108 protein-coding genes, 4 tRNA genes and 1 other RNA gene (1 of these 113 only partly in view) are annotated in these 112,977 nt (G+C 59.2%); 45 read left to right on the top strand and 68 right to left on the bottom strand.

Features of this window, described 5'->3' with window-relative positions; all coding sequences use genetic code 11:
- Positions 1–1,054 carry the 5' portion of an acetylornithine deacetylase gene (gene argE, locus G5315_RS09755; protein ID WP_421332956.1) on the bottom strand. It extends 92 nt beyond the left edge of the window, so only the first 1,054 of its 1,146 coding nucleotides appear in the window; its start codon is at positions 1,052–1,054; the stop codon falls past the left edge of the window.
- Between the two features lie 271 nt (positions 1,055–1,325).
- Between argE and argC the strand changes: the two genes are divergently transcribed.
- The 6 genes from argC to G5315_RS09725 all read left to right on the top strand — a co-directional run bounded on the left by argC (position 1,326) and on the right by G5315_RS09725 (position 9,412).
- Positions 1,326–2,333: an N-acetyl-gamma-glutamyl-phosphate reductase gene (gene argC / locus G5315_RS09750; RefSeq protein WP_110304444.1), complete on the top strand. Its 1,008-nt coding sequence runs from the start codon at positions 1,326–1,328 to the stop codon at positions 2,331–2,333.
- Between the two features lie 130 nt (positions 2,334–2,463).
- A complete protein-coding gene (gene argB / locus G5315_RS09745) occupies positions 2,464–3,243 on the top strand; it encodes an acetylglutamate kinase (protein ID WP_043851575.1) in 780 nt (259 codons plus the stop codon).
- A gap of 25 nt (positions 3,244–3,268) precedes the next feature.
- Positions 3,269–4,180, top strand: a complete 912-nt coding sequence (locus G5315_RS09740) for an ornithine carbamoyltransferase (protein WP_257700200.1) — start codon at positions 3,269–3,271, stop codon at positions 4,178–4,180.
- Positions 4,181–4,236: 56 nt separating this feature from the next.
- Positions 4,237–5,472, top strand: a complete 1,236-nt coding sequence (locus G5315_RS09735) for an argininosuccinate synthase (protein WP_033115910.1) — start codon at positions 4,237–4,239, stop codon at positions 5,470–5,472.
- Between the two features lie 210 nt (positions 5,473–5,682).
- The gene (gene argH / locus G5315_RS09730) at positions 5,683–7,068 is read left to right on the top strand and encodes an argininosuccinate lyase (RefSeq protein WP_421332955.1); all 1,386 of its coding nucleotides are present in this window, start codon (positions 5,683–5,685) and stop codon (positions 7,066–7,068) included.
- A 232-nt stretch (positions 7,069–7,300) separates the two neighbouring features.
- The gene (locus G5315_RS09725; protein WP_421332954.1) at positions 7,301–9,412 is read left to right on the top strand and encodes a hypothetical protein; all 2,112 of its coding nucleotides are present in this window, start codon (positions 7,301–7,303) and stop codon (positions 9,410–9,412) included.
- Positions 9,413–9,524: 112 nt separating this feature from the next.
- Here G5315_RS09725 and G5315_RS09720 read toward each other — a convergent pair whose 3' ends face one another.
- Entirely contained in the window at positions 9,525–9,980 is a 456-nt protein-coding gene (locus tag G5315_RS09720) for a hypothetical protein (protein ID WP_204477804.1), read from the bottom strand.
- A gap of 442 nt (positions 9,981–10,422) precedes the next feature.
- On the opposite strand from G5315_RS09720, the gene G5315_RS09715 reads away from it, so the two are divergent.
- The gene (locus G5315_RS09715; RefSeq protein WP_158113363.1) at positions 10,423–11,115 is read left to right on the top strand and encodes a B3/4 domain-containing protein; all 693 of its coding nucleotides are present in this window, start codon (positions 10,423–10,425) and stop codon (positions 11,113–11,115) included.
- Between the two features lie 76 nt (positions 11,116–11,191).
- On the opposite strand, the gene G5315_RS09710 is transcribed toward G5315_RS09715, so the two are convergent.
- The 6 genes from G5315_RS09710 to plsY form a co-directional block, all read right to left on the bottom strand.
- Positions 11,192–12,364 (bottom strand): nucleoside recognition domain-containing protein, encoded by a 1,173-nt coding sequence (locus tag G5315_RS09710; protein WP_421263436.1) that lies wholly within the window; start codon positions 12,362–12,364, stop codon positions 11,192–11,194.
- Between the two features lie 105 nt (positions 12,365–12,469).
- Positions 12,470–12,545: transfer RNA gene (locus G5315_RS09705), tRNA-Asn, on the bottom strand.
- An 8-nt stretch (positions 12,546–12,553) separates the two neighbouring features.
- Positions 12,554–12,629 (bottom strand) — tRNA-Phe (locus G5315_RS09700).
- Positions 12,630–12,632: 3 nt separating this feature from the next.
- A tRNA-Thr gene (locus G5315_RS09695) sits at positions 12,633–12,708 on the bottom strand.
- Between the two features lie 52 nt (positions 12,709–12,760).
- A tRNA-Phe gene (locus G5315_RS09690) sits at positions 12,761–12,836 on the bottom strand.
- Positions 12,837–12,883: 47 nt separating this feature from the next.
- Complete coding sequence (gene plsY / locus G5315_RS09685; RefSeq protein ID WP_064337611.1) at positions 12,884–13,546, bottom strand: glycerol-3-phosphate 1-O-acyltransferase PlsY; 663 nt, start codon at positions 13,544–13,546, stop codon at positions 12,884–12,886.
- A gap of 157 nt (positions 13,547–13,703) precedes the next feature.
- Between plsY and folB the strand changes: the two genes are divergently transcribed.
- The 3 genes from folB to G5315_RS09670 all read left to right on the top strand — a co-directional run bounded on the left by folB (position 13,704) and on the right by G5315_RS09670 (position 15,199).
- A complete protein-coding gene (gene folB / locus G5315_RS09680) occupies positions 13,704–14,075 on the top strand; it encodes a dihydroneopterin aldolase (RefSeq protein WP_042053564.1) in 372 nt (123 codons plus the stop codon).
- Complete coding sequence (gene folK, locus G5315_RS09675; protein WP_219264532.1) at positions 14,075–14,584, top strand: 2-amino-4-hydroxy-6-hydroxymethyldihydropteridine diphosphokinase; 510 nt, start codon at positions 14,075–14,077, stop codon at positions 14,582–14,584. Before folB ends, folK begins: the two co-directional genes overlap by 1 nt.
- A 126-nt stretch (positions 14,585–14,710) precedes the next feature.
- Entirely contained in the window at positions 14,711–15,199 is a 489-nt protein-coding gene (locus G5315_RS09670) for a YbaK/EbsC family protein (protein WP_158113362.1), read from the top strand.
- On the opposite strand, the gene mdtD is transcribed toward G5315_RS09670, so the two are convergent.
- Both mdtD and G5315_RS09660 read right to left on the bottom strand, forming a co-directional pair.
- Positions 15,171–16,574 carry a multidrug transporter subunit MdtD gene (gene mdtD, locus G5315_RS09665; protein WP_158113361.1) on the bottom strand — a complete coding sequence of 468 codons (1,404 nt, stop codon included), beginning with the start codon at positions 16,572–16,574 and terminating at the stop codon, positions 15,171–15,173. The genes G5315_RS09670 and mdtD overlap by 29 nt on opposite strands.
- An 11-nt stretch (positions 16,575–16,585) precedes the next feature.
- The gene (locus tag G5315_RS09660) at positions 16,586–17,194 is read right to left on the bottom strand and encodes a TetR/AcrR family transcriptional regulator (protein WP_158113360.1); all 609 of its coding nucleotides are present in this window, start codon (positions 17,192–17,194) and stop codon (positions 16,586–16,588) included.
- A 90-nt stretch (positions 17,195–17,284) separates the two neighbouring features.
- On the opposite strand from G5315_RS09660, the gene G5315_RS09655 reads away from it, so the two are divergent.
- Together G5315_RS09655 and G5315_RS09650 are read left to right on the top strand one after the other, a co-directional pair.
- The gene (locus G5315_RS09655) at positions 17,285–18,385 is read left to right on the top strand and encodes an efflux RND transporter periplasmic adaptor subunit (protein WP_421263435.1); all 1,101 of its coding nucleotides are present in this window, start codon (positions 17,285–17,287) and stop codon (positions 18,383–18,385) included.
- The gene (locus tag G5315_RS09650; RefSeq protein ID WP_421332953.1) at positions 18,382–21,489 is read left to right on the top strand and encodes an efflux RND transporter permease subunit; all 3,108 of its coding nucleotides are present in this window, start codon (positions 18,382–18,384) and stop codon (positions 21,487–21,489) included. The genes G5315_RS09655 and G5315_RS09650 overlap by 4 nt, the downstream gene beginning before the upstream one ends.
- Here the strand turns inward: G5315_RS09650 and G5315_RS09645 are convergent.
- From G5315_RS09645 to G5315_RS09625, 5 genes are all read right to left on the bottom strand, one after another.
- Positions 21,474–22,601: a CobW family GTP-binding protein gene (locus G5315_RS09645; RefSeq protein WP_005355076.1), complete on the bottom strand. Its 1,128-nt coding sequence runs from the start codon at positions 22,599–22,601 to the stop codon at positions 21,474–21,476. The genes G5315_RS09650 and G5315_RS09645 overlap by 16 nt on opposite strands.
- Before the next feature lie 9 nt (positions 22,602–22,610).
- Positions 22,611–24,005, bottom strand: coding sequence for a D-arabinono-1,4-lactone oxidase (locus tag G5315_RS09640; RefSeq protein WP_201947215.1), 1,395 nt, complete (start codon positions 24,003–24,005; stop codon positions 22,611–22,613).
- 162 nt (positions 24,006–24,167) lie between these two features.
- Entirely contained in the window at positions 24,168–25,754 is a 1,587-nt protein-coding gene (locus G5315_RS09635) for an EAL domain-containing protein (RefSeq protein WP_263718051.1), read from the bottom strand.
- Between the two features lie 280 nt (positions 25,755–26,034).
- Positions 26,035–28,632 (bottom strand): bifunctional aconitate hydratase 2/2-methylisocitrate dehydratase, encoded by a 2,598-nt coding sequence (acnB, locus tag G5315_RS09630; protein ID WP_421332952.1) that lies wholly within the window; start codon positions 28,630–28,632, stop codon positions 26,035–26,037.
- Positions 28,633–28,861: 229 nt separating this feature from the next.
- On the bottom strand, positions 28,862–31,117 hold the full coding sequence (locus G5315_RS09625; protein WP_227342969.1) for a patatin-like phospholipase family protein: 2,256 nt from the start codon (positions 31,115–31,117) through the stop codon (positions 28,862–28,864).
- Positions 31,118–31,351: 234 nt separating this feature from the next.
- Between G5315_RS09625 and G5315_RS09620 the strand changes: the two genes are divergently transcribed.
- Positions 31,352–33,262 (top strand): methyl-accepting chemotaxis protein, encoded by a 1,911-nt coding sequence (locus tag G5315_RS09620; RefSeq protein WP_421258937.1) that lies wholly within the window; start codon positions 31,352–31,354, stop codon positions 33,260–33,262.
- Positions 33,263–33,405: 143 nt separating this feature from the next.
- Positions 33,406–33,588 carry a hypothetical protein gene (locus G5315_RS09615; protein WP_421209446.1) on the top strand — a complete coding sequence of 61 codons (183 nt, stop codon included), beginning with the start codon at positions 33,406–33,408 and terminating at the stop codon, positions 33,586–33,588.
- A 69-nt stretch (positions 33,589–33,657) separates the two neighbouring features.
- Here the strand turns inward: G5315_RS09615 and lpdA are convergent, their stop codons facing one another.
- From lpdA to ampD, 5 genes are all read right to left on the bottom strand, one after another.
- A complete protein-coding gene (gene lpdA / locus G5315_RS09610; protein WP_005341659.1) occupies positions 33,658–35,085 on the bottom strand; it encodes a dihydrolipoyl dehydrogenase in 1,428 nt (475 codons plus the stop codon).
- 148 nt (positions 35,086–35,233) lie between these two features.
- Entirely contained in the window at positions 35,234–37,123 is a 1,890-nt protein-coding gene (gene aceF / locus G5315_RS09605; RefSeq protein WP_335812138.1) for a pyruvate dehydrogenase complex dihydrolipoyllysine-residue acetyltransferase, read from the bottom strand.
- Between the two features lie 119 nt (positions 37,124–37,242).
- Positions 37,243–39,903, bottom strand: a complete 2,661-nt coding sequence (gene aceE, locus G5315_RS09600) for a pyruvate dehydrogenase (acetyl-transferring), homodimeric type (RefSeq protein ID WP_227341830.1) — start codon at positions 39,901–39,903, stop codon at positions 37,243–37,245.
- Between the two features lie 79 nt (positions 39,904–39,982).
- Entirely contained in the window at positions 39,983–40,747 is a 765-nt protein-coding gene (gene pdhR / locus G5315_RS09595; RefSeq protein ID WP_159144446.1) for a pyruvate dehydrogenase complex transcriptional repressor PdhR, read from the bottom strand.
- A 278-nt stretch (positions 40,748–41,025) separates the two neighbouring features.
- Positions 41,026–41,601 (bottom strand): 1,6-anhydro-N-acetylmuramyl-L-alanine amidase AmpD, encoded by a 576-nt coding sequence (ampD, locus tag G5315_RS09590; protein ID WP_421332951.1) that lies wholly within the window; start codon positions 41,599–41,601, stop codon positions 41,026–41,028.
- 130 nt (positions 41,602–41,731) lie between these two features.
- Here ampD and G5315_RS09585 point away from each other — a divergent pair, with 130 nt between their 5' ends.
- The 9 genes from G5315_RS09585 to yacG all read left to right on the top strand — a co-directional run bounded on the left by G5315_RS09585 (position 41,732) and on the right by yacG (position 49,496).
- Complete coding sequence (locus tag G5315_RS09585; RefSeq protein WP_040068932.1) at positions 41,732–42,202, top strand: retropepsin-like aspartic protease family protein; 471 nt, start codon at positions 41,732–41,734, stop codon at positions 42,200–42,202.
- 3 nt (positions 42,203–42,205) lie between these two features.
- Complete coding sequence (gene nadC, locus G5315_RS09580) at positions 42,206–43,081, top strand: carboxylating nicotinate-nucleotide diphosphorylase (protein ID WP_421330377.1); 876 nt, start codon at positions 42,206–42,208, stop codon at positions 43,079–43,081.
- A 326-nt stretch (positions 43,082–43,407) separates the two neighbouring features.
- Positions 43,408–43,890 (top strand): type IVa pilus major pilin TapA, encoded by a 483-nt coding sequence (gene tapA, locus G5315_RS09575; RefSeq protein ID WP_421332974.1) that lies wholly within the window; start codon positions 43,408–43,410, stop codon positions 43,888–43,890.
- Positions 43,884–45,599 carry a PilB family type IVa pilus assembly ATPase TapB gene (gene tapB / locus G5315_RS09570; RefSeq protein WP_421332950.1) on the top strand — a complete coding sequence of 572 codons (1,716 nt, stop codon included), beginning with the start codon at positions 43,884–43,886 and terminating at the stop codon, positions 45,597–45,599. The genes tapA and tapB overlap by 7 nt, the downstream gene beginning before the upstream one ends.
- 129 nt (positions 45,600–45,728) lie before the next feature.
- Positions 45,729–46,970: a type II secretion system F family protein gene (locus G5315_RS09565; protein WP_227341827.1), complete on the top strand. Its 1,242-nt coding sequence runs from the start codon at positions 45,729–45,731 to the stop codon at positions 46,968–46,970.
- A 60-nt stretch (positions 46,971–47,030) separates the two neighbouring features.
- The gene (locus tag G5315_RS09560; RefSeq protein WP_227341826.1) at positions 47,031–47,903 is read left to right on the top strand and encodes a prepilin peptidase; all 873 of its coding nucleotides are present in this window, start codon (positions 47,031–47,033) and stop codon (positions 47,901–47,903) included.
- Between the two features lie 14 nt (positions 47,904–47,917).
- Positions 47,918–48,532 carry a dephospho-CoA kinase gene (gene coaE / locus G5315_RS09555; protein WP_227341825.1) on the top strand — a complete coding sequence of 205 codons (615 nt, stop codon included), beginning with the start codon at positions 47,918–47,920 and terminating at the stop codon, positions 48,530–48,532.
- Positions 48,533–48,569: 37 nt separating this feature from the next.
- A complete protein-coding gene (gene zapD, locus G5315_RS09550; RefSeq protein ID WP_216952203.1) occupies positions 48,570–49,292 on the top strand; it encodes a cell division protein ZapD in 723 nt (240 codons plus the stop codon).
- 9 nt (positions 49,293–49,301) lie between these two features.
- The gene (gene yacG, locus G5315_RS09545) at positions 49,302–49,496 is read left to right on the top strand and encodes a DNA gyrase inhibitor YacG (RefSeq protein WP_005336142.1); all 195 of its coding nucleotides are present in this window, start codon (positions 49,302–49,304) and stop codon (positions 49,494–49,496) included.
- 75 nt (positions 49,497–49,571) lie between these two features.
- On the opposite strand, the gene mutT is transcribed toward yacG, so the two are convergent.
- The 20 genes from mutT to rsmI all read right to left on the bottom strand — a co-directional run bounded on the left by mutT (position 49,572) and on the right by rsmI (position 72,584).
- Positions 49,572–49,976 (bottom strand): 8-oxo-dGTP diphosphatase MutT, encoded by a 405-nt coding sequence (gene mutT, locus G5315_RS09540; protein ID WP_421332949.1) that lies wholly within the window; start codon positions 49,974–49,976, stop codon positions 49,572–49,574.
- 185 nt (positions 49,977–50,161) lie between these two features.
- Entirely contained in the window at positions 50,162–52,882 is a 2,721-nt protein-coding gene (gene secA, locus G5315_RS09535) for a preprotein translocase subunit SecA (protein WP_421332948.1), read from the bottom strand.
- 60 nt (positions 52,883–52,942) lie between these two features.
- Positions 52,943–53,848 carry a peptidoglycan DD-metalloendopeptidase family protein gene (locus G5315_RS09530; RefSeq protein WP_257124209.1) on the bottom strand — a complete coding sequence of 302 codons (906 nt, stop codon included), beginning with the start codon at positions 53,846–53,848 and terminating at the stop codon, positions 52,943–52,945.
- A 140-nt stretch (positions 53,849–53,988) separates the two neighbouring features.
- Positions 53,989–54,912, bottom strand: coding sequence for a UDP-3-O-acyl-N-acetylglucosamine deacetylase (lpxC, locus tag G5315_RS09525; RefSeq protein WP_026456701.1), 924 nt, complete (start codon positions 54,910–54,912; stop codon positions 53,989–53,991).
- Between the two features lie 99 nt (positions 54,913–55,011).
- Entirely contained in the window at positions 55,012–56,163 is a 1,152-nt protein-coding gene (ftsZ, locus tag G5315_RS09520) for a cell division protein FtsZ (RefSeq protein WP_005336147.1), read from the bottom strand.
- A 39-nt stretch (positions 56,164–56,202) separates the two neighbouring features.
- Positions 56,203–57,462, bottom strand: coding sequence for a cell division protein FtsA (gene ftsA, locus G5315_RS09515; RefSeq protein ID WP_005336148.1), 1,260 nt, complete (start codon positions 57,460–57,462; stop codon positions 56,203–56,205).
- On the bottom strand, positions 57,443–58,195 hold the full coding sequence (locus tag G5315_RS09510) for a cell division protein FtsQ/DivIB (RefSeq protein ID WP_421332947.1): 753 nt from the start codon (positions 58,193–58,195) through the stop codon (positions 57,443–57,445). Before G5315_RS09510 ends, ftsA begins: the two co-directional genes overlap by 20 nt.
- A gap of 97 nt (positions 58,196–58,292) precedes the next feature.
- Entirely contained in the window at positions 58,293–59,747 is a 1,455-nt protein-coding gene (murC, locus tag G5315_RS09505) for a UDP-N-acetylmuramate--L-alanine ligase (RefSeq protein WP_421332946.1), read from the bottom strand.
- Positions 59,748–59,858: 111 nt separating this feature from the next.
- Positions 59,859–60,941 (bottom strand): undecaprenyldiphospho-muramoylpentapeptide beta-N-acetylglucosaminyltransferase, encoded by a 1,083-nt coding sequence (gene murG, locus G5315_RS09500; RefSeq protein ID WP_421332945.1) that lies wholly within the window; start codon positions 60,939–60,941, stop codon positions 59,859–59,861.
- Positions 60,941–62,122 (bottom strand): cell division protein FtsW, encoded by a 1,182-nt coding sequence (gene ftsW / locus G5315_RS09495; RefSeq protein WP_421263419.1) that lies wholly within the window; start codon positions 62,120–62,122, stop codon positions 60,941–60,943. Before ftsW ends, murG begins: the two co-directional genes overlap by 1 nt.
- Positions 62,119–63,402, bottom strand: coding sequence for a UDP-N-acetylmuramoyl-L-alanine--D-glutamate ligase (murD, locus tag G5315_RS09490; RefSeq protein ID WP_421332944.1), 1,284 nt, complete (start codon positions 63,400–63,402; stop codon positions 62,119–62,121). Before murD ends, ftsW begins: the two co-directional genes overlap by 4 nt.
- Positions 63,403–63,406: 4 nt before the next feature.
- Positions 63,407–64,489 carry a phospho-N-acetylmuramoyl-pentapeptide-transferase gene (gene mraY, locus G5315_RS09485; RefSeq protein WP_005355120.1) on the bottom strand — a complete coding sequence of 361 codons (1,083 nt, stop codon included), beginning with the start codon at positions 64,487–64,489 and terminating at the stop codon, positions 63,407–63,409.
- Positions 64,483–65,838, bottom strand: a complete 1,356-nt coding sequence (locus G5315_RS09480; RefSeq protein WP_421263417.1) for a UDP-N-acetylmuramoyl-tripeptide--D-alanyl-D-alanine ligase — start codon at positions 65,836–65,838, stop codon at positions 64,483–64,485. Before G5315_RS09480 ends, mraY begins: the two co-directional genes overlap by 7 nt.
- Positions 65,835–67,367 carry a UDP-N-acetylmuramoyl-L-alanyl-D-glutamate--2,6-diaminopimelate ligase gene (gene murE / locus G5315_RS09475; RefSeq protein WP_421332943.1) on the bottom strand — a complete coding sequence of 511 codons (1,533 nt, stop codon included), beginning with the start codon at positions 67,365–67,367 and terminating at the stop codon, positions 65,835–65,837. The genes G5315_RS09480 and murE overlap by 4 nt, the downstream gene beginning before the upstream one ends.
- Complete coding sequence (locus G5315_RS09470; protein ID WP_216952212.1) at positions 67,300–69,054, bottom strand: penicillin-binding transpeptidase domain-containing protein; 1,755 nt, start codon at positions 69,052–69,054, stop codon at positions 67,300–67,302. The genes murE and G5315_RS09470 overlap by 68 nt, the downstream gene beginning before the upstream one ends.
- The gene (ftsL, locus tag G5315_RS09465) at positions 69,051–69,365 is read right to left on the bottom strand and encodes a cell division protein FtsL (protein WP_216952213.1); all 315 of its coding nucleotides are present in this window, start codon (positions 69,363–69,365) and stop codon (positions 69,051–69,053) included. Before ftsL ends, G5315_RS09470 begins: the two co-directional genes overlap by 4 nt.
- A gap of 3 nt (positions 69,366–69,368) precedes the next feature.
- The gene (gene rsmH, locus G5315_RS09460; RefSeq protein ID WP_421332942.1) at positions 69,369–70,307 is read right to left on the bottom strand and encodes a 16S rRNA (cytosine(1402)-N(4))-methyltransferase RsmH; all 939 of its coding nucleotides are present in this window, start codon (positions 70,305–70,307) and stop codon (positions 69,369–69,371) included.
- The gene (mraZ, locus tag G5315_RS09455; protein WP_013723406.1) at positions 70,308–70,766 is read right to left on the bottom strand and encodes a division/cell wall cluster transcriptional repressor MraZ; all 459 of its coding nucleotides are present in this window, start codon (positions 70,764–70,766) and stop codon (positions 70,308–70,310) included.
- A gap of 442 nt (positions 70,767–71,208) precedes the next feature.
- Positions 71,209–71,595, bottom strand: an RNA gene (gene rnpB / locus G5315_RS09450) — RNase P RNA component class A.
- Between the two features lie 155 nt (positions 71,596–71,750).
- Entirely contained in the window at positions 71,751–72,584 is an 834-nt protein-coding gene (gene rsmI, locus G5315_RS09445; RefSeq protein WP_005336254.1) for a 16S rRNA (cytidine(1402)-2'-O)-methyltransferase, read from the bottom strand.
- Between the two features lie 199 nt (positions 72,585–72,783).
- On the opposite strand from rsmI, the gene G5315_RS09440 reads away from it, so the two are divergent.
- From G5315_RS09440 to dolP, 4 genes are read left to right on the top strand one after another with little or no spacing between them, the layout of a single operon-like run.
- On the top strand, positions 72,784–74,571 hold the full coding sequence (locus tag G5315_RS09440; RefSeq protein ID WP_421332941.1) for a penicillin-binding protein activator: 1,788 nt from the start codon (positions 72,784–72,786) through the stop codon (positions 74,569–74,571).
- Positions 74,513–74,884, top strand: coding sequence for a YraN family protein (locus G5315_RS09435; RefSeq protein WP_421332973.1), 372 nt, complete (start codon positions 74,513–74,515; stop codon positions 74,882–74,884). Before G5315_RS09440 ends, G5315_RS09435 begins: the two co-directional genes overlap by 59 nt.
- Positions 74,885–74,893: 9 nt before the next feature.
- Complete coding sequence (locus G5315_RS09430; RefSeq protein ID WP_005336275.1) at positions 74,894–75,484, top strand: D-sedoheptulose-7-phosphate isomerase; 591 nt, start codon at positions 74,894–74,896, stop codon at positions 75,482–75,484.
- Positions 75,485–75,488: 4 nt separating this feature from the next.
- Positions 75,489–76,067 carry a division/outer membrane stress-associated lipid-binding lipoprotein gene (gene dolP / locus G5315_RS09425; protein WP_263085247.1) on the top strand — a complete coding sequence of 193 codons (579 nt, stop codon included), beginning with the start codon at positions 75,489–75,491 and terminating at the stop codon, positions 76,065–76,067.
- 43 nt (positions 76,068–76,110) lie between these two features.
- On the opposite strand, the gene G5315_RS09420 is transcribed toward dolP, so the two are convergent.
- The 8 genes from G5315_RS09420 to zapE form a co-directional block, all read right to left on the bottom strand.
- On the bottom strand, positions 76,111–76,536 hold the full coding sequence (locus tag G5315_RS09420) for a ClpXP protease specificity-enhancing factor (protein WP_005336278.1): 426 nt from the start codon (positions 76,534–76,536) through the stop codon (positions 76,111–76,113).
- Positions 76,533–77,162: a stringent starvation protein SspA gene (gene sspA, locus G5315_RS09415; RefSeq protein WP_005336279.1), complete on the bottom strand. Its 630-nt coding sequence runs from the start codon at positions 77,160–77,162 to the stop codon at positions 76,533–76,535. The genes G5315_RS09420 and sspA overlap by 4 nt, the downstream gene beginning before the upstream one ends.
- An 87-nt stretch (positions 77,163–77,249) precedes the next feature.
- Entirely contained in the window at positions 77,250–77,984 is a 735-nt protein-coding gene (locus G5315_RS09410) for a cytochrome c1 (protein ID WP_201938939.1), read from the bottom strand.
- Positions 77,981–79,198, bottom strand: a complete 1,218-nt coding sequence (locus G5315_RS09405; protein ID WP_005341735.1) for a cytochrome b — start codon at positions 79,196–79,198, stop codon at positions 77,981–77,983. The genes G5315_RS09410 and G5315_RS09405 overlap by 4 nt, the downstream gene beginning before the upstream one ends.
- 2 nt (positions 79,199–79,200) lie before the next feature.
- On the bottom strand, positions 79,201–79,791 hold the full coding sequence (gene petA / locus G5315_RS09400; protein ID WP_216952217.1) for a ubiquinol-cytochrome c reductase iron-sulfur subunit: 591 nt from the start codon (positions 79,789–79,791) through the stop codon (positions 79,201–79,203).
- Positions 79,792–80,086: 295 nt separating this feature from the next.
- Complete coding sequence (gene rpsI / locus G5315_RS09395; protein WP_005336286.1) at positions 80,087–80,479, bottom strand: 30S ribosomal protein S9; 393 nt, start codon at positions 80,477–80,479, stop codon at positions 80,087–80,089.
- 15 nt (positions 80,480–80,494) lie between these two features.
- Positions 80,495–80,923: a 50S ribosomal protein L13 gene (gene rplM, locus G5315_RS09390; protein WP_005341737.1), complete on the bottom strand. Its 429-nt coding sequence runs from the start codon at positions 80,921–80,923 to the stop codon at positions 80,495–80,497.
- A 266-nt stretch (positions 80,924–81,189) separates the two neighbouring features.
- Complete coding sequence (zapE, locus tag G5315_RS09385) at positions 81,190–82,284, bottom strand: cell division protein ZapE (RefSeq protein ID WP_421263412.1); 1,095 nt, start codon at positions 82,282–82,284, stop codon at positions 81,190–81,192.
- Between the two features lie 140 nt (positions 82,285–82,424).
- Between zapE and G5315_RS09380 the strand changes: the two genes are divergently transcribed.
- The 3 genes from G5315_RS09380 (at position 82,425) to degS (ending at position 85,482) form a co-directional block, all read left to right on the top strand.
- A complete protein-coding gene (locus tag G5315_RS09380) occupies positions 82,425–82,805 on the top strand; it encodes a YhcB family protein (RefSeq protein WP_216952219.1) in 381 nt (126 codons plus the stop codon).
- A gap of 81 nt (positions 82,806–82,886) precedes the next feature.
- On the top strand, positions 82,887–84,248 hold the full coding sequence (locus G5315_RS09375) for a Do family serine endopeptidase (RefSeq protein ID WP_216952220.1): 1,362 nt from the start codon (positions 82,887–82,889) through the stop codon (positions 84,246–84,248).
- A 109-nt stretch (positions 84,249–84,357) separates the two neighbouring features.
- Positions 84,358–85,482 carry an outer membrane-stress sensor serine endopeptidase DegS gene (gene degS, locus G5315_RS09370; protein WP_266134915.1) on the top strand — a complete coding sequence of 375 codons (1,125 nt, stop codon included), beginning with the start codon at positions 84,358–84,360 and terminating at the stop codon, positions 85,480–85,482.
- Between the two features lie 146 nt (positions 85,483–85,628).
- On the opposite strand, the gene npr is transcribed toward degS, so the two are convergent.
- From npr to G5315_RS09320, 10 genes are all read right to left on the bottom strand, one after another.
- Positions 85,629–85,901 (bottom strand): PTS phosphocarrier protein NPr, encoded by a 273-nt coding sequence (gene npr / locus G5315_RS09365; RefSeq protein WP_005336318.1) that lies wholly within the window; start codon positions 85,899–85,901, stop codon positions 85,629–85,631.
- 20 nt (positions 85,902–85,921) lie between these two features.
- Positions 85,922–86,788 (bottom strand): RNase adapter RapZ, encoded by an 867-nt coding sequence (gene rapZ, locus G5315_RS09360; protein WP_005336320.1) that lies wholly within the window; start codon positions 86,786–86,788, stop codon positions 85,922–85,924.
- Between the two features lie 45 nt (positions 86,789–86,833).
- Entirely contained in the window at positions 86,834–87,280 is a 447-nt protein-coding gene (gene ptsN / locus G5315_RS09355; protein WP_005336322.1) for a PTS IIA-like nitrogen regulatory protein PtsN, read from the bottom strand.
- Between the two features lie 2 nt (positions 87,281–87,282).
- The gene (gene hpf / locus G5315_RS09350; protein ID WP_005336323.1) at positions 87,283–87,570 is read right to left on the bottom strand and encodes a ribosome hibernation promoting factor; all 288 of its coding nucleotides are present in this window, start codon (positions 87,568–87,570) and stop codon (positions 87,283–87,285) included.
- Between the two features lie 20 nt (positions 87,571–87,590).
- A complete protein-coding gene (locus G5315_RS09345; protein WP_421332940.1) occupies positions 87,591–89,030 on the bottom strand; it encodes an RNA polymerase factor sigma-54 in 1,440 nt (479 codons plus the stop codon).
- 65 nt (positions 89,031–89,095) lie between these two features.
- Positions 89,096–89,821 carry an LPS export ABC transporter ATP-binding protein gene (gene lptB, locus G5315_RS09340; protein WP_005336333.1) on the bottom strand — a complete coding sequence of 242 codons (726 nt, stop codon included), beginning with the start codon at positions 89,819–89,821 and terminating at the stop codon, positions 89,096–89,098.
- A gap of 3 nt (positions 89,822–89,824) precedes the next feature.
- Positions 89,825–90,352 carry a lipopolysaccharide transport periplasmic protein LptA gene (gene lptA, locus G5315_RS09335; RefSeq protein ID WP_031227941.1) on the bottom strand — a complete coding sequence of 176 codons (528 nt, stop codon included), beginning with the start codon at positions 90,350–90,352 and terminating at the stop codon, positions 89,825–89,827.
- Positions 90,339–90,899: an LPS export ABC transporter periplasmic protein LptC gene (gene lptC, locus G5315_RS09330; protein WP_005336338.1), complete on the bottom strand. Its 561-nt coding sequence runs from the start codon at positions 90,897–90,899 to the stop codon at positions 90,339–90,341. The genes lptA and lptC overlap by 14 nt, the downstream gene beginning before the upstream one ends.
- Complete coding sequence (gene kdsC, locus G5315_RS09325; protein ID WP_160880534.1) at positions 90,896–91,450, bottom strand: 3-deoxy-manno-octulosonate-8-phosphatase KdsC; 555 nt, start codon at positions 91,448–91,450, stop codon at positions 90,896–90,898. The genes lptC and kdsC overlap by 4 nt, the downstream gene beginning before the upstream one ends.
- Positions 91,450–92,445: a KpsF/GutQ family sugar-phosphate isomerase gene (locus G5315_RS09320; RefSeq protein WP_005336342.1), complete on the bottom strand. Its 996-nt coding sequence runs from the start codon at positions 92,443–92,445 to the stop codon at positions 91,450–91,452. The genes kdsC and G5315_RS09320 overlap by 1 nt, the downstream gene beginning before the upstream one ends.
- A 207-nt stretch (positions 92,446–92,652) precedes the next feature.
- Between G5315_RS09320 and mlaF the strand changes: the two genes are divergently transcribed.
- From mlaF to murA, 7 genes are read left to right on the top strand one after another with little or no spacing between them, the layout of a single operon-like run.
- On the top strand, positions 92,653–93,453 hold the full coding sequence (gene mlaF, locus G5315_RS09315; RefSeq protein WP_005336343.1) for a phospholipid ABC transporter ATP-binding protein MlaF: 801 nt from the start codon (positions 92,653–92,655) through the stop codon (positions 93,451–93,453).
- A complete protein-coding gene (gene mlaE / locus G5315_RS09310) occupies positions 93,453–94,232 on the top strand; it encodes a lipid asymmetry maintenance ABC transporter permease subunit MlaE (protein WP_005336345.1) in 780 nt (259 codons plus the stop codon). The genes mlaF and mlaE overlap by 1 nt, the downstream gene beginning before the upstream one ends.
- A 7-nt stretch (positions 94,233–94,239) precedes the next feature.
- Complete coding sequence (mlaD, locus tag G5315_RS09305) at positions 94,240–94,737, top strand: outer membrane lipid asymmetry maintenance protein MlaD (RefSeq protein WP_005336348.1); 498 nt, start codon at positions 94,240–94,242, stop codon at positions 94,735–94,737.
- A gap of 2 nt (positions 94,738–94,739) precedes the next feature.
- Complete coding sequence (locus G5315_RS09300; RefSeq protein ID WP_005336350.1) at positions 94,740–95,372, top strand: MlaC/ttg2D family ABC transporter substrate-binding protein; 633 nt, start codon at positions 94,740–94,742, stop codon at positions 95,370–95,372.
- Positions 95,369–95,641, top strand: coding sequence for an STAS domain-containing protein (locus tag G5315_RS09295; protein ID WP_005336352.1), 273 nt, complete (start codon positions 95,369–95,371; stop codon positions 95,639–95,641). The genes G5315_RS09300 and G5315_RS09295 overlap by 4 nt, the downstream gene beginning before the upstream one ends.
- The gene (gene ibaG / locus G5315_RS09290; RefSeq protein WP_005306001.1) at positions 95,641–95,898 is read left to right on the top strand and encodes a BolA family iron metabolism protein IbaG; all 258 of its coding nucleotides are present in this window, start codon (positions 95,641–95,643) and stop codon (positions 95,896–95,898) included. Before G5315_RS09295 ends, ibaG begins: the two co-directional genes overlap by 1 nt.
- 18 nt (positions 95,899–95,916) lie before the next feature.
- Positions 95,917–97,173 carry a UDP-N-acetylglucosamine 1-carboxyvinyltransferase gene (gene murA, locus G5315_RS09285; RefSeq protein WP_201938913.1) on the top strand — a complete coding sequence of 419 codons (1,257 nt, stop codon included), beginning with the start codon at positions 95,917–95,919 and terminating at the stop codon, positions 97,171–97,173.
- Positions 97,174–97,751: 578 nt separating this feature from the next.
- On the opposite strand, the gene G5315_RS09280 is transcribed toward murA, so the two are convergent.
- Complete coding sequence (locus tag G5315_RS09280) at positions 97,752–99,005, bottom strand: phospholipase D-like domain-containing protein (RefSeq protein ID WP_421332939.1); 1,254 nt, start codon at positions 99,003–99,005, stop codon at positions 97,752–97,754.
- Positions 99,006–99,078: 73 nt separating this feature from the next.
- Between G5315_RS09280 and G5315_RS09275 the strand changes: the two genes are divergently transcribed.
- Positions 99,079–99,255, top strand: coding sequence for a hypothetical protein (locus G5315_RS09275; protein WP_005339947.1), 177 nt, complete (start codon positions 99,079–99,081; stop codon positions 99,253–99,255).
- Here the strand turns inward: G5315_RS09275 and G5315_RS09270 are convergent.
- The 3 genes from G5315_RS09270 to tatA form a co-directional block, all read right to left on the bottom strand.
- Positions 99,233–100,654: a transglycosylase SLT domain-containing protein gene (locus G5315_RS09270; RefSeq protein WP_421332938.1), complete on the bottom strand. Its 1,422-nt coding sequence runs from the start codon at positions 100,652–100,654 to the stop codon at positions 99,233–99,235. The two genes, G5315_RS09275 and G5315_RS09270, sit on opposite strands and share 23 nt — an antisense overlap.
- A gap of 228 nt (positions 100,655–100,882) precedes the next feature.
- Positions 100,883–101,185, bottom strand: coding sequence for a YfcZ/YiiS family protein (locus G5315_RS09265; protein ID WP_227341809.1), 303 nt, complete (start codon positions 101,183–101,185; stop codon positions 100,883–100,885).
- 16 nt (positions 101,186–101,201) lie between these two features.
- Positions 101,202–101,363, bottom strand: a complete 162-nt coding sequence (gene tatA / locus G5315_RS09260) for a twin-arginine translocase TatA/TatE family subunit (protein WP_005339944.1) — start codon at positions 101,361–101,363, stop codon at positions 101,202–101,204.
- A 276-nt stretch (positions 101,364–101,639) separates the two neighbouring features.
- Between tatA and G5315_RS09255 the strand changes: the two genes are divergently transcribed.
- On the top strand, positions 101,640–102,608 hold the full coding sequence (locus G5315_RS09255) for a LysR family transcriptional regulator (protein ID WP_005357635.1): 969 nt from the start codon (positions 101,640–101,642) through the stop codon (positions 102,606–102,608).
- A gap of 75 nt (positions 102,609–102,683) precedes the next feature.
- On the opposite strand, the gene G5315_RS09250 is transcribed toward G5315_RS09255, so the two are convergent.
- Entirely contained in the window at positions 102,684–103,283 is a 600-nt protein-coding gene (locus tag G5315_RS09250) for a YhgN family NAAT transporter (protein ID WP_041234986.1), read from the bottom strand.
- Positions 103,284–103,382: 99 nt separating this feature from the next.
- Positions 103,383–103,628, bottom strand: coding sequence for a YecH family metal-binding protein (locus G5315_RS09245; protein ID WP_005357633.1), 246 nt, complete (start codon positions 103,626–103,628; stop codon positions 103,383–103,385).
- A gap of 209 nt (positions 103,629–103,837) precedes the next feature.
- On the opposite strand from G5315_RS09245, the gene G5315_RS09240 reads away from it, so the two are divergent.
- Complete coding sequence (locus tag G5315_RS09240) at positions 103,838–105,121, top strand: dicarboxylate/amino acid:cation symporter (RefSeq protein ID WP_203119382.1); 1,284 nt, start codon at positions 103,838–103,840, stop codon at positions 105,119–105,121.
- Positions 105,122–105,132: 11 nt separating this feature from the next.
- On the opposite strand, the gene G5315_RS09235 is transcribed toward G5315_RS09240, so the two are convergent.
- Both G5315_RS09235 and G5315_RS09230 read right to left on the bottom strand, forming a co-directional pair.
- Positions 105,133–105,447 carry a DUF2007 domain-containing protein gene (locus tag G5315_RS09235; protein WP_005339933.1) on the bottom strand — a complete coding sequence of 105 codons (315 nt, stop codon included), beginning with the start codon at positions 105,445–105,447 and terminating at the stop codon, positions 105,133–105,135.
- 9 nt (positions 105,448–105,456) lie between these two features.
- The gene (locus G5315_RS09230; RefSeq protein ID WP_139433146.1) at positions 105,457–106,359 is read right to left on the bottom strand and encodes a LysR family transcriptional regulator; all 903 of its coding nucleotides are present in this window, start codon (positions 106,357–106,359) and stop codon (positions 105,457–105,459) included.
- A gap of 96 nt (positions 106,360–106,455) precedes the next feature.
- On the opposite strand from G5315_RS09230, the gene G5315_RS09225 reads away from it, so the two are divergent.
- Positions 106,456–107,508, top strand: coding sequence for an HlyD family secretion protein (locus G5315_RS09225; protein ID WP_021231553.1), 1,053 nt, complete (start codon positions 106,456–106,458; stop codon positions 107,506–107,508).
- Positions 107,508–109,061, top strand: a complete 1,554-nt coding sequence (locus G5315_RS09220; protein WP_227341808.1) for a DHA2 family efflux MFS transporter permease subunit — start codon at positions 107,508–107,510, stop codon at positions 109,059–109,061. Before G5315_RS09225 ends, G5315_RS09220 begins: the two co-directional genes overlap by 1 nt.
- Positions 109,062–109,138: 77 nt before the next feature.
- Here G5315_RS09220 and G5315_RS09215 read toward each other — a convergent pair whose 3' ends face one another.
- On the bottom strand, positions 109,139–109,765 hold the full coding sequence (locus G5315_RS09215) for a lysoplasmalogenase (RefSeq protein ID WP_113740353.1): 627 nt from the start codon (positions 109,763–109,765) through the stop codon (positions 109,139–109,141).
- Between the two features lie 187 nt (positions 109,766–109,952).
- On the opposite strand from G5315_RS09215, the gene G5315_RS09210 reads away from it, so the two are divergent.
- A complete protein-coding gene (locus G5315_RS09210; protein ID WP_162182404.1) occupies positions 109,953–110,096 on the top strand; it encodes a hypothetical protein in 144 nt (47 codons plus the stop codon).
- Positions 110,097–110,171: 75 nt separating this feature from the next.
- Here the strand turns inward: G5315_RS09210 and G5315_RS09205 are convergent, their stop codons facing one another.
- Complete coding sequence (locus tag G5315_RS09205; RefSeq protein WP_421332937.1) at positions 110,172–111,290, bottom strand: fatty acid desaturase; 1,119 nt, start codon at positions 111,288–111,290, stop codon at positions 110,172–110,174.
- A 148-nt stretch (positions 111,291–111,438) separates the two neighbouring features.
- Here G5315_RS09205 and fabR point away from each other — a divergent pair, with 148 nt between their 5' ends.
- Entirely contained in the window at positions 111,439–112,059 is a 621-nt protein-coding gene (gene fabR, locus G5315_RS09200; RefSeq protein WP_005339921.1) for an HTH-type transcriptional repressor FabR, read from the top strand.
- A 19-nt stretch (positions 112,060–112,078) separates the two neighbouring features.
- On the top strand, positions 112,079–112,444 hold the full coding sequence (locus tag G5315_RS09195) for a YijD family membrane protein (protein ID WP_005339919.1): 366 nt from the start codon (positions 112,079–112,081) through the stop codon (positions 112,442–112,444).
- The last annotated feature ends 533 nt before the right edge of the window (positions 112,445–112,977 follow it).

Here is a 112,977-nt window from a genome sequence, read left to right as displayed (position 1 = left end):
GGGTGATATGGCCGGGGCCCATCACTATGGTCTCGCAGCCAAGCTGCTGGATAAACGGCGCCTCGGTGCAGTAGTTGACCGACTCGGCGACGCGGCCGCTCGCCTTCTCAGCTTCGCGCACCAGCACAGAGTCGTCGGCGCAGGCGTAGGCGGGAATGGGTTCATGCAGATGTTGCAGATGCAGACAGCCCGGCTGGTGGATCTCGATGGGCGACAGTGCCTCTTTGAGCATCCCCATCAGCTCATCCGGCCCCACCTGCGGAGTGGGTCGCAGGTCGATATGCAGCTCGCAGCAGCCGCAGATACGGTTCGGGCTGTCCCCGCCCTGAATGTAACCCAGGTTCAGGGTCGGCTGTGGCACGGCAAAGCGGTGGTCGGCGTAGCGATCTTTCAGATCCTGCTGCAAGCGCAGCACCTGCCCCATCGCCTTGTGCATGATCTCCATGGCGTTGACGCCGTTGGCGGGATCCGAGCTGTGACCGCTCTTGCCGGTAATACGGATCGCCTCCGACATGTGCCCTTTGTGGGCCACCACCGGCACCAGTCCGGTCGGCTCGCCAATCACGGCGTAGTCGGGTTTGAGCTCGGCCGCCGCGGCGATGGCGCGGGCCCCCGCCATGGTGGTCTCTTCGTCGGCAGTGGCGAGAATGCGCAGCGGCTTGGTCAGCTTGGTGAGGTCAATATCTTTGAGCGCCTCCACGATAAAGGCGAAGAAGCCCTTCATGTCGATGGTGCCGAGGCCATAGAGACGATTGCCCTCTTCGGTCACCTTGAAGGGATCCTTGCTCCAACCCCCCTCATCGAACGGCACCGTATCGGTGTGGCCCGCCAGCAGCAGACCGCCCTCCCCCTGACCCATCGTCGCCACCAGATTGAATTTGCCCGGCAGATCGGGGAGCGCCGTCACCTCGCACTGAAAACCGAGCTGACCGAACCAGTCGGCCAGCAGCCGGATCACCGCCTCATTGCTCTGATCCCACTTGGGATCCGTGCTGCTGATAGAGGGAATCGCAATAATATTCTTATAAAGTGAAAAAAAATCCAGATTGGCCATCAGCTCCTCCTTGCGTCCCCGGAATGTTTCTGTTAGAAAATACAAATGCAAAGTGAGTGCATTAATATTCTGTAATTTTACCTGAATATCTGGCTCATCAACAAAGGCTTCTAGTTGTAAGGGAAAGTTAATGTTCTGTCACCTGATCTATAACCGACGACACACACCCGCCTGAATTGCCCCTCCGCACTTGTGCAAAGGGGCGCTCGAACACCCTTGTGCACTGCAGCGTCATGCTGTGAATCTCGAACTCTGACTTGGAATATTCAACATGCTTAACACCGTTATCGTCGGTGCCAGTGGCTACGCGGGAGCCGAACTGGCCGCACTGGTACAGAACCATCCACAACTCAAACTGTTCGGCCTCTACGTCTCCGCCGGCAGTCAGGATGCCCACAAGCGCTTCTCTTCCCTGCATCCCCAGTGGGTAGGCGCCCTCGATCAGCCGCTGCTGCCGCTGGACGACGATGGCATGACCCGGATCCTGACCCAGGCCGATCTGGTGCTGCTGGCCACCGCCCACGAGGTGAGCGCCGAGCTGGCGCCCAAGTTTCTCGCCAAGGGGCTGCCGGTGTTCGATCTCTCCGGTGCCTTCCGGGTCAAGGATCAGGGCTTTTACGACAGCTTCTACGGCTTCACCCACGACAGCGAACAGTGGCTGGATCAGGCCGTCTATGGTCTGGCGGAGTGGAATGCCGATGCCATCGCTACCGCCCAGCTGATTGCGGTGCCGGGTTGTTATCCGACCGCCTCCCTCTGTGCTCTCAAGCCGCTGCAGCAGGATGGCCTGATTGCCAAGGGGTGGCAGCCCATCATCAACGCCGTCTCAGGGGTTTCCGGTGCCGGGCGCAAGGCAGCCATCAACACCAGCTTCTGCGAAGTGAGCCTCAACCCTTACGGCACCTTCAATCACAGACACCAGCCGGAGATCAGCCACCACCTCGGCAAGGAGGTGCTGTTCCAGCCCCACCTTGGCAACTATGTGCGCGGCATTCTGGCCACCATCTATGTGCAGCTGGCGGACGGCGTCACCCCCACGCAGGTGGATCAGGCCTTCCTCAAGGCTTACGAAGGCAAGCCGCTGGTGCGCCTCACCGGCCAGATGCCCTCTATTCGCGGTGTGGCAAACACCCCTTACTGCGATATCGCCTGGCAACAGCAGGGCAACATGCTGGTGGTGGTATCCGCCATCGACAACCTGCTCAAGGGCGCCGCCTCGCAAGCCATGCAGTGCATAAATATCAAATTTGGTTTTGAACCGGCCACCGGCCTGATTTAAGGACTTAGGAAGGATCTCGAACATGGACAAACAGACGTTGGTAATCACGTTGAGTTCGGTGCCCTTTCCAGTTGGACATAACAGCGCTATTACGCAGGCCAATGCCTGATTTAAGGAAGGATTGAGAGATATGGACAAGCAAACTCTGGTAATCAAGCTGGGCGGCGCCCTTATCGAGAACGACGAGGCGCTGACCGCCCTGTTCGCCACCCTCAAAACCTTTCTCGACGATCAGCACCGTCCGCTGGTGCTGGTACACGGCGGTGGCTGTCTGGTGGATGACCTGCTCAAGGGGCTGGGTCTCACCTCTACCAAGAAGAACGGCCTGCGGGTGACCCCGTTCGAGCAGATCCCCTTTATTGCCGGGGCGCTGGCGGGCACTGCCAACAAGCAGATGATGGCCAAGGCGATCGCCACCGGCATTCCGGCGGTGGGGCTCTGTCTGGCGGATGGCGGCCTCTGTCAGGTGACCCAGCTCGACCCGGATCTCGGCGCTGTCGGCGAGTGCAAGCCGGGTAATCCGGCACTGGTGGCGGGGATCCTCGGTCAGGGCTTCCTGCCGGTGGTGAGCTCCATCGGCATCACAGCCGACGGGCAGCTGATGAACGTCAACGCGGATCAGGCGGCCACCGCCATTGCCGAGGCGCTCGGTGCCGATCTGGTGATGCTCTCCGATGTGAGCGGCATCCTCGATGGCAAGGGCAAGCTGGTGCCCCAGCTCGACAAGCTGACCGCGCTGGATCTGATGGAGAAAGGGGTGATCCGCGATGGTATGGCGGTCAAGGTAGAAGCGGCCCTGCACGCCGCCCAGACCCTCGGCAAGCCGGTCTGTGTTGCCAGCTGGCGTTACCCGGATCAGCTGCTCAAGCTGCTGGCTGGCGGCGCGGTCGGCACTCAAGTGGCTATTTGATCTCCACCGGAACAAGGAACATCCGATGCAACATCTTCTGAAAGACAGTGATCTGAACAAAGCCCAGATCGAAGCGCTGATTGCGCTGGGCAAAGCAGTAAAGGCCGACCCGAAGAAGTACAGCCAGGCGCTGGCCGGCAAGAGTGTGGTCACCCTGTTCGAGAAACCCTCCCTGCGCACCCGGGTCACCTTCGACATCGGCATCGCCAAACTGGGCGGCCACAGCGTCTATCTGGATCAGCAGAACGGCGCGCTGGGCAAGCGGGAGTCGGTGAAGGATTTCGCCGCCAACCTGTCCCGCTGGTGTGATGCCATCGTCGCCCGGGTGTTCGATCACCAGACCCTGGTCGAGCTGGCGGAGCACGGCTCAGTGCCGGTGGTGAACAGTCTGTGCAACCTCTACCACCCCTGTCAGGGGCTGGCCGACTTTATGACCATTGCCGAGCACTACGACGACCTGTCGAAGGTGAAGCTTGCCTACCTCGGTGATGGCAACAACGTCAGCCACTCTCTGCTGCTGCTGGGGGCCACCCTCGGCACCGACGTCACCCTGATCTGCCCGAAAGGCCACGGCCCGGATACCCAGATCTTCCTGCAGGCGCAGGCATTGGCGGCCAAGTCGGGAGCTACCATCCACATCAGCGATGACGTGGCGGATATCGAAGGGTTCGATGTGGCCTACACAGATACCTGGGTCTCCATGGGTGACAACACCCCGATGGAGCAGGTCAAAGACCTCTTTATGCCTTACCAGATCAACCAGGCCCTGCTCGACCGCACCGGCATCCAGCACGTGCTGCATTGCCAGCCGGCTCATCGGGAGCTGGAGATCACCTCGCAGGTGATGGATGGCCCCGCCTCCCTCATCATGGACGAGGCCGAAAACCGGATGCATATCCAGAACGCCGTGTTGCTGACCCTTCTCGGCGGCAAGTAACGCGGCAATCAACCTGAATCACGACCCTTTATCGAATCATCATGGAGAGAAGTAAAATGAGCGGAATCAACAAGATCGTACTGGCTTACTCGGGTGGACTGGATACCTCGGCCATCATTCCCTGGCTCAAAGAGCACTATGACGCCGAAATCATCGCCTTCGTGGCCGACGTCGGTCAGGAGCGCGACGATCTGGAAGGGATCGAGCAGAAGGCGATCGCCTCCGGCGCCACCAAGTGCATCATCAAGGATCTGCGGGAAGAGTTCGTCAAAGAGTACGTCTACCCGACCCTGAAGACCGGCGCCGTTTATGAGGGCACCTATCTGCTGGGCACCTCCATGGCCCGTCCGGTGATCGCCAAGGCGATGGTCGAGGCCGCACTGGCGGAAGGGGCCGATGCCATCTCCCACGGTTGCACCGGCAAGGGTAACGATCAGGTGCGTTTCGAAGGTGCGGTTGCCGCGCTGGCGCCCCAGCTGAAAGTGATCGCCCCGTGGCGGATCTGGGACATGCGCTCCCGGGAAGATCTGCTCTCCTATCTGGAGACCCGCAACATCCCCTGCAAGGCGACCTTGAAGAAGATCTACAGCCGCGATGCCAACGCCTGGCACATCTCCACCGAGGGTGGCGAGCTGGAGAGCACCTGGAACGAGCCCTCCGAAGCGGTCTGGCAGTGGACCGTACCGGCCGAACAGGCACCGGATCAGCCGGAGTACGTCAAGCTGACCGTGGCGCAGGGTGAAGTAGTGGCCGTTGACGACCAGCCGCTCAGCCCGCACCAGATCCTGATGACCCTGAACGAGCGTGCCGGCAAGCACGGCGTGGGCCGTATCGACATCACCGAAAACCGCATGGTGGGGATGAAGTCCCGCGGCTGCTACGAAACCCCGGGCGGTACCGTGATGGTCGCCGCGCTGCGCGCCGTGGAAGAGCTGGTACTGGATCGCCCGACCCGCGCCTGGCGGGAAAAGCTGGGTGCCGAGTTCTCCCATCTGGTCTATGACGGCCGCTGGTTCACCCCGCTGTGCAAGGCGATCCTCGCCTCTGCCAACGCCATCGCCGAAGATCTCGACGGTGAAGTGGTGCTGAAGATGTACAAGGGTCAGGTCACTGCGGTGCAGAAGAAGTCGCCGAACAGCCTCTACTCCGAAGACTTCGCTACCTTCGGCGCCGACGAAGTGTATGACCAGAGCCATGCCGAAGGCTTTATCCGTCTCTACACCCTGGCGAGCCGGATCCGCGCCATGAAGGAGCAACATCAGGCTATCGGTGGCGATCACACCCACGGCTAAGCAAGCGCGATAACCCGTTGATTCCGTTGAGGGGGCATGGCCCCCTCTTCTATAGGCAGAGGGCATAACCCCTGACCCATCATCGGCGGGTGTGACAAGAGCGGCAGCGCCCCGGCCGCTTCTGTGAGATAACAGGCTCGCAGAAAAACAGGGCACGATTTCAAGCTCGGCGGCCAGGGCGCCGTCGACAACGCATTCAAGGAGAGCAGTATGGCACTTTGGGGTGGACGCTTCAGTCAGGGAGCCGATAGCCGGTTCAAGCAGTTCAACGATTCGCTGCGGTTCGATTACCGGCTGGCGGAGCAGGATATTCAGGGCTCCATGGCCTGGGCCAAAGCGCTGGTCAAGGTGGGCGTATTGACCGCCGATGAGCAGGCCAAGTTGCAGCAGGCGATGGAAGTGCTGCTCGCCGCGGTGCAGCAGGATCCCCAGCAGATCCTCAGCTCGGACGCCGAAGATATCCACTCCTGGGTCGAGAGCCAGCTGATTGCCGCCGTCGGCGATTTGGGCAAGAAACTGCACACTGGCCGCTCGCGCAACGATCAGGTCGCCACCGACCTGAAACTCTGGTGCAAGGCGCAGGGCGAGCTGCTGCTCGGTTCCATCACCGCCCTGCAACAGGGGCTGGTCGCCTCCGCCCGTGCCAATCAGGCTGCGGTGCTGCCCGGTTACACCCACCTGCAGCGGGCCCAGCCGGTCACCTACGCCCACTGGGCGCTGGCCTATGTGGAGATGCTGGAGCGGGATTACTCCCGGCTGCAGGATGCCCTCAAGCGCCTCGACACCAGCCCGCTCGGCTGCGGCGCGCTGGCGGGCACCGCCTACGCCATCGACCGCGAAGCGCTGGCGCTCGACATGGGCTTTGCCAGCGCCACCCGCAACAGCCTGGATTCGGTCTCCGACCGGGATCACGTGGTGGAGCTGATGCACGTGGCGTCCCTCTCCATGACCCACCTGTCGCGCTTTGCCGAAGATCTCATCTTCTACAACACCGGTGAGGCGGGCTTTGTCGAGCTCTCAGATGCGGTCACTTCCGGCTCCTCCCTGATGCCGCAGAAGAAAAACCCCGATGCGCTGGAGCTGATCCGCGGCAAGACCGGCCGGGTGGTGGGCGCCCAGATGGGCATGCTGATGAGCCTCAAGGCGCTGCCGCTGGCCTACAACAAGGACATGCAGGAAGACAAAGAGGGGCTGTTTGATGCCCTCGATACCTGGCACGACTGCCTCGATATGGCGGCGCTGGTGCTGATCGACCTGAAAGTGAATGGTGAGCGCACCATGGCGGCAGCGCAGGGCGGCTACGCCAACGCCACCGAGCTGGCGGACTATCTGGTGGCCAAAGGGATTCCGTTCCGAGAAGCGCACCATATCGTCGGTGAAACCGTGGTCTTTGCCATCAGCGTGGGCCGCCCGCTGGAGGAGCTCTCCATCGGTGAATTCCAGCGTTTCAGCCCGGTGATCGAGTTCGACGTCTACCCCAATCTGGAGCTGGAAGCGACCCTCGCCAAGCGGGTCGCCAAAGGCGGCGTTGCCCGGGAGCAGGTAGAAGCAGCCCTGACTGCCGCCGAAACATGGCTGGCCAAGCGGGTGGGTTAAGCCAACCGGCTTGTGATCCAAAGTTGAAAGCAAAACGGCAACCCGAGGTTGCCGTTACTTTTTAGCATCTATCAGTTCTGTCGCTCAGCGCACATTTTCCATGTTGTGAAACGATTTCACACTATCTAGGCTTCATATCTCATCATCGGCACCGCGGTCCCCCGATTACATTATATGTAGTTTTGTATATCTGAGGCGTGTCTCTTAACTCTGTCTGTTCAGGAGCACAGCTATGGCAGTTATAAAGGATAACTGCCTCAAGATAGGTGAAGATACAGTACCTCCCACTTTTTATATCGGTCTTACTATGGCTGGTGCCATCTCCGCAGGTGCCTATTCGGCAGGAGTGATGGATTTTCTACTGTCCGCATTGGAAGAGTGGGAAAAACAGAAACGAATAGACCTTGAAAACGGGGAAAAAACTGTTCCGAATCATCAAGTAGTTATTTCAGTGATGACAGGCTCTTCCGCAGGTGCCGTCACAGCGGCACTTACCATCCCAGCATTATCTGCTGGATTTGTGCAGGAGAAAGATTATACCCTAAAAAACCTCTATCGCCCTTGGGTAGAACAGCTCCGTTTTGATCCACTCAAAGGACAAGGCTTACTTGCACAAAATGACCTTAAAGGGGATGGCAAAGTTTACTCCTTACTTGATAGCAGCAGTTTGCAACTTATTGCCAATGAGGCACTTAAGAACGCTCACACCATTACACCAGCCAAACCATATCTGGCCGATGAACTACATTTATTTTTCACTCATAGCAATTTACGTGGCATTCCTTACAAAATTCTTTTCAATACCGTGCAGTATAACTTAGAAAATAAACATAACAAAGATGAAACAAATGATGGATACAATATGATGCTGCATGCTGACAGAACGCATTTTGCTCTGAAAGATACAGGTAATCATCCGATACAGCAAGGCTGGGCAGATTGTGAATATGCTTTTCCATTAAAAATATCTGATGCAGCCAGTTTTTCTGGGCATTGGCCTGGTTATATTAATGCAGCAATTCTATCTGGCGCCTTTCCGATTGGTTTAGCCGCTGTCGATTACAACTATCAAGACTCTACCAGCGTAAAAACGAGAGCGTGGCCAATGTTAAGTCACCCTTGTAATAGTTGGGAAGAAGCGAAGGAACAATATAAACAGATAAAACCAGCAATTCCTGATGGCATTATTCCCGATTTCAAATATACCGGTGTGGATGGCGGAGTACTGGACAATGAACCATTTCAACTGGCTCGCTGGTGCCTAATGCGCACACCCGGCAAACCCAATACCCGTAACGAAGATATTAACACTCCCCTTGAGGCACGGATAAAAAACGGAGAAATCGTCGATCGTGCGGTTATCATGATAGATCCCTTTCCTGAACCAGATATTTGGTCCGATTGGTCACCCAAGGATCGTCTCCTGACGAACGTGATCTCCAAGTTGTTTCCCATGATGAAGGCACAGGCTCGCTGCAAGATGGAAGAGGCTTTTGCAGCTATGGATGACAGTATCTACAGTCGTCATCTTATTGCTCCGATTAGAGACGTTAATGGCAAGGCGCACGACTATGCAATTGCCTGTGGCTTGTTGGGTGGTTTTGGTGGTTTTCTATCACAAAATTTTCGCCACCATGACTATCAACTAGGACGACGCAACTGCCAACAGTTTTTGCGCCAACATTTATCACTCCCCGCCCACTATGCAATTGTCAATACTGGTTATAGCAAGATAACGCTAACCCAGAATACGATGGATAAACTACCATTAATTCCACTAGTGGGGGCCTTAGAAAAGGAGATAGAAATTCCCGCATGGCCAAGGGTAGAAATCAAAGATGTAGAAAAGTGCATTGATCTGGCGATGGCAAGATTAACGTCGATTAAGACAGAGTTGCTAAGGAGTCAGAACCGTTCTACCGCCATGGCGGCGGGCATTTTCTGGTGGTGGAAAAAAGATGACGTGAAAGATTACATGCGTTTTACCCTGCTATCAGAGCTAGTTCGTCGTGACCAGTTGACTGGTTGGTGGGATGCAGAAAAAATGACAGAAGCTCAGCGCCTAATCTATACCGAACTTGCCAGACCGAAATATGATGTGCGCACGGCCAAGGGAATTAGAGAGTCATTAAAACGAAGAGGGATAAGTGAGCAAAAACTCGACAGCATGGGAATGAACGAGAAGGAAATAACGACAATTCTCGAACAATCACATTATATTGTTAAGGGGCCAGCGGTATATGATGGCCGACCCAGCTACGTTTTATCTGAACGCTATGAACGCCCCCTCTTTAAATGGTGGGATGAGTGGAAGAAGGGAAAGCCGACCCACGACCTAGACTAATTTTATCAACACCCCAGCTCTGCAAAATGAATAATTTTATTTGCCATACACATCTGATGTCATCTGAAAAAATGGCAACCCTGGGTTGCCGTTTTTTATTGCTCACCGCCGTTCAGGCGCTGGCATTGAGCAGTTTGCCCACCCCCTCCCCCTTGCCATTGGGCAGGGTCTGTTTAAAGGCGCCGAGCAGCTGGTCGAGGTTGAGATTGCTGGCACCGAGGGAATCCTTGAGGGTATCGAGCTCGCTTTGCAGCGCATCGAGGCGGGTGCTCTGGGTACCATTAGCCAACTGGCTACGGGCGCTATCGATGGCGGCAGGGAGGGATTGGCCGCCATTCTCCTGCCCCAGAGTCTGCATCAGCTCCCCCATAAAGTGGTTGATGGCAGCGCGGTTCTGCTCGCTATTGGCATCCTTGATTCCCAGCCGCTGGAACAAGCTCTGGACGGTAGGGGCGAGGCGATCTTCCTGCACTGTTTGCTGCACAGACTCAGGTTTGGCACTGCTGCCGAGCAGCTGACTGCCCAGCTTGAGGGCGATAGAGGCAAGGGGAAGCTGGTTGCTGATCATGATATCTCTCCGCGACAACGACCCTTGATGGTGTTGCCAAGAGGAATGCATAAGCGGGGCCAGAACGATGAAAAAACGCCAACCATAGCCAACTCATTGAACAACCTAGCAATTTGAGTGACCGCCTCGTGCTTGGGCATTGCAACTGAGGTCATCACAAGAGAGCCGGGCGGCCAGCGGCTGCCGCTGCAGTTCCAGGCGGCAAAGGGGCATTACCGCAGCAAACCGGAGACGGCAGGGCTCCTCTTCGCTATATACCGCTACATGCCCGCCATCCCCTTGATCACGTCATTTTTCATTCATTAAACTTATGGGAATTAAGATAATGTAAATTTTCTTATCTAACATGTTCGCGCATGATGGCTCTCAAACCGGATTTGCCGTTGCCGCTATGCTGGCTGGCAGCCGCCTTCTCCCAGCCTCTTTCGTTTATGGAGTCGCTATGTCCCTGATCACCCCCTATATCTCCCCCGAAGTCAACCAGCTGGCTCCCGGCTTTCGCGCTTTGAGCATCACGGTGCAGGCCGCCGCCGTGGTCGACCCGAACGTGGGGGCGCGCGCCCTTGATGAAGCCTGCACCGCCATGCTGACCGCCGATGTGCCGTGGGCAGAGGCGCATCTCGCCGCCTGGGGCGAGCTGTTCAGAAAATTTGGCGCCAAGCCGCAGCGGACTCCCTGTTCCGCCGAGGCTCTGAGAAAGCGGGTCGCCCGCGATGGCAACCTGCCCGCCATCGATCCCGTAGTCGATCTCTACAACGCCATCAGTATCCGCTACGCCATTCCGGTGGGGGGCGAAAACCTGCTCACCTATGAGGGACTACCGCGACTGGTGGTAGCCGATGGCAGCGAGCAGTTCGATACCATGAAGGGGGGCGAACCCGCACACGAATCTCCGGAACCCGGCGAGGTGGTCTGGCGGGATGACAAGGGGGTCACCTGTCGGCGCTGGAACTGGCGGCAGGGTGTGCGTACCCGACTCAGTGTCGATTCGGGCCAGATGTGGTTCATTCTGGAGAGCCTGACCGAGATGCCGCTGGCTGCGCTGCATGAGGCGGGAGAAAAACTGATCGCCGGGCTGCGGGAGATGATGCCGGAAGCGGTGATCGCACAGAGCCTGCTCGGCTATGTTGAGTAAACCGAAGGACGAGCCAACTCGTCACCGATAGATACAGAGAGGGGCGCCACAGCGCCCCTCTCTCTTTTCACCCTGCTCAGCCCAGCAGCATATAAAGCTGGTGAGCGGCTACCCCGGCGCACAGGCCGCCGATGGTGTGGGCGACGATGGCGCGGGAGGTGAGGTGGCGATAACCGAGAGCATCCAGCATGGCGGTGTGGGTGCTCAGGAAGCCACTCCAGCACATCCCCATGGCGGTAAACACCGCGACCTCGTTACCGGTGATCCACCCTTTGGCGATAAAGGGGGGCACCAGCGACATGGCGGCACCGACCGCACCGAGCGAGGTGGCGGGGAAAGCGACCAGCTCCGGCTGCTGGAAGCCAAACAGCAGGTCAAACAGCCAGCTCACCTTGGCGGCCAGCACCGGCAGCAGGGCAACCCCCTGAAACGCTTCGCCGGTATAGCCTTTCTCCCCCGGGCCAAAGGTCAGCAGCATCACGAAGGTACTGATGATCAGCACCCCGGGGATCACCGCCATCCCCAGCTCCACACCGGATTTGCCGCCATCGAGCAGAGAGTTGAGGATCCGCAGCCAGCCGGGAGCCGCCTCTTTGGTCACCCCTACCTTGCGGCCGTCGGACGATACAGCGTCATCGTTCAGCAATTCCCCCACCAGTGGGCGGATCATCCGTTGCATCAATCGGGTAGAGACCACCGAGCCCACCAGTGCGCCCAGCAGCCCGATCAGCGCCGCGCTGGCGGTGGATTCACCGCTCGGCAGCTGCAAGGTGGCCATAAAGGTGACCACGATCAGCCCCATGCCAAAGGCGGTGCCGAAGTTGGTCAGCGACACTAGCTGCCAGGGGGTGAAGCCCTTGCGAAAGCGGCTGTCCTTGGCGAGGCTGATCACCGCCGGGTTGTCGGAGAAGAAGGTCATCAGCGCCGCCAATGCGGTGCGACCGGGCAGACGAAACACTGGTTTCATCAGGGGCGCCAGCAGCACTTCCAGCAGGCGGATCACCCCGAACTCGCTCAAGAGCTGGCTCAGGGCACCAGAGAGCACTGTGATCCCCATGATAAAGAGCACAGTATTGAGCAGCAGCTGGTGGGCGGTATTGAACAGGGTGTTGACCATGGCCGAGAGGCCCATCTGGCTGCCGAGGTAACCGAACAGGCTGCCTAGAATAAGCAGCACCAGCACGGGTTCCATCCAGTTCCTAATGGCGGCAAGTCGCCCCTTTGACTCTATAACTACATGATTTTCCATATCTATCCTGCGGTTCATCTGTGCGTGTGTGGTTGTTTTTATGGTTAAAAAATGGCTGCGCCAAATAGAAAAAAGCCCTTGTCTTGCGACAAGGGCTTTTTGAATTGGCTCCTCCTACTGGACTTGAACCAGTGACATACGGATTAACAGTCCGCCGTTCTACCGACTGAACTAAGGAGGAATTGTAATTGGTGCCCAGAGACGGAATCGAACCGCCGACACGGGGATTTTCAATCCCCTGCTCTACCGACTGAGCTATCTGGGCAAATGGTGCCGGCTACCGGAATCGAACTGGTGACCTACTGATTACAAGTCAGTTGCTCTACCTACTGAGCTAAGCCGGCACACTTTAAACCATTGTGCATGAACAAATTTTTTATTTCATGGCACCAAAATTGGTGCCCAGAGACGGAATCGAACCGCCGACACGGGGATTTTCAATCCCCTGCTCTACCGACTGAGCTATCTGGGCGTGGGCGCTATTAAACGGATTTTAAGGCGGATGGTCAACGGGAAATTTCACTTTTTGTCTCGTTCGTCTCTTTTTTGCGCAACATCGTCCATTTCTGCCACTTCTTCGGCACAGGCCGTGCCTTTTCGCCCCCAGACTCTGGGTTCCTCCCCCTTGAGCAGGCGGGAGATGTTCTCGTGATGGCGGATCAGGATGAGGCAGGAGAGCAGCGAGACAGGGAGGGTATATTCGGGTTTGAGCAGGTAGGTAAAGAGCGGCGTCAGCAGCACGGTAATGATGGAGGCCAGCGAGGAGTAGCCGCTCACCAGCAGCACCAGCAGCCAGGTGCCAATCACGGCGCCCCCCATGGTAAAGCCGATGGGCATCATGGTCCCCAGTGCCGTGGCCACCCCCTTGCCACCACGAAAATGAAAGAAGATGGGGTACATATGGCCGAGGCAGGCGGCGACCCCGATAAAACCGAGGTAAACGGGTTTGATCTGCAGATACCAGGCGAGATAGACGGGCACAGTGCCCTTGAGCACATCGAGCAGCAGCACCACCAACGCCGCCATCCGGCCACCGAGGCGCAGCACATTGGTTGCCCCCGGATTGTGGGAGCCATGATCCCGCGGGTCGGGCAGACCGGTGCAGCGGGAGACCAGCACAGCACTGGATAGTGAACCACCCAGGTAGGCCAGAATAATCATCAAAATCGTCAGGGCCGTCATCTTGGTCGTTTTTACCACGATATGAATGGGGTATGATGCGGGCCACATACGCTGGCATGGGCCCATGCCCACCCAGAGCGCCTCGGCAAGCCTGTTGCCCGGCCAGCATCCCTGCGCTGTCATCACAGCCCATCAAGAGTAAAGAAGAAGTACAGTCATGGACAAGGTGTTTATTCGCGGACTCGAAGTTTTGACCACCATAGGTGTATATGAGTGGGAGAAGGGCATTCGCCAAAAGCTCCGTTTTGACCTCGAGATGGGGTTCGATAACCGCCCCGCGGCAGCAACCGACGACATCAATCTGGCACTGGATTATGCCGACCTCTCCAACAAGATTTGCGAGCATGTCACCGGCAAAGTCGTTGAGCTGGTCGAGACCATGGCCGAGCAGGTTGCCATGCTGGTGCTCGCCGACGAGCGGGTACAGTGGGTCAAGGTGACCCTCACCAAGCCGGGCGCCGTGCCCAATGCCGCCGGGGTCGGCGTCGAGATCCTGCGCCATCGCACACCAACTGCGAGCAGCAACTGATGACCACCATCTATATCAGCCTCGGCTCCAACATCGAGCGAGAGCGCCATATTCGCGCCGGGCTCGATGCCCTGCACGCCGAGTTTGGCGAGCTGCGGGTCTCCCGGGTATTCGAGAGCGAGGCGGTCGGCTTCAACGGCCGCCCCTTCTACAACCTGGTGGCGGCTGCCGAGACCGATCTGCCGCTGACCACCGTCTGCCAGCGACTGCGGGCCATGGAGTTCGCCCACGGCCGCGAGCCGGATGCCAAGAAGTTCGCCCCGCGCACCCTGGATCTCGATCTGCTGCTCTATGGCGATCTGGTCTGCGACACCCCGCTGGTGCTGCCGCGTGGTGAAGTGCTCACCAACGCCTTCGTGCTCTGGCCACTGGCCGAGCTGGCCCCCAAACTGCGCCACCCCGTCGATGGCCGCACCATGGGCGAGCTGTGGCAAGCCTATGACAAGACCTCCCAGCAGCTGTGCCCCATTCCCTTTCACTGGGAAGCGTGCGAATTGCAGCATCACTGATCCGCAAGGGCGCCTCACGGCGCCCTTGTTGTTTGCACAGACAGGGTTGCTTATCACGGATAAGAAAGTGTCATTGGGCCTGACCCTGCGAGGCTGGCAGGATAGCGCCCACTACAGGAGAACCCCATGCCACTCGATACCATTCACCATTTCAACTGCCAACTGCTGGCAGAACTGCCCCACCAGCGCTATGAGCATGAACCCATCCTCGACTACGCCACCGATGAAAAGGTCAAGGCCCGCCTCGGCTGGCAGGCGGAGTTCAGCAAGACCCTGTTTCTCAAGTTCAAGGATGGCCGCTTCGCCCTGCTGCTGACCCACAGGGACGGACGGCTCGACAACAAGGCGGTCAAGGCCGCACTCGGTGCCAAGCCCTCCATCTGCACCGCCGAAGAGATGCAGGCGGAGATCGGCTGCCTGCCGGGGGCGGTTTGCCCCTTCCTGCCCCGTGCCGATATTCCGCTACTGGTGGATCCGCAACTGCTCAACCACACCGCCTTCACCTGGACTCCGGGCCACCCGGAGCAGACCTTTCTGCTGGCGACCGAGCATCTGGCCGAAGTGCTGGCGCAGCTCCCCTGCCAAGTCAGCTATCTGCCCGCCCCGATGGCGTAGCCCCATCGCGCGCCAGCTGGGCGAAGATCAGCGCCGCCAGCATGGAGAGCAGGCCGACACAGAGGTAGGTAAGATGGAACCCGGCCAGCCACTGGCCGTTGGCCGCTGAGGTACCCGCCGAGAAGAGCCCGAGCAGGCTGGCGGCAATCGCCACACCCAAACTCATGGAGAGCTGCATCACCACCGAGAGCAGACCGTTGCCACTGCTGGCCAGGGTCGGGCTGAGATCTTGCAGCGTGAGAGTGTTCATGGCGGAGAACTGCAGCGAGTTGATGGCGCCGAAGATCGCCAGCCAGCCCAGCAAGACCCCGTAAGGGAGCTGGTTGTCGATAAAGTAGAAGCTGGCGATCATCGCCCCCAGCAACAGGGTGTTGCCGATCAGAATGCGGCGATAGCCCACCTTCGGAATAAGCTTGTTCACCAGCGTCTTGGTCAGCATGGCGCCAATAACTGTAGGGATCATGGTCATCCCCGCCTTGCTCGGCGAGAAACCGAGCCCCAGTTGCAGAAACAGCGGAGTGAGGAAGGGCATGGCGCCGCTGCCGAGGCGGGCAAACAGGTTGCCCCAGATGCCGATGGCAAAGGTGGCGGTCTTGAACAGGTTCAGGCTAAAGAGCGGCTGCGGTGCATTGGCGGCATAGAGCCAGTAGCTCGCCATCGCCGCCAAGCCGAAGATCAGTGCAAACAGCGCCCAACCGGTGGAGATGCTGTGCTCCCCCAGCCCCTGCAAGCCGACCGACACCAGCACCATGCCGACGCTGAACATCACAAAGCCCTGCCAGTCGAACCGGGCGGTCTGCTGCCGCAGCTCCGGCATAAAGTGCCAGCTGGCGATAAAGCCGAGCAGCCCCACCGGCAGGTTGATGAGAAACACCCAGTGCCAGCTCGCCACTTCCACCAGCCAGCCACCGAGCGCCGGCCCCATCAACGGGCCGAGCAGCCCCGGGATGGTGACAAACGACATCACCCGCAGCAGCTCGTGCTTGTCATAGACCCGCAGCACCGCCAACCGTCCCACCGGCATCAGCAGCGCACCGCCAATCCCCTGAAGCACACGGGCGGCCACCAGCATGGAGAGCGAATTGGAGGCGGCGCAGGCGAGCGAGCCGAGGGTAAAGAGCGAGATGGCAGCCAGATAGATGCGGCGGGTGCCGAACCTGTCAGCCAGCCAGCCGGAAGCCGGGATCAGCAACGCCACCGTCAACATGTAGGCAATGATCACCGACTGCATCTGCAGCGGGCTCTCTCCCAAGGTCTCGGCCATGCTGGGCAGGGCGGTGTTGAGAATGGTGCCATCCAGCGCCTGCATAAAGAAACCGACCGCCGCCAGCAGGGGCAGCCACTTGCGCTGGGCATCTGTCACTGTGTGGCTCATTGCCACCTCCATTATTTTTGCGGGGGAGCGGCGGCGGTCAGGAAGAGATCGACACAACTCAGGGTCCAGGCATCCTGCTCGGCAGCGCTCTGGGTCAACGGCAGACCCAGCTCACGGAGCATTCGCTCCTTGCCCTGCCACATCAGCAACAGCTGCATGGCGGCCTGTTCACTGTCTTGATGGCAAAGCAGGCCTTGCTGCTTCTGCTGCTCCAGCCAGTTGGACAGCATCTCGGTCACATAGAGCGGGCCCGCTTCGAAAAAAAGGGTGGCCAGCTGGGCATCGTTGCAGCTGATGCAGGTGCGAAAGATATTGATGGCATCATCGCTCAGGATCAACTTGCGAAAGCTGCGACCAAAGGCAATCAGGCTCTCCCGCACATTGTTGCCACGCAGCAACACCTCCGGCATCAGCTCGCTGCTGACGCACTTGCTGCCCACCGCTTCGGCAAACAGCGACTCCTTGTTGGCAAAATGGCTGTAGACCGTCTGCTTGGAGACGCCCGCTTCACTGGCCACCATGTCCATGCTGACCAGATGCAGACCGTGCTGACAGAAGAGCCGCCCGGCAGCATCGAGGATCGCAGCCCGCTTCTGCTGACTACGGGGTGAAATGTTCATTTTTCCTCCACAATCAAACTGGACAGTCTAGTTTCGAAAAACTAGACTCACCGGTGTGATTTGATGTTATGTCAACCAGAGGATGATGTCATGACACTTTGCTTAATCCTGCTGGCGCTGTTACTGAGTGGCTGCAGCCCGGTCACAGAGTCAGAAGAAACACCCGCCCTGACCCGGGTGATCGCCCAGCCGCTGCAAGCCAGCGATCACTACCCGGTGCTGCACCGCTTCAATGGCAGGGTGATCGCCCCCGAGCACAGCCAGGTAGGCTTCGAGCTGGCAGGGCGGATCGCCACCCTGCACAAGGGACGCGGAGAGCCGGTCGCGGCTGGCGAACAGCTCGCCACACTGGACACCCGGCTGCTGGCAGTGGAAGCCAAAGAGCTGGCCGCCCGGGCTGCCCAGAACGAGGCCGAGCTGACCCTTGCCCGGCAGACGCTCGACCGGCTCACCGCCCTGCGCCAGCAGCAGTTCAGCTCCCGTCAGGCGCTGGATGAACAGCAAGGCAAAGTCCGCATGCTGGAGGCAAGCGCCAACCAGCTGGCCGCCGCCCTCGAAGCCAACCGGGTCAAACAGGAGAAATCACAGCTGCGCGCCCCCTTCAACGGAATCGTAGTCAGCCGCGAGCAGGCATTGGGGGCCGTGGTGGCCGCAGGTCAGCCTCTCTTCTCCCTGACCCGCAGCGGCCAGTGGGAGGCCGATATCGGCGTGCCGGTGAAACAGGCCGAGTCCCTGATCGTCGGCCAACACTACCCCCTGCAAAGCGATGCGCAATCACTGGAGGGGCGCCTGCTTAATCTGGGGGTACAAGTGGACGGGCAGACCCACACCCGCACCGCCCGCTTCCAGCTGACCCGGGGTGGCGAACAACTGGCAGAGGGGCAACTGATCACCCTGTTGCATCAGACCCGCGAGCCTACCCGTGCCTACGAGGTACCGCTCACCGCGCTGACCCAGGGATTGCGCGGCAGCTGGACCCTCTATCTGCTCAACGACGAAACGCCACCCCGGGTGGTCAGTCGGGACGTAACTCTGCTGCAGCAAGATGGTGAGCGGGCCTGGATCAGTGGTGCCCTGAATGGGCAGGAACAGCTGGTGACCGATGGCCTGCATAAACTGGTACCGGGCCAGCAGGTCACCCTGACAACCAGCGTGGATCATCAAGCGGCGCATCCGGAGCCACAGTCATGATCCGCCCGTTTATCGAGAATGGCCGCCTGCTGCTGTTGACGGTCGCGCTGCTGCTGACGGCCGCCCTTGCGGCATTGCAGACCCTGCCCAGAACCGAAGATCCCCAGCTCACCAGCCGCTTTGCCAGCGTGGTTACCCACTTCCCCGGGGCCAGCGCCGAGCGGGTGGAGGCGCTGGTGAGCGAGCCCATCGAGAACCGGCTGCGGGCCCAGAGCGAGATCAAGCTGATCGAGTCGAGCTCTCGCCCCGGCCTCTCCATCATCAATCTGGAGCTCAAGGATGAGGTCAGCGATGTCGAGCCCGTCTGGTCCAGAGTCCGTGACCGGCTGGCAGATCTTGCCGCCGGACTGCCAGCCGGCGCCAGTGCCCCCAAGCTGGATGACGAGAAGGGCTACCCCTTCACCCGGCTGGTCAATGTGGTCTGGCGCGGGCCGGGCCAGCCGCAGCTGGATCGCCTCGCCCGCTACAGCGCCGAGCTGGAACGCCGGGCTCGCCAGCTGCCGGGCACCGAATACGTCGAGCGGGTCGGGGCACCGCAGGAGGAGATCGAGGTACGGTTCGATCCCCTCGCCCTCAGTGCCAGCGGCATGAGTGGCGAACAGCTTGCCCAGGCGCTGAGCGGTGCCGATGCCAAAGTGGCCGCCGGGGAGTTGCAGGGCAGCCACAATCGCTTTCAGGTAGAGATCCGCGGTGCCCTCGATACCCTGGAGCGGATCCGCCAGATCCCGCTGCGTACTGGCGAGCAGGGCCAGACCCTGCGCCTTGGCGATCTGGCCGAGGTAAGACGTACCCTGCACCAGCCGGAGAGCCAGCTGGCCTTTGCCAATGGTGAGCGGGCCGTGGTGGTCGGTCTGCGCATGGCACAGGATCACCGCATCGACCTCTGGTCGGCACGGGTCGATACCATGCTGGCCCAGCTGGAACAGGACTTGCCGGATAATATAGGTCTCGTCACCAGCTTCGATCAGCAGCGTTATACCGATCAGCGGCTCGACACCCTGCTCATCAACATTGTGCAGGGCTTCCTCATCATAGTGGCCGTGCTGCTGGTGACCTTGGGAGTCAAGGCCGCCATTATCGTGGCCCTGTCGCTGCCGCTTACCGTGGCGTTCTCTTTCGCCTGCATGAACCTGATCAATCTGCCCATTCACCAGATGTCGGTCACCGGTCTGGTGGTGGCGCTCGGGATCATGGTGGACAACGCCATCGTCATGGCGGATCGGGTGCAGTATCAGCGCCGCCACGGCATGGCCATGAGTGCCGCCGCACTGGAAGCCATCGGCCACCTCTGGCTGCCACTGCTGGGCTCCACCCTCACCACCATGCTCGCCTTTATGCCGATCATTCTGATGCCGGGCCCCGCAGGCGAGTTTGTCGGCGGTATCGCCTGGGCGGTGATCTGCTCACTGCTGGGATCCTACCTCATCGCCCACACCCTGGTGGCTGGCCTCGCAGCCCGCTGGATTGGCAGTGACCAAGGAGGATGCTGGTATCAGGATGGCTTGCACCTGCCCCGGGTGAGCGCCCGTTTCCAGCAGAGCATCGCCATGGCGCTGGCTCACCCCTGGCGGACCCTGCTGCTGGTCAGTCTGCTGCCCCTGCTCGGTTTCTGGGTGGCGGGCCGCCTCACCGAACAGTTCTTTCCCCCTGCCGACCGGGACATGATCCACATCGAGGCCAGCCTATCCCCACAGGCGAGCCTGGCGCGCACCCGCGAGCTGGCACTGGGGATCTCCGTCGAGCTGGCCAGCCTCCCCGAGCTGGTTCGTCAGGACTGGGTGGTGGGCGACAACGCCCCCAGCTTCTACTACAACCTGGTGCCCAGAAAACAGGGGCGGGCCGATTACGCCCAGGGGATGATCACCCTGCAGGATGCCGATGCTGCCGAGCGGCTCATTCCACAACTGCAGCTGCGGCTCGATGCAACATTTCCCGAAGCGCAGATCCTGGTGCGCAAGCTGGAACAGGGGCCGCCTTTCAATGCCCCGGTCGAACTGCGGCTGTTTGGCCCCGACCTCGAACAGCTGCACCGTCTGGGAGAGGAGCTGCGCAGTCTGCTCGCCAATACCCCGGCCGTGGTGCAGACCCGCGCCACCTTGCAGGCAGGGGCCCCCAAACTCTGGTTGCAGGTCGATGAGGAGGCCGCCCGACTGGCAGGCATGAGCCTGACCGATGTTGCCTCCCGGCTGGCGGGCGCACTGGATGGCAGGTTGGGCGGCACTGTGCTGGAAGGCACCGAGTCAATCCCGGTTCGGGTGCGACTGGCCGAGCCCTTGCGTCAGGATCCGGATGCGCTGCTCAATGTGCCGCTATCGCTCACCGGCACCGGCCAGCAAGGGGCTGCCAATCTCACCTTGCGGGCGCTGGCCACTCCCGAGCTGCTGCCAAGCTGGGGGGAGATCAGCCGTCGGGATGGTGAGCGGGTCAATGTGCTGGAGGCCTATCTGGCTATCGGCGTACTGCCGCAAACCGTGCTGGAGCAGGTAAAAGAGAGGCTGGCCGCCAAGGCGCTGGCGTTGCCGCCGGGCTATCGACTGGAGTTTGGCGGAGAAGCCGCCAAGCGGGATGAATCGGTGGGCAATCTGATGGCCCATATCAGCCTGGTCGCCGTGCTGCTGGTGGCCGTGCTGGTGCTCAGCTTCAACTCGTTCCGGCTGGCAGGCATCGTCACCCTGGTGGCGATCCAGTCGGCTGGGCTCGGCCTGCTTTGGGTATGGCTGCTGGGGTACCCCTTCGGGTTTACGGTGATCATCGCCCTGCTGGGACTCATGGGGCTGGCCATCAACGCCGCCATCGTCATTCTGGCTGAGCTGAGGGCAGACCCGCTGGCACAACAGGGCAATCTGCCGCAGATCCGCGATCTGGTCGCAGGTTGCAGCCGCCACATCGTCTCGACCACCATCACCACGGTGGGCGGCTTCATCCCGCTATTGCTGGGGGGCGGCGGCTTCTGGCCACCCTTTGCCATCGCCATCGCCGGTGGCACAGCGCTGGCGACCCTGCTCTCGTTCTACTTTGTGCCAGTGGCGTTTGTGTTGTTCAACCGCCGCCGTCCTGACCCGGTACAGGAGAGCTGCAACGCACAAGATCAGTTGTCGGGCTGACCCAGCATGGCTTTGAGCCGCTCTTCCAGAGTGGGCTCGGGGGCCTTGAGGGTCGCCATAAAGAGCTGCTCGATACCGGCCTTGTCCTGACTCTTGACGATAAACACCAGTCGGGACTGGGCCTTGCCCTCCGGCCAGTCGCCCAGCGCCTGCAGCGGATAGAGCTGGCCGTGGACGCCGTGGATCACCACCGGCTGGCTCTCCCCTTCCAGCTGCAAGATCCCCTTGAGCCGCAGCAGGGCATCGCCGTATTGGGCCTGCACCGCATCGATGGCGGCCAGCAGGCGAGAGGGCTTGAGCGGCTCACCGATACGCAGGGAGAAACTCTCGATGTTGCCGTGCTCGAAGTGGGTGGGCGCAGCCGTGCCCACCTTGGCGGCGAACGGTTGCATCTTCGGCTGCATGGGTGACGCCAGCCCCTGCTTGGGGGATTCGGTGCGCAGCCAGGCCAGCAGCTGGCGCACATCGCGCCCGGCCGCTTCGTTGTAGGCGCCCAACTTCTCCAGCACCGCTGGCGACAGCTCGCCATTGGTCACCTGCTGGATCGGGGCCGCCGGGTTGAGTGCCGCCAGCTGGGCTTCGACCCGCGCCAGCTGCTCGCCGTCCACCAGATCCCCCTTGCTCACCACCAGCAGATCCGCCAGCGCCACCTGCTTCACCGCCTCATACTGGGCTGCCAGCTGCTGCTCGATATGACCGGCATCTACCACGGTGACAGTGCCATCGAAGCGGTAGCGCTGGGCGATAAAGCCCTCTTCGCGCAGGGTAAAGAGCACGGGGGCCGGATCTGCCAGACCAGTGGTCTCGATAATCAGCCGCTTGAACGGTTTGATCTTGCGCTGGATGGCCTTCATAAAGAGCCCCTGCAACGCCTCCACCAACGAACCCTGTACCGAGCAGCAGATGCAGCCGGAGTCGAGCAACATCACCTGCTCATCCACCTGCTGCACCAGATGGTGATCCAGCCCCACCGAGCCGAACTCGTTGATCAGCACGGCGCACTCGCCAAGCTCCGGCTGCTTGACCCAGTGGTTGAGCAGCGTTGTCTTGCCGCTGCCGAGAAAGCCGGTCAGCAGGGTCACAGGGATACGGGTATCTTGCATATCGGTCATGTCAGATCCTTACCGGTTAGCAAACAGGTCGCTGAGCCAGCGGTTTTCAAAGCGGCCGTGGGGGTCGAGCTCGGCTTTCAACGCCACGAAGTCGTTCCAACGCGGCAACAGGGCCGGGAAGTCGTAGAGATCCATCGCCAGATGCTTGCCGAAATGGGGAATGCCGCCGAGCGGCACCAGCAGTTGCTGCAGCTCGCGCATCTGCTCCATGGAGCCGTTGACGAAGGTGCCGTCCGCCGCCAGATAGACCAGAAAACCGATCCAGCAGACCGGCTGGCCGTAAGCGGCGCTGAGCCAGGCCTCGGAGGGGCCGGTGCAGCGCAGGATAAAGGGGTAGTGCAGCACGCCAGGGTTGGCCTGCTGCCAGTCCTGCAGGGTCTCCAGCGCCTCGTTCATCCGATGCAGCGGTACCGCCACCTCGCAGTTGATCTGGGGGGCCGGGATCCCCTTGCAGAGAATTTGGTAGACGTTGCCCACCAGATCGGAGGCATCCTTGAAGCGGCGCACCGTCTCGAAGTGCTCGCCAGCCAGCGCCTCATCCTTGGTGTCTTTGGCCATCTTCTGCAAGGTGGCATCTATGGTGGCATTCATGCGGGCGTCGATATCGCCATCCAGCAGCAGCGGCTCGCTGCCACCGGCACGATAGCGGGCCACCTCCTCATCAGAGGCAGGGTCCACCAGCCAGATGTGGCTCTCGCCGGTCCAGGCAAACCACCAGCTCTTCACAAAGCCGTGCTCGCGGTTGAGCCGCTCGTTGTGCTCCAAGAGGAAGGGGTAATCGGTGGTGAACTTGGTGCAGCGCATAATGCGGTTCGGCACGGTACGCAGGGTAACGTCGAGCAGGATGCCGAGCATCCCCATCCCCATCACGAAGGCGCCGAAGCGCGGGTCACTGCGATCCACCCGGATGATGTCGCTATTGGCCAGCATCACCGTCATCGCCTCCACCGCATCGCAGAGGGCGGACTGGTGCAGCCCCTGGCCGTGGGTGCCGGTGCTGAGGGCGCCGCCCAGGGTCTGGATACCGATAACGCCCGGGGATGCGGGCAACATCCGCTCCATGGCGATCAGCTCGGCATAAACGGTATCAAGGGGCGTCCCCGCCTGATAGGTCACTGTATCGGCGGTTTTCGCCAACTGGCCGCGCAGGTGGTGCAAGTCCACCAGCAGCGCCTGACTGCCTTCGGCATAGACGCTGTGGATGGGTTCAAAAGAGAGGCCGGAGCCGATAAGGCGCAGCTTGCGCTCGGGGTGTTCCCGCAGCAGCGCTTGCAACTCGTCGCGGCTTTTCGGGCGCCACACCTGATCCAGCGCCCCGAGAGGATTGGTTCTCGACCAGTTGAACAGCACCTCCCGATTACCGATCGCCTTGATGCTGTGAAATGCCTGGAACTGAACCGTCATACCGCGCCTCATCTTTTACTGACGTCAAAATGAGCGCTGATTCTACCGAAAAGCGAGCCGCAAGGCATGAAAAACAAGCCCCTGCATTCGAGGGGGGATAGGGATAGAGCACTTCCCTACCCTGCCAGAGGGGAGCTTGGCCGCCCGTCTGTCACCGATAAATCAGGTGGCGTTCGAGATGCCTCGCACCCCATCTGGCTGGCGGGTCTGAGCCTCTTCCGGCAGCAGCTCCTCGCAGAACTGGCGCAGCGGCATGGGGCGGGCAAACAGGTATCCCTGCAGATAATCGACCCCTTTGGCCCTGAGGTAGTCAGCCTGACGCTCGCTCTCCACCCCTTCCGCCACCAGCGCCAGACCGAGCCGGGTCGCCAGATCGATCACGTTGTCCACGATATGTTCCGAGAGCGACTCGGTACCGATGCGGGCGATAAAGGATTTGTCGATCTTGAGGTAATCCACATGGAACTGCTGCAGGTAAGCCAGGCTGGAGTGGCCGGTGCCAAAGTCGTCGATGGCGAGTTTGACCCCCATCTCGTCCAGCTGGCGGAACAGGGAGAGGGTCTGGGGATCTGACATCAGCAGCTCCCGCTCGGTCAGCTCCAGCACCAGTACCACCTTGCCGGGGAGGAAGTGGCCGAGGAAGGCGCGACACTCGGCCAGCAGGGCAAAATCGTGGCAATGGGCTGCGCTGATGTTGAAGCTGATATGAAACCCATCGGGCAACTGCTCCTGAGAGCGGTTCAACCGTGTCGCCACCTGCTTCATGATATGGGTGGTCATGGGAACGATCAGTCCCGACTCCTCCGCTTGCGGGATAAAGAGATCGGGCCGGATCACCCCTTCATTGACATGCTCCCAGCGCATCAGCACCTCGGCGCCCATCATCTTGCCGTCGTGGCTGGCAATCAGCGGCTGCAGATAGGGAACAAACTCCCTGGCCCGCAGGGCACGTCGCAACTCATCTGTTGGCGAGCCGGGCCGCCCCAGCACCCACCACACCAGCCAGGCCAGCAAAAGCGAGGAAACCGCCAGCCACGACAGCGCGACATGCCGGGCGGCCCACAGCGACTTCCAGTAGACCGGCATGGCATAACCGGCATGGATGGTGAAAGGATAATGGGATGATGTGAGGGCCTGGCTGATCCCGCGATGGAGGGTGGGCGCCTCGCTCAGATAGCGGCCAGACTCATTGAGCCAGGCCGACCCCACCTGCAGATAGAGCGCACTGGATTTTCCGCTCATGGAGAGCATGAAGCTGAGCTGGGTACTATCGATGGCGCTCAAGGCGGCATCCTTTCCCTGCTCGGTGCGCACTACCAGCAGCGGGTGATTTTGCCGCACCCGGTTGCCACTCATCAGCAGCAGCTTGCGGCCGGTGTAGATGGAGCCGTCATCGGCATCATTGGCCTCACCAAACAGCGAGGTGCAATTGATGATGCCGTTTCGCACCAGATTGACCGAACGCAGGAAAGGCTCGATGGCGACCTTCTTGCGCAGCACCAGCAGGTTGTCGCGACAGGGAGCATTCACCAGAGGCAGCACGGAGCGGTTGGCCTGCTCCGCATGATCCAGCATCGACTCCATCAGGGTTCTGGCCTTGTGGGCCGAGGCGCTGGATTCCGCTTTCAGCTCCTGCACATAATTGCTGTGGATGAGCCAAGCTCCCACCAGCAGCGGCAGAGTAAAGACCAGCAAGGCACCGCCGAAGCGTAACCCGGTTCGGGAGAGATCGATCCTGAACAGAAACATAAAGAACCACGCCGCAATTCGTCAGGCCTGCCAACGCAAGCACTCAGTGAACAGATATCCACTTTCCCTCGATAACGATGCCTCATCATTACCGCACATAACCGAACAACATAACCCAAAGCGTTTATAAAACGAACCACCAAACAGGTGGTTGGATCTCTCTAGCAAGGATCGTGCAAACAATCTTCAAAAAAGACGGTGAATAACACACAAATAAATAATGCCGCGTAAATACGCGGCATTATTGGCTTCTTATCGCGCAAATCGCGCAAGAACTCCGTTAAACGGCTTGCTGCAGGATCACCGCATCGGCCTTCTTGGTGTAGGAGGCGATCTCGTTGAAGTTGAGGTAGCGGTAAGTATCTGCCGCAGTGGCATCCAGCGCCTTGGCGTACTGCAGGTACTCCGCCACAGTCGGGATCTTGCCGAGGATGGCAGCAACGGCGGCCAGCTCTGCTGAGGCCAGATAGACGTTGGCACCTTTACCCAGACGGTTCGGGAAGTTACGGGTGGAGGTGGAGACCACGGAGGCTCCTTCCGCTACCCGCGCCTGGTTACCCATGCACAGGGAGCAGCCCGGGATCTCGATGCGGGCACCGACGCGACCAAAGATGCCGTAGTAGCCCTCTTCGGTCAGCTGATCCTTGTCCATCTTGGTGGGTGGTGCGATCCACATGCGGGTCGGCAGCTCGCCCTGATACTTCTCGAGCAGTTTGCCGGCGGCGCGGAAGTGGCCGATGTTGGTCATGCAGGAACCAATGAACACTTCGTCGATCTTGTCACCAGCCACCTCGCTCAGCAGACGGGCATCGTCCGGATCGTTCGGCGCACACAGGATCGGCTCCTTGATGGTGGCCAGATCGATCTCGATGATTTCGGCGTACTCGGCATCCTTGTCCGCTTCCATCAGGGTCGGGTTGGCCAGCCACTCTTCCATCCCCTTGATGCGACGGGTGATGGTGCGCACGTCGCCGTAGCCTTCGGAGAGCATCCATTTCAGCATCACGATGTTGGACTTCAGATACTCGATGATCGGCTCTTTATCCAGCTTGATGGTGCAACCGGCAGCGGAGCGCTCGGCGCTGGCGTCCGCCAGCTCGAACGCCTGCTCCACCTTCAGGGTCGGCAAACCTTCGATCTCGAGGATGCGGCCGGAGAAGATGTTCTTCTTGCCCGCTTTCTCGACGGTCAGCAGCCCCTTCTGGATGGCGGCATAGGGAATGGCATGAACCAGATCACGTAGAGTGATGCCCGGTTGCAGCTCGCCCTTGAAGCGCACCAGCACGGACTCCGGCATATCCAGTGGCATCACGCCGGTAGCAGCGGCGAAGGCCACCAGACCGGAGCCCGCCGGGAAGGAGATACCGATGGGGAAACGGGTGTGGGAGTCACCACCGGTACCCACGGTATCCGGCAGCAGCATGCGGTTCAGCCAGGAGTGGATGACGCCGTCACCCGGACGCAGAGAGACACCGCCGCGGTTCATGATGAAGTCCGGCAGGGTGTGGTGAGTCTGCACGTCGATGGGCTTGGGATAGGCCGCGGTGTGGCAGAAGGACTGCATGGTCAGGTCGGCAGAGAAGCCGAGGCAGGCCAGATCTTTGAGCTCGTCGCGGGTCATCGGGCCCGTGGTGTCCTGAGAGCCGACCGTGGTCATCTTGGGCTCGCAGTAAGTGCCCGGGCGAATGCCCTTCACGCCGCACGCCTTGCCCACCATCTTCTGGGCCAGGGTGAAGCCTTTACCGGTATCGGCCACCGGCTGCGGGCGACGGAATACGGTGGAGAACGGCAGACCCAGCGCTTCGCGGGCCTTGTCAGTGAGGCCGCGACCGATGATCAGCGGAATACGGCCACCGGCGCGCACTTCGTCGATCAGCACGTCGGTTTTCAGTTCAAACTGCGCCAGCACCTGTTCGGTGCCGTGTTTGCAGATCTTGCCGGCATAGGGGTAGATGTCGATCACATCGCCCATTTCCAGCTTGGAGACGTCCACTTCGATAGGCAGTGCGCCGGCATCTTCCATGGTGTTGAAGAAGATCGGGGCAATCTTGCCACCCAGACAGACACCGCCAGCGCGCTTGTTCGGCACGAACGGAATGTCGTCGCCCATAAACCAGAGCACCGAGTTGGTGGCGGATTTACGGGAAGAGCCGGTACCGACCACGTCACCCACATAGGCCAGCGGGAAGCCTTTCTCTTTCAGGGCATCGATGGTCTTGATGGGGCCGACGGCGCCATCCTTGTCCGGAGTAATGCCGGGACGGGCGTTTTTCAGCATCGCCAGGGCGTGCAGCGGAATGTCCGGGCGGGACCAGGCGTCCGGTGCCGGAGAGAGGTCGTCGGTGTTGGTTTCGCCGGTCACCTTGAACACGGTGACAGTGATCTTCTCGGCCAGCTCCGGGCGGGAGAGGAACCACTCGGCATCAGCCCAGGACTGCATCACCTGTTTGGCGTGGACATTGCCCGCCTTGGCCTTCTCTTCCACGTCGTGGAAGGAGTCAAACATCAGCAGGGTATGGGAGAGCCCCTTGGCGGCAAGCGGCGCCAGAGTGGCGTGATCCAGCAGGTCGATCAGCGGCTGAATGTTGTAACCACCCTGCATGGTGCCCAGCAGCTCGACAGCTTCGGCGGCAGTCAAGATGGGAGAGTGGGCTTCGCCCTTGGCGACGGCGGTGAGGAAACCGGCTTTGACATAGGCCGCTTCATCAACACCGGGGGGAATACGGGAGGACAACAGCTCTTTCAGAAAGTCTTGTTCGCCAGCGGGCGGGTTCTTGAGCAGCTCAACCAGGGCGGCGACCTGCTCTGCATCCAGAGGTTTGGCAACCACGCCCTCGGCGGCACGTTCTGCGACGTGTTTACGGTATGTTTCAAGCACGACTAATTCCTCTTTGGTCTTTTTTTGGGGTTCGCCCACGCTCGCGGCGATCGTCCTTGCGGGACACCCCGTAGGGTGCTCCCCACTATATAAGTTTTAACGACTAATTAAAATCCAAACCCTGTTTACTTATTCGCCACAAAATCGTAACCAATTAAACAGCCTGGTATTTTTTGAAAATTAATTGAACGCCCTCAACCAGAGTTAACAAATTGGCATCATTTCAGCATTATTCGAACGTACTGCCCAATTGCAGATAGAAGACGTCATTGCCCCCCTCCGCCATGCCGTAGCCGAGGAACACAGGGCCAAGGAAGCTCTCCACCCCGACATAAACCGACCCAGCGGTAAACGAGCTCTCCAGACTGATATCCTCACCCTTGTTCCAGACCCCGCCCTGCTCCAGAGATCCACCCAGATAGAGCGGCATCTTGAGGGCACCAAAGTCATTGTCTGCCACCCGATAGATGTAACGCAGGCCACCAAACAGGCTGTAGCGACCGCTCAGCTGGTAGCGCTGGAAACCGGAGAGGCGGAACAGCCCGCCCAGATCCTGAATATGCAGCGGCACCACCTCTTCACTGCCCGAGCCGCCCCCTTCGAGGATCAGGTTGAGGCTGTGCCTGTCCCATGACCAGGGCTTGATCATGGAGAGTTGATAATTCCAGCCTTCACTGCGGCCATCTGCCGACTCGAGTCCATCCACACTGACGTGGGAGTGGCCCAGTTTCATATCCCACTTCACCCCCTGATAGGGGAAATAGCGGCTATCCAGATTGTCGTGTTCAAAGCGGACATAGGGGCCCCACGCCGTGGCATCCCCTTGCAGCTCTTTGAAGTTTTTGATCTCGATACTGCCCGTCTGCCCTTCCAGCCCCATAGACAGGCGGCTCCAGGGCTGACGATTCCAGCCGACCGCCAGATCGGCGCTGAAGAAGGAGTACTCGGTATCGAGATAGGTAAATATCGGTTCGTCCGGATCCGGATTAAAGAGGCTTCTCTGGGTCTGGTCATAGGCCAGGCTCGCCTCGCCATAGAAGGTCTGGGAGGGCTCCAGCGGTGTATAGAAGTCGGTCTTGATATGTTTGGCCGTGCCCAGTGATGCCTCGGTCAACCACTCGGCCCCCCACTCGTTGACGTTGGTGAGGGTGTAGGACATGCCGACGTTGTAGTTGGAGGTATTCTCGAAGTCATCGGTGAAACCGAACTGGAAGTTGAGGTAACCAGGCCCCCAGTTCTTCTCGCTGGCATCCACTACCAGCACGTTCTCCCCATCGCGCTCCTCCACTTCATAGGTGATGCGGTCAAACGACTCCAGCGCATAGAGGCGGCGAATGCCAGCCTCCAGACTCTCGTTGGTCTGGATCTTGTCCGGCCGAACCTTCAGCATGGCGTGCACCGTCTCGTCGGAGAGGCGCGACTTGTTGATGATCTCCACCTTGTCGATGAAGTAGGCGGGTTGACCACTTCGCTCGGCACGGCGGCTCAGCTTCTGGTTGCGATAGGCGTTGTACTGCGCCTTGGTGAGCGACAGCTTATCGAGTTGCAGCGACGCCTTGTACGCCGCCGCCTCACCCATTTTGATCCCCTCCGGCATGCGGGCAAAGTCGGCGATCCCCATATCGCCAAACTCGGGAGCGATCAGTATGTCTTTCGGCCCCATCAGCGCCTTCTGCTTGTCGGTACCCACCTGGGTCATGTAGGTGGTGAGCTGGTCGATCATCGCCAACCCTGACTTGAGTGATTCACGGGTACGCAGCTTGGCACCGATATCCACCGCGATCACCACGTCGGCCCCCATTGCCTTGGCGACATCCACCGGCATGTTGTTGACGCTACCGCCGTCCGCCAGGATGTGCCCCTCCCACTCCACCGGCTTGAGGGCACCGGGAATGGACATGGAGGCCTGCATTGCCTTGGCCAGGCTGCCGTGATCCAGCACAAAGGGGGTGACCGTCTCCATGTCGGTCGCCATGGCGCGGTAGGGAATGGGGAGATCGTCGAAGCTCTCCTGTACCGGCAGGTTGGAGGTGGCCCCCCGCAGCAGGCTGGCCATGGATTGGCCCTGGAAAAAACCGTCCGGCAGCTGGGTGGTGTCGCCATTCACCCCGATATCGGTGCGCAGCTGATACTGCTCGTTCTGCTGCTTTTTACGCAACGACAGCTCGTCGCGGCCCACCTTGTCCTGATAGCCCTTGTTCCAGTCGATGGCCAGGGTAGTGCGCTCCACCTCCTCGGCACTGAGCCCCATGGCGTACATCCCCGCCACATAAGAGCCCATGCTGGTGCCGACTATGATGTCGACCGGAATCCGTTTCTGCTCCAGCACTTTGAGGATGCCGATATGGGCCGATCCCTTGGCACCGCCGCCGCTGAGCACCACCGCAATTTTCGGGCGCTCCCCCTGTGCCGCCACAGCCAGCAGCGGGCAGGCCGCCAGCATCACCAAAAGCAGACGGGTCCATCCCGCACCTAAGCTGCGCATCATATTTTCCATATTATTCAGAGGGTCAGTCACCAAGGATGGCCTCTACTATAAGGGGCCCGGCAGTTAGCGCAACCGTCAATCCGCCTCCCGCCTGTGCTGCATGGCGAAGGGGCGAGTCGCCGCCCCTGTGAGCGCAAACGTAATCCGCAAATAAAGGGCTGCAAGCCTCATGGGTAGCGCCGCGCTGCCGCTAATATGAGCGTCGTCAATCTCAACCTTTTGAGCACCTTTATGCTGGCAACCCTCACTCTTAAACAGAAAATACTGGCCACGGTCACCCTGGCCGTGGTCGTCTCCTGCCTGCTGGTAGGCTACTTCAGTCAACGCTCGGCCCAGCAACTGATCGAAAACCGGATGTTCGAGCAGGAGCTCCCCAACCTGACCCAGCGGATCAGCAAGGAGATTGAACAGGATCTCCACGGCATCGCCCAGGCCGCCCGCCAACTGGCCACCGACCGCTTCATTCTCGACTGGGTGGATCGGGGCATGCCCAAAGAGCAGGAGCCGATCCTCATCAACCAGCTCAAGGATGTGGCCAACCAGTATGGTCTGGTGACCGCCTCCTTCGCCGATCGCCAGACCGCAGCCTACTACAACCAGGATGGCTTTCTGCGCAACCTGACCCCAGCGCAGGACGCCTGGTTCTATGACTACACCAAGAGCCAGAAGGAGATGACCCTCAGCATCTTCCGCGAGAGCAACGGCGAGGTGAAGCTGTTCGTCAACTTCCAGCAGCTCAACGGGCGCGGGCTGGCCGGCTTTGCCAAATCCCTCGATACCATGGTGACCATGGTTTCCAACTTCCGGCTGGAAGAGAGCGGCATCGTCTTTATGGTCGATGGCAGCGGCAAGGTGAAGCTGCACCCCGAGGCCAACCGTATCGAACGCGATACCTTGGGCGGCATCGCCAGCGGTGATACCGGCAGCCTGCTGGCCAAACGTCCCTTTGCCGTCATCAACGCCGAAGTCAATGGCGAGCCCATGGTACTGGCCAGCAGCTATATCCCGCTGCTCGACTGGTATCTGGTGGCCCAGGTGCCAGAAGCCGAGATCTATGCCGAGCTGGATCAGACCCGCAACGAGATCCTGATGATCTCGCTGGTGATTGCCATTGCCATGGGGCTGATGGGGATGCTGCTGGCAGGCTCGGTCAGCCGCCCGCTCAACGAACTGGCCCGCCTGTTCAAGGAGCTGGGCAGCGGCGATGGGGATCTTACCCAGCGCCTCAAGGTGGAAGGACGTGACGAGCTGAGTCAGGTCGCCACCGGCTTCAACAACTTCGTCGCCAAGATCCACGGCTCCATCGAGCAGGTAGCGGAGAACTCCCGCCAGCTCGCGGCCACCGCCAACGAGGTGGCCAACAAGGCGCAGCTGACCCAGCACAACTGTACTGCCCAGCGTGACCGCACCGTGCAGGTGGCCACCGCTATCCACGAAATGGGGGCCACGGTGAGCGAGATCGCCGGTAACGCTTCGCTGGCAGCCGAAGTAGCCAGACAGGCCAACGATCAGGCCGATGCGGGTGCGGTAGTGGTGGCGCAGGCGCGCCACGGCATCGTCGACCTCTCCGGCGAGATTGAGCAGGTGGCAGGGGTTATCGAGTCGCTGGCGAGCCAGACCGACTCCATCGGCAGTATCCTCGAAACCATCCGCAGCATCTCGGAGCAGACCAACCTGCTGGCATTGAACGCCGCCATCGAGGCCGCTCGCGCCGGTGAACAGGGTCGCGGTTTCGCCGTGGTAGCAGATGAAGTGCGTAACCTCGCCAACCGCTCCGCCGCCTCGACCGCCGAGATCCAGGGGATGATCAACCGCTTGCAGGAGCAGAGTGCCCGCGCGGTCAGCGCCATGGCGCAGGGGCGCAACCAGAGTCTGGAGGTAGTGAGCCAGGCCGATGAGGCCAACGCAGCCCTCGGACAGATCACCGCGCACATCACCCAGATCAACGACATGAATATCCAGGTCGCCACCGCCACCGAGGAGCAGTCCAGCGTGGTCGGCGAGATCAACCGCAACGTGGAAGATATCAACCAGCTCACCATGGAGACCGCCGATATCGCCCACCAGCTGACCGAATCGAGCCGCAGCCTGCAGCAGCTCTCCGGTCAGCTGGACAAGCTGGTTGGCAACTTCCGGCTGTAGTCTGCATCCCACTTATGAAGACTCACCAGAGGGCGCTGCGGCACCCTCTGTCATAGCCACGGCAAACGGTGACGCACGGCCATTCAACCGCCGTTATGCGGCTCTCGAAATGCCTCATAATCAGGGAAATATGAGGAGGAGTTATGGGCAAACTGATAGTGATGGTGTTGCTGGGAGGAATGCTCAGCGCCTGCAGCAACGGGCCGGTGCGGGTACACGGCGCCGACGTGAGCGTAGACGATACCCGGATCCGGGTCAGTGACGGCAGTGGTGGCGGTTATGGCACCTTCTGCCCGCCCGGTCAGGCCAAGAAGGGGCGCTGCTAACCTCTTAGCCAAACCCCGAAAACAAAAAGCCGCTCAAATGAGCGGCTTTTTCATGAAGATGGCAGAAGATTACTTTTTCTTCTTGGCCTTGGCGTTCGGCAGGTCGGTGATGGAGCCTTCGAACACTTCGGCAGCCAGACCCACGGACTCGTGCAGAGTCGGGTGAGCGTGGATGGTCAGCGCGATATCTTCGGCGTCAGCACCCATCTCGATGGCCAGACCGATTTCACCCAGCAGTTCACCGCCGTTGGTACCCACGATGGCACCACCGATGACGCGGCCGCTCTCCTTGTCGAAGATCAGCTTGGTCATACCGTCGGAACAGTCGGACGCGATGGCGCGACCGGAAGCAGCCCACGGGAAGGTAGCGACTTCGAAGTTCAGGCCCTGTTGCTTGGCTTCCTTCTCGGTCAGACCAACCCATGCCATCTCTGGCTCGGTGTAGGCGATGGACGGGATCACTTTCGGGTCGAAGTAGTGCTTCTTGCCGGCGATAACTTCAGCGGCAACGTGACCTTCGTGCACACCTTTGTGTGCCAGCATCGGCTGGCCCACGATGTCACCGATGGCGTGGATGTGCGCCACGTTGGTACGCAGCTGCTTGTCCACCTCGATGAAACCGCGTTCGGTCACGGCAACGCCAGCTTTCTCGGCATCCAGCATCTTGCCGTTCGGCACACGGCCTACGGCAACCAGCACGTTGTCGTAACGAACCGGCTCGGCCGGGGCGTGTTTGCCTTCATAGGAGACGTACAGGCCGTCTTCGCGCGCTTCAACTGCGGTGACCTTGGTCTCCAGCATGATGTTGAATTTCTTGGCCACACGCTTGGTATAGATCTTGACGATGTCTTTGTCGGCAGCCGGAACCAGCTGGTCGGCAAATTCCACCACGTCGATCTCGGAACCCAGAGAGGAGTAAACGGTACCCATCTCCAGACCGATGATGCCGCCACCGATAACCAGCAGTTTGCCAGGAACGGTTTTCAGCTCCAGCGCATCGGTAGAGTCCCATACGCGCGGGTCATCGTGGGGAATGAACGGCAGCTTCACCGGACGGGAACCGGCCGCGATGATGGCGTTGTCGAAGGTCACGGTAGTCTTGCCGTCTTCCCCGGTCACTTCGAGCGTGTTCGGGCCGGTAAATTTACCCAAGCCGTTAACAACCTGAACTTTACGCATCTTGGCCATGCCAGCCAGACCGCCGGTCAGCTGGTTGATAACCTTCTCTTTCCACAGACGGATCTTGTCGATGTCGGTCTGCGGGGCACCGAAGACAATGCCGTGCTCGGCCAGCGCCTTGGCTTCTTCAATCACTTTGGCAACGTGCAGCAGCGCCTTGGAGGGGATGCAGCCCACGTTCAGGCAGACGCCACCCAGGGTGGAGTAACGCTCGACGATAATAGTATCCAGACCCAGATCGGCTGCACGGAAAGCAGCGGAATAACCGGCAGGGCCAGCACCCAGTACTACGACCTGGGTTTTGATTTCTTTACTCATCATGACCTCTTTGTCGTTCTTATATCCCCGGACAGCGCAGTCTTATACCGAAACGGGTGGCTGCAGCCGTGAAAAAAACGGGGCAAGTTTACGATCATGTTAATGAAATGAGAAGTAAAAAGGGCAGGCTCTGGGCCCGCCCTCTCACTTACAGGACCAGTCGACGAATGTCGGACAGCACGCCGTTCATGGTGGTGATGAAGCGAGCCCCATCGGCACCATCGATCACGCGGTGGTCGTAGCTCAGAGCCAGCGGCAGCATCAGGCGCGGCGCGAACTCTTTGCCGTTCCACTTCGGCTTCATCTCGGACTTGGAAACACCGAGGATGGCCACTTCCGGCGCGTTGACGATCGGGGTAAAGCTGGTACCGCCGATGCCACCCAGGCTGGAGATGGTGAAGCAACCGCCCTGCATGTCGGCAGCGGTCAGCTTGCCGGCACGGGCCTTCTTGGAGATCTCGGCCAGATCGCGAGACAGCTCCATGATGCCCTTCTTGTTAACATCGCGCACCACGGGCACAACCAGACCGTTGGGGGTATCTACCGCCACACCGATGTGGATGTACTTCTTCATGATCAGCTTGCTGCCATCTTCGGACAGGGAGCTGCAGAAGCGCGGGTGGGCTTCCAGCGCCTTGGCGGCGGCTTTCAGGATGAACACCAGCGGGGTGATCTTCACGTCTGCCTTCTGCTTCTCGAGCATCGCATTCTGCTCTTTGCGGAACGCTTCCAGCTCGGTGGTATCGGCTTCGTCGAACTGGGTGACATGAGGGATCATGACCCAGTTGCGGTGCAGGTTCGGACCGGAGATCTTCTGGATGCGGGTCAGCTCGACCTCTTCCACATCACCGAACTTGCTGAAGTCTACTTTCGGCCACGGCAGGACGCCCAGACCGTTGCCACCGGCTACGCCAGCAGAGGCAGGAGCGGACTCGGCACGCTTGATGGCATCCTTCACGTAGGCTTGCACGTCTTCTTTGACGATGCGACCCTTGCGACCGGAGGCTTTCACCTTGGCCAGGTTGACGCCGAACTCGCGCGCCAGACGGCGTACCGCCGGAGAGGCGTGTACATAAGCGTCGTTGGCAACGAAATCGGTCGCAGCGGCAGCAGCCTGAGCAACCGGAGCCGGAGCAGCAGTAACAGGGGCAGCGGCGACCGGAGCGGCAGCTTGAGCAACCGGCGCGGCAGCAGGAGCTGCGCCAGCCACTTCGAATACCATGATCAGGGAACCGGTGGAGACCTTGTCACCCGCCTTCACCTTGATCTCTTTGACCACACCGGCGAACGGCGCAGGCACTTCCATGGAGGCCTTGTCACCTTCCACGGCGATCAGGGACTGGTCAGCTTCAACCTTGTCACCCACGGCAACCATGATCTCGGTGACTTCCACTTCGTCGCCACCGATATCCGGTACGTTGACCTCTTTGGCAGCGGCGGCAACCGGGGCAGCAGCCACGGGCGCGGCAGCTTGAGCCGGAGCAGCAACGGCAGCAGGCGCAGCGCCAGCCACTTCAAATACCATCACCAGAGAACCGGTAGAGACCTTGGCACCAGCGGCAACCTTGATCTCGACCACGCGACCGGCAAACGGCGCTGGCACTTCCATGGAGGCCTTGTCACCTTCCACGGCAATGATGGACTGGTCGGCTTCAACCATGTCGCCCACGGCAACCATGATTTCAGTCACGTCCACTTCGTCGTCACCGATGTCCGGTACGTGCACATCTTTGCGCACGGCAGCGGCAGGTGCGGCGGCCGGAGCAGCGGCAGCCGGTGCAGCAACTTCAGCAGGGGCGGCAGCGCCTTCGGCTTCGAAGATCATGATCTGGGAACCGGTGGCAACCTTGTCGCCTACCTTGATCAGGATCTCTTTAACGATACCGGCAGACGGGGCCGGTACTTCCATGGAGGCCTTGTCGCCTTCTACCGCGATGATGGACTGGTCCAGCTCGACCTTGTCACCCACGGCCACCATAATCTCGGTGACTTCAACTTCATCGGCGCCGATATCCGGCACCATAATCTGTTTGGACATTGTGCTTTATCCTCTTGCGTCGATCCGCGTGACTGGTTGATGCCGCCACGCACATCTCGCGTTAACCGTTTTAAATCCTGGCAGGGTCACGCCGCATGACGGCGCGACCCTTGATCCACTTACGCGTACAGCGGGTTGACCTTGTCGGCATCGATGCCGTACTTGGCGATGGCGTCGGCCACAACCTGCTTGTCTACCTCGCCGCGCTTGGCCAGTTCGGTCAGAGCAGCAACCACCACGTAGAACTCGTTCACTTCGAAGTGACGACGCAGGTTGGCACGGCTGTCGGAACGGCCGTAGCCGTCGGTACCCAGCACGCGGTAGTTCTCGGTCGGAACGAAGGCGCGAACCTGATCGGCGAAGGACTTCATGTAGTCGGTCGCAGCGATGGTGGCTTCGGAACCCAGTACCTGAGCGATGTAGGGAACACGCGCTTCAGAGGTCGGGTGCAGCATGTTCCAGCGATCCGCGTCCTGACCGTCACGGGCCAGCTCGTTGAAGGAGGTGACGCTGAACACATCGGAACCGATGCCGTACTCGCTGGCCAGGATCTGGGCAGCCTTGCGCACGTGCCCCAGGATGGAACCACAACCCAGCAGCTGAACTTTCGCCTTGGCACCGGCGACGGATTCCAGCTTGTAGATACCCTTGCGGATGCCTTCCTCGGCGCCTTCCGGCATGGCCGGCATGGCGTAGTTCTCGTTCAGGGTGGTGATGTAGTAGAACACGTTCTCCGGGTTCTCACCGTACATGCGGCGCAGGCCGTCCTGTACGATCACCGCCACTTCATAGGCATAGGACGGGTCGTAAGAGATGCAGTTCGGAATGGTGTTCGCCAGGATGTGGCTGTGACCATCTTCGTGCTGCAGACCTTCGCCGTTCAGGGTAGTACGACCGGAGGTTGCACCCAGCAGGAAGCCACGGGCTTGCTGGTCACCGGCTGCCCACGCCATGTCGCCGATCCGCTGGAAGCCGAACATGGAGTAGTAGATGTAGAACGGGATCATCGGGCAATCGTTGGTGCTGTAAGAGGTCGCAGCAGCCAGCCAGGAGGACATGGCGCCCAGCTCGTTGATACCGTCTTGCAGAACCTGACCCTGCTTGTCTTCCTTGTAGTAGGAGACGATGTCGCGGTCTTGCGGGGTGTACTGCTGACCGTGCGGGCTGTAGATACCGATCTGGCGGAACAGACCTTCCATACCGAAGGTACGGGCTTCGTCAGCGAGGATCGGAACGATGCGCTTGCCGATGGACTTGTCTTTCAGCATCACGTTCAGGGAACGCACGAACGCCATGGTGGTGGAGATTTCGCGCGCTTGCTCGCCCAACAGCGGGCCGAAGGCATCCAGCGCCGGGATTTCCAGCTTGGTGGTGCTTTCGCGCAGACGGGTCGGCAGATAGCCTTTCAGGGCTGCACGACGAGCATGCAGGTACTTGTGCTCTTCACTGCCCTCTTCGATCTTCAGGTACGGCAGATCGGCCAGCTGCTCGTCGGCCACCGGCAGGTTGAAGCGGTCACGCAGGTGACGCACGGAGTCCAGCTCCATCTTCTTGACCTGGTGAGCGATGTTCTTGCCTTCGGCCGCTTCACCCATACCGTAACCCTTGATGGTCTTGGCCAGAATAACGGTCGGCTTGCCCTTGGTCTGGGTCGCCTTGTTGAATGCAGCGAACAGTTTGCGAGGATCGTGACCACCGCGGTTCAGAGCGAAGATCTCCTCGTCGGTCATGTCTTTGACCAGCGCGGCAGTTTCCGGATAACGGTTGAAGAAGTGCTCGCGGATGTAGCCACCGTCGCGGGACTTCATGGTCTGGTAGTCACCGTCCACGGTCTCGTTCATCAGCTGGATCAGCTTGCCGGAAGTGTCTTTCTTCAGCAGCTCATCCCACTTGCGACCCCAGATCACCTTGGTGACATCCCAACCGGCGCCAGCGAACAGGCCTTCCAGCTCGTTGATGACCTTGCCGTTACCGACAACCGGACCATCCAGACGCTGCAGGTTGCAGTTGACCACGAACACCAGGTTGTCGAGCTTTTCACGCACGGCAACAGTCAGGGCACCCTTGGCTTCCGGCTCGTCCATCTCGCCGTCACCCAGGAAGGCGTAAACGGTCTGCTCGGAGCAATCCTTGATACCACGGTCGGTCAGGTACTTCAGGAAGCGAGCCTGATAGATGGCGGCGATGGGGCCCAGACCCATGGAGACGGTCGGGAACTGCCAGAAGTCCGGCATCAGTTTCGGGTGCGGATAGGAAGGGATACCCTTGCCGTCCACTTCCTGACGGAAGTTGTCCAGCTGCTCTTCGGTCAGACGACCTTCAGCAAAGGCGCGAGCATAGATGCCCGGAGAGATGTGACCCTGGAAGTAAACCAGATCACCACCATCCTTCTCGTTGCGAGCACGGAAGAAGTGGTTGAAACAGACATCATAGATGGTCGCAGAAGAAGCGAAGGAAGACATGTGACCACCCAGGTCCAGGTCTTTCTTGGACGCGCGCAGCACGATCATCATGGCGTTCCAGCGGATGATGGCGCGAATGCGGCGTTCCATCTCCAGGTCACCCGGGTAGTCCGGCTCGTCGCTGGACGGGATGGTGTTGATGTAATCGCGATTTGCCTTGGCAGCCACGTCCACACCGCTTACGCGGGCTTTCTCGGCCAACTGTTCAAGGATGAACTGAGCGCGTTGCGGACCCTCTTCACGCAGCAGGGATTCCAGAGAGGCAAGCCACTCCAGCGTTTCTATCGGGTCCACATCGTTCTTCAGGATATCAGACATGGCTGGTTCCTATGTTGTTGTGATTGCACGGCATTGCACGGCGAAGGGCGCAAGCATTCGACAATAAAGCCTTGTGGGATTAGTTTTCCTGCTGACGGATCCGACGCATGGATCGCTGGATCCGGCTGTCTTCCCTCTGCATATCCAACAAGGTGTCCTCGATAAAGGCCAGATGCTCATGACAAGCTGTTCTGGCCCGCTCCGGAGCCCCCGAAAGAATAGCCTCGATCAGATTCGCACGATGGCGACGTATCTTGGCTACCACTCCCGGGCGGCGATTCAAAATCTCGTTATTCTGCAGAATGTTCTGTTCGAGCATCGGGCTCATGGCCCGCAGCAGGTGCAGCAGCACCACGTTGTGGGACGCCTCGGCCACCGCCAGATAAAACTGGGTCACGGCTGCCGATTCGGCCACCAGCGAGCCCAGCTGGCCCGCCTCTTCGATGGTGGTTTGCACCTGACGAATACGCTCGAAATCAGACCCGGTTCCCCGCAAGGCCGCGTAGTAGGCACAGATGCCTTCCAGCGCGTGGCGAAACTCCAGCAGGTCATACCGGGCTTCCGGGTGGGTACTGAGCAGTTCGAACAGAGGATCGGCGATCCCCTTGCTCAGGGCATTCTGCACATAAGTGCCGCCGCCCTGACGGCGATAAAGCAATCCGCGCGCTTCCAGTCGCTGGATGGCTTCGCGCAGGGAGGGGCGCGATACCTGAAACTGGATGGCGAGTTCCCGCTCGGGAGGCAATTTCTGTCCCGGCTGCAGGCTGCCTTCCAGAATCATCTGTTCCAGCTCGGCGACAATGGAGTCGGCCAACTTGGGTTGCGTAATCTTGCGATAGGGCATGAGGCTACTTTGTTAAATTGGTATTACCAATTTCATGGATGGGGCGAAAATTAGCAGAGGCCTTTTGAAAAGTCCACTCAAAAGATGATCTGAGTCAAGAATCAGCCCTGCCACTTAAGAGGTAAAGCAGGGGAAACATGATTTAGCTCATAGAAAATGGTCTGACCAATATTCTTGACTTCGCTCGCAAATAACATTTGCGCAACCAGAGACAAAAATGGCCTGCCAGATTGGCAAGCCATTGATTTTAAAATCCAAACTAAATTTGAATATTTACTTTAGCTGTTTAGTAGTTGCCGGTAGTAATCCCACTGGAAACTGGCTCCGGGATCCGTCTTGCGCCCTGGCGCTATGTCGCAATGGCCGACAATTTTTTCGTCGGTGATGGCCGGATAGCGCTCCGAAATAGCTCGAGTGAGCCCTGCCAATGCCCGGTATTGAGCCTCGGTGTAGGGGATTTCGTCAGTCCCTTCCAGCTCGATGCCGATGGAGAAGTCATTGCATGCCTCCCTCCCCTGCCAGCTCGATACTCCCGCATGCCAGGCGCGCTCGCCGAACGGCACATACTGCACCAGCTCGCCATCACGGCGGATCAGGCAGTGGGCCGAGACCCGCAGCTGATGGATACCGGCAAAATAGGGGTGAGCCTCAGGGTCGAGTCGCCCCATAAAGAGATCGTCGATAAAGGGGCCACCGAACTCCCCCGGCGGCAGGCTGATGCCATGCACCACCAGCAGGGAGATATCATCCGGCGCGGCCCGTTCGTTGTGATGGGGAGAAGGCACCCGGCGCGCCTGCTGGCACCAGCCTGCGGCATCGATAGAGAAACAAGGTTGCGAAGCGAGTTGAGTCATCGGCTACTCGAGTTGGCTGATAAATGACGAAAAAACGAAGATACCTGATAGGCAACCCGACACCAACTCACTGAATCAAAGGGAAATGGTATGTTAGGCTGAGTCATCTTCCGCTCGATATGGATGGGGTATGCAGCACACGGCACGCTGGATGTGGTTACTGGCCTGGCTCTCTTTGATGGGCCTGCTGACCCTCTATTTTCACTCCCGCAACCAACCCAGCGTCACCGCCAGCGGCGAGCTATTGCTGCGGGCCGACCAGAGCGGCCACTATCGTCTGGAGGGTGCCATCAACGGCCAGCCGGTGCAACTGCTGCTCGATACCGGCGCCACCCGTATCACCATCCCGCAGCAGGTTGCCGAGCGGCTCGGCCTGACCGCTCATGGCAGCAGCCAGGTCAATACCGCCGCGGGGCAGATCCGGGTCGGCAACGGCACCATCGAAACACTGGCGATGGGGCCATTGACCTTGTACGATCTGGCCATCTTTATCAATCCGGCGGCAGACGGTGACGAAGTGCTGGTTGGCATGAACGCCCTCGGTCGGCTGGAGCTGGTTCAAAAGGAGCGGCAACTGCTGCTCAGACCCTTGCAGGAATAAGGCATGTTTCAACAGGATGTCAGCCGCGCCGTGCGCGCCGCACTACTCGAAGATCTGGGCGATGCCCTCACCACGCTGGACCAACCTGACGCCAGCGCCGATATCACCGCCCAGCTGATCCCGGCCGACCGAATGGCCACTGCCCGGGTCATCACCCGTGAGGCCGGTGTGTTCTGCGGCCAACCCTGGGTGGATGAAGTCTTCCTGCAACTGAAGGCCCAGCTCGGTGGCGAAGTGAAGGTGGAGTGGAAGGTGCAGGATGGGGAGGTGCTCTCCCCCAATCAGGAGCTGTTCCGCCTCCACGGCCCTGCCCGCCTGCTGCTGACCGGCGAGCGCAATGCGCTGAACTTTGTCCAGACCCTCTCCGGCGTCGCCACCCTCACCGCTCGCTATGTGGCGGAGCTGGAGGGCACTGACTGCCGCCTGCTCGACACCCGCAAGACCATACCGGGGCTGCGCACCGCCCAGAAGTACGCGGTCGCCTGTGGCGGCGGCAAGAATCACCGCATCGGCCTCTATGACGCCTATCTCATCAAGGAGAACCATATCCTCGCCTGTGGCGGCATTGCCGAGGCGATTAATGAGGCTCGCCATCTCAATCCGGGCAAACCGGTGGAGGTGGAAGTGGAATCACTGGCAGAACTGAAGCAGGCGCTGGCGGCCAACGCCGATATCGTGATGCTGGACAACTTCGACGTGACCATGATGCGAGAAGCGGTCGCCATCAATCAGGGCCGCGCCAAGCTGGAGGTCTCCGGCAATGTGACCCTCGAAACTCTGGCCGAGTTTGCCGCCACCGGCGTCGATTTTATCTCGGTCGGGGCACTGACCAAGCATGTGCGGGCACTCGATCTCTCCATGCGCTTTATCCAACCGTGAGACGCCCCCCACAGGCTTGAGCAAACACTCGATATAACCGGACAAACAACTTGCAAAAGGCGCCAGAGGCGCCTTTTCTTTATGCAGGATCCCTCGGCAAAGGAGTGTACAGACGGACCCTAATTCGGCCACAGAAAGAGTCATAGGAGGCCACTTCTTTTATGACACGCATCAAGTTTTTGCTAAATGAAAGAAGTGTGATTAACAAAATGGACAATCTCTGTTGCCACCCCTGACAGCTCGGATAAGATACTGACGTGCAGATGATTTTCCACCGGCACTTCCCAGGAACCAAGGATAAAAGGATATTTTCCATGAACAGCAAAATGAAGAAACAATCAGGCTTTACCCTTATTGAATTGATGATCGTGGTTGCGATCGTGGCCATCTTGGCCGCCGTCGCGCTGCCTGCGTATCAGACCTATACACTGCGTGCAAAATACTCAGAGGTTATCGCAGCTGCTGGCCCTGCCAAGACAGCTGTAGAGGTTTGTGTACAAAGCCTTGACGTTGCTGCAGTAGACCTTGAGGACGCGGCTGCAGGCGGTGCATGTATTGATGCAGCAAATAGTGCACTTGCTACCGCAATCGCAAATGCAAACCCCGCCCGAATAGACACAGCAGTTGCCAACACTTTTGCAGCAGCCACGGGGGCAAATACAGTAGAAATTACTATTCAAAGCGGTACAGATTTTGATGGACTTAACCCCGCTAACCCTACCTTCATTCTTGTTGGTACTGTTGAAGCATCGAAGCAAGTTAACTGGACACGAGATACAGGTACATGTGCTGCTGCTAGCATGTGCTAACCATGACCTCTAGCCCTAATAGCGGCCTGGCGTTAAGCCTGGCCGCCTCTTCACTGATCAGTGAAGAGGATTCCCAGCGCTATCTGAGCCAGGCCAAGGCCCAGCGCAAACCCTTTGTGACCTTTCTGATAGAAAACGACATCCTCGACAGCAAAGCGCTCGCCGATTTTTGCGAGCTGGAGTATGGGGTACCTCTGCTGGATCTTGCCGCCTTCGATTTGGCCGAGATCCCGCAGAAGTACCTCAATCAGAAGCTGATTGAGAAGCACCACGTCCTGCCCATCTACACCCAGGGCCACACCCTCTATATCGCCATGTCGGATCCGACCAATGTCTCGGCCCTGGAGGACTTCGGCTTCAGCTTCGGGCTCCATACCGAGGCGCTGCTGGTGGAGGAGAACAAGCTCACCGCCGCCATCGGCAAGCTGCTGGAGAGCGAAAACGACGCCCTCGGCATGGAGGATATCGACGAGGCCGAGATCTCCGACCTCGAGGTAAGCGACGAGAGCAGCCGGCTCGACGAGAGCGTCAATACCGCCGATGACGACGCCCCCATCGTCAAGTACATCAACAAGATCCTGATGGATGCCATCAAGCGCGGCGCCTCCGACCTGCACTTCGAGCCCTATGAGTTCAAATATCGGGTGCGCTTTCGCATCGACGGGATTCTGCACGAAATCGCTACCCCGCCGGTCAATCTGGCCAACCGCTTCTCTGCCCGCCTCAAGGTGATGGCGCGGCTCGATATCGCCGAGCGGCGGCTGCCGCAGGATGGCCGCATAAAACTGAAACTGTCGCGCAACAAGTCGATGGATATGCGGGTCAACACCCTGCCCACCATGTGGGGGGAGAAGATCGTTATCCGTCTGCTCGACTCTTCGGCGGCCCGCCTCAATATCGAGCAGCTCGGCTTCGACGACCGCCAGAAGGCGCAGTACCTGCGTGCCCTCTCGAAACCACAGGGGATGATCCTGGTGACCGGCCCCACCGGCTCGGGCAAAACGGTCTCGCTCTATACCGGCCTCAATATTCTCAACACCACCGAGGTGAATATCTCCACCGCTGAAGATCCGGTGGAGATCAACCTGCCGGGCGTCAACCAGGTGCAGGTCAACCCCAAGGCGGGGCTCACCTTCGCCAGCGCCCTGCGCTCCTTCTTGCGGCAAGACCCGGATGTGGTGATGGTGGGGGAGATACGGGATCTCGAAACCGCCGAGATCGCCATCAAGGCTGCACAAACCGGCCACCTGGTGCTCTCAACCCTGCACACCAACTCGGCAGCCGAAACCCTGACCCGGATGATGAACATGGGGGTTCCGGCCTTCAATATCGCCTCTTCGGTCACCCTGATCATGGCCCAACGGCTGGCCCGCAAGCTGTGTGATCACTGCAAGGCGCCGGAGGTGGTGCCGGAAGCCGAGCTGCTGGAGCTGGGTTTTACCCCGCAGCAGCTGGCAGCCGGCTTGCGACTGTTCAAACCGGTTGGTTGCAAGGAGTGTTCCGGTGGCTACAAGGGGCGAGTCGGCATCTACGAAATCATGCTAATGTCGGAAAATATCGCAAAATTGATCATGCAGGGGGCCAACTCCCTGCAAATTGCGGCGATTGCCCAGAAAGAGGGCATGCGCACCCTGCGCACCTCGGGACTGGAGAAGGCACGGCTCGGTGTCACTAGCCTGGCCGAGGTCAACCGGGTCACCACCAATTAAACCTCGCCAAGATGCGAGCAAGATGATCTACCAGCAAGCGACCAGATGGTGCCAAGCCGTTTGAGGATATTTATCAGGTCAGATGGTTCAGGGGCTCCCTGACCATCCGCCCAATTGCAGGATGCAAAGATGGCAACCCTAACGAAAAAGAACAACACCCCGAAAAAAGTCTTCGCCTTCCGCTGGCACGGGGTCAATCGCAAGGGGCAGAAGGTCTCCGGCGAGCTGCAGGCTGACAGCATCAATACCGTCAAGGCGGAGCTGCGCAAGCAGGGGGTAAACGTCACCAAGGTGGCCAAAAAATCCCAGGGGCTCTTCTCCAAGGGCGGTGCCAAGATCAAGCCGATGGATATCGCGATTATCTCCCGCCAGATCACCACCATGCTCTCCGCCGGCGTACCGCTGGTGCAAAGCCTGCAGATCATCGCCCGCAGCCACGAGAAAGCCGCCATGCGCGAGCTGATGGGTGAGATCGCCTCCGATGTTGAGACCGGAACCCCCATGTCGGAGGCGTTGCGCCGCCACCCTCGCCATTTTGACGATCTCTACTGCGATCTGGTTGAGGCGGGGGAGCAATCCGGTGCGCTGGAGACCATCTACGACCGTATCGCCACCTATCGGGAAAAGTCGGAAGCGCTCAAGTCGAAGATCAAGAAGGCCATGTTCTATCCCACCATGGTTATTCTGGTGGCCATAGTGGTGACTTCCATCCTGCTGCTATTCGTCATCCCCCAGTTCGAGGATATCTTCAAGAGCTTTGGCGCCGAGCTGCCGGTGTTCACCCAGTTTGTCATCGGCATCTCACGCTTTATGCAGAACTGGTGGTATGTCTTCTTTGGCGGAGCTGCGCTCGCCATCTTCCTCTATGTACGCGCCTGGCGCGCCTCCCAGAAGGTAAGGGACAATACCGACAAGTTTGTGCTCACCATCCCGGTGGTCGGTATGATCCTGCACAAGGCGGCCATGGCCCGCTTTGCCCGCACACTCTCAACCACTTTCTCGGCCGGTATCCCGCTGGTGGATGCACTCATCTCGGCGGCCGGTGCCTCCGGCAACTATGTCTATCGCACCGCCGTTATGGCCATTCGCAACGAGGTGGTGGCCGGTATGCAGATCAACGTGGCAATGCGCACCGTCGATCTCTTCCCGGACATGGTGATCCAGATGGTGATGATCGGCGAGGAGTCCGGCGCCATTGATGATATGCTCTCCAAGGTTGCCACCATCTTCGAGCAAGAGGTGGACGACCTGGTCGATGGCCTTACCAGCCTGCTGGAACCCCTCATCATGGTGGTGCTCGGGGTGCTGGTCGGCGGCATGGTTATCGCCATGTACCTGCCCATTTTCAAACTTGGCGACGTGGTGGGTTGATTCATCAGGGCATGGAGCCAAAGCCATGCCCTTCACTCATTCAATAACTGACGGTTGGTTATGACACTTCTTCTCGAGCTGGCTCACGGCTTGCCATGGATCTTTTTTTCGCTGGTTTTTCTCTTCTCCCTGATGATCGGCAGCTTCCTTAACGTAGTGATCCACCGCCTGCCCATCATGCTGGAGCGAGAGTGGCAGGCCGAGTATCGCAGCTACTTCTCCCCCGACGAAGAGGCCATCGCACCAGAGCGCTACAACCTGATGGTACCGCGCTCCGCATGTCCTCACTGTGGTCACCCCATTACCGCCATCGAGAACATTCCGCTGATGAGCTGGCTCTGGCTCAAGGGGCGTTGCCGCGACTGTCAGGCGCCCATCTCGGCCCGCTATCCGCTGGTAGAGCTGATAACAGCCCTGCTCTCGGTGGCCGTTGCCATGGTCATAACGCCGGGCTGGGGCACACTGGCCGCCCTGCTGCTGACTTGGGTATTGGTGGCCCTCACCTTTATCGATCTCGACAAGATGTTGCTGCCAGATCAGCTCACCCTGCCCCTGCTGTGGGGCGGTCTGCTGTTCAATCTGGCAGGTGGCTTCGTACCGCTGGCGGATGCCGTGATTGGCGCCATGGTCGGCTATCTGGTGCTCTGGAGCCTCTACTGGGCCTTCAAGCTGCTCACCGGCAAGGAGGGGATGGGCTATGGCGACTTCAAGCTGCTGGCGGCGCTGGGTGCCTGGCTCGGCTGGCAGGCGCTGCCGATCATATTGCTGCTCTCATCCCTGGTCGGCGCCGTGATCGGCATCAGCCTGATCGCCTTGCACAAACACCATCAGGGCAAGCCCATCCCCTTCGGCCCCTACCTCGCCATCGCGGGCTGGATTGCCCTGCTGTGGGGCGATACCATCACCAACTGGTATCTCTCTACCCTGCTTTGAGCAAGAGGCCCCCCATGTATGTAGTTGCTATTACCGGTGGTATCGGCAGTGGCAAGACCACCATCGCCAATCAGTTTGCCGAACTGGGTATCGAGGTGGTGGATGCCGATGTGATCGCCCGCGAGGTCGTAGAGCCGGGCACCCCGGCCCTTGCCACCATCGCCGACCATTTTGGCCCGGATGTGATTGAGCCGAGCGGTCAACTCGACCGTCGCACCCTGCGCGAGCGGGTCTTCAGCGACCCGCAGGCCAAGGAGTGGCTCAATGCACTGCTCCATCCGCTGATTCGCAGTGAAATGCTGCGCCAGTGTGCCGCAGCCAGTTCTCCTTACTGCCTGCTGGTGGTGCCGCTGCTGGTGGAGAACAAACTCACCGGCCTCGCCGACCGGGTGCTGGTGATCGATGTGGACGAAGCGACCCAGATTGAGCGCACCTGCCGTCGTGATGGCGTCAGCACCGAGCAGGCCAGAGCCATCATCGCAGCACAGGCCAGCCGGAAAGAACGGCTAGCTGCGGCGGATGATGTCATCGAGAACGCCAATGGCAGCGAAATGGCGATAAAAACGCGGATTTTGGCACTGCACGAGACATATCTGGCATTTGCCTCTCAACAACCCCGTCAACAGTGAGTACACTAGGCCGGTTTATGGCTGGCCAGGATTAGGCATGATTTACGATTTTCCCCTCAATGAAAAAAGCCGGACCTACCTGCGTCTGGAGTCCCTGTTTTCCCAAATTCGCGACAATCTGGAGAGCGAGCAATCCTGGGCCCATATCGCCTTCTTCAAAGGGCTGTTCGATCTGCAGGAGCTGCTGGAGCGTGGTGACTTGCGCGCTGACCTTATCAAGGATCTGGAGCGTCTCGGCCAACGTCTGAGCCACTGGGCCAGCCTGCCCGACGTCGATCTGGAGCAGATCAAACAGATGCAGCAAGAGAGCAGCCAGCTCTCCCGCAACCTGCTCAACTCGCCACGCCCGGGAGCCCGCCTGAAAGAGGATCGTCTGCTCGGTTCCATTCGCCAGCGCTTCTCCATCCCGGGTGGCCTGTGTGCCTTCGACGTGCCCCAGCTGCACCACTGGCTCGGAACCCCGGCCATCACCCGTCACCAGCAGATGCAGGGCTGGCTTAGCGACATCACCCTGCTGATGAACGCCATCACCCTGTTGCTGCGTCTGTGGCGTGAATCGGGCAGCTTCAGCGAGCAGGTGGCGACCAACGGCTTCTTCCAGGACACCGCCGAAAGCGCCGAGCTGATCCGCATCAAGCTGCCGGGCAATCTGTTCTGCTACCCGACCCTGAGCGGCCACAAGAATCGTTTTGCCCTGCGCTTCCTGCCTACGGGCGAGCAGCAGATTGGCGATGTGCCATTCCAGCTCGCCTGCTGCTAAGGAGTACTTATGGTCACCAAGGTAAAGTGTCCGACCTGCCAGAGCGAAGTGGAGTGGGGCCCGCAGAGTCCGTTCCGACCTTTCTGCAGCAAACGCTGCCAGCTGATCGATCTCGGCGAGTGGGCCGATGAAGAGAAGCGGATCCCCGGGGAGATCAACCCGGATCTGCTGCCGGAGCCGGAAGAGGGCGATCAGTGGCTATAAGCCCCTGGTCACTCTCCGCTATAAAATAAAAAAGGGCCGATGGGCCCTTTTTTGATGCTTGTTGTTGCAACCGGTTCAAGTCAGCAGGCCTTGAAGCCGCGCGACAATCGGACCGTTGGCATCGGGAAAGTGGTAGTTGTGCAGCTCGGACACCGGCACCCATAGACACTCCTGCCCCTCTTTGCCGAACGGCTCGCCGCTGAAACGGGTCACCTTCCAGATATCCAGCAACACCTGCTTCTCGGGGTAGTCGTGCTGCAGCTCCATGAAAGGGGCACAATCCTGCACCCGGATGCCGATCTCTTCCCACAGCTCCCGATCCAGTGCGGTGAGAAGATCCTCGCCCGACTCGACCTTGCCACCTGGAAACTCCCAGCGATCCCCCTGATGGCGATCGGAGGAGCGTCTGGCGATAAAGATATCGCCCTGTTCATTCTCGATGACGCCAACCGCTACCCAGATCCGCTTTTTCTGTTCCATCTTGTTACCTTTGTACGCTATGGCTGACCAGGCCGTTCAATGTGCCCAACCTCCGGCTGGATGAACGGCCGATGATGCCTGATATCCGATAACCCTTGGTCAGATGGCGCCACCACAGTGACGTCGCCACCCTCTGACAAAAACAAGGCGGGCACCGGGCCCGCCTTGTCATAGCACTGCATCGATCAGGTCAACTGACCGTGGCAATGCTTGTATTTCTTGCCTGAACCGCACGGGCAGGGATCGTTGCGACCAACCTTCTGCTCATCGCGCACGAAGGTGGTGTGGCCCTCTTCACCTGCGGCCTGTTCATCGGCCAGCTGGCTCTCAGCCGCGGCATGGGTGTAGGTACGGGGAGCGGCTTCCGCCTGCTGGCGCTGCTGCTCTTCCATCGCTTCCACATCGCGCTCCTGCACCTGAACACGGCTCAGGATGCTGACCACGTCGCGCTTGAGGGTTTCCAGCATCTGGGTGAACAGATCGAAGGATTCGCGCTTGTACTCCTGCTTGGGGTTCTTCTGGGCGTAGCCGCGCAGATGGATGCCCTGACGCAGGTGATCCATGGCCGCCAGATGCTCTTTCCACAGACCATCCAGAGTTTGCAGCATCACTGCCTTCTCGAAGTTGCGTAGCACCTCTTTGCCAACCAGCTCCTCCTTGTGGGCATAGAGCTTGGTGGCTTCGTCCAGAATGCGCTCGCGCAGCTTCTCTTCATACAGCTTGTCATCTTCCGCCAGCCACTGCTGCAGCGGCAGATCCAGCGCGAAGTCTGCCTTCAGGCGCGCTTCCAGACCCGGCACATCCCACATCTCTTCCAGAGACTGGGGCGGGATGTACTCGTCAATCACGCTGCCGTAGACATCATCACGGATAACGTGGATGGTCTCGGAGATATCGTTGGTATCCAGCAACTCGTTACGCTGCTCGTACACTACCTTGCGCTGGTCGTTGGCCACGTCGTCAAACTCCAGCAAGCTCTTGCGGATGTCGAAGTTGCGACCTTCCACCTTGCGCTGGGCATTTTCGATCGCCTTGGTGACCCAGGGGTGTTCGATGGCTTCGCCCTCTTCCATGCCCAGCTTCTTCATCATGCCGGTGACGCGATCGGAGGCGAAGATCCGCATCAGGGTATCTTCCATGGAGAGGTAGAAGCGGGAGGAGCCCGGGTCACCCTGACGACCGGAACGGCCGCGCAGCTGGTTGTCGATACGACGGGATTCGTGACGCTCGGTACCGATGATATGCAGACCGCCGGCAGCCAGCACCGCATCGTGACGCACCTGCCATGCCGCTTTCAGCTCGGCAATCTGTGCCTCGGTCGGATTCTCCAGCTTGGCGATCTCCGCCTGCCAGTTGCCCCCGAGCACTATGTCGGTACCACGACCCGCCATGTTGGTGGCGATGGTGACCGCGCCAGTCTGGCCAGCCTGGGCAACGATCTCCGCTTCCATGGCGTGGAACTTGGCGTTCAGCACCTGATGCGGGATCTTCTCCTTGGTCAGGATGCCGGAGAGCAGCTCGGAGTTCTCGATAGAGACGGTACCAACCAGTACAGGCTGGCCCTTGGCCACGCACTGACGGATATCTTCGATGATGGCGGCATACTTCTCATTGGCGGTCAGGTAGACCAGATCGCCCATGTCCTTGCGCACCATCGGCTTGTTGGTCGGGATAACCACGGTATCCAGGCCATAAATCTGCTGGAATTCAAAGGCTTCGGTATCTGCAGTACCTGTCATTCCCGCCAGCTTGTTGTAGAGACGGAAGTAATTCTGGAAGGTGATGGATGCCAGCGTCTGGTTCTCGTTCTGGATCTTCACCCCTTCCTTCGCTTCAACGGCCTGATGCAGACCATCAGACCAGCGACGACCCGGCATGGTACGACCGGTGTGCTCATCGACGATGACGATCTCGTCTTTCTGGACGATGTAGTCCACGTTGCGCTCGAACAGGGTATGAGCACGCAGACCGGCGTTCACGTGGTGCAACAGACTGATGTTGGAGGCGGAGAACAGGGAATCGTTCTCATCCAGCAGCCCCTCTTTCTTGAGCAGCTCTTCCACGAAGATCTGGCCGTTTTCGGTCAGCAGCGCCTGACGGTTCTTCTCGTCTACCGTGTAGTGACCGTCACCGGTGTACTCTTCGGTATCTTCCTTGTCCTGCTTGACCAGCAAGGGGATCAGCTTGTTGACACGAATATAGAGCTCGGAGCTGTCTTCGGCCGGGCCTGAGATAATCAGCGGGGTACGAGCTTCATCGATAAGCACCGAGTCAACCTCATCCACCAGCGCGTAGTTGAGCGGACGCTGTACCCGTTGCTCCGGCGAGAACGCCATGTTGTCGCGCAGGTAGTCGAAACCGAATTCGTTATTGGTACCGTAGGTGATGTCGGCGGCGTAGGCGTCACGCTTCTGGGACGCATCCATGCCGGGCACATTGCACGCAACGGTCATGCCGAGGAAGGCGAACAGCGGGCGGTTCGCCTCCGCATCACGTTTGGCCAGGTAGTCGTTTACCGTCACCACGTGGACGCCACGACCGCTCAGGGCATTCAGGTAAGCTGGCAGGGTTGCGGTCAGGGTCTTACCTTCACCGGTTTTCATTTCCGCGATGCGGTTGGAGTTCAGCACCATGCCGCCGATCAGCTGCACATCGAAGTGACGCATACCAAACACCCGCTTGGAGGCTTCACGCACGGTCGCGAACGCTTCCGGCAGCAACTGCTCCAGAGTCTCACCCTGCTCGATACGCTGACGATATTCAGCCGTTTTGGCCTGCAACTCGGCATCGGAGAGAGCCTCGAACTGCGGCTCCATGGCATTGATCTGTTTTACAATTTTGCGCAAAGCCTTGAGCGTTCTGTCGTTCCGGCTGCCGATAATCTTGGTAAGCAGTGTGCTAATCATGGGTACCAACTATTTCTGGTTATATAAAGCGTTCCGTCACTGGAACCTGAAGAAAAAAACCTAACCCCGGCTGGCACTGAGAAAGCGTGCGGGGTTGACCTGACGACCATCTTTCAACACTTCGTAATGCAAATGGACCCCGGTCGCGCGACCGGTGCGCCCCATCAAGGCAATTTTCTGCCCCTGATCAACCAGGGTGCCCACCTCGACCAGCAACCTGGAGTTGTGGGCATAGCGGGTGACCAGACCATTGCCGTGATTAATCTCCACCATATTGCCAAATTCCGGATGACGGCCGGCCCAGCTGACAATGCCGGGCCCGGTGGCCAGAATCGGGGTTCCGGGTTTGCCACGGAAATCGACCCCTTTATGCATCTTGGCACGCCCATTGAACGGATCGACCCGTCCGCCAAAGCCGGATGAGACCCAAACTCGCTCTTGTTTGACTGGCGTGCCGGAAATAAAACCGGCATCGGTGATATGGTGATTCATGATGAAAGATTCAAGTACCGACAGCTGCTCTTCGCGGCTGCTGAGCTGCTGGCTGAGGTGTTTCATCGAAGCCTGCAGCTCGTTGAGGCTCACTTCCAGATCTTCATCGTAAGAGGGACCGCCCATGGGGGGCAGCTCTTTGAAATTGAACTCGTCGGGATCGAGGTCGGCCTGTTCGGTCAGTCGCTCGCCAAGGGCATTGATACGACCCAGCTGCCCCTGCATGGTGCCCACCTGAGCAGCCAACATGGCCAGCTGTTCGCGCGCTTCATCACCGCTCTGCTCGGCAGAGCGCTGTTCGGCCATGGCCAGCGCTACTTCCAGCGCCTCCATTTTCTGGTGCCAACTCTGCCAGAGCCAGCCACCACCAAGGGCCAACAGGGAGAAAACAATACCGCCGACCCATGCCAGACGTTGTTTGGGCAGGTGCAACTTGCGTCGCTGCTTGCCGTGGAGGATCAGGGTAATGCTCATAGAAATCAGTCTGCTCGGTCAGGTGCGGCCAGGAGCCTACACGGGAAATAAAACCGGGAGATAATCGGTATTAAAGGATGGAGTAAACAAATGACGGAACGTCGGTGCGGAGAGAGGACCGACGTTCCGTTGCACAGCTATCAGGCCAGAACCAGACCGTTATCGTAGTAAGCGATAGGCGCTTTGTCGCCCTCACCCTCGAAGGTCACCAGTTCCCAAGCCTCCTGCTCGGCCAGCAAGGCACGCAGCAGCTTGTTGTTCAGGGCATGTCCGGTCTTGTAGGCACGGAACTCACCGATGATGCTGCGGTTACACATATAGAGGTCACCGATCGCGTCCAGCATCTTGTGCTTGACGAACTCGTCCTCATAACGCAAACCGTCTTCGTTCAGCACTCGATAATCGTCCAGTACCACGGCGTTTTCCAGGCTTCCGCCCAGCGCCAGGTTCTGGGAACGCAGGTACTCGATATCGCGCATGAACCCAAAGGTACGGGCACGGCTGATCTCTTTCACGAAGGAGGCACCGGAGAAGTCCAGTACGCAACGCTGATTGCGCCCTTCAAAGACCGGATGCTGGAAATCGATCTCGAGATCCATCTTGAAGCCGTTGCGATAAGGGTGGAATTCCGCCCACTTGTCGCCGTCTTCAACCCGGATGCTCTTCTTGATCCGCACAAACTGCTTGGCAGCATTCTGCTCACGGACCCCGACTTCCTGCAGCAGGTAGATAAAGGGATGCGCACTGCCGTCCATCACCGGGATCTCGGGCGCGTCAACCTCGACATAGAGGTTGTCGATCCCCATCCCGGCCAGCGCGGCGGAGAGGTGCTCAATGGTAGAGACACGGACACCGGCTTCGTTGACCAGAGCGGTACAGAGCACGGTATCGCGCACCTGATCGGCATTGGCTGGCAGCTCCACCACAGGATTCAGGTCGGTACGCAAGTAAACGATCCCTGTGTTCACAGGTGCCGGACGGAACGTCATGGTGACTTTCCGGCCCGAATGCAGGCCGACACCAGTCGCCTGTACACTCGTTTTCAAGGTTCTTTGTCTAATCATGGGTGTACCCTAAACAGCTTAAAATCCGGACCAGATGGTCGTTGGCAGGCCATCTTAGCACATTCCTTGAACAACAAACAAACAAGAGCCATAAGAGGCTTAGTCAGCTTGCTTGCGCAGGAACGCCGGAATATCCAGATAATCCGGTTCGCGACGAGCTTGCGGCTCGGCGTTGACCACCTTGGCCGGGGCTTCGTCCATCACTCGGCCTTGCATCATGTCGCTGACCAGCGGCTGACGCACCGGGCGCTCTTGCACCTGGCTGCTCTTGACTAGCGTGATGTCCGGCTTGCGCTCGGCACCGATACCGGTAGCAACCACGGTCACACGCAGCTCGTCGTGCATTTCCGGATCGATTACGGTACCCACAACTACAGTGGCGTTCTCGGAAGCGAAGGCCTTGACCGCGTTACCCACGGTTTCGAACTCTTCGATGGTCATGTCCATACCGGCGGTGATGTTGACCAGGATGCCACGGGCACCAGCCAGATCCACGTCTTCCAGCAGCGGGCTGGAGATGGCTTTCTCGGCCGCTTCTTCAGCACGGTCATCACCAGAGGCGGAACCGGTACCCATCATGGCGGTACCCATTTCGCGCATTACGGTACGCACGTCCGCGAAGTCGACGTTGATCAAGCCCGGACGGGTGATCAGCTCGGCAATGCCCTGTACCGCGCCAAGCAGTACATCGTTGGCCGCCTTGAAGGCATCCAGCAGGGAGATACCGCGACCCAGCACCTTCAGCAACTTGTCGTTGGGGATGGTGATCAGGGAGTCGACGTTCTTGGAGAGCTCCTCAATGCCGTGCGCGGCGAAGCCCATCCGCTTCTTCCCTTCAAAGGAGAACGGCTTGGTCACTACAGCAACGGTCAGGATGCCCATCTCGCGTGCCACTTCGGCCACGATCGGCGCAGCACCGGTACCGGTACCACCACCCATACCGGCGGCGATGAACACCATGTCGGAACCGGTCAGCAGCTCACGCAGTGCTTCGCGATCTTCCATGGCCGCATCACGACCCACTTCCGGATTGGCGCCGGCACCCAGACCCTTGGTGATGCCACCGCCGATCTGCAGGGTAGTGTTGGCGCTGGAGTTACGCAGTGCCTGGGCATCGGTGTTGACGGTAATAAACTCAACACCCTCAATATTTTGACGAACCATGTGCTCGACAGCGTTACCGCCGCCGCCACCTACACCGATCACTTTAATGACGGCTTCGTCAGTGTGGCTATCCATAAATTCAAACATGTTGTCTCTCCGCTTTATTTGCCTGACTCAGCAAAATTCTTAAAACTCGCCACGCAGCCAGTTGCTGACCCGTTTGACCAGACCACCGACGCTTGCCTTGGCGGCATATTCTTTGTTGCTACCTGTTGCCTGATGTGTACGGCCGTACTGCAGCAACCCGACCGCAGTCGAGTACACCGGCGCCTGCACATAATCACTCAAGCCACGAATATTCATGGGCTCCCCTACCCGAACCTGGCTCTGGAAGATCTGCTCTGCACACTCCACAATGCCTTCGATCTGGGCAGCGCCGCCGGTCAAGACCACACCGGCTGCCAGCTGATGCTTGACCCCCTGCGCTTTCAACTCGCTTTGTACCCGCACCAGCTCATCATTCACCATGGAGAGCAACTCGGTGTAACGGGGCTCAATCACTTCAGCCAGTGTCTGCCGTTGCAGGCTACGCGCCGGACGACCGCCGACACTGGGTACTTCAATATTGTCTTCCTTGCTGACCAGACGACCGAGGGCACAGCCGTAGCGCACCTTGATCGCTTCTGCGTCGAGCGGCGGCGTACCAAAGGCGTAGGCAATGTCGCTGGTCACAGTGCTGCCAGCGTAGGGGATCACCTTGGTGTGGCGCAGGGCACCGCCGGTAAACAGCGACATGTCCATGGTGCCACCACCGATGTCCACCACGCAGACACCCAGCTCTTTCTCGTCTTCAGTCAGCACCGCGTAGCTGGATGCCAGCGCGGAGAAGATCAGTTGATCGACCCGCAGCCCTACCTTCTCGACACACTTCTCGATGTTGCGAGCCATGTCGTTATGGCAGGTGATCAGGTGAACCTTGGCCGCCATCCGCACGCCGGAGAGGCCGACCGGATTCTTGATCCCTTCCTGATAGTCGATGGCAAACTCCTGCGGCAGCACGTGCAACACCCGAAGTTCATCCGAGAGGCGAACCGACTTGGCGGTGTGGATCACGTTGTCCACGTCTTCCTGAGTCACCTCTTCGTCGGAGATGGGCACCATGCCGGTCTCGTTGCGGCAGTCGATATGCTTGCCGGACAAGCCGAGGTAAACCGAGCTGATCTGGCAATCCGCCATCATCTCGGCCTCTTCCACAGCACGGCGCAGTGACTTGACCACGGAGTCGAGGTCGTTGACCCCGCCCTTCTCCATCCCGCGGGAAGCGTGACTGCCCATACCGATGACGTTCAGTTCACCGTCCGGCAATACTTCCCCGACCAGAACCGCCACCTTGGTTGTGCCGATATCCAGTCCGACAATCAAATTCCTATCTGCGGTGTTGGTCATGCACTTTCTCTTCGCTCTTCTTCCAGCCAACTGCCATTCCGGTGTCGTATCGAAGATCCACGTAGGCGACTTGCGCACGGGGTTCGATAACCGGGAAGGCATCGATAAACCGCTGCAACCGGAGCGCAATGTCATTGCGTCCCAGGAACAGCTTGATATTGCCATCCAGGGTCAGTTCCCAGGCATGGCGGGGGGTCAGATTCACCCCCAGCAACTTATATCCCTTGGCAGCCAGTTGCGACTCGTACTGCCGACTCTCTTTCAACACCCGGGCGGCCTGATCATCCGGCCCCGACAACTGCATCAGCGGCGTCTTGACCCGATCCGGGGCGCTGAACACCTTGCCCTTGGTGTTGACGAAGCGGTTGCCGTTCCAGCGCGCCGCTACGTCCTGTTCCGTCAGGTAGACCTTGATCTTGTTCGGCCACTTCTTGCGTACCGATACCGAGGCCACCCATGGCAAGGCATTGAGCCTTGCCTGCAATTCATTGACATCCAACTCGAAGAAGTTGCGTAATTCGGCACCATCCAGTACCGCTAACCGCAGCTCCTCCGTCTCCAGATACTGATGTTGCCCCTGCAGCAACAATTCGCTCATGGGCAACCGATTGGCATCCGTCAGCCAATCTTTAACATCCAGCGCCGTCCGGTAGCAGCCCCATATCACCAGCAGGAAAAACATCACCCCTGCGATGAAGCCACCCTTGGTGCGCCCCTGTGCCCTTGCCTCCACCCGTTCGATCCCCGTGTAACGCGCTAAACCGGCCTTTGACAGACCGGTTCGCCATTATATAGGCCCCGGCTTGGCGGTCAAAATACTCATTGGGCCCTCAGGCACCAGATTTCATGCTATCTATGCTCAATTTCATCTCGCCAAGACGACGGGCCAGCGCCCCGACGTTCCCGGCGCCTTGAGTCAGCACCAAATCCCCCTCGCCAATCAGGTCGGCCAGCACGGCTGGCACGTCATCCGGTGTAGCGACGAAGATGGGTTCCAGGTTGCCGCGCGAGCGAATGGAGCGGCACAGTGCCCGTCCATCAGCGCCTGGGATCGGCTCCTCACCGGCAGCATAAACCTCCAGCATCACCAGCACGTCTACCTTGGAGAGCACATCGGCGAAGTCCTCGTAGAGGTCGCGGGTGCGGGTATAACGGTGCGGCTGGAACACCATCACCAGACGCTTCTCGGGCCAACCGGCACGGGCGGCATTGATAGTGACCTTCACTTCGCTCGGGTGGTGTCCATAATCGTCCACCAGCATCGCCTTGCCGCGACCGGTTTCAAACTCGCCATACTGCTGGAAGCGACGACCAACCCCTTCAAATTTGGCCAGAGCAGAGATGATGGCCTCATCGCTAACACCGTCTTCCGTCGCGACAGCTATCGCCGCGGCGGCGTTCAAGGCGTTGTGAATGCCCGGCAAATTAAGGGTGACTTGCAGTTCACCCGCCTCTTTGCGGCGCACCCGGAAGCGACTGTGGTTGTTGGTCTGGACAAAATCCAGTACCTGCACGTCAGCGTCTTCAGAGAGACCGTAGGTCAGGGTCGGGCGGGCAATCTCCGGCAACATGCCACGGATCACCGGATCATCGATGCAGACCACCGCCAGTCCGTAGAAGGGCAGATTGTGCAGAAACTCGATGAAGGTGGCCTTCAGCCTGGAGAAGTCACCGCCGTAGGTATCCATGTGATCCGCTTCGATGTTGGTCACGATAGAGACCATCGGCTGCAGATGCAGGAAAGAGGCGTCGCTCTCATCCGCCTCGGCAATCAGGTAGCGGCTGCTGCCCAGGCGGGCATTGGTGCCGGCACTGTTGAGCAGGCCACCGATGACGAAGGTCGGATCGCGGTCGGCTTCGGCATAGATGCTCGCCACCAGACTGGTGGTGGTGGTCTTGCCGTGGGTACCGGCGATGGCGATACCGTGGCGGAAACGCATCAGCTCGGCCAGCATCTCGGCACGGCGCACCACCGGGATCCGCAGTTCGCGAGCAGCCAGCAGCTCCGGGTTGTCCTGCTTGATGGCGGTAGAGACCACCACCACGCTGGCCCCCTCGACGTGTTCGGCACTGTGACCGACGAAGATGTGAGCGCCCAGTCCGGCCAACCGCTCGGTCACGGCGTTGCGAGCCAAATCCGAACCCGTTACCTGATACCCTTCGTTGGCAAGCACTTCGGCGATCCCGCCCATACCGGCACCACCGATGCCGATAAAGTGGATGCGACGCACGCGGCGCATTTCGGGGATCACAGTACGCAGTTTTGCCAGTTCAACCTTGGTCATAATCGTCTCTTTAGTCTGCCGCAGGCCATGTACCGTCAAAGCTCGGCTGCACGGCGGCATCAATACATACAGGTACAAGGCTGCACGGAGTCACCACTGCAACCTTGCTCATTAATCTTTACCACGCTGCCCACTGGCGAGCCGCTTGCACTCATCAGCAACCCGCTCGGCCGCATCGGTAATGGCAACGCGACGGGCGGCCTGAGCCATGCTAAACAGGGTCTCCCTGCGGCCAGCCAGCCAGGAGAGGCGCGCCGCCAGCGAGGTGGTGGTCAGCTCGGACTGGGGCAGGAATTCGGCCGCACCACCGTCGACCAGAGTCAGAGCGTTACGGGTCTGGTGATCATCCACTGCATGGGGCAGCGGGACGAAAATGGCTGCCACCCCGGCGGCGGCCACCTCGGATACCGTCAGGGCTCCCGCCCGGCAGACAACCAGATCGGCCCAGGCATAGGCGCCGGCCATATCCTTGATAAATTCACTCACCTCGGCATTGATGCCGTGCTGGGTATAGGCAGCAGACACTGTCTCGGCATTGCCCTTGCCACACTGGTGACGCACCTCGATAGGCACACCAGCCGCCGCCACCGCAGCGGGTACCTGCTGGTTGAGCACCCGGGCACCCAGGCTGCCACCGACGATCAGCAGATGCAGCGGCTCGGCTTCGCTGCGAAGCTGCGGATCCGGCAGGGCGACCACTTCGGGACGCACCGGATTGCCTACCACGGCGGTACGGCGGCTCGGCGCGAAGGCGCCCGGAAATGCCATCAGCACCCGCTTGGCAATACGCGCCAGCAGCTTGTTGGTCATGCCTGCAGCAGCATTCTGCTCATGGAGCAGCAACGGGATGCCGGAGAACCAGGCAGCCACTCCCCCCGGACCGGAGGCAAAGCCCCCCATACCGAGCACCACATCCGGGCGAACAGTCTTGAGCACCTGACGCGCCTGCAAGATTGATTTGACGATGCGATAGGGCGCCATCAGCAGTCGCTTGATGCCGTTGCCACGCACCCCCTGAATATCGATGAAGGAGATGGGATAACCATGGGCGGGCACCAGCTCCGCCTCCATCCGGTCCGCCGTCCCCAGCCAGTGGACAGTCCAGCCCTGCTTCCTCAGTCGATCGGCCACGGCCAGACCGGGAAAGACATGCCCCCCGGTACCACCTGCCATCACCAACAGCGTCTTGCTCACTAAACCTCCCGCACCCGCGCCTGGGCAGTCGCCTGACGCAACTCAAAATCGATTCGAATCAACATGCTCACCGCCACTGTCATGATGATGAGACTCGAGCCGCCGTAACTGACCAGCGGCAGGGTCAACCCCTTGGTCGGCATCATGCCGCTGGCTGCGCCAACGTTGACGAAGGTCTGGAAACTGAACCAGATGCCGATACCGATAGCCAGATAGCCATCATAGAGGCGGTCGGCTTGCAGGGCGCGATGCCCCAGCTTCAACGCCTTGATCGCCAACGCAAAGATGAGACACAGGGCGCCCAGTACCCCGACGTAACCCAGCTCTTCGCCGAGGATCGCAAACACGAAGTCGGTATGCGCTTCCGGCAGGTACTCCATCTTCTGGATGGAGTTGCCGAGCCCTTCGCCAAACCAGCTGCCACGGCCAAACGCCATCAGCGACTGGGTCAACTGGTAGCCACTGCCAAACGGATCGGCCCAGGGATCCATAAAAGAGGTCACCCGACGCATCCGGTATGGCTCGACGATGATCAGCATGATCACCCCACCAAGACCGCCACCGATAAGGATCATGAACTGCCACAGTTTGGCGCCAGCCAGAAACAGCATGCCGAACGAGGTGACGAACATCACCACGGTCGACCCCAGATCCGGTTGCAGCAGCAACAGGATCGCCAACACCCCGAATACTGCCAAGGGCTTCAGGAAGCCAAGCCAGGCTTCACGCACCTCGTTCTGACGCCGCACCAGATAACCGGCCAGATAGACGAATAGGGCCAGCTTGCCAAACTCGGCCGGCTGCAGGTTGAAGGGGCCCAGTGGCAGCCAGCGCACCGCACCGTTGACATTGCGCCCGACCACCAGCACCAGTACCAGCAGCAGAATGGCCAGCAACAGCATGGGTCCGTTGTACTCCTGCCAGCGCGCCATCGGCACCTGCAACACAAACCAGGAGATACCGATCGCCATCACCAGAAACATGGCGTGACGCTTCACAAACATGAAGGGATCATCCCCCAGGGAGATCCCCTCCGGGATCGAGGCTGATGCCACGATCACCACCCCGACCGCCATCAGGGAGATCGCCAGCAACACCAACTGCCGGTCATAGAGGCCGGCAGGGCGCGCCGGCAATAGCCAGCGCTGGAACAGACCTGCGGCTGCGCGAAGGGCATTCATAGCGCCATCACCATCTCGGTAAAGCGATCGCCACGCACCTCGAACGACTTGAACTGATCGAGGCTGGCACAGGCTGGCGCCAGCAGCACCCAGTCACCGGGCTTGGCATCGGCAGCCGCCTTGGCAACCGCAGTGGCCAGGTCGGCCACCCGTTCGGTCTGCTCGCCCAGCGCCAGCAGCACCTCGGCATCCTGACCGAAGCAGTACATGTGATCGATCTGGTTGCCCAGCAGCGCCTGGATCGGGCCAAAATCCTGCCCCTTGCCCTGACCACCGGCCAGCAGCAACAGGCGCCCCTTGACCGACTCGCGCACACCGGCAACGGCAGCTAGCGTAGCTCCCACGTTGGTGGCTTTGGAGTCGTTGATCCAGCGCACCCCGTTCACTTCGCGCACGAAACGGGCACGGTGGGGCAAGCCTTCAAAGCGGCGCAGCACGGTGAGCTGGGCAGCGCGGGGAATGCCGACCGCATCGCACAGCGCCATGGCGGCCAGCGCGTTGGCCTGATTGTGGGCACCGACGATCTTCATCTCGTCCACCGCCAGCAGCGGCTCGCCGTGCAGGGTCAACCAGTAGCGGCCATCCAGCAGGCAGCGGCCATAGCCATTGCAGTCAAGACCGAAGCTCTGCCACACCTGACCCACATCGGGCAAAGTCTGGGGATCGTCGCGATTGACCAGAATGTGTTTGGAGTGCTGATGGATCTCCATCTTGGCGGCGCGGTAGTCGGCCATGCCCTGATAGCGATCCATGTGATCTTCAGAGAGGTTCAGCACCACAGAGGCTGCAGCACGCAAACTGTGAGTGGTCTCCAGCTGGAAGCTGGAGAGCTCCAATACGCAGAGATCCATCGGCTGCTTGAGCAGCTCCAGCGCAGGCGTACCGATATTGCCGCCCACGCCCACCTTGAGCCCGGCTTCGGCAATCATCTCACCCACCAGCGTAGTGACAGTGCTCTTGCCATTGGAACCTGTGATGGCAATGACCGGTGTCTCGGTCTCGCGAACGAACAACTCGATATCGCCGACGATCTGCACACCACATTCGGCAGCCGCTTTCAATTCAGGGGTAGCCAGGGCAATACCCGGACTCGCTACGATCATATGCGCCTGCTTGAGCAGCTCTTCATCCAGCCCGTGGATAAACTCCACTTCTGGCGGCAGCTGATCCTTGCCAGGCGGGTTGGCACGGGTATCCATCACCAGCGGCGTAACGCCACGGCCGAGGAAGTAATCGACACAGGAGAGTCCGGTTTTGCCCAATCCGATGATGATGACCATGGCCTTACCTCACCTTCAGGGTGGCAAGACCCAGCAGCACCAGCACGAGGGTGATGATCCAGAAGCGCACGATGACGCGCGGCTCCGGCCAGCCCTTCTTCTCGTAGTGGTGATGGATCGGCGCCATGCGGAAGATCCGCACGCCGCGCAGTTTGTATGACCCCACCTGCAGGATCACCGAGACAGTCTCCATCACGAAGACGCCGCCCATGATCACCAGCAGGAACTCCTGACGCACCAGCACTGCGATGGTGCCGAGCGCGCCGCCCAGCGCCAGGGAACCGACGTCCCCCATGAATACCTGCGCCGGATAGGTGTTGAACCAGAGGAAACCCAGACCCGCCCCGACGATGGCGGTACAAACGATCACCAGCTCGGAGGTATAGGGCACGTAGGGAATGTGCAGGTAGTTGGCAAAGTTGACGTTACCGGTAGCCCAGGCGATCAGGGCAAAGCCCCCCGCCACCATCACGGTCGGCATGATGGCCAGGCCGTCGAGACCGTCGGTCAGGTTGACCGCATTGGAGGTACCGACGATGACAAAGTAGGTCAGCACGATAAACATCAGACCAAGCTGCGGCATCACATCCTTGAGGAAAGGCACCACCAGCTGGGTCTGTCCCTCATGGGTTGCGGTCGCATAGAGGAACACAGCCACCGCCAGCGCTACCGCGGATTGCCAGAAATACTTCCAGCGTGCGATCAGGCCGTCGGTATTCTTGCGCACCACCTTGAGGTAGTCGTCGGCAAAGCCGATGGCGCCATAGGCACCCAGCACAAACAGCACCAGCCAGACATAGGGGTTGTCGAGGCGGCACCAGAGCAGCACAGACGTGAAAATCGCAGCAATGATCATCAGGCCACCCATAGTCGGGGTGCCCCGCTTGCTGAGGTGGGACTCGGGACCGTCGTTGCGGATCACCTGACCAAACTTCAGGATCTGCAGGCGACGGATCAGGCGCGGCCCCATCCAGAGGGCAACCCCCAGTCCGGTGATGATCGACAGGATGGCGCGAAACGTCAGGTAGGAGAAGACGTTGAAGAAGGTGAAGTGCGGGGTGAGCAGTTCGGCCAGCCAGACTAGCATGTGGCTGACTCCTGATGGCCTTTGACCATCTCGACGATATCTTCCATGCGGGAGCCACGGGCACCCTTGACCAGAATCGAAATTTCCTGATGTGTATTTATCATTTGCGCAAGCACTTCAAACAACGACGCCTTGTTATCGAAATGTCGGCCAGCCGCGGCATCTGCGGTATAGCGACTATGTTCCCCTACTGTCAGCACAGCATCCAGACCGCACTCGCGGGCATGACGGCCAACCCGGGCATGTTGCTCGGCAGACTCCTCACCCAGTTCCCGCATGTCGCCAAACACCAGCACCTTAAAGCCGCTCATGGCGGTCAAGGCATCGATGCCCGCCAGCACGGACTCCACGCTGGCATTGTAGGTATCATCCACCAGAGTCAGACCGCCCCAGCGCTGGACGCAGAAGCGTCCCTTGACCGGTGCCATCTGCTCCAGCCCCACCTTGACACAGGCGAGGGATGCACCGAGGGCCAGACAGCCCGCGGCGGCAGCCAGCGCATTGGCCACGTTATGGCGGCCGGGGATCGCCAGAGTCAGGCTCACCTCACCCTGCGGGGTTACCATGACGAACTCGGCACAACCCTGAGCGTTGAGAACCACATCGCGAGCATGGAACGGCTGGCTCTGATCCTCGATGGAGAAGGCGCAGCGAATGCCACGCTCGCGCCACTTCGGCCAGAATTCGTTGTCGGCGTTGACGATGGCGGTGCCGCCTTCGCTCAAGCCCTCAAAAATTTCGCTCTTGGCGTGGTAGATCCCCTCAAGAGAGCCGAAGCCCTCAAGATGGGCAGCTGCGACGTTGTTGATGATGGCGGCATCGGGCTTGGCCAGCGAGGTAGTCCAAGCGATTTCGCCCTTGTGGTTTGCTCCCAGCTCCATCACCGCAAACTGGTGTTGCGGCTCGAGGCGCAGCAGGGTGAGCGGCACGCCCACCTCATTGTTGAAGTTGCCAGCGGTGGCCAGCACTTCCCCTTCGTTGCGCAGGATGGCAGTTGCCATCTCCTTCACTGTGGTCTTGCCGCAGCTGCCGGTAATGGCCAGCACTTTCGGATTGATGCGCTCGCGCACCAGCTTGCCGAGTCGGCCCAGCCCCTTGAGGCTGTCCGCCACCACCAGCTGGGGAATAGCCAGCGGCAGCTCACGCTCGACCAGCAAGGCAGAGGCCCCTGCCTGAACAGCCTGCTCGCAAAAATCGTGGGCATCGAAACGCTCGCCGCGCAGGGCAACGAACAGGGCACCCGCGCCCAAAGTGCGGGTGTCGGTACTGACGACGGTGATCTCGCCGTCGTCACCAATCAGACGGGCATCGAGTACCTGCGCCAGCTCGGCAAGCCTGAGGGTCATCATTTGAATGACTCCAATAATGTGTGCAAGGCGGCCGCGACGGTTTCCCGGTCGCTGTAGTGCCGCTTGTCGGTTCCAATGATCTGATAATCCTCATGGCCCTTACCGGCCACCAGGATGATGTCCTGCTTGCTCGCCTGACCGATGGCCAGCGCAATCGCCTTGACCCGGTCGTGCTCCACCTGCACCGCAGCAGGATCGCGAAGACCCGCCACCATGTCGGCCATGATCCGGGCCGGCTCCTCGGTACGGGGATTGTCGTCGGTCAGGATCACGCGATCCGCATACTGCTCGGCCATGGCGGCCATCATGGGACGCTTGCCGCGATCGCGGTCGCCACCACAGCCAATCAGACACCAAAGCTGGCCGGTGCAGTGCACCCGCAGGGCCTGCAATGCCTTTTCCAGCGCATCAGGAGTGTGGGCGTAATCGACCACCGCCAGCGGCGTATCACCACCGCCGAAACACTCCATGCGACCGGTCACCGGCTGCAATTTCGGGGCAGTTGCCAGTAGCTCATGGAAGTCGTAACCGAGCACCAGCATTACGCCCATCGCCGCCAGCACATTGCTGACGTTGAAGCGCCCGAGCAAGGGGGCGGATAATACACCATTCCCCCAACTGGAGTTAATCTGCGCGCGAAAACCTTGCTGGTGAAAATCGAGCTGCTGCGCCGTTAATTGACGGCCAAAATGGTATTCAATCGGGCCATTCACACTGAAAGCCACTGCTGCCGGGTATTTTTCGAGCCACTTGGCACCCAATTCGTCATCCCGGTTAATCACCGCATTCGACTCATCGACCAGCTGCAGCAGCTGCTCCTTGGCCGCGCCATAGGCTTCCATGGTGCCGTGGTAGTCGAGGTGATCCCGGCTCAGGTTGGTAAAGACAGCGGCGGAAAAGGGCAGCGCGGCGACACGGTGCTGCACCAGACCATGGCTGGAGACCTCCATCGCCACCAGATCCGCCCCCTGCTCTTGCAGCGCAGCCAGATTGGCTTGTACCTGCACGGCGCTGCCAGTGGTATTTTCCGCTTCGATCAGATGGCCAAACAGGCCGTTGCCGATGGTGCCCATCACCCCGGCCTTACCACCCAGCAGGGTGCGCCAGTTGGCGACCAGCAGTGCAGTGGTGCTCTTGCCGTTGGTACCGGTGATCCCGACCAGCGCCAGTTTTTTGGCGGGCTGGTCGTAGAAATACCCGGCAAGCGCAGAGAGATGAGCGGGCAGATCCCGCATCCCGATACAGGGAACCGGAGTCGATGGTGGGATAAATTCACCATCCTCCTCAAACACAACAGCGGTCGCTCCCTGAGCCACCGCCTGTTCGATGAAACGTCTGCCATCCACCTGATGACCGCAAATGGCCACGAAGAGCGTGCCGGGCCTGACCCGCCGACTATCCAGCTGGATATCGGTCAGAGTGAGCGCCGGCGCCTGAATACCGAAGGGGCGCAGTAATGCATCAAGTGCGCGGGACAAGAGGAGCCTCCGTACGGGCAAGTTTGGCGGGCACCGCTGTGGGCACCGCATCAGGACGAATATTGAAGAGTTGCAGTACCCCGCCCATGGCCTCTGCAAACGGCGGGGTCGCCACGGCACCGCCATAGTAGGCACTACCTTTTGGCTCGTTAATCACCACCACCATGACGAAACGGGGATTACTGGCAGGGGCAAAACCGGCAAACCAGGCCATGTAATCCTTGCCGTAGCCTCCGGCAACGGCGACCTTGGCGGTACCACTCTTGCCACCGACCCGATAACCCGGAATCTTGGCCTTGGGAATAGCGTTGTCGACTACGTACTCCAGCGCCTGCAGCATGGCGGAGGCGTTATTGTGATCGATCACCTGCTCACCCTTGGGCGGCGTGGTCACCTTGACGATGGAGATGGGCACTCGCTTGCCCTTGTTGGCCAGGGTGGCGTAGGCGGAAGCCAGTTGCAGCGGGGTAACCCGCAGACCATAACCAAACGAAAGGGTCGCCCGCTCGATATCGGACCAGCGCCGACGCTGAGGCAACATACCACCGCTCTCGCCCATCAGTCCGCTACCGGTATCCATACCGAAACCGAACATACTGAGGGTGTTGATCATCTCTTGGGCCGGCATCCGCAGGGCAATGCGCGACATGCCGATGTTGGAGGAGTAGCGCAGGATATCGTAAAGGTTGGTCGCCTTGTGAATACTGACGTCCTTGATCTGCTTGGCACCGATAAAGAGCGGACCACCGGGAATGAAATCCTTCCAGCTGGTGACACCCGCCTGCAAGGCACTTAGCAAAATCAGCGGCTTGACTGTGGAGCCCGGCTCGTAGGTATCGGTCACCACCCGGTTGCGTACCCGGAAACTCTGATACTGGCCGCGGTTGTTCGGGTTATAGGAGGGGGTATTGACCATGGCGAGCACTTCGCCGGTCTTGATATCCAGCATCACCATGGAGCCGGACGTTGCCTTGTTCTCGTCGGTTGCCCGCTTGAGGGCACGGTAGGCCAATGCTTGCACCCGCTGATCGATGCTGAGCTGCAGATCGTTGGCGTTCTTGCCCTCTTTGACGATACCAAGACGCTCGATGACCCTGCCCTGCCGGTCCTTGCGCACCCGCATCTCGCCCGGTGTCGCCGTCAGCCACTCGTTGTAGCTGCGCTCGATCCCCTCGATCCCGTTGCCATCGATGTTGGTTACCCCCACCAAGTGGGCACTGATTTCGCCAGTCGGATAGAAGCGGCGCGACTCGGGACGCAGATAGACACCGCCCAGCTTGAGCCCCTTGATGTATTCAGAGACAGCGGGCGTTACCTGACGCTGCAGATAGACGAAGCGCTTGCTGGGGTTGGCGATACGTTGCTTGAGAGTATTGATATCGATTTTGAGGACTGCTGAGAGCGCCATCCAGGCCCGCTCATTGTGGATAGCGCCGGACTCGTGCACTGTCTTGGGATCGGCCCAGACCGCCTCGACCGGAACGGAAACAGCCAACTGTTCACCATTGCGATCGGTGATCATGCCGCGCACCGCTTGGGTGGAGGTTGTTCGCAGAGAGCGCATGTCCCCCTCCTGACGCAGACGATCCGGATTGATCACCTGGATCCAGGCCAGACGGAGGATCAGCCCGACAAAGGCGATGCCGATGAATACGACCAGCGTGCGGAAGCGCCACGGATAGATAGATGGCGCTTTAACGTTCGCTTTAGCGGTTTTGGCTGTAGCCTTCCGTTTCATGGCAGAGTAATTACCTTCTCGGTGGTCACCAGAGGGCGACCCATTTGCAACTTGTCCATGGCCAGCGTGGCGACCCGGGAGTGTTCCGCCAGAGTGCCCTGCTCCAGCAAGAGGTGGCGCCATTCGATATTGAGGCGATCCTCTTCCGCCATCAGGTCATTCTGTTTGGCGGTGAGGCCACGGGTCATGTTGGTCACGAGGATCACGGCAAACGCGGTCACCAGTACGGCAACCGACAGAAAAATCTGCAGCTTGTGCCGCCAGAGATCGGCAACGATCTCCTTGGCTAGGTGGACACGTACTTCGCTCATCGCTTACTCCGCCAGCCGCTCGGCGACCCGCAGCACCGAGCTGCGCGAACGGGTGTTTTCAGAGACCTCATGATCAGAAGGCTTGAGCGCCTTGCCGACCGACTTCAATTTGCGACCGCCAGCCAGCTGGGCCTCGGTCAAGGGAATGCCGTAGGGTACTTCAGGCCCCTTCTCGTGCTTGCGAATGAAGTGTTTCACCAGCCGGTCTTCCAGCGAGTGGAAGCTGATCACAGACAGACGGCCATGTGGTGCCAGAACGTCCAATGCACCGTTGAGCGCGGTTTCGATCTCGTCCAGCTCGCTGTTGATATAGATGCGGATGGCCTGGAAACTGCGGGTTGCCGCATGCTTGCCCTTCTCCTTGCTCGGATTGACCCGGGCAATCATCTCAGCCAGCTGACGGGTACGCACGTAAGGCTCGGTCACCCGGTCGTGGACGATGGCGCGGGCGATCTTCTTGGCAAAGCGCTCCTCACCGAAGGTCTTCAGCACCCAGGCGATATCATCCACATCGGCCTTGGCAAGCCACTCGGCGGCGCTCTGGCCGGAACTGGGGTCCATCCGCATATCGAGCGGACCATCTTTCATAAAGCTGAAGCCGCGCTCGGCATCATCCAGCTGGGGTGAAGAGACCCCCAGATCCAGCAGGAAGCCATCCACCTTGCCCAGCAAACCGCGCTCATCGAGATAGGAGGCGATGCCGGAGAAGGGGCCGTGCACAACTTCGAAACGGGGATCCTGGATCTTGGCCGCTTCGGCGATCGCCTGGGGATCGCGGTCGATGGCGATCAGGCGGCCATTGGGGCCAAGGTGCTGCAGGATCAGACGAGAATGACCACCACGGCCAAAAGTACCGTCGACATAGACACCGTCCGGCTTGATGGCCAGACCTTCGACGGCTTCGTGCAGCAGCACTGTGATGTGTTCAGCGGCTTGGGTCATTTATAAAGAGAAATCCTGTAGTCGTGGTGAGCTTGCCCAATCGTCCCCGGGCAGACCCAAGATGTCGTCATTGACCTGTTGCTGCCAGCGGGCTTCATCCCACAGCTCGAATTTGTTGAGCTGGCCCACCAACATGATCTTCTTGTCCAGCCCCGCATGGTTACGCAGTGGCTGGCTGAGCAGCAGACGGCCATTGCCATCCAGCTCGCATTCGGTTGCATGACCCAGCAGCAGCCGCTGCAAACGGCGCTCTTGAGGATTCATGCTGGAGAGGGTCTTTAGCTTGCGCTCGACCTCTTCCCACTCGTTCAGGGGATAAAGCAGCAGACAGGGATGGGCAATATCGATGGTGCAGACCAGCTGGCCGTCGCTTTCGTCGCGCAGCCAGTCACGGAATTTGGTCGGAATCGCCAACCGCCCTTTACTGTCCAGGCTGATGGCATGAGCGCCACGCAACAAATTGCTGTCCCTGAAGGTGAATGAGGAGGCTGATTGCCCCTCTAAAAACCACTTTGATCCACTTTTCCCCACCTTGAAGTTTAAGGACGTGCAGGGGGCTTTTCAAGCAAGGAGATGGGGCAGAGGGAACATATTGACGCAGCATTTGCATACCGCAGATTGAGTGGGTTGATTTTCCACAAGTTATTTGGCTTTAGGCTCTGGTGATTAATTGAAATAAGTGAATGAACTGAGAACACACACAATATGCGGGTGCGAACAATCATCCTGGGTTCTATCACCATCTATCGCTGCCATCGTGCCAAATACGAAACTATTCGATTGATTTAAAACATATAATTTCATTCAAAATGACAAGGCCGAAAATATCCTGCCAACGAAGCCATATTTTCTCATGCATAAAAAAGAGCCCCGCGATAAATCGCGGGGCTCTTCGGAATGAGGTCGGAGTCGGCCTGTAAGCCGGGTTCTGTACCGGGTTGCCCCGGGTAGCAATCATTCCTCTAGGCCAGCAATCGCTCGCTGGCTCAAGCAACCTACCCGCCCCCAACGCGGGCCGCGCCAATAGGGGCCTATTTGGTCTTGCTTCGGGTGGAGTTTACCGTGCCACGAACTGTTGCCAGTCGCGCGGTGCGCTCTTACCGCACCCTTTCACCCTTACCTGATCCCTTGCGGGCCATCGGCGGTCTGCTCTCTGTTGCACTGGTCGTAGGCTCGCGCCCCCCAGGCGTTACCTGGCACCCTGCCCTGTGAAGCCCGGACTTTCCTCCCCTCCGCCCGTCTGTCCCGAGGGACACAACGACGAAGCAGCGATTGCCCAGCCAACTCCGAGGTGCGGATTATACCCTTGCGATACGCACGGGGTAAACCGGCAATTCCCGTTTACAGCCATTTATCGCGCTTGGCCCCCGTTTACAGGCTGACTGATTGTCGATACAGGGGATTGCGCAGGTCAAAAAACAGTCTGATGACCTATTGACCGACTCAATAGTGCTCGAGACCGTATTTATAGAGGGCATTCTTCTTCACGCCGTGGATCTCGGCGGTCAGGGCGGCCGCTTTTTTCAGTGGCAGTTCGGTCACCAGCAGACCCAGAGTACGGATCGCCTCGGCGGGCAGATCCTCTTCTTCTTTGGAGGCGCCAGCCACGACCAGCACGATCTCGCCGCGGCAGCGGTTGTCATCCTCACCAAGCCAGGCCAGCATTTCGGACGCTGGCAGACCGTGGATCGACTCGAAGGTCTTGGTCAGCTCGCGGCACACCACCACCTGACGCTCGCCGAGAATGCGAGCAATCGCTTCCACTGTATCCTGCACACGGCGCGGGGATTCGTAGAACACCAGCGAGCGGGTATCTTCGATAACGGCTTGCAGGCGATCGTCACGTCCCTTGCTCTTGGCGGGCAGGAAGCCTTCAAAGGCAAAGCGATCGGTGGGCAGACCGGCCGCGCTCAGGGCGGTAATGGCAGCACAGGGACCGGGCAGCGGCACCACCTTGACCCCGGCTTCACGACAGCGGGTGACCAAGTGATAACCGGGGTCGCTGATGAGCGGGGTGCCGGCATCGGAGACCAGCGCAACACTCTTGCCCTCTTTGATCCGGCCGATCAGCACATCGGCTTTCTGCTGCTCGTTGTGATCGTGCAGGGCGAAGGTCGGCACCGAGATTTGGTAGTGGCTGAGCAGGATACCGGTATGACGGGTATCTTCAGCTGCCACCAGGTCGACACTGCGTAAAATGTCCAATGCACGCTGGGTGATGTCCGCCAGATTGCCGATCGGAGTGGGGACTATATACAGGGTTGGGATGTCACTCATGGGATCTCCGAGTGCCCCGACAATTGTGTCGCCATATTGGCCCGTTTACACTATGGGGAACTTCAACACTGGTCGGGGAATGAACTTGAACCGGGTTACAAAGCAGCTAAGTGTATCACGACTCTTCGGCATCATACTCGCGGCAGTACTGCTCGCCGCCTGTGCGTCGGAGCCCAATCAACCGTCAGGGCAGTCAGGCATGCCCTCTGCGTTCTCCAATCTGACCAAGAATGCCCAGTGGTATCTTGAGCAGGTGGATCCGGCCAAGCCGGCCGAGGCCTTTACCTGGCAGATGCTGGCGGCACGCAGCTATCTGGCGCTGGGCCAGGCCAAACCGGCCTCGGCACTGTTCCAGCAATTGCAGAAGCAGGCCAAGGATCCCGTTCAGAAGGCGCAGTTGCAACTGCTGCAAGCCCATCTGTTGCTGGCGCAAGGCCACGCCAATCAGGCGCTGATCCTGCTAGAAGGCAAACCCGAGGTGGTGCTGGATGCCGATACCCAGAAGGATTGGTATCGCCAGCGCGTAGTGCTGCAGCTCGACATCAACAACAAGTTTGGCGCAGCCAAGTCGTTGATTGCACTGGAGCCCTACCTCAATCAGAGCGAGCAGGCGACCAACCATCAGCAGATCTGGTCGTTGCTCAAAAGCATGACCCCTTCCACCCTGCAAGCGCTGGAAGAGGCTCCGGCCCCTGATGTGACCACCGGCTGGTTGCGACTGGCGGCACTGGTCAACGAGTTTGGCGCCCAGCCGAACCTGCTGGCCCGCCAGCTGGCAGGCTGGAAGCGCGACTTCCCCAACCATCCAGCCCAGAAGGATATGCCGGCAGGATTGGGCGATCTGACGGCCACCGCCAGCACCTCGGTGCAACAGATCGCTGTGCTGCTGCCCCTCTCAGGCAATCTGGAACCGCAGGGCGCCGCCATCCGTAACGGTATGCTGATGTCTTATAAGGAAAATCAGGGGCAATTCACCCTGAACTTCTACGACACCCAGAGCAAGTCGACCGGCGACCTTTATAAGCAGGCGATTCAGGAAGGGGCAGACATGATCATCGGCCCGCTGCTGAAAGATCGTGTCGAGGAGCTGCTCAAGGCCAATCCGACCGTGCCGGTACTGGCGCTCAACGAGCTGGACAAGCCGGTCGTCAACGACACCACCTACTACTTCTCCCTCTCTGCCGCCGCAGATGCCGCGCAGGCAGCCCAGTACCTCTACACACAGGGCTACCGCAAACCGCTGCTGATCGCCGCCCAGGGGCGGATCGGTTACAGCAGTATCAAGGCGTTCGAGCAGAGCTGGGCTACCCTGAGCCAGGATAAACCGGTCGTTGCCACCTTCGGTGCCCGCAACGAAGTACAGGGGATGGTCAAGAATGCCCTGAGCGGCCGCTCTACCGCCCGTGCCGGTGAAGTGGTGCAACTCTCTGATGCCGCACCACGCAGCATCGATGCCGTTTACGTGGTGGCCAACAGCCTGGAAACCCGGATGATCAAGCCCTACGTGGATGTCTCGGTCAATCCGATGGGTAGCCTGCCCATTTACACCGGCTCCCGTGGTTACGACAGCGCCGCCACCGAGGTCGCCTCCGAGCTCAACGGCATGCATATCGCCGATATGCCGCTGCTGCTGGGTGGCTACGAGAAACAACGCGAGCAGATCGCCCTGCTCTGGCCGCAGACCCAGGGTGACCTGCTGCGCCTGTTTGCCATGGGCTACGATGCCGTCAGCCTGGCTGAGAACCTGCAACAGATGCGCAAGGTGGGTGGCATGCAGCAGGCCGGCATGAGCGGTCAGCTGAGCGTGGATGCCCAGGGCAATATCGTGCGGATGCTGAGCTGGGGTACTTACCAGAACGGCAAACTGGTCGACGAGAACGCCGTTCAGCAACTGGAGGAGCCCTCCAATGAAGGAACTATGGAAACGGATGCGCCAGCAGTTGCCGAGCCTGTTCCCCTCACCAACGAGCAAGGGACAGCACTTTGAACAAGTCGCTGAACGCTGGTTGCAGGCTCGGGGCCTGCAACCGGTAGCTCGCAACTACCGCTGTCGTGGCGGTGAAATAGATCTCATCATGCACCAGGGCCAGACCCTGGTGTTTGTTGAGGTGCGCTACCGGGCCACCGGCAGCCATGGCGGAGCCGCCAGCTCGGTCACCCGCAGCAAACAGCACAAGATCATGCTGGCAGCGCGCCACTATTTGAAGCAACATTCCATCAACGAGGCCAATCAGGCCTGCCGATTCGATGTGATTGCGTTCGAGGGCGACCAGCCAGCCTGGATCCAGAACGCATTTTAAGAGGACCCTATGACTGACCGCATCAAAGAGAACTACACCGAAAGCATCCAGACCAAGATAGCCGCCGCCGAGGCGCTGCCGGATGCCATCCATACTGCAGCCCAGATGATCACCATCTGCCTGCTCAATGGCCACAAGGTGCTGGCATGCGGTAACGGTCCTTCTGCCGCACTGGCGCAGCTGTTTATCTCCGAGCTGGTCAACTGCTACGAGACCCAGCGCCCCTCCCTGCCCGGCATGGCCCTGACTCCGGACATGGCAACCATCAGCGCCATCGCCACCGACCACGGTTTTGAAGAGGTCTACGCCAAGCAGATCCGCGCGCTGGGCCAGCCTGGCGACATTCTGGTGGTCATCACCACCTCCGGCCACAGCCGCAGCCTGATCAAGGCCGCCGAAGCCGCCCTCTCCCGCGACATGACCATAGTGGTGCTGAGCGGGGGTGACGGTGGCGAAATGGCAGGTCTGCTCGGCCCGAACGATGTGGAGATCCGTGTTCCCTCCGCCCGTCGCCCTCGCATTCTGGAAGTGAACCTGTTGACCCTGCACTGCCTGTGTGATCTCATCGACCAGACACTTTTCCCGCAACAGGAAGATTGAAACCATGAAAAAGTACACTATCCTGCTCGGTCTGCTGGTTAGCACCCTGCTGCTGCAAGGCTGCGCAGCCCTGGTTGTTGGCGGCGCCGCAGGGACTGCCAAGGCCTCTGGCGATCGCCGAACCCTGGGCGCGCAGTGGGATGACCAGACCATCGAGCTGAAAGCGGCCAATCTGCTGGCCGACAACAAGCCGCTCAGCGCAGCCAGCAAGATCAGCGTCTACAGCAACAATGGCCGCGTTCTGTTGGTCGGCCAGACACCTTCTGACGTTTACAAGATTGAGGCTGGCAAAATTGTCAGTCGCATCGAAGGGGTGCGCCACGTCTACAACGAATTGCGCATCGGCCAACCTGCCAGTTTCACCACTCGCAGCAATGACTCCTGGATCACCTCCAAGGTGAAAGCCGACATGTTCGGCACCAAGAACTTCGACAGCACCAAGGTCAAGGTGGTCACCGAGAACGGCGAGGTGTTCCTGATTGGTCTGGTGACTCGCCAGGAGGGAGAACAGGCCGTCAACATCGCCCGCCATGTCACCGGCGTGAAGCGCGTGATCAAGGCCTTCGAATTCGCCCAGAACTAAGCCCAACCGCACATAAAAAAACGCAGCCAATCGGCTGCGTTTTTTATTTTATCACCTTCAGGGTCGGACGACCGCTTGGACGCGGCGGTTCTGGCTCAGGCTCCACCGGCGCTTCAGCCTGTTCCAGCCATATGTCGTAACCCGGCTCGGGCGGGAACATGGTGCCCACGCCGTTCTCCCGGGCATGGATAGCCAGCACGGCTGCCATCGGGATGTAAACCTGCTGGGAGACCCCGCCAAAGCGAGCACTGAAGCTGATAGCCTCGTTATCCATGTGAAATTGCATCACGGCTCGGGGCGCGATATTCAGCACAATTTGCCCATCCTGAGCAAACTGCATCGGCACCATCACATGGGGAATGTTGACGTTGACCACCAGATGAGGGGTCAGATCGTTGTCCAGCAACCAGTCAAAGAACGCCCGTAACAAGTACGGGCGGCTCGGTGTCATTGTCGGTTCCATGCTCATACGCCAGCACGGATCTCGCGTTCGGCTTCGGTCAGGGAAGCCTGGAAGGACTCACGCTCGAACAGACGAACCATGTAGGCCTTCAGCTCTTTGGCGCCACGACCGGTCAGGTCGATGCCAAGGCTCGGCAGACGCCACAGCAGCGGTGCCATGTAGCAATCCACCAGACCGAACTCTTCGCTCATGAAATAGGGCATTTCACCGAAGATCGGCGCGATGGCCAGCAGGTTGTCACGCAGTTCGTTGCGTGCTGCTTCAGCATCGGTACCGGCCATGATCTTGTCGGCCAGGGAGTACCAGTCCAGCTCGATGCGGTGCATCATCAGACGGCTGTTACCGCGGGCAACCGGGTAAACAGGCATCAGGGGCGGATGCGGGAAGCGCTCGTCCAGATACTCCATGATGATGCGCGAGGTGTAGAGTGCCAGCTCACGATCAACCAGGGTCGGTACAGAGTTGTACGGGTTCAGCTCGGCCAGCTCATCCGGCAGATTGGCTGGGTCAACCTGACAGATATCCACACTAACACCCTTCTCCGCCAGGACAATACGCACCTGATGGCTGAACATATCGTTGGCACCGGAAAACAGCGTCATTACCGAACGCTTATTGGCAGCTACAGCCATTGAACCCTCCCGTCATAAAAAAGCAGAAACGGCAATGAAGCATCTTGGTCTTCATTGCCGTGCATTATATTACCCGGATCTGGTCGCTTAGTGAACGTCGCGCCAGAATTCCTTCTTCAACAGCACAGTGAAGATGAAGAAGATCACGATGAAACCAAGCACCCAGAAGCCCATGCGTTCACGCTCCTGTTGTACCGGTTCAGCCGAGTAGACCAAGAAGTTTACCAGATCCAGTACCGTCTTATCATACTCTTCGTCATCCATTTCACCGTTGCCGTCAGATTTGATGCTGACAACCTGCTGGGTCTCGACGCCATCGACCATGTGAGTCGCGAACTCGGCACGGGGAGTCCCCTGCAGCGGCTCCAGCACATGGGGCATGCCCACTGACGGGAACACCACGTTATTCACACCAAACGGACGGGTCGGATCCACGTAAAAAGAACGCAGATAAGTGTAAATCCAGTCCGCACCACGTACTCGGGCTACCAGAGTCAGGTCGGGAGGCGGCGCACCAAACCACTTAGCGGCATCCTTCTCGGACATGGCACTCTTCATCAGATCACCCACTTTGGCGTCGGTGAAAATGAGGTTCTCCTTCATCAGATCCTCAGGGATCTCCAGATCGGCAGCAACCCGGTTGTAACGTTGGTACTGGGTAGAGTGGCAGCCGGCACAATAATTCATGAAGGTGGCCGCTCCGCGTTGCAGGGATGCCTTGTCACTCAGATCGTAATTGGCCTTGTCCAGTGCAACCGCACCTCCAGCGGCAAACACCAGAGAAGGCAGCAGGGTCAGCACTGCAAATATTATTTTTTTCATTTAAATGTCACCCTCTCCGGCAGCGGCTTGGTGCGTTCGTTTTTGCTGTAGAAGAACAACAGCACGAAGAAACCGAAATAACCCAAGGTACAGATCTGGGCAACCAGCGTCAGAGTCGGCGTCGACGGCAGTACACCCAGCACCCCCAGAATGATGAAGCAGACCACAAACTGGGCGATGTTCAGCTTGTGCAGCTTGCTGCGATAGCGTACTGAACGCACCTTGCAGCGATCCAGCCAGGGCAGCAGGAACAACACCACAATAGAGAGGCCCATCATGATGACGCCAAGCAGCTTGTCAGGTACCGCACGCAGAATCGCGTAGAAGGGGGTGAAGTACCACACAGGCGCGATGTGAGCCGGAGTCTTCAGGCCGTTGGCCACTTCAAAGTTCGGCTTCTCGAGGAAGTAACCCCACATATCCGGCTTGAAGAAGATGATGGCGCAGAAGAAGAACAGGAAGCCGGCCACACCGATCATATCCTTGACGGTGAAGTAAGGGTGGAACGCCACCGCATCCAGCGGCCAGCCGTTCTCGTCCTTGTGCTTCTTGATATCGATGCCATCCGGGTTGTTGGAGCCGACTTCGTGCAGCGCCAGGATATGCATGGCAACCAGCATCACCAAAACCAGCGGCAACGCGATGACGTGCAGCGCGAAGAAGCGGTTCAGGGTCGCACCAGAGATAACGTAGTCACCACGGATCCACAGGGTAAGATCGTCACCGATGACCGGAATGGCACCAAACAGCGAGATGATGACCTGGGCCCCCCAGAATGACATCTGTCCCCAGGGCAGCAAGTAGCCCATAAAGGCTTCCGCCATCAGCACCAGGAAGATCAGCATGCCGAAAATCCACAGCAGCTCGCGCGGCTTCTGGTAAGAGCCGTAAATCATACCTCGGAACATGTGCAGGTAGACCACCACGAAGAAGGCAGAGGCACCGGTAGAGTGCATGTAACGTAGCAGCCAGCCATACTCCACATCCCGCATGATGTACTCGACGGAGGCAAACGCACCTTCCGCAGAGGGGTTGTAGTTCATGGTCAGCCAGATGCCGGTGATGATCTGGTTAACCAGCACCAACATGGCCAGCGAACCGAAGAAATACCAGAAGTTCAGGTTCTTCGGAGCCGGATACTTGGCCATGTGGTCGTTGTACATGGCCGTAAGCGGAAAGCGATCGTCAATCCAGCCCATCAGTTTGCTCAACATGATCAGGCCTCCTTGCCATCGGCACCGACCAGAATGGTGGTGTCGTTAATGAATTGATACGGCGGAATAACCAGGTTCAGTGGTGCAGGCACCCCCTGGAACACACGGCCAGCCATATCGAACTTGGAGCCATGACACGGGCAGAAGAAGCCGGACGCAACCCCCTGCACCTGCTCACCAAAACTGTCAGGCAGATAAGAAGGTGAACACCCGAGATGGGTGCAGATACCGACCGCGACAAAAATTTCGGGCTTGATCGATCTGTACCCGTTATGGGCATAGTCAGGCTGCTGCGGCTCTTCTGATGAGGGATCCCGCAACTTGTCATCATGTGCTGCCAGGGCATCCAGCGTCTGCTTGGTGCGTTTCACCACCCAGACGGGTTTGCCACGCCACTCGACACGGATGAGCTGACCCGGTTCCAACTTGCTGATATCGACTTCAACCGGTGCACCGGCTGCTTTGGCCTTGGCACTCGGATTCCATGACTTTATAAACGGCACTGCGGTAAACGCAGCTCCTACCCCACCAACGGCAACCGTTGACCAGGTAAGAAATCTGCGGCGACCGGTATCAACTGGCGCATTGCTCATCCAAAAACTCTCCCATGTGGACTCCGCACATTCTTATAGTGTCCCTGTTCCCCATTTTTCCCGTGACAACAGCGGCGGAAGCTGGATTTACAATTGCCACAGAAAACAGGGGAAATTTTAAAGAAAAGATAACAACTTGACAAGAAAGAGCGGTGAGCAATAAAAACAATAAAGAAACAATTTTTTGTCTTTTGTGACGCGTGGTTAGCATTGATGTCGGTAATATTACCAATAAAAAAAGCCTGGCGGTTGCCAGGCTTTTTTGACACTCGAAAGAGTGAGCACCGAAAGCGAATTAACGCTTGGAGTACTGCGGACGCTTACGAGCTTTGTGCAGACCGACTTTCTTACGCTCAACCTTACGGGCATCGCGAGTAACAAAGCCTGCTTTACGCAGTTCGGAACGCAGGGTTTCATCGTACTGCATCAGAGCACGAGTGATACCGTGGCGGATCGCACCAGCTTGACCGGAGATGCCACCACCGTTAACGGTGATGTACAGATCCAGTTTCTCGGTCATCTCAACCAGTTCCAGCGGCTGACGAACTACCATGCGGGCAGTCGGACGACCGAAGTACTGCTCCAGGGAGCGCTGGTTGATTACGATCTTACCGCTACCCGCTTTGATAAATACGCGAGCAGTGGAGCTTTTGCGACGGCCGGTACCGTAGTATTGATTTTCTGCCATGTTGCCAGTTCCCGATTAGATATCCAGTACTTGAGGTTGCTGAGCAGCGTGAGCGTGCTCGGCGCCTGCGTAAACTTTCAGTTTACGGAACATGGCACGGCCCAGAGGACCTTTCGGCAGCATGCCTTTAACAGCAGCTTCGATTACCATTTCCGGTTTACGCTGAATCAGCTTGTCGAAGCTGATGGACTTGATACCACCCGGGAAACCGGAGTGAGCGTGGTACATTTTGTCGGTAGTTTTCTTACCGGTAACACGTACCTTCTCAGCGTTTACAACGATGATGTAATCACCGGTGTCAACGTGCGGAGTGTATTCAGCTTTGTGCTTACCACGCAGACGAGCAGCGATCTCGGTTGCGATACGACCCAGAGTTTTACCTTCTGCGTCCACAATGTACCAGTCACGTTTTACGGTTTCTGGCTTGGCAACGAAAGTTTTCATTAAGTTAAACCCAATTACCTGTTACAGACCCAATTGTTTATGGGGGCTCTCCCACAAACAACAAACGATGGCCTACCTGTACCCCTTCGAATACAAGTAAAGCTTAAAGTGTTGCTGTCTTATCGACAGCTGTAACGTGGGCCGGGCGATTATAAGTGAAGTTGCCTTAAATATCACCTGCTAATTTCACTGCCATGAAACCAGCAAATGTCGCCCGGCCCTACCTGCCGCAGATGCCCATCCGACTGGCAGGCGCGGTATTGTGACTAAGGAAGGTGCACTCTGGCAAGGTATTCGTGCGATTGCATTTCCTGAAGCCGTGAAAGACAGCGTTGGAATTCGAAATTCAGCAGCCCTTCACCGTAGAGTTCTGCCATGGGAACCGCCGCCGACATAATGAGCTTGACGTGCCGTTCATAAAACTCATCGACCATGGCAATGAAGCGGCGAGCCGCGTCATCCGTGCCTGTGCCCATTGGCTGCACATTGGCCAGCAGAACAGTATGGAACAGTCTGGCCAGCTCGATATAGTCGTTCTGGGAGCGGGGAGTACAGCAAAGTTGCTCAAATTCCATATAGAGCACCCCTTCCCCCATTCCGAGCGACGTCAGCTGACGATGATTGACCTCGAACGTCCCCTCGCAAGCCGTGTGCCCACCGGTTAATTGCTGAAAATAGCGGTCAAGATTGGCTTTTGCCTGCAAGTCCAGCGGGCAGTGATAAATCTCCGCTTGTTCCAGCGTACGCAGGCGATAGTCGATACCGCCATCTACGTTAAGTACCTCGCAATGACGCTCGATCAGCTCGATAGCTGGCAGAAAACGGGCTCGCTGCAGCCCGTTGCGATAAAGATCCTGCGGCGGAATATTTGAAGTGGCGACCAGCACAACGCCGTGACCAAACAGCTCCTGAAACAGCGTGCCCAGCAACATGGCATCGGTGATGTCGGAGACAAAAAATTCGTCGAAACAGATGATGTCTGTCTCGCTGGCAAGCTTGCTGGCCACCAGTTTGAGGGGATCGGACTGCCCGCTCAACCCCTGCAATTCATCGTGAATGCGGTGCATGAAACGGTGGAAATGGCTGCGCATCTTGCGCGTCCCCGGCAGGCTGTCGAAAAAGGTATCCATCAGCCAGGTCTTGCCTCGGCCCACTCCGCCCCACATATAGATACCGAGGACGGGCTCCGGCGGCTTGGGCTTTTGCAGCCAACCCAGCAACCCTCGAGATCTGGTCGGAGTCGGGCGCCGTAGCAAATCCTGATACAGTCGCTCCAGCCTGCTAATGGCCATCCCCTGCGCGGGGTCGGCCACAAAGCCGGGGCGCAGCAGATCCTGCTGGTATTTTTGCTGCGGTGTCATCCTTGAGCGCCTCTCCAAGTCCCTGAATCGAGGACAAAATGGTATCACGGCCTCAGGACGCACGGTATAGTGCCATCAAGGCATGGCGGTTATGACGACCGCATAAACCCACTCTGTTTTAGCTGTAACAAGGAGCATCTATGAGTCTGTTAACTGGGATCCTGCTGGCTGTCGCGGCCTTGATTATCGGTATCGTTCTCGGCCGTTTTTCGGTACGCAGCCGCGATGCCGGCCGTCTGGAACAGGAACTGAAAAAGGCCCACAAGGAGCTTGAAAGCTATCAGGGCCAAATCAATACCCACTTCGCCGACAGCGCCGCGCTGATGGAGCAACTGGCCGAGCAGTATCAGACCCTCTATCGCCACATGGCCGAGCAGAGCAAATTCCTGGCCAAGGCACAGGAACCGCTGTTCCGTGAATCATTGGTAGAAGAAGCCCCAACCAAAGAAGCAGATGAGCCGGGCGTACCGCCTCGCGACTATGCCGGCGCCTCTTCCGGACTGCTCAAACAACCAAATTAGTTCCTCGCGGAACTAATTGGCCAGCCCTGTGGTCTGACCTTGACGATTGCAATGCAACTTTTTCTGGGAGCTGTTTTTCATATGCGTAAACCTCTTTCCATGCTCAGTGTGCTAGCCCTCAGCGTCGGTATCGCCATGTCTGCGGCCCCTGCTCAGGCCGCACTGCCTTCCCTGTTAGGCTCTAATCAGGAGATGCCAAGTCTGGCCCCCGTTCTCGAACAGGTCACTCCTGCCGTAGTTAATATCTCTGTCTCCGGCAAGAAGATCACCCGCCAGCGTCTGCCGGAACAATTCCGTTTCTTCTTCGGTCCCAATATGCCCGATGAACAGGTGAGCGAGCAGCCGTTCCAGGCTCTCGGCTCCGGTGTCATCGTCGATGCCAAGAAGGGTTACGTGATCACCAACGCCCACGTGGTTCACGAGGCGGACGAGATCAAGGTCACTCTGAAGGATGGTCGTGAATATGCGGCCAAGAAGATCGGTGAAGACAAGCAGTCCGACATCGCCCTGCTGCAAATCAAGGCCGAGGATCTGGTGCAGATCAAGTTCGCCGACTCCGACGAGCTGCGGGTGGGTGACTATGCGTTGGCAATCGGCAACCCGTTTGGTCTGGGTCAGACCGTCACATCAGGTATCGTCAGCGCGCTGGGTCGCAGCGGCCTCAACATCGAGAATCTGGAAAACTTCATCCAGACCGATGCGGCCATCAACTCAGGTAACTCGGGCGGTGCCCTGCTCAATCTGCGTGGCGAGCTGATCGGTATCAACACCGCGATTCTGGGCCCGAATGGCGGCAACATCGGCATCGGCTTTGCCATCCCCTCCAACATGGTCCGGGACCTGACCGAGCAGATCGTCAAGTACGGTGAAGTGCGTCGCGGTCAGCTGGGCATTACCGGTACCGAACTCACCTCAGACATCGCCAAGACCTTCGGCTACAACAAGAAGGATGGCGCCTTCGTCAACCAGGTGATGCCTGACTCCGCCGCAGACAAGGCGGGCATCAAGGCGGGCGATATCATCGTCAGCATCGATGGCAAGCCTGTTCGCTCCTTCGGCGAGCTACGTGCCAAGATCGCCACCATGGGCGCTGGCAAACAGGTCGAGCTGGGACTGATCCGCGATGGCAAGTCACAAACGGCCAAGGTAACCCTGAAGCAGGCCGATGACAGCGAAGTGCGCGCCAGCGCGCTGCATCCGGCACTGGAAGGGGCCAAGCTGAGCACCACTACCGATCCGGTCTCAGGCGTCGCCGTGGCCGACATTGATCCCCGTTCTCCGGCAGCCGCTTCCGGCCTGCAGAAGGGGGACATCATCATCGGGGTCAACCGTCTGCGCATCAACACGTTGGGCGAGCTGAGCAAGGCGCTCAAGAACAAGCCTGACGTACTGGCGCTCAATATCCAGCGCGGCGACTCCTCGCTCTATCTGGTGATCCGCTAACCCCCTGATGGTTCAACAACCTCTCTATCACCCGCGGCCTTCGCCGCGGGTGATTTTTATCCATCGATAGTGTTATTCTCTGCCCGCAGCCTGTACGGATGAGAATGACATGAAAATTTCCCCTTTAGTCAGTTACTTGGGCAAGTCTGTCGGTTTCGGTTTGACCGTCGCGGTGCTGCTGTTGCTGCTGTTTCCCAATTTTCGCGGTGGCGCCCAACTCCCGGGGCTCATCACCAATGCCCGAGAACTGAGTTTCTCCTATGCCGCTCATCGGGCCGGCCCCGCCGTCGTCAACATCTACACCCGCAGCTTTGCTCCCAATCAGGGCAATCAGGGGGAACTGCGTCCACAAGGACTGGGCTCCGGCGTCATCATGACCCAGCGCGGCTACGTGCTGACCAACTACCACGTCATCGCTGACGCCGACCAGATCATCGTAGCCCTGCAGGATGGCCGGGTTTTCAGTGCCGAGCTGGTCGGCACAGACCCGCTTACCGACCTTGCCGTGCTCTATATCGAGTCAGATAACCTGCCGGTAATCCCGCAAGATCCGGAGCGGTTGCCAGAAGTGGGGGATGTGGTGCTCGCCATCGGCAACCCCTACAACGTCGGCCAGACCATCACCCAGGGCATCATCAGCGCGACTGGCCGCACCGGTCTCTCCAGCATGGGGCCGGACAGCAATGGCCGGCAGGATCTGCTGCAAACCGATGCCGCCATCAACGAGGGCAACTCGGGTGGCGCGCTGGTCAACGGCCGTGGCGATCTGGTGGGCATCAACACCGCCACTTATCACCTCAACGGCAATCAGGAGAGCTACGGCATCAGCTTTGCCATCCCCTACCGGCTGGCGAAGCGGATCATGGATGAGCTGATCACCAACGGCAGGGTCATTCGCGGCTACCTTGGGATATCCAGCGTCGAGATCAACCCGATAATCGCGCGGATGATGAATCTCGGCGATCTGCGTGGTCTGGTAGTGAAGAGTCTGGATCCCTACGGTCCAGCAGCCAAAGGCGGTCTGCAACGAGGGGATGTGCTGCTCAAGATCAACGGCGAAGCCATCAGCGGTCCCAGAGCCGCCTTGGACAAGATCGCCGAGAGCCGCCCCGGCACCAAGCTGACCATATCGGTGTTACGCTCCGGCAAGCCGCTGGAAGTGGTGGTCACCATTGAAGAGGATGTGCGCTATCAGAACCGGGCTGGAGTCAGCAATGTCTCATCGGCCAGCTAACGCGGCAACGGTCTATTGCATCAGCCTGCAGCCTGTTAGGCTGCGCCTAACTCTCATTTCTCCATGGAACTACATAGTCAGCCATGTCATGCCGCAATAGCGCGACCGAATACAAGTGAAAGGAATAGAAGAAGAACGAGGAGTGACTACTCCTCGTTGAAGCCGGAGGTGAACAGCTCCACCACGGCGGCCAGGGCCTCGACCTCTTCGGGGCCCTCAACCTGTACTTCCACCTGCCGCCCTTGCGCGGAATCCAGCATCAGCAGGCCGATGATGCTGTCAGCATCGGCCTCCACACCATCTTCATTGCGCAGCAGCACGTGAGCATCGAAACCCTGCACCAGCTCGAACAGCATCATGGCAGGTCTGGCATGAATACCCAGCTTGTTTTTCACTTCAACCGAGGCGGAAACAGTCATCGGGTCGTCCTATTGGTCCGTCAGGATTGGGGGGCACTCTTGTCAAGAGTGCGGTGGCGGATCTGCACGTTCTTGCCAAGCAAACGGAATGCACTGGCCAGCCGTTCTGCAATAAAGACCGAGCGGTGCTGACCGCCGGTGCAACCGATGCCGACCGTGAGGTAGCTGCGATTGTTGCGCTCCAGATGGGGCAACCAGGTCGCCAGCATGTTCTCGATCTGCTGGGTAAACAGCATCACATCGGCCTGCGCCGAGAGGTAGTTGGCGACCGGCTCATCCTTGCCGGTGAAGGGCTTGAGCTCGGGGATCCAGTGCGGGTTAGGCAGGAAGCGGGCATCGAACACGAAGTCGGCATCCTTGGGAATGCCGTACTTGAAGCCGAACGACTCGAACACCAGCACCAGCTCGTTCTCTTTCTTCCCAAGCACCCGGGTCTTGATGAGCTCGCTCAGGTCGTGAATGCTGAGGGTGGTGGTGTCGATACGCAGGTCAGCGGTCGAGGAGATGGGCGCCAGCAGGTGGGTCTCCTCCCGAATCGCCTCATCCAGCGACAGCTTGTTGCGTGAGAGGGGGTGCAAGCGGCGGCTCTCACCATAGCGCTTGAGCAGGGTGCCGTTGTCGGCGTCGAAGAAGAAGCTGGAGAACTCAACCCGCCCCTCATTGCGCACCTGAGCCAGCAGATTTTCCAGTTTCTCCGGATCGCTCGGCAGGTTGCGCACATCGATACTGACCGCCAGCTTGTCGTACTGGCTCTCCACCGACACAATCAGCTGGGGCAGCAGATTGACCGGCAGGTTGTCCACACAGTAGTAACCCAGATCTTCCAGCACTCGCAGGGCTACCGTTTTACCGGAGCCCGAACGCCCACTTACCACGATTAACTGCATCTTGTTCCCTCACGCCAAAACGGGTGTCTCATCCTTGGCCTGCTGTCAGGCCGAGGTCATGATCTGATAGAGCTCTTCGTCGCTGGTTGCCTGACGCAACTGGCGGCAAACCGCCTTGTCACCCAGCTTGGAAGCCATCAGAGAAAGGGTCTTGAGATGCTGCTTGCACTCGCTTTCCGGCACCAGCAAGGCAAACAGCAGGTCAACCGGTTGATTGTCGATGGAGTCGAAAGGAATAGGGTCGGCAAAAGTCATCAGGATCGCGGTTGGCGGGAACTCATCGTCAATGCGACCGTGGGGGATCGCAATACCGGCACCGATCCCGGTACTACCCATTTTTTCGCGGGCCAGCAAGCATTCGAACAGTGCCTGACGGGAGGTGCCAAGACGTTCGGCGGCCAGCTCGCTGATGATTTCGAGGGCGCGTTTCTTGCTGGTACAAGGGACTGCACTCTTGGTGCAGTCCCGACTCAGTATGTGTTCAAGTTGCATGGTTATTTTTTATTTAACTTATCTTTGTGCTTGATGATCTGCCTGTCCAGCTTGTCGAGCAAGGTGTCTATCGCAGCATACATATCGGCATGTTCAGAGTTGGCAAACACTTCGCCACCGCTGACGTGCAATTTGGCTTCCGCTATCTGGTTCAGTTTTTCCACGCTAAGCACCACATGAACATTGTTGATGTGGTCGAAATGACGCTCGAGTTTGGCAAATTTGTTATTCACATAATCACGCAGAGCTTCGGTGATCTCGACATGGTGTCCGGTCAGGTTAATTTGCATAACATCATCCTTTTGTTTGCCTAAACCAGGCGTTTGCGCTGATTGGAAGGTGGGATAAACAAGGATTCGCGATACTTAGCGATCGTGCGTCTCGCCACCATAATACCCTGTTCGGCCAGCAAATCCGCGATCTTGCTATCACTTAACGGCTTGGCAGGATTCTCTGCCGTGACCAGCTTCTTGATGAGCGCGCGAATTGCGGTCGATGAGCACTCTCCTCCTCCTTCGGTGTTCACATGGCTGGAGAAAAAAAACTTCAATTCGAAGATACCACGGGGGGTATGCATGTACTTCTGGGTCGTCACCCGGGAGATGGTCGACTCATGCATCTCCACCGCTTCGGCGATGTCATTGAGCACCATCGGCTTCATCGCCTCTTCACCATACTCGAAAAAGCCCTGTTGCTGCTCGACAATGCAACTGGCCACTTTCAGCAGGGTGTCATTGCGACTTTCCAGGCTCTTGATGAACCACTTGGCTTCCTGCAAATGGGAGCGAATAAACTGGGTGTCGGTGCTGCTGCGGGCGTTGCGGGCCATGGCGGCATAGGTCTCGTTGACCCGGATGCGGGGGGCGGAGTCGGGATTGAGCTCGACCACCCACTTGCTGCCCTTCTTGACCACGGAGACGTCGGGGATCACGTACTGGGAGTCGCTCTGGATGATGCCATTGCCGGGGCGCGGCTCCAGCAGCTGGATAAAATCCAGCACCTCCTTGAGGTCGCTCTCCTTGAGTTTTGTCTTGCGGGCGAGGGTGCGGTAATCCCGGTTGCCGAGCAGCTCCATGTGCTCGAGGATCACCTCCTTGGCCTCGTTGAGCCAGGGGGTCTGCGGGTCATACTGATCCAGCTGGATCAGCAAACACTCCTGCACAGAACGGGCAGCAATACCGACCGGATCGAAGTGCTGCACCCGCTTGAGTACCGCCTCGACCTCATCGAGTTCCACCTCTACGTCATCGCTGGTGACGGCTGCCTGGATATCCTCCAGCGCAACGGTCAGATAACCGGATTCGTCGATGGCATCGATAATGGCGAGCGCGATGGCAGCATCCACATCGCTGAACGGTGTGAGCCGCATCTGCCACAGCAGATAATCCTGCAGGTTTTCGGTGGTTTCACCCTGATAGACGCTATCTTCCCCATCGTGGATGGGGCCCGCGCTCTGGGCGGTGCCGGCAGAGTAAACCTCGTCCCAGGTGGTATCCACCGGCAACTCATCCGGCATCTGCTCCTGAGCCATGGCATCGCTGGAATCCAGCTGGCTGGCATCGACCGGCGCTTCCGGACTGGTCTCTTGCGCCTCGCTCTCTTCCTGCTCCAGCAGAGGGTTGTTTTCGAGCGCTTGCTGAATTTCCTGCTGAAGTTCCAGAGTGGAGAGCTGGAGCAGACGAATCGCTTGTTGTAATTGCGGCGTCATGGTCAGGGACTGACCGAGACGCAACTGTAATGTCGGCTTCATCTACGTCGGGATATCCTTATGTTCAGCGAGGCACTCGTCAAAGGAAATGAAGGCATGCCCCCTTACTATAGACTGAATTGATCGCCCAAATAGACGCGCTTGACCTGCTCATCGGCAAGGATGTCAGCCGGTGCACCTTCGGCAATCATCTTGCCGTGGCTGACGATATAGGCCTTCTCACATACGTCCAGAGTCTCTCTGACGTTGTGGTCGGTAATCAAGACGCCAAGGCCTCTATCTTTCAGATGCTGAATGATCTTCTTGATGTCTATCACAGAAATCGGGTCAACCCCTGCAAAGGGTTCATCCAGCAGAATAAAACGCGGCTCGGCCGCCAGCGCACGGGCGATCTCGACCCGACGGCGCTCACCGCCGGAGAGGCTCTGACCCAGGTTGTCGCGAATGTGGGTGATATTGAACTCTTCCAGCAGTTGCTGAACTTTGTCCTCACGCTCCTCGCGACTCAACCCTTTGCGGGTCTGCATCACTCCCATCAGGTTGTCGAATACCGACAGGCGACGGAAGATGGAGGCCTCCTGCGGCAGGTAACCGATGCCGTTGCGCGCCCGCACATGCATGGGCTGCAGGCTGATGTCCTGATCGTCGATGGTGATGAGACCGGCATCGCGCTGTACCAGCCCCACAATCATGTAGAAGGAGGTGGTCTTGCCCGCCCCGTTGGGGCCGAGCAGGCCGACAATCTGGCCAGTGCCCACTTCAAGGCTGACGTCACTCACCACCATGCGGCGCTTGTAGCTCTTCTGCAGGCCCACTGCTTTCAACACTGCCATGGCTTATTTTCCCTGCTGCTTCTGGTCGGCGGGCTTATCGAAATTCTCTACCTGATCCGGCAGGAACACGGTTTTGACCCGCTGGCTCGGGCTCTTGCTCTCGGCAATCATCTTCTGTTTGACGATGTCGTAGCGGATCAGATCGCCATTGACCTGGCTATCTTCCTGCTTGAGCTGACCGTTGCCGGTAATGGTCACCAGCCGGTTCTTCAGCTCGTAGCGGATAGTGTTGCCGTGGGCATTGACCGGCTTGCCGTTATCCAGGATCTGGAAGAAGGTGGCGGGCTTGCCGTAGGCAGTCATCACCTCGGCCCCTTTCTCGCCGGAACGGGTCACTACCACCTTGTCAGCCTTGATCCGGATGGTGCCCTGATTGATGGTCACGTCCTCTTCGAAGGTAATGCGGTTGTCCTGCATCTCGGCCACCTGTTTGACGGCATCGACGTAAACCTTCTCGGCAAAGTCGGACTCTTTGGCGGTCACCGCACCACACAACAACAGGGCTGCGAGGGCCAGATTAGCGTTTTTCATTGAAATAGATGGCATGGCCTTGATCCAGTAACTCAAAATATTTGCGGTCCAGATGGCCCTTGAGGCCAACCCCTTGGGTCTGGAAATCCCGACCCAGAATGTTCACTTCCCGGTTGCTGCGCACATCCTGTGTCACCAGATCCAGCTCCAGATAGGGGGTATCCAGTGTGGAAATGAAAGAGGTGGGCAGCAGACCATCCAGATGCACCTTGTCCCGCAGGATGACGTTGTCGCCGGTGTTGAGCACGCCGGTTTCGGCGGTCACCTTCCACTCGGCGGCACCCTGATCGTCATACATGTAGACCACCGGCTTGTCGAAGGTGGCCTGCTCGAGGATTTGATAATACTCGGCGTAGGTCGACTCCAGCCGCTCGGTGCGCTTGCCATTGATATCAAAACGGGTGGTCACCAGATCTTTGGCGACAAAATCCGGCTGATAGTTTTCGATTTTGACGGCGCTCTCCGGCACCAGCTCAACCTTGCCCAGCTGCCAGGCAACCAGTGCAACCAGAAACAGCAGGGCAAACAACAGGGTCTGTCTGCTCATACCGAAGCCTCGGGCTGATAATCGTCGTGGCCCTGCGCCTGCAAAATGAGGTCACACACCTCGCGCACCGCACCCATGCCACCGCCAAGCCGGGTCACCATATCGGCACGACTCAGCACCAGCGGATGGGCATCGGCCACCGCAATACCCAGGCCGCAGGCGGCCATCACCGGCAGATCGATGGTGTCATCGCCCATATAGGCAGCCTGCTCCGGGCTCAGCCCCAGCTTGGCCAGCAGCGCTTCGAAGTGAGGCAGCTTTTTATCAGCCCCCTGCACCACATGAGCCACCCCCAGGCTTTTCATCCGATCGCTGACGATACGGGAATTGCGCCCGGTGATGATGGCGATCTCGATCCCGGCATTGAGCAACGCTCGCATGCCCGCACCATCGCGGGTACAGAAGGTTTTCAGCTCTTCGCCGTTGTTTCCCATGTAGATGAGGCCGTTGGAGAGCACCCCGTCCACATCGCACACCAGCAGGCGGATTTGCGCCGCCTTCTCAAACTGGCTGCGCGTCACCGGACCATAGAGGGTCGGTACGTTTTGCATCAAATTACTCCGGCTTTCAGCAGGTCGTGCATGTTGAAGGCGCCGAGCGGGCGTTTCTCTTCATCCACGACCAGTAATCCGTTGATTTTTCTCGTTTCCATCAGCTTGACGGCTTCTGCAGCCATCATCTCTGGACCTACGGTAACACAGTTGGCCGTCATTACGCGGCTGATGGGGGTGTGATGGATATCGATCTGCTGGTCGAGAATGCGGCGCAGGTCGCCATCGGTAAAGAGCCCGGCCAGCAGGCCATTGCCATCGACCACCGCCGTCATACCGAGCCCCTTGCGGCTCACTTCCAGCAGCGCCTGGCTGATGGTGGCATCTATCCCCACCCGGGGCAACAGATCGCCACTGTGCATCAGGTCGCCAACCCGCAGCAACAGACGCTTGCCGAGCGACCCGCCCGGGTGAGAGAGGGCGAAGTCATCGGCGGTAAAACCGCGCGCTTCCAGCAGAGCCACTGCCAGGGCATCGCCCATGACTAAGGTTGCCGTGGTGCTGGAAGTGGGTGCCAGACCCAGCGGGCAGGCCTCTTTCTCTACCTTGATGCACAGATGCACGTTGGCCTCTTTGGCCATGGTGGAGGCGGGATTACCGGTCATGCAGATGAGCGGAATGCCGCGGCGCTTGAGTACCGGCAGCAGAGCCAGGATTTCGTCGCTCTCGCCGGAGTTGGAGATGGCGATGATAAGGTCGCCGCTGGAGATCATCCCCAGATCGCCATGACTCGCTTCCCCCGGATGGAGGAAGAAGGCCGGGGTGCCGGTGCTGGCGAGGGTGGCGGCAATCTTGCTGCCGATATGGCCCGACTTGCCCATGCCGGTGACCACTATCTTGCCACCGCAGCGCAGCACCATCTCGCACGCCTTGTCGAAGGCGTCGTTCAGATACTGATAGAGTCCATCAATGGCTTGCTTTTCTGTGTCCAGCACCGCGCGGGCACTACGACGAAAATCGAACAGTTCAGACACTTTCTCAGGCTTTACAGACATAAAGACACAGCTCCGGGCCGAAATTAGCTGCGGGATTATAAAAAAGTCTGCCCGGATAAGCGAATCGGATGGCAAGTCCCGCTCTCGATGACGCACTTTGTTACAGAAAACTGTCGTGCAAATGGGCTTGCAGCCTGTTCAATAGTTGTTCCTTGCTGTTGCTTAGACCTAGACTACCCCATAAAATTCGCACCTCATTTACACCGGATGGACAATTGTTTGAACAATGACCTGATCACCATCTCCGATCTGACCTTCAGTCACGGAGATCGGCTGTTGTATGACGGGATCAACCTGACCATTCCTCGTGGCAAGGTAACCGCCGTCATGGGCCCGAGCGGCATCGGTAAAACCACCCTGCTGCGGCTGATCGGTGGCCAGCTCAAGCCGGAGTCCGGTCACATTCTGTTTGACGGGGAAGATATCCCCACCCTCTCCCGTTCGCGCCTCTATGAAGTGCGCAAGCGGATGAGCATGCTGTTCCAGAGCGGCGCCCTGTTTACCGGTATGACGGTCTACGACAACGTGGCCTTCCCGCTGCGAGAGCACTCCGGCCTGCCGGAGGAGCTGATCCACACCATCGTCATGATGAAACTGCAGGCGGTGGGCTTGCGCGGCGCGGCGAAACTGATGCCCTCCGAGCTCTCCGGCGGCATGGCGCGCCGGGCGGCGCTGGCTCGGGCCATCGCCCTTGACCCCGACCTCATCATGTATGACGAGCCGTTCGTCGGGCAGGATCCCATCACCATGGCGGTGCTGGTCAAGCTGATCAAGGAGCTGAACGATGCCCTCGGTATCACCTCAGTCATCGTCACCCACGATGTGAAAGAGGTTCTGAGCATCGCCGATTACGCCTACATCATTGCCAATCGCAAGGTGGTGGCGCACGGTACGCCGGATCAGCTGCGCGAGGAGCACAATCCCGAAGTCGAGCAGTTCCTCAAAGGATTGCCCGATGGTCCTGTTCCGTTTCATTTTCCGGCAGGCGATCTGCTACAGGATCTCTGATGTTGATAAGTCAAATAAGCAAGCTGGGGCGGGTCGGAGTGCGGTTTATCAGCTCCGTCGGTCGCGCCACCATCATGTTGTTCCATGCGCTGGCCGGCAAACCCGAGCCGCGCAAGCACTTCCCGCTGCTTGTCCAGCAGCTCTATGTGGTGGGTGTGCAGTCGGTGGCCATCATTCTGGTCTCCGGCCTGTTCATCGGCATGGTGCTCTCGCTGCAGGGTTACAACGTATTGAAGGATTTCGGCGCCGAGCAGAGTCTGGGACCGCTGGTCTCCCTCTCCCTGCTGCGGGAGCTGGGTCCTGTGGTCACGGCGCTACTGTTTGCCGGCCGTGCCGGTTCGGCCCTGACCGCTGAAATTGGCCTGATGAAGGCCACCGAGCAGCTTTCAAGCCTCGAGATGATGGCGGTCGACCCGCTGCGCCGGGTGGTTGCCCCCCGCTTCTGGGCTGGCGTCATCAGCATGCCGCTGCTGGCCTTTATGTTCAGCCTGATCGGCATCTTCGGCGGCAAGCTGGTCGGCGTGGACTGGCTCGGCGTGGACGAAGGGGGCTTCTGGTCTGCCATGCAGGCCTCCGTCGACTGGCATGAGGACATCATGCAGGGCGCCATCAAGAGCCTGATTTTCGCCCTGGTGGTCACCTGGATTGCGCTCTTTAACGGCTATGATGCCAAGCCGACCTCGGCCGGGATCAGTCAGGCCACGACCCGTACCGTGGTCCACTCATCCCTCGCCGTGCTCGGCCTGGATTTTATACTCACTGCAGTCATGTTTGGATAAGGTAAAGATGAAGTTCAGCAAAGTAGAATTCCTGGTCGGCACCTTCATGCTGGCTGGCATCGGTGCCATTCTGGCACTGGCCCTGCAAGTGGCCGGTTTGAGCTTCAAACCGGAAGGAGAAACCTATACCCTGCGCGCGCATTTCGATAATATCGGCGGCCTGAAAGTCCGTTCGCCGGTCAAGGTCGGCGGCGTGGTGGTCGGTCGGGTCAGCGACATCGTACTGGACCCGAAAACCCAGGTGCCCGAAGTGACCCTGATGATGCAAAAGAGCGCTGGCGAGTTCGCCGATACCAGCTCCCTCTCCATCCTCACCTCCGGTCTGCTCGGCGAGCAGTACATCGGTCTGGCCCCCGGCTTCAGCGATGAGGAGATGGGCACCGAGATGCTCAAGGATGGCGACCTGATTGAAGACACCAAATCCGCCATCGTGCTGGAAGATCTGATTGGCAAGTTCCTCTACAGCCAATCCTCCGACAGCAAATCAGACAGCAAGAAGGAGTAATCATGTTCAAGAAAATCGCCCTGCTGCTGGGTCTGATGACCAGCATGCTCTTTTCCCTGTCTGCCCAGGCCGCAGTCGATGCCACCGACCCCAACGCGCTGGTGGATCAGGCTGCCAAGCAGACCTTTGCCCGCCTGAAAGCCGATCAGGCCCAAGTGAAGAGCAATCCGGATCACCTGCGGGTGATCATCCGCGAAGAGCTGCTGCCCTATGTGGACAACCGCTTCGCCGCCTACAAGGTGCTTGGCAACCAGATTAAAGAGACCACCGAAGCGCAGCGCAATGCCTTCGTCGAGGTGTTCACCGAGTACATGGTGAGCTCCTACGCCGATGCGCTGGCCCATTTTGACAAGCAGACCGTCAAGGTCGAGCCGGGCAAAGCTCCCAGCGGCAACATCACCGCCGTCAACGTCAGCGTGAAAGAGGCCGGCAAGCCGGACATCTTCCTCGAGTTCAAACTGCGCAAGAACAACAAGACCGGCGAGTGGAAAGCCTTCGACATGGTGGCAGAGGGGATCAGCCTGCTCTCCGCCAAGCAGAGCGAGCTGGGCGGCCTCATTCGCCAGAATGGCATCGATGCGGTGATCGCCCAGTTGCGCGAGCACAACGCCAAGCCGCTGGTACTCAAACCATGACTCTCAGCGGTGAGCTGCAGGCGCCACAGGTCAATGACCTGTGGCAACGCCGCGCCGAATGGTGGCAGGACGACCAGCTCGAGCTCGGCGGCGTCACCACCCTCGACTCCGCCGGACTGGCCCTGCTGGTCAAATGGGCCAAAGCCGTATTAGCGCGAGGCGCCACACCGCAACTGGTGGGCGCCTCCAGTGATTTCTATACCCTGGCCAACCTCTACGGGGTGGCCGGGCTGTTTCAGTCAACCCCGCTCACAACTGAGGACGCATAATGCAAGTCTCTGAAATTGAAGCGATACTCCTTGAGGCTCTGCCATTGTCCGAAGTCCATGTCAAAGGGGACGGTAGTCACTACCAAGTGATCGCCGTCGGTGACATGTTTGACGGCATGAGCCGGGTCAAGAAGCAGCAGGCCATCTATGCCCCGCTGATGGACAAGATCGCCAGCAACGCCATTCACGCCCTCTCCATCAAAGCGTTCACCGACGCCGAGTGGAAACGCGAACGTAAATTCCTATTGCCCTCCTGATTTGGTAACGAAGTAAAAATGGACAAATTCAAAATCGATGGTCGTTGTACTCTCAACGGCGAAGTGACCATCTCCGGCGCCAAAAACGCCGCGCTGCCGATCCTGTTCGCGACCCTGCTCTGTGATGAAGAGGTACACCTCTCCAACGTGCCGCGCCTGAAAGATGTGGGTACCACCATCAAGCTGCTGGAGATGCTGGGCGCGACCACCAAGGTCAACGGCAATGTGACCGTGCTGACCGGTGCCGTAAACAACCACGTCGCCCCCTACGAGCTGGTGAAGACCATGCGTGCCTCCATTCTGGCGCTGGGCCCGCTGGCCGCCCGTTTCGGCGCCGCTGATGTCTCCCTGCCCGGCGGTTGCGCCATCGGTGCCCGTCCGGTCAACCTGCACGTCCACGGCCTGGAGCTGATGGGTGCCAAGATCACCATCGAAGATGGTTACATCAAGGCCCGTGTCGATGGCCGCCTGAAAGGCGCCCACATCCTGATGGATATGGTCTCCGTGACCGGTACCGAAAACCTGATGATGGCCGCCACCCTGGCTGAAGGCCGCACCGTGATCGAAAACGCCGCACGTGAGCCGGAAGTGGTCGATCTGGCCAACTTCCTCAATACTCTGGGCGCCAAGATCCAGGGCGCGGGCACCGACACCCTGACCATCGACGGTGTCGAGCGTCTGCACGGCGGCAACTACAGCGTGCAGCCTGACCGCATCGAAACCGGAACCTTCCTGGTGGGCGCAGCGGTCACCGGCGGCAAGATCACCTGCCGCAAGACCGACCCGACCCTGCTGGAAGCGGTACTGGTCAAGCTGGAAGAGGCTGGCGCCCTGATTGAGAAGGGTGAAGACTGGATCACCCTCGACATGACTGGCCGCACCCTCAAACCGGTCACCATCAAGACTGCCCCCTACCCGGCCTTCCCGACCGACATGCAGGCACAGTTCACCGTGCTGAACGCCGTCGCCAAAGGTACCGGCATGGTCACCGAGACCATCTTCGAGAACCGCTTCATGCACGTTCCCGAACTGGTACGGATGGGTGCAGACATCGAACTGCAGGGCAACGTAGCCATCTGCCGTGACACCGAGCAACTCAAGGGCGCCCAGGTGATGGCGACCGATCTGCGCGCCTCCGCCAGCCTGGTACTGGCCGGCTTCGTGGCCGAAGGCTCCACCATCGTCGACCGTATCTATCACATCGACCGTGGCTACGAAGACATCGAGCAGAAGCTGCAGGGTCTGGGTGGCCGCATCGAGCGCATCAAGGGCTGATATCTCCCTGATCGCTGGCCGATAAAAAGGCCCCCTCGCTAATGCAAGGGGGCCTTTTTACATTCACCTGGGCTGCCGAGATTCAATGCGGTCGAGAGTGGTCCATATCGTGTCAGGCTATTTACCAGCCCCCTGGCGGCCAACGTTCATTGGCTCGAGACTCGCCAAAGAACCAAAAAAGTGGGGTGACATGTCCATGTCACCCCCTCGCAAATAGCATGTTCCATATTGGAGTCCGGCCACGCCAGGTCTCTGTTTCACTTTCCGATAGTTCGCGACCCATCTTAAGTACGCGCCAATTGCAGCAATGCAACCGGCCAGCTACCCGTTACAACCTTCGTCCACACGGCAGACAAGCCGCCGTGTTTGTCCTTGCAACTGAAATATTACGCATAAAAACAAAATAAAAAACGTTTTTATGCTAATTCCATTCACATCAGAGTACAAAAAACAGCCTTATCATCACCACTAAATTGTTATAAAACAGCAAGATAGATTCATGCATGGTTATTCACCCGCAAAGGGCATCAGCAATGGCTTACAAGGCTTTGCGAGATCTCGCACAAAAAATGGCTGCCTTACAGCCAACGGCGCAGGGGCAACCAGTCACTCAGACGGGCTATCAGTCGCCTTGGCCACCCCTCGGGTTTGCGCGGCAATCCACCGGCCTGCTCCTGCCAGCGAGCCAGCCACGTTCGCAGCGCCTCGCAGATCGGCGGGCAGTGCAGATGCAGCATCAGTTCGGTATTGAGAAAGAGTGAGCGAGGATCGAGGTTGAGGCTGCCGAACAGCGCCCGCTCCTCCCCCAGCAGGATCAACTTGGCGTGCAGGCTGCCGTGGCCATGGTCAAACTCGGCGACCCGGATCCCTTGGCGCAGCAACCAGCCGAGATAACGCTGATAGGCACCATAGACCAGTGGCACATCGGTGCTGGCCAGCGAGTTGGTGAGAATGTCGATGGCGATCCCCTGCTGGCGCAGCCGCGCCAGACGGTGCCGGAACCCGCGGGTCAGGATGAGGTAAGGGGTCACCAACCCCAGCGAGCCGGGATTGTCAGCCAGCTGGCGCCAGAGCTGACGGGCAGTGGTGGGACGGGAGATAAGCCCCTTGCCGGGACGGTCGAACCACACCTCGGCCCGCCCCTCATGCCATTGCAGCGACACATCGCGCTCGTCAAACAGCGCCGCGGGCAGATCGTAGACCGTCGCTACCGCCGGATCCGTCATGGTGAACAGGAAGTCGTTGACCACCTCTATTTCGGCGGGCAGCAGCTCGCGGCGCAACAGATGGCGGATGGGGTGACTCCAGCGGCTGTGCCAGAACTGCTCGAACCCCTGCACCATCTGCTGGCCCAGTCCCCCCTGACAGGCGAGATCGAGATCCACGAAGGGGGCTTGCGGATCCAGACCGAAGTAGCGATCACCGATGTTGCGCCCGCCGATCAGCGCCAGCTTGCCATCCACCAGCAGCAGCTTGTTGTGCATCCGGTGGTTGATGCGGCGAAAGCTGAGCAGTCCCTCCAGCAGCAGTGCCAGCGGGCGCCAGCCCCGCAGCCAGAAGGGGTTGAACAGCCGTACCTCGATCCCCGGGTAGTGAGCCACCATCTCCAGAAAGCGGTTGTCACCGGCATAGAGATCATCCACCAGCAGCTGTACCTTGACGCCACGCCGGGCGGCGTGAAGCAGCTCGCTCAGCAGCAGCTTGCCGCTGCTGTCCTCCTCCCAGCTGTAGTACTGCGCCTGGATCCGCTCGCGGGCATGGCGGATCCAGTGACAACGCACCTTGAGCGCCAGCTGGGGATCGTCGATCAGGGCAAAGGATCCGGGGATCATGGTGTCATCCTGCTGTCATGGCCGGGTGTCATAACGCTGGCGAGCCTCTTCACATATTCAAAAGGAGTTGCTGATGGAACTGCATGATACCCCGATGTTGCGCTATCTGGGCCAGCTCAGCCAGCCAGATCTCATCCCGGCCACCGGCCCTGCTCACTGGTTTTTGCAACACAGGGACGGTGGCTGGCAATTGCCGACCGTGCAGGCGACTCTGCCGGTCAACCGGCTCAGGGCTGAGCCGCTTCGATAGCGGCAGCCTTGCCCTCGATCTGGGGCAGGCTGAAACGATAGGCCACGTAGTACTTGTAGATGGTGCCGACATAGTTGATCGGCCCCTGTCCGACTTCGTTGGCCACCAGCTGATCCACGTTACCGAACCAGACGTTGGGATCGAGTCCCAGTTTCTCCGCCTTGCCTCGCAGCGCCTGCACCCGGTTCGGCCCGGCGTTGTAGGCGGCGAGGGCAAACAGGTGGCGGTTGAGCCGATCCAGCTTGGGATCATTGAAGTAGGTATCGAGGATCAACCGCATGTAGCGGCAGGCGGCCTCCACATTTCCCTCCAGCGTGGTGAGTCTGGCGCCGTTGATGCCGACTTCCCGCCCCGTACTGGGCAGCAACTGCATGAGGCCCACGGCCCCCTTGGGCGAGCGCGCCTTGGGATTGAGGCCGGACTCCTTGTAGCCAAGCGCCGCCAGCATCAGCCAGTCGAGATCGTATTGATTGGCGTACTTCTCCAGCACCTTGCGAATGGTCGCGAGGCGCCCCATGGGATCCGGCGCCAGGATATTGCTCATCTGATCGCTGCGAACCAGCAAGCGGCGCAGGGTCATGTCGCTGTAGAGGCTGTTGCGGCTGACGCTCGCCAGATAGCCATTGACCGCTTTCAGCAGCTCGGGGCTGTTCTTGCGCAGCGCCCAGCCACTGGTGCCGTTGCTGCGCAGGGGGATCAACTTGTGAGCCTTGAGACCGGAGATCATGCCACTCAGCCAGATCCGCCCCTTGTAGCTGTCGGTCACCGTCAGGGGAATAATGCCGGCGGCCACCATCTCCAGCAGATCGCCATCCTGTAGATATTCGGGCACCGTCTCGATATAGACGGGGGGCAGCCCCAACTCGCGAAACAACCAGTTGAGCTGGCGCAAGCTCTCGTAGTAGCTGGAGCTGGCCCGCACCCAGACCCGCCTGCCGGAGAGCTGGGTAATGCGGCTGAAGGCGGGCAGGCTGTTCTGGCTAACCACCCACTCCTCGATGGAAGAGATGAGCGGCCGGGAGAAGGCCACCTGTTCACGCCGGGTCGGGGTCACCGTCATGGTCGCCGCCACCAGATCCCCACGCCCCTCGGTCAGATAGTCCAGCAGCTTGTCCTGCCGCACCGGGATGTAGACCACCTTGAGTTTGACCTTCTCTTTGGCGAGATAGGTCTTGTTCAGCCAGCGCTCGAATCCTTGCAGCTGATTGACCAGAATGCCGTACTGGGTGCCGCGATCGAGAAAATAGAAACCGCGCTCATAGACCACCAGAGCCCTGAGTTCGCGCTTTTGCAGAATGCTTTCGAGGTCCCCGGGTTGGGGCAAACGCACCGGCTTGAGCTCAGCCGCCAGCAGGGAAAAACAGCAGAGGGCCAGCAGAGCCCAAATCCAGCGTCGCATCACGATGGCTGCCCCTGTGCTGAGGTCACGCCTGCTGCCTGTTGGCAGCACGGATCACGATAGAGGGTGGGATTGGGGGCAGAGATCCATCGCTGCGTCATGATATTTACGCCTTCTGTTGGCCGACTCGCGCCGGGCAAAACGTCTGTGGGATAGAGTAACTATAGAACGCCGACCCACAGCAGAAGGGTCAACACGGCAGGCAAACCTGCCGCGTTATCAGACAACTCAGATAGAGCGGGCCCGCATTTCGAAAATCAGTTTTTCGGCGGTGCAGGTGAATTGCAGGCGGGCTTTCAGGATCACGCCGTTGGCGCCCTGGGTCAGTTCGCTGCTCACTTGAGCTTCGGCGGTGACCTGTTTGGCCAGTACTTCATAGGCAGCCAGCTTGGCGCGGGCATCCGCCTCGGCCGCGGCTTCAATAACCAGCTCCATCACATCGTCGCCTTCGCCGATGATGGTGCCGATCTCGGCAAAACAGCCGCAGCTGTCACAGGTTTCGTTCAGTTCAACTTTCTCGTCTACAGACATTTTCTACTCCTACTGCTTATTTCGGATGATTTGCGTCGTCACGCATCGCCTTGCGAAAATCTTTGATGGCGGTCCCCAGATCCTCACCTGCACTGGCAAGACGCTTGCTGCCGAAGACCAGCACAACGACCAGCAAGAGGATCAGCATATGCCAGATATGAATTCCACCGAGTCCCATAGGGATACTCCCTCACAAAGAGATATCTGTTACTTGTATCAAAATAGAGCGCAGGGATTGTTGGGCAAAATCAAGGCAGGTGCAAGTGAGCAAATAAATCATAGCCAAAAAATAGGGCGACCCTGAGGTCGCCATATTGATTGTGCTACATGTCCCCTCAACCGCTACATCCTGTACCAGTGGTTCATGCGAACCTGAGACCATTCGAGGATAAGATCGCCAAGATATGAAAACAAATGGTATAAATTCATCTTAGAATTGAAGAGGATTCATATCATGCTGCTGGAACAACTGGGTCGCATCGACCTCAATTTGCTGATTATCCTGCAGGTATTGCTGGAAGAGCGCAACGGCAGCAAGGCGGCACGCCGCCTTCATCTGAGCCAGTCCGCGGTCAGTAAAGCCCTCGGCCGTCTGCGCGATACCTTCAATGATCCCCTCTTCATCCGATCTGCCTACGGGCTGGAACCCACCGGCCGTGCCCTTGCACTGCAGCAGCAGTTGCAACCCATCCTGCTGTCGCTGGATAACCTGATCCAGCCGCCCGAGTTTGACCCCGCCAGCTCGGAGCGGGAATTCGTCATCGCCAGCATGGACAGCGCCTTTACCCTGTTTGCCCCGCTCTACCTGAGCGAGCTGAAGCGGCAGGCACCAAGGATCCGCTTGCGTTACGAGGAGTGGACCGAGAACAGTCTGACCGAGATGAGTCAGGGACAGGTGGACATCGCCTTCGCGGTGCGAGAGAACTGCATCAGCTCCGATTATCGGCTCGATACCCTGCCCGACAGCATCTGTCAGCGAGTGCTGGCGGTCGATGATCTCACCTGTCTGGTGCAGCAGCACCACCCCGCGCTGCGGGAGCCCAACTGGAATCTGGAGCACTACCTCAGCTATCCCCATGTACAGACTTACTGCGAGGGGCGGGACCGCTGGATGCTGGATCACAAGCTGGCAGAGCAGGATCTCTACCGGCGTATCGAGGCAACCGTGCCCTCCTTCGAGGCGGCGCTGCGGATGGGGATGCACTCCGACATGATAGTAACGCTCTCCCGGCTCTACGCCCGCCACGCCACCCAGGTCTATCCGCTGTTACAGCTGCCGCTGCCCATCGGGTTGGACAGCATCTCCCATCTGCTGATCTGGCATCAGCGTCACAGCGAGGATCCGGGCCACCGCTGGCTGCGGGAGCTGCTGCTGTCCCTCATCATGAGCAAACTGGAACCTGCAGCGACCACTCACGGATGACGGCACGCCTTCTCGGCGGCACAAAAAACGGGGCTCTGCGTAGCCCCGTTTCATTCACTTCAAGATGTAAACCACTCAGCCCTGGCCGGTCACCGCCAGATAGTGATGTACCCCGTCCAGCAGCATCTGGACCGAGATCATCACCAACAGCATACCCATCAACCGTTCCACCGCAGTGAGTCCCCGCTCACCCAGCAGCTTGTTGAATACCTCGTAGAACATCAGGATCACCGCGCTGGCGGCCCAGGCCATAAAGAGCGCCAGCGACCAGTCCACCATCCGGGTCGGCTCCTGATTGGCCAGCAGCATCAAAGAGGCGAGGATCGAGGGGCCGGCAATCATCGGGATCGCCATCGGCACCAGGAAGGGCTCCTCGCCCGCCGCCAGCCCGGTCACGCCCCCCTCACTCGGAAAGATCATCTTGATGGCGATCAGGAACAGGATGATCCCCCCCGCAATGCTGACCGCCTCCTGCCGCAGGTTGAGGAAGCCGAGGATCTGCTGACCGACGAACAGGAACAGCATCATGATGGCCAGCGAGAAGAGCAGCTCGCGCACCATCACCTTGCGACGTCGCTTGGGATCAATATGACGCAGGATAGAGAGGAAGACCGGCAGGTTACCCAGCGGGTCCATGATCAGAAACAGCATGACTGCGGCAGAGAAAGTATCCATACAACGCCCTGGCTACGCCCTGAATAGGGAAAAGAGAGGGGGCGAAATATAGCAAAGGGCGAAGAATTGAGCGAGCGCCATGATGCGCTCGCAGCGGGATTAACCGTGGTTACAGATCTTGTCTGCGCGGGTCTGGAAACCCTCAGCCGAGTCGATGAATTTGCCACGAGCGGCCAGGAAATCGATCAGCGCTTCCGCATCCATCTCGCTGGCACTGCAGGTATGAAAACGGGCCTCGGCACCGAACCGTTCGGCCATCGCCTGTTTCAGGCTGGCACGGGTAAATTGCCCCCCTTGTGCCAACATCATCTCCATCACTTCGTGACCATGAACCGATTGCGACATCTCTCACCTCAATAATGAACATATTTAATGCCAATTAAATATCTCCCCGCCCGGAGGGATCTTGATATAGGCCAATAAATTGCGCATTACCTGGTCAGGGGAGTGGTCACCGCCACCGCTTTGTCGATAATGTGGCAACCCGCGTCAGGGATCGCTACACTGGCGCCCCTTTTTGGCCATCGCAGACAATGTATAAGGATATTGGCGTCATGCTGTTCCATGGAGAGGCTCTCAAGCCCTGGCAGATCTGGACCCGCCGACCACTCTGGCTCAAGACCCTGATCGGCATGCTGACAGGGGTGGGTCTGGGCGTCAGCTTTGAAGAGCAAGCCCTGTTGCTCAAGCCCCTTGGCGTCTTGTTCGTCAACACCATCCAGATGCTGATGGTGCCCCTCATTTTCTGTTCGGTCATCGCCGGTCTCACCTCGCTGCTCAAGGGCAAGGCCCTCGATCGCATCGGCAGCAAGGCGATCTGCCTCTACTTCTGCTCCACCGCCATCGCCATCTGCATCGGCCTGATGATGGGCTGGCTGCTGGAACCCGGCATGGGTGCCGACATGGGCCCCTATGAGCGGGTCGGTATGTCGGAACCACCCACCCTGGCCAGCGTGCTGAGCCATCTGGTGCCGAGTAACCCGGTACAGGCGATGGTGGATGGCAAGATCCTGCAAGTGATCGTCTTTGCGGTGGCGCTGGCGGTCGCCCTCAATGCCAGCGGTCGCCGTGGCCGCCCCGCCATCCTCTTCTTCACCTCGCTGGCCGAGGGGATGTTCAAGCTGACCCAGATGGTGATGGCGCTCGCGCCTTACGGTGTCTGCGCTCTGATGGCCTGGATGACCGGCAAGTACGGTCTCGACCTGCTGCTGCCGCTGCTCAAGGTGATCGGCGCCGTCTACCTCGGCTGCCTGCTGCACGTGCTCGGGGTCTACAGCACCCTGCTGCTCCTGCTGGCACGGCTCAATCCGCTGCACTACTTCAAGAGCATCGTTGATGCCCAGGCGGTTGCGTTTACCAGCAGTTCCAGCAACTCCACCCTGCCCATCAGTCTGGCCTGCGCCGAGAAGCGGCTGGGAGTCTCTCCCGCCATCACCGCCAAGGTGCTGCCCATCGGCGCCACCATCAACATGGATGGCACCGCCCTCTATCAGGGAGTGACAGCGCTGTTCGTAGCTCAGGCATTCGGGGTGGATCTGCACATGGTCGATTATCTGACCATCATCAGCATCGCCACCCTGGCCAGTATCGGTACGGCAGGTACCCCTGGCACCGGGTTGATGCTGCTGACCCTGACCCTGACAGCGGTGGGCTTGCCGCTGGAAGGGGTGGCACTGATTGCAGGCATTGACCGGATCCTCGACATGGCGCGCACCACGGTCAACGTATCGGGGGATATTCTGGTGTCGGTGCTGATCGCCCGCAGCGAAAACGAGCTGGATCTGGCGACCTATCACGATGCCAGCGCAGGGGAAGATATCGAGTTCCCGCCGCGCTAGCGGAAGAGAGATCAGCTGTCGTGGGGATCGTGATGACAGCGCCAGCAGACGTCGAAGTTGGCGCCGTTCTCCTCCCCGCACTGGCCGCACAGCCAGCCGTTACCCTGACGCTGCTGGTAACGCTCGATGACCCGTCCTGCCTTGCTGCGATCCTCGGCCCGCACCATCAGGGTCACCTGCAACATGTCGACCGGCAGTTCGCCAAGGGCGCCAGACAGCCCCTCGCCATTGAGGCGCACCAGCACCCCTTCCGCCTCCAGCGCCCCTTTCAACGCGTGCGCCTCCAGGGTGTGTGAGGCGCGATAGAGATTGATCCAGTTATCCATAGCTCCCCCTTACAACAACTTGTCGATGCCAAACTCAGCGCCGTTCTCAATCATGAAATCGATGAATGCCCGCAACTTGCGCGGCATCAGTTGCCGCTCCGGAAACAGCAAATAAATTGGCACCCTGGGTTGCTGCCACTCTGGCAGCAGGATCACCAATTCGCCGCTGGCCAGCTCATCCTGACAGAGCATAGCGGGTAACGAAGCCAACCCCAGCCCCGCCTTCGCTGCCTCCCGGGCACAGGTAATATTATTGACCCGAAAACGGGATGGGGGGTCAACCAGCACCTCTCTGCCATCCAGCTCGAAACACCAGTGAGAGGCGAGAAACCCGCTGCTCACCGTCACCCGCTCGTGGTTGGCCAGATCCTCCGGCCGCTCGATGACCGGGCTGCGGGCCAGATAGTCCGGGCTGGCACAGAGCAGCCTTCCGGTGCTCCAGAGTCGGCGCGCCGCCAGATTGGAGTCGCTCATGTCGCCAATCCGCACCACCGCATCCAGCCCTTCACTGATGGGGTCCACCACCCGGTTGGTCAGCTCCAGCTCCACCTGCAGGGCGGGATAGGCCTGCAAAAACTTGGCGACCAAGCGCCCAACCACCAGTTGCCCCGTCTCGATGGGCACCGCCAGTTTGAGGGTGCCGGTTACCTCCTGCTGGCTGGCGCTCAGCATCAGCTCGGCTTCGGTCAGGGCATCGACCGCCTTGCTGCAGTGCAGGTAGTACTTCTCCCCTTCCTCGGTCAAAGTGAGCTGACGAGTGGAGCGATAGAGCAGACGCACACCGAGCCGCTGTTCCAGCTCGGCGATCCGGCGGCTGACCATCGCCTTGGTCATCCCCAGCTCGCGGGCGGCCGCCGTAAACGAGCCCTTGTCGACGATACGCACCAGAATTAACGCGGCATTGAGATCCATTGTTGCACCAGTGAAACTGTATATCTCGTGAACCAATACTAATCGAAACAGTTGACCAGTGTTAGCCTGCGCCCCTTAAGTTCAGGAATCACAAAAATGAGTCAACACAAAAAAATTCCCCTGCTGGCAGCCATGATATTGGCGCTGCTCGGTCTGCTGTTCGCCGGTTACTGGTATCTTCACGGCCGCTATTTTGAAAGCACCGACAACGCCTATCTGCAAAGTGAAGTGACCGGGATCAGCTCCAAGCTGCCCGGCTATATCCGCGAAGTGCTGGTCACCGACAACCAGCCGGTCAAAGCGGGCCAACTGATCGCTCGTCTCGATGATCGCGAATACAAAACCAGGGTCGCGGAGGCCGAAGCCGACCTGCGCCTCAATCAGGCGACGGCCGAAAATTTGGCCGCCACCCGCACCCAACAACTGAGCCTGATCCAGCAGGCCGAGGCCAAGGTCGCCTCCGCCAATGCTGAACAGCTGCGCGCCAGCCAGCAGGTCAACCGGATCAGTCAGCTCAACCAGCGCCACTACAGCTCGCAAGACAGTCTGGACGAGGTGCGAGCAGGCCTGCAGGTCAATCAGGCGCAAGCCCGGGAGGCCCAAGCCGCCCTGCAAGCGGCCCGTGAGCGACTGCTGGTACTGGATGCCGAACGCAAACAGAATCTGGCCAAGCTGGCATTGAGCGAAGCGCAACTGGAGCAGGCCAAGCTGGAGCTCGGCTACACCGAGCTGCGGGCGCCTGCTGACGGCATCATTGGCAAGCGCAGCCTGCGGGAAGGGCTCTACGTCCAGTCCGGCATGCAGGTCGCCAGCCTGGTACCGCTGCAGCAGGTGTGGGTCGAAGCCAACTTCAAGGAGACCCAGCTCGCCCATATGCAGCCGGGCCAGAAGGTCGAAGTGGTGCTCGATGCCTACCCGGATCAACCGGTCGAGGGGATCATCGACAGCCTGGCCCCGGCGACCGGCGCCAAGTTCGCCCTGCTGCCGCCGGAGAATGCCACTGGTAACTTCACCAAAATCGTGCAGCGGGTGCCGGTAAAGATCCGCATCCCCGAGCCAGGTCCGCTGGCAGGCAAGCTGCTGCCGGGTCTCTCCACCGAAGTGATCGTGGATACCCGCACTCCTGAGCCCGTGGTGGCTGCCAACTGATGGAACCCATTCCACGTCGCAACTGGATCGCGGTCATGGGGGGCCTTATCGGCGCCTTCATGGCCATCCTCGATATCCAGATCACCAATGCCTCCCTGAAGGATATTCAGGGGGCCCTGTCGGCCACCCTGAGCGAGAGCTCCTGGATCTCCACCTCCTATCTGGTGGCGGAGATGATCGCCATCCCCCTGAGCGGCTGGTTGAGCCGGGGGTTGAGTGTGCGCCGTTACCTGCTCTGGACCACCGGTGCGTTTATCGCCGCCTCCGTGCTCTGCTCGTTCAGCTGGAACCTCACCAGCATGATCGTCTTCCGGGCGCTGCAGGGCTTCACTGGCGGGGCGCTGATCCCGATGGCCTTCTCCCTCATCGTCACCCTGTTGCCGTTACAGAAGCGGGCCACCGGCATGGCGCTGTTTGGCCTCTGCGCCACCTTCGCCCCCGCCATCGGCCCAACCCTCGGTGGCTGGCTCACCGAGCAGATGTCGTGGCACTACATCTTCTATCTCAACGTGCCGCCGGGACTGCTGGTGATGGCCATGCTGGCCCACGGGCTTGATAAAAAACCGGTGGACTGGGCCGTGATCAAGCGGGTAGACCTCATCGGCATCGTCACCATGGCGCTTGGCCTCGGCCTGCTGGAGGTGGTACTGGAAGAGGGCAACCGGGAAGACTGGTTCGGCTCAAGCTTCATCGTGCGACTGGCAGTCATTTCGGCGGTGGCGCTGGTGTTCTTCGTCATCAGCCAGCTGATCCGCCGTCACCCGCTGGTCAATCTGCGGCTGCTGCACAACCCGCGCTTCGCGCTGGCCTGCTTCGCCTATCTGATCCTCGGCATGGCGCTGATGGGATCTATCTATGTGCTGCCGCTCTACATGACCCAGATCCACAACTACAACGCGCTGGAAATCGGCGAAGTCCTGATGTGGATGGGACTACCGCAACTGCTGGTGCTACCGCTGGTACCCAGGCTGACCCACAAGATAGACCCGCGCTATCTGGTGAGCTTCGGCTTCCTGATCTTCGCCGTCAGCTGCTTTATGAACGTCAACATGAGTGCCGACTACGCCGGGCCGCAGCTGATCCAGTCCCTCATCGTGCGGGCGCTGGGGCAGCCCTTCATCATGGTGCCGCTCTCCCTGGTCGCCACCGCCAGCCTGAGCCACGACGAGATCCCCTCCTCCTCGACCCTGCTCAACGTGCTGCGCAACCTCGGTGGTGCGTTCGGTATCGCCATCATCGCGACCCTGCTCGACAACGATACCCGCACCCATGTGCTGCAGATTGGCAGCACTCTGGCCGCCAGCAGTATCGAGGGGCAGAGCTATCTGCTGCAACTGGCCCAGAGCATGATGGCGCAGGGTTCAGGCCCCGAGATTGCCCAGCAGCAAGCCCACGCCATGCTGGCCAATACCATCAACCGGGAGGCGGCCATCATGGCCTACAACCAGGTGTTCTACATCATGGGGATCTTCCTGCTGATCGCCAGCGCACTGATGCTGTTGCTCAAATCCCCCGCCCCACGGGCTGCGGATGCCGAACCGCTAGAGGCGTGAAAAACGCCGGGCATAAAACGAAAAACGGGCCAATGCCCGTTTTTCGTTATCTGTTACCTGCACTCAACCAGAAGGCGTTATCCCGCCAGCGACCCCGCGATCAGGAATTGCGCTGCGAAGTAGCTACTCATCACCCAGGCGCGGGCGTGGGGAAAGGGGTGGCGGAAGCGATCGAGCGCCAGCATGCTGTCGGAGAAGAGGAACATCAGCGCCCCCACCAGAGCGGCGGCCGAACCGGCAGTGAGAGAGGCGTGCCAGGCACCGGCGGCCACCCAGGCCATGCCGATGATCACCAGCATGTAGCAGAAGACCGGGATCCGCATCTCCCCCAGCTTGCCCCACAGCAGGCCGAATACCATGCCGGCGATCAGCAACAGCAGCAAACCATCCACCAGATTGAGCAGCAATGGCCCCTGGGCAAAACCGACGATATAGCAGAGATGCGCGACAAGAAATGCCGCCAACCCCTGAATGAAGCGATCGCTTGGCAACATCAGCAGCACATCGCCCGCCAGCGAGAGACAAAGGCCGAGCAGGATCCAAGCGTGTGAACCATCGTGGTCATAACTCTGGTAGCCGAACGCCAACGCGATGATAAGCAGCATGGTAAGCGGCTTGCTGATATAGAACTGGCGGCAGTCTGAACCGTAGGCAGCACGGATGTGCCACCAACCTGAAGCGATGATCAAGAAACTCAATAACATGCCCTGCTCCTCACCTGTTGCTCGCAGTCATACGGCAACCGTTTTTATCATGGTGCAGGGTAACAAATTCCCTACCCCAGTGGCAGGGGTGCTGATCAAATGGACAAACTAAGCCTAAAGTCTAATTGCCGCACCGAGTGGTTCAGGGCATAAGTGACGGGTCTGGAGGATCACCATGGAAGAAGCTATGAAAAACTATCTGCCCGCCATCGATATCATGATGTGCCATCTGGGGATCAGCTTTGAGCAGGCCTGCGAACAACTGGGTCTCAGCCAGCAGGAGCAACAGGCACTGGATCAATTGCAGCAACAGCAGAGCCAAGCCAACTAGCTTGAGTTGAATCATAAAAGAGAAGACCGCCAGCAGGCGGTCTTCTCTTTTAGTCTCTGTGATAACCGGACGGCATCATGCAATACCTGCCAGCAAACGACTCCAGTTGCGTTTACCAGCGATGAAGCCGTCACGCAGGGCCCGGTACTCCAGTTGCAGCTTGAGGCGGTCATAGCGCGCCAGCGCCTTGCGCTTGCGCAGCTCCAGCAGCCGCTTGCGACTGGCGTAATAGTGTTGCAACTGCTGGCTCAGCTTGTCGTACTCCTCCTGCAACAGCGCCTGCCACAGTTCACGATCTTCCTGCTTGCGCAACTTGGCTTGTGCCCGTTTCAGCTGCATCTGCAGCCGGGCTTGTTCGATACGCTCCTCCGGCGAAGATCTGAGATCTCCCGCCAGACCGCACCAGGAGGCGAGCCGGATCAACCACTTGGTCGGATCGAACTGCCACCAGTGAATGCCGTTGCGGTAATCATTCTCGAACAGGTGGTGAAAGTTGTGGTACCCCTCGCCAAAGGTGAAAAAAGCCAGGATGCCGTTATCGCGAGCGGTATTGCGATCGGTATAGGGCTGACTGCCCCAGATGTGGGCCAGCGAGTTGATGAAGAAGGTGGTGTGGTGAGTCATCACCATCCTCAGCACGCCCGCCAACAGCAACATGCCGAGCAAGTCCCCGTGCCACAGGCCAAGCAGCAGCGGCAGCCCCAGATTAGCCGCCAGTGCCAGCGTCAGATAGTGACGGTGCTGAAACGCGACCACCGGGTTGTTTTGCAGGTCTCGCACATTGCTGTAATCACCATAGCGATCTTCCTGATGCTCCCGCAACATCCAGCCGATGTGCGAATACCAGAAACCGCGCCCCGCGCTGTAGGGGTCTTTATCGTTGTCATCCACATGACGATGGTGATGGCGGTGATCGGCCGACCAGTGCAGGGCCGAATTCTGCAGCGCCAACGCACCGCCGATGGCAAACAACCACTGCAAAGCGGGGTGCGCCTTGTAGGCCTTGTGCGACCAGAGCCGGTGATAGCCTGCGGTGATGGAGAGACCACTAAGGCAGAACAACAACAGGAAACTGGCCCACTGCCAGAGATCGTAACCGTGGCTCACGCCGTACCAGGGCACGACAATCAACGCCACTATCCCGGAGAGGGAGAACAGCAGGGTATTGGTGAAAATAATGGGGGGTCTGGCCATCTCATTGCATCCTTTCAGCGAACAGCTGTTAGCCATTTTCTATGGTGATTTCCTCACGGTCAATGGTAAAAAAAATAGGATACAAACCTGATCCTGAGGCGCCTTCGGGTTATCATTTGTCCTCGTTAAGCTGAAGGTGACTGATTTCGTGGGTATTCGCGCTCAACAAAAAGAAAAAACCCGGCGTACATTGATCGATGCTGCATTCAGCCAACTGTGCGCCAATCGGAGTTTCTCCAATCTCAGCCTGCGGGAAGTCGCTCGCGAAGCGGGTATCGCGCCCACCTCTTTCTATCGCCACTTTCGCGATATGGAGGAACTGGGCCTGACCCTGGTTGACGAAGGAGGCCTTACCCTGCGCCAACTGATGCGCCAGGCACGCCAGCGCATTGCCGGTGGTGGCAGTGTCATCAGCACCTCGGTGCAGACCTTTATGGAGTTTGTCGAGAACAACCCCAACATCTTCCGGCTGCTGCTGCGGGAACGCTCCGGCACCTCGGCCGCCTTTCGTCAGGCGGTGGCTCGCGAAATCCAGCACTTTATCGCAGAGCTGACCGATTATCTGGAAGCCACCACCGAAGCACCACGGGAAGATGCCTACATCCAGGCAGAAGCCATGGTCACCATCGTCTTCAGTGCCGGTGCCGATGCACTCGACATGACCAGCGAAGAGTGCCGTGCACTCTCCGACCGAACAATTCGCCAACTGCGGATGATCGCCATGGGCGCCGAGGTACAAAACCAGAAGCGCCGTGAACCTCACCCATGACCACAGGATGGAGAACGATATGACTGAACAGCTTATGATCCCGAAAAAACCGCTCGCCATGGCCATGCTGATTGGTATCTGTGGCGATGCCTCTCTGGCCGTGCTGACCAACTCGGTCGTGCCTTTCTCCTTCTTCCCGCTGATTGCCCTCTGGCTGGCGGCCTATCAGCTGTTCCAGCACTATCGCCATGAACCCATGGTGGGCAACACCCCCATCTGCACCCTGCTCTGCTTCTTTATCGGTGTCTTCGGCCACTCCGCGCTGCTCAAGGTGCAATACCCGGAGCTTGGCAGCAACTTCTTCTCCCTGATCATGATGCTGCTGTTACTGGCAGCCCTCTCCATCAAGCTCGGCCTGAGCATTGGCAACAAAGAGAAGCCCTGATAAATCGACCGAGTGATGGTAATCAGCTGATACATAAAGCAAAGAGGCCTTCCCGTCGGGAAGGCCTCTTTGCTTGAACGATACCTGATTAATACGGCAATCTCGGTATTCCCAACCTAGCCAAGCTGCTGGCCTTCAAGATCGATGTGCAGATGGAAGAGGGGGTGATCAATATGGAACTGCCCTGTAGCCAGCAGGCAGCAGAAGGCTGATTTGGCCGCCTGTAAACTCGCTCAAATGGCTGATAAGGCTCGGATATAGCCAGAAAATGGTGGGAATAATCGGCTATCTGGCACTCTTACTTGGCAGAGAAAAGCCAGATATTGGTGGTTTAAGGCGCTAAAAATACAAAAGCCCGGTTATGAAACCGGGCTTTGTGTTGATTCTGGTGTGCAAACCTGTGGGTCACTTGATAAAACCGCCCATAGCAAAAAGGCCTTCCCATCTGGGAAGGCCTTCAAATTAGTGGCGGAGCGGACGGGACTCGAACCCGCGACCCCCGGCGTGACAGGCCGGTATTCTAACCGACTGAA

The organism is Aeromonas sp. 603607 (assembly GCF_049171595.1).
In the GTDB taxonomy this organism is placed as follows: domain Bacteria; phylum Pseudomonadota; class Gammaproteobacteria; order Enterobacterales; family Aeromonadaceae; genus Aeromonas; species Aeromonas veronii.
The sequence above is the reverse complement of the archived record's forward strand: the minus strand, read 5'-3'. Positions and strand labels throughout refer to the sequence as shown.

What these genes read in the sequence shown, in the direction of transcription:
- argC (WP_110304444.1), top strand. Translation starts at nt 1,326, where the DNA reads ATGCTTAACACCGTTATCGTCGGTGCCAGTGGCTACGCGGGAGCCGAA.
- argB (WP_043851575.1), top strand. Translation starts at nt 2,464, where the DNA reads ATGGACAAGCAAACTCTGGTAATCAAGCTGGGCGGCGCCCTTATCGAG.
- G5315_RS09740 (WP_257700200.1), top strand. Translation starts at nt 3,269, where the DNA reads ATGCAACATCTTCTGAAAGACAGTGATCTGAACAAAGCCCAGATCGAA.
- G5315_RS09735 (WP_033115910.1), top strand. Translation starts at nt 4,237, where the DNA reads ATGAGCGGAATCAACAAGATCGTACTGGCTTACTCGGGTGGACTGGAT.
- argH (WP_421332955.1), top strand. Translation starts at nt 5,683, where the DNA reads ATGGCACTTTGGGGTGGACGCTTCAGTCAGGGAGCCGATAGCCGGTTC.
- G5315_RS09725 (WP_421332954.1), top strand. Translation starts at nt 7,301, where the DNA reads ATGGCAGTTATAAAGGATAACTGCCTCAAGATAGGTGAAGATACAGTA.
- G5315_RS09720 (WP_204477804.1), bottom strand. Translation starts at nt 9,980, where the DNA reads ATGATCAGCAACCAGCTTCCCCTTGCCTCTATCGCCCTCAAGCTGGGC.
- G5315_RS09715 (WP_158113363.1), top strand. Translation starts at nt 10,423, where the DNA reads ATGTCCCTGATCACCCCCTATATCTCCCCCGAAGTCAACCAGCTGGCT.
- G5315_RS09710 (WP_421263436.1), bottom strand. Translation starts at nt 12,364, where the DNA reads ATGGAAAATCATGTAGTTATAGAGTCAAAGGGGCGACTTGCCGCCATT.
- plsY (WP_064337611.1), bottom strand. Translation starts at nt 13,546, where the DNA reads ATGACGGCCCTGACGATTTTGATGATTATTCTGGCCTACCTGGGTGGT.
- folB (WP_042053564.1), top strand. Translation starts at nt 13,704, where the DNA reads ATGGACAAGGTGTTTATTCGCGGACTCGAAGTTTTGACCACCATAGGT.
- folK (WP_219264532.1), top strand. Translation starts at nt 14,075, where the DNA reads ATGACCACCATCTATATCAGCCTCGGCTCCAACATCGAGCGAGAGCGC.
- G5315_RS09670 (WP_158113362.1), top strand. Translation starts at nt 14,711, where the DNA reads ATGCCACTCGATACCATTCACCATTTCAACTGCCAACTGCTGGCAGAA.
- mdtD (WP_158113361.1), bottom strand. Translation starts at nt 16,574, where the DNA reads ATGAGCCACACAGTGACAGATGCCCAGCGCAAGTGGCTGCCCCTGCTG.
- G5315_RS09660 (WP_158113360.1), bottom strand. Translation starts at nt 17,194, where the DNA reads ATGAACATTTCACCCCGTAGTCAGCAGAAGCGGGCTGCGATCCTCGAT.
- G5315_RS09655 (WP_421263435.1), top strand. Translation starts at nt 17,285, where the DNA reads ATGACACTTTGCTTAATCCTGCTGGCGCTGTTACTGAGTGGCTGCAGC.
- G5315_RS09650 (WP_421332953.1), top strand. Translation starts at nt 18,382, where the DNA reads ATGATCCGCCCGTTTATCGAGAATGGCCGCCTGCTGCTGTTGACGGTC.
- G5315_RS09645 (WP_005355076.1), bottom strand. Translation starts at nt 22,601, where the DNA reads ATGACCGATATGCAAGATACCCGTATCCCTGTGACCCTGCTGACCGGC.
- G5315_RS09640 (WP_201947215.1), bottom strand. Translation starts at nt 24,005, where the DNA reads ATGACGGTTCAGTTCCAGGCATTTCACAGCATCAAGGCGATCGGTAAT.
- G5315_RS09635 (WP_263718051.1), bottom strand. Translation starts at nt 25,754, where the DNA reads ATGTTTCTGTTCAGGATCGATCTCTCCCGAACCGGGTTACGCTTCGGC.
- G5315_RS09625 (WP_227342969.1), bottom strand. Translation starts at nt 31,117, where the DNA reads ATGCGCAGCTTAGGTGCGGGATGGACCCGTCTGCTTTTGGTGATGCTG.
- G5315_RS09620 (WP_421258937.1), top strand. Translation starts at nt 31,352, where the DNA reads ATGCTGGCAACCCTCACTCTTAAACAGAAAATACTGGCCACGGTCACC.
- G5315_RS09615 (WP_421209446.1), top strand. Translation starts at nt 33,406, where the DNA reads ATGGGCAAACTGATAGTGATGGTGTTGCTGGGAGGAATGCTCAGCGCC.
- lpdA (WP_005341659.1), bottom strand. Translation starts at nt 35,085, where the DNA reads ATGAGTAAAGAAATCAAAACCCAGGTCGTAGTACTGGGTGCTGGCCCT.
- aceF (WP_335812138.1), bottom strand. Translation starts at nt 37,123, where the DNA reads ATGTCCAAACAGATTATGGTGCCGGATATCGGCGCCGATGAAGTTGAA.
- aceE (WP_227341830.1), bottom strand. Translation starts at nt 39,903, where the DNA reads ATGTCTGATATCCTGAAGAACGATGTGGACCCGATAGAAACGCTGGAG.
- pdhR (WP_159144446.1), bottom strand. Translation starts at nt 40,747, where the DNA reads ATGCCCTATCGCAAGATTACGCAACCCAAGTTGGCCGACTCCATTGTC.
- ampD (WP_421332951.1), bottom strand. Translation starts at nt 41,601, where the DNA reads ATGACTCAACTCGCTTCGCAACCTTGTTTCTCTATCGATGCCGCAGGC.
- G5315_RS09585 (WP_040068932.1), top strand. Translation starts at nt 41,732, where the DNA reads ATGCAGCACACGGCACGCTGGATGTGGTTACTGGCCTGGCTCTCTTTG.
- nadC (WP_421330377.1), top strand. Translation starts at nt 42,206, where the DNA reads ATGTTTCAACAGGATGTCAGCCGCGCCGTGCGCGCCGCACTACTCGAA.
- tapA (WP_421332974.1), top strand. Translation starts at nt 43,408, where the DNA reads ATGAAGAAACAATCAGGCTTTACCCTTATTGAATTGATGATCGTGGTT.
- G5315_RS09565 (WP_227341827.1), top strand. Translation starts at nt 45,729, where the DNA reads ATGGCAACCCTAACGAAAAAGAACAACACCCCGAAAAAAGTCTTCGCC.
- G5315_RS09560 (WP_227341826.1), top strand. Translation starts at nt 47,031, where the DNA reads ATGACACTTCTTCTCGAGCTGGCTCACGGCTTGCCATGGATCTTTTTT.
- coaE (WP_227341825.1), top strand. Translation starts at nt 47,918, where the DNA reads ATGTATGTAGTTGCTATTACCGGTGGTATCGGCAGTGGCAAGACCACC.
- zapD (WP_216952203.1), top strand. Translation starts at nt 48,570, where the DNA reads ATGATTTACGATTTTCCCCTCAATGAAAAAAGCCGGACCTACCTGCGT.
- yacG (WP_005336142.1), top strand. Translation starts at nt 49,302, where the DNA reads ATGGTCACCAAGGTAAAGTGTCCGACCTGCCAGAGCGAAGTGGAGTGG.
- mutT (WP_421332949.1), bottom strand. Translation starts at nt 49,976, where the DNA reads ATGGAACAGAAAAAGCGGATCTGGGTAGCGGTTGGCGTCATCGAGAAT.
- secA (WP_421332948.1), bottom strand. Translation starts at nt 52,882, where the DNA reads ATGATTAGCACACTGCTTACCAAGATTATCGGCAGCCGGAACGACAGA.
- G5315_RS09530 (WP_257124209.1), bottom strand. Translation starts at nt 53,848, where the DNA reads ATGAGCATTACCCTGATCCTCCACGGCAAGCAGCGACGCAAGTTGCAC.
- lpxC (WP_026456701.1), bottom strand. Translation starts at nt 54,912, where the DNA reads ATGATTAGACAAAGAACCTTGAAAACGAGTGTACAGGCGACTGGTGTC.
- ftsZ (WP_005336147.1), bottom strand. Translation starts at nt 56,163, where the DNA reads ATGTTTGAATTTATGGATAGCCACACTGACGAAGCCGTCATTAAAGTG.
- ftsA (WP_005336148.1), bottom strand. Translation starts at nt 57,462, where the DNA reads ATGACCAACACCGCAGATAGGAATTTGATTGTCGGACTGGATATCGGC.
- murC (WP_421332946.1), bottom strand. Translation starts at nt 59,747, where the DNA reads ATGACCAAGGTTGAACTGGCAAAACTGCGTACTGTGATCCCCGAAATG.
- ftsW (WP_421263419.1), bottom strand. Translation starts at nt 62,122, where the DNA reads ATGAATGCCCTTCGCGCAGCCGCAGGTCTGTTCCAGCGCTGGCTATTG.
- murD (WP_421332944.1), bottom strand. Translation starts at nt 63,402, where the DNA reads ATGGTCATCATCATCGGATTGGGCAAAACCGGACTCTCCTGTGTCGAT.
- mraY (WP_005355120.1), bottom strand. Translation starts at nt 64,489, where the DNA reads ATGCTAGTCTGGCTGGCCGAACTGCTCACCCCGCACTTCACCTTCTTC.
- G5315_RS09480 (WP_421263417.1), bottom strand. Translation starts at nt 65,838, where the DNA reads ATGATGACCCTCAGGCTTGCCGAGCTGGCGCAGGTACTCGATGCCCGT.
- murE (WP_421332943.1), bottom strand. Translation starts at nt 67,367, where the DNA reads ATGCGGTGCCCACAGCGGTGCCCGCCAAACTTGCCCGTACGGAGGCTC.
- G5315_RS09470 (WP_216952212.1), bottom strand. Translation starts at nt 69,054, where the DNA reads ATGAAACGGAAGGCTACAGCCAAAACCGCTAAAGCGAACGTTAAAGCG.
- ftsL (WP_216952213.1), bottom strand. Translation starts at nt 69,365, where the DNA reads ATGAGCGAAGTACGTGTCCACCTAGCCAAGGAGATCGTTGCCGATCTC.
- rsmH (WP_421332942.1), bottom strand. Translation starts at nt 70,307, where the DNA reads ATGACCCAAGCCGCTGAACACATCACAGTGCTGCTGCACGAAGCCGTC.
- rsmI (WP_005336254.1), bottom strand. Translation starts at nt 72,584, where the DNA reads ATGAGTGACATCCCAACCCTGTATATAGTCCCCACTCCGATCGGCAAT.
- G5315_RS09440 (WP_421332941.1), top strand. Translation starts at nt 72,784, where the DNA reads ATGCCCTCTGCGTTCTCCAATCTGACCAAGAATGCCCAGTGGTATCTT.
- G5315_RS09435 (WP_421332973.1), top strand. Translation starts at nt 74,513, where the DNA reads ATGCGCCAGCAGTTGCCGAGCCTGTTCCCCTCACCAACGAGCAAGGGA.
- G5315_RS09430 (WP_005336275.1), top strand. Translation starts at nt 74,894, where the DNA reads ATGACTGACCGCATCAAAGAGAACTACACCGAAAGCATCCAGACCAAG.
- dolP (WP_263085247.1), top strand. Translation starts at nt 75,489, where the DNA reads ATGAAAAAGTACACTATCCTGCTCGGTCTGCTGGTTAGCACCCTGCTG.
- G5315_RS09420 (WP_005336278.1), bottom strand. Translation starts at nt 76,536, where the DNA reads ATGAGCATGGAACCGACAATGACACCGAGCCGCCCGTACTTGTTACGG.
- sspA (WP_005336279.1), bottom strand. Translation starts at nt 77,162, where the DNA reads ATGGCTGTAGCTGCCAATAAGCGTTCGGTAATGACGCTGTTTTCCGGT.
- G5315_RS09410 (WP_201938939.1), bottom strand. Translation starts at nt 77,984, where the DNA reads ATGAAAAAAATAATATTTGCAGTGCTGACCCTGCTGCCTTCTCTGGTG.
- G5315_RS09405 (WP_005341735.1), bottom strand. Translation starts at nt 79,198, where the DNA reads ATGTTGAGCAAACTGATGGGCTGGATTGACGATCGCTTTCCGCTTACG.
- petA (WP_216952217.1), bottom strand. Translation starts at nt 79,791, where the DNA reads ATGAGCAATGCGCCAGTTGATACCGGTCGCCGCAGATTTCTTACCTGG.
- rpsI (WP_005336286.1), bottom strand. Translation starts at nt 80,479, where the DNA reads ATGGCAGAAAATCAATACTACGGTACCGGCCGTCGCAAAAGCTCCACT.
- rplM (WP_005341737.1), bottom strand. Translation starts at nt 80,923, where the DNA reads ATGAAAACTTTCGTTGCCAAGCCAGAAACCGTAAAACGTGACTGGTAC.
- zapE (WP_421263412.1), bottom strand. Translation starts at nt 82,284, where the DNA reads ATGACACCGCAGCAAAAATACCAGCAGGATCTGCTGCGCCCCGGCTTT.
- G5315_RS09380 (WP_216952219.1), top strand. Translation starts at nt 82,425, where the DNA reads ATGAGTCTGTTAACTGGGATCCTGCTGGCTGTCGCGGCCTTGATTATC.
- G5315_RS09375 (WP_216952220.1), top strand. Translation starts at nt 82,887, where the DNA reads ATGCGTAAACCTCTTTCCATGCTCAGTGTGCTAGCCCTCAGCGTCGGT.
- degS (WP_266134915.1), top strand. Translation starts at nt 84,358, where the DNA reads ATGAAAATTTCCCCTTTAGTCAGTTACTTGGGCAAGTCTGTCGGTTTC.
- npr (WP_005336318.1), bottom strand. Translation starts at nt 85,901, where the DNA reads ATGACTGTTTCCGCCTCGGTTGAAGTGAAAAACAAGCTGGGTATTCAT.
- rapZ (WP_005336320.1), bottom strand. Translation starts at nt 86,788, where the DNA reads ATGCAGTTAATCGTGGTAAGTGGGCGTTCGGGCTCCGGTAAAACGGTA.
- ptsN (WP_005336322.1), bottom strand. Translation starts at nt 87,280, where the DNA reads ATGCAACTTGAACACATACTGAGTCGGGACTGCACCAAGAGTGCAGTC.
- hpf (WP_005336323.1), bottom strand. Translation starts at nt 87,570, where the DNA reads ATGCAAATTAACCTGACCGGACACCATGTCGAGATCACCGAAGCTCTG.
- G5315_RS09345 (WP_421332940.1), bottom strand. Translation starts at nt 89,030, where the DNA reads ATGAAGCCGACATTACAGTTGCGTCTCGGTCAGTCCCTGACCATGACG.
- lptB (WP_005336333.1), bottom strand. Translation starts at nt 89,821, where the DNA reads ATGGCAGTGTTGAAAGCAGTGGGCCTGCAGAAGAGCTACAAGCGCCGC.
- lptA (WP_031227941.1), bottom strand. Translation starts at nt 90,352, where the DNA reads ATGAAAAACGCTAATCTGGCCCTCGCAGCCCTGTTGTTGTGTGGTGCG.
- lptC (WP_005336338.1), bottom strand. Translation starts at nt 90,899, where the DNA reads ATGAGCAGACAGACCCTGTTGTTTGCCCTGCTGTTTCTGGTTGCACTG.
- kdsC (WP_160880534.1), bottom strand. Translation starts at nt 91,450, where the DNA reads ATGCAAAACGTACCGACCCTCTATGGTCCGGTGACGCGCAGCCAGTTT.
- G5315_RS09320 (WP_005336342.1), bottom strand. Translation starts at nt 92,445, where the DNA reads ATGTCTGTAAAGCCTGAGAAAGTGTCTGAACTGTTCGATTTTCGTCGT.
- mlaF (WP_005336343.1), top strand. Translation starts at nt 92,653, where the DNA reads ATGGACAATTGTTTGAACAATGACCTGATCACCATCTCCGATCTGACC.
- mlaE (WP_005336345.1), top strand. Translation starts at nt 93,453, where the DNA reads ATGTTGATAAGTCAAATAAGCAAGCTGGGGCGGGTCGGAGTGCGGTTT.
- mlaD (WP_005336348.1), top strand. Translation starts at nt 94,240, where the DNA reads ATGAAGTTCAGCAAAGTAGAATTCCTGGTCGGCACCTTCATGCTGGCT.
- G5315_RS09300 (WP_005336350.1), top strand. Translation starts at nt 94,740, where the DNA reads ATGTTCAAGAAAATCGCCCTGCTGCTGGGTCTGATGACCAGCATGCTC.
- G5315_RS09295 (WP_005336352.1), top strand. Translation starts at nt 95,369, where the DNA reads ATGACTCTCAGCGGTGAGCTGCAGGCGCCACAGGTCAATGACCTGTGG.
- ibaG (WP_005306001.1), top strand. Translation starts at nt 95,641, where the DNA reads ATGCAAGTCTCTGAAATTGAAGCGATACTCCTTGAGGCTCTGCCATTG.
- murA (WP_201938913.1), top strand. Translation starts at nt 95,917, where the DNA reads ATGGACAAATTCAAAATCGATGGTCGTTGTACTCTCAACGGCGAAGTG.
- G5315_RS09280 (WP_421332939.1), bottom strand. Translation starts at nt 99,005, where the DNA reads ATGATCCCCGGATCCTTTGCCCTGATCGACGATCCCCAGCTGGCGCTC.
- G5315_RS09275 (WP_005339947.1), top strand. Translation starts at nt 99,079, where the DNA reads ATGGAACTGCATGATACCCCGATGTTGCGCTATCTGGGCCAGCTCAGC.
- G5315_RS09270 (WP_421332938.1), bottom strand. Translation starts at nt 100,654, where the DNA reads ATGCGACGCTGGATTTGGGCTCTGCTGGCCCTCTGCTGTTTTTCCCTG.
- G5315_RS09265 (WP_227341809.1), bottom strand. Translation starts at nt 101,185, where the DNA reads ATGTCTGTAGACGAGAAAGTTGAACTGAACGAAACCTGTGACAGCTGC.
- tatA (WP_005339944.1), bottom strand. Translation starts at nt 101,363, where the DNA reads ATGGGACTCGGTGGAATTCATATCTGGCATATGCTGATCCTCTTGCTG.
- G5315_RS09255 (WP_005357635.1), top strand. Translation starts at nt 101,640, where the DNA reads ATGCTGCTGGAACAACTGGGTCGCATCGACCTCAATTTGCTGATTATC.
- G5315_RS09250 (WP_041234986.1), bottom strand. Translation starts at nt 103,283, where the DNA reads ATGGATACTTTCTCTGCCGCAGTCATGCTGTTTCTGATCATGGACCCG.
- G5315_RS09245 (WP_005357633.1), bottom strand. Translation starts at nt 103,628, where the DNA reads ATGTCGCAATCGGTTCATGGTCACGAAGTGATGGAGATGATGTTGGCA.
- G5315_RS09240 (WP_203119382.1), top strand. Translation starts at nt 103,838, where the DNA reads ATGCTGTTCCATGGAGAGGCTCTCAAGCCCTGGCAGATCTGGACCCGC.
- G5315_RS09235 (WP_005339933.1), bottom strand. Translation starts at nt 105,447, where the DNA reads ATGGATAACTGGATCAATCTCTATCGCGCCTCACACACCCTGGAGGCG.
- G5315_RS09230 (WP_139433146.1), bottom strand. Translation starts at nt 106,359, where the DNA reads ATGGATCTCAATGCCGCGTTAATTCTGGTGCGTATCGTCGACAAGGGC.
- G5315_RS09225 (WP_021231553.1), top strand. Translation starts at nt 106,456, where the DNA reads ATGAGTCAACACAAAAAAATTCCCCTGCTGGCAGCCATGATATTGGCG.
- G5315_RS09220 (WP_227341808.1), top strand. Translation starts at nt 107,508, where the DNA reads ATGGAACCCATTCCACGTCGCAACTGGATCGCGGTCATGGGGGGCCTT.
- G5315_RS09215 (WP_113740353.1), bottom strand. Translation starts at nt 109,765, where the DNA reads ATGTTATTGAGTTTCTTGATCATCGCTTCAGGTTGGTGGCACATCCGT.
- G5315_RS09210 (WP_162182404.1), top strand. Translation starts at nt 109,953, where the DNA reads ATGAAAAACTATCTGCCCGCCATCGATATCATGATGTGCCATCTGGGG.
- G5315_RS09205 (WP_421332937.1), bottom strand. Translation starts at nt 111,290, where the DNA reads ATGGCCAGACCCCCCATTATTTTCACCAATACCCTGCTGTTCTCCCTC.
- G5315_RS09195 (WP_005339919.1), top strand. Translation starts at nt 112,079, where the DNA reads ATGACTGAACAGCTTATGATCCCGAAAAAACCGCTCGCCATGGCCATG.